The organism is Modestobacter sp. VKM Ac-2986 (genome assembly GCF_026967795.1).
Classification (GTDB): domain Bacteria; phylum Actinomycetota; class Actinomycetes; order Mycobacteriales; family Geodermatophilaceae; genus Modestobacter.
Genome location: NZ_JAPVBH010000001.1, coordinates 539,924 through 650,576, shown reverse-complemented (window position 1 = coordinate 650,576; position 110,653 = coordinate 539,924). Strand labels below are relative to the sequence as shown.

Here is a 110,653-nt window from a genome sequence, read left to right as displayed (position 1 = left end):
GGGCATCATGTCCGGCTCGATCATCGCCGGGCAGACGATCGCCCGCACCGGGAAGTACAAGTTCTTCCCGCTCGTGGGCGTCGTCTTCATCGTCACCGCGCTGGTGTCGCTGTCCTTCATCGTCGGCGCCGACACCTCGGTCTGGGCGCTCGTGCCCTTCATGCTGCTCATGGGCCTGGGGCTGGGCTTCAACTTCCAGCCGGTCATCCTCGCCGTGCAGAACGCCGTCAGCCCGCGGGAGATCGGCGTGGCGACCTCCTCGGTCACCTTCTTCCGCCAGATGGGCGGCACGCTCGGGACGGCGGTCTTCCTGTCGGTGCTGTTCACCCGGCTGCCCGGTGACATCGGCGGCGCCGTGACCGACGCCGCCACCGCGAACCCGGCGATCGCCCCGCAGCTGCAGCAGGCCGGCGCCGGCGGCACGGACCTGTCGAACACCTCGTTCATCCAGGAGCTGCCGGCCGAGATCGCCCTGCCGTTCAAGACCGGGTTCTCGCACTCGCTGGACGTCGTCTTCCTGCTCGCCGCGATCGTGGTCGCCCTCGGCTTCTTCGTGCTGCTGTTCCTGCCCCAGCTGCCGCTGCGCACCCAGTCCGGGATCCAGGCGGCGCAGGCCGGCGAGGACGGCAGGGACGGGGATGCCGCCGACTCCCCTGCCCTGGCCGCGGCCGACGCCGTGGGTGCTGCGGCCCCGACCTCGGTCGAGCCGCCCGTGGACGGCGTCGACCGGACCGGGGAGGGCGCCGTCCCGGCAGACGACCGGGCGACCACCGACCGGACCGCCGCCGTCCAGCCGGCCACCGCACCGGCCGCCGGGACCGCCTTCGGGACCGGGTCCGGCACGACTGGTCACCCGGGCCGCCACGAGGCCGCCGACGCGGACGCCCCCGAGGGCGGGCGGCACGAGGCGACCGCCCCCGACCAGCCCACCGGGCTGGCCAGCGTCCCGGCCGACCACCTGCCCGAGGAGCTCCGCCGCCGCAGCTGACGCTCGGCGCACCTCGGCGGCCCCTGTCCCCCGCACCTGCGGGAGGCAGGGGCCGTCCGCGTCCCGGGGTCACGGCGGCCCGGGGTGGGTGTGCACGGGCCCGGACGTGCGACGACGGCGGTCCTCCTGGGAGGACCGCCGTCGGGGGTCTGCGTGCGCCGGTGTCCGGCGCGAGGGGCTAGAGGACCGCGGTCGCGGCCGCGGCGGCGCGGGCGGTGGCGTCGGGGGCCGGGTGCCGGACGGCGGAGGCCGCCTGCTTCTCCGCCTCGTACCGCTTGGTGGACTGCATGCCCATCAGGACCACGAGTGCCGTCAGCACCACGAATCCGAGCAGGCTGACTGCCGGCCACATCACCATCTGGTCCGCTCCACGTTCTCTTCGGTGCCCGCCGGTCGCCCGGCGCTCTGCCACTGCTCACTGCCCGGGCCGACACGGCCCGAACCCTGCGCAGAGCGACTTCTCGGTGGACAGCGTGTGACTGTCGTCGCACGTGCAGGTGTCGTCCCGGGGTCGCCTGCACCTCCACGGGCCAGGACCGCCGTCCGGGACGGTCCGTTGCCGGAATGTCATCTCCTGTGCGCGTGGAGCGGTCCCGGTCGGGGCACCCAGGAGCGACGAGCAAGCGCCCCACCCCACCCGGAGGCCCCCATGGCCGGAGCTAGTGCGAGTGCGCCCCGAGAGGGCGCACGCGGCGGCACCGCGAACGACAGCACTGACCCGACCACGAACCGCGACGCGCGCGACACCGCGCCCGGCGACGACAAGATCAGCCGTGAGCGGGCCGACTACGCGCCCACCGGTGCCGACCCGAAGGCCACCACCGGCGGCACCTTCAAGCGCACGCTGAAGGAGTTCAGCGAGGACGGGCTCACCGACTGGGCGGCCACGCTGACCTACTACGGCATCCTCGCCCTCTTCCCCGCACTGACCGCGCTGCTGTCGATCGTGGGCCTGCTCACCGACCCGCAGCAGCTCACCGACGGCATCACCCAGGTCGTGCCCGAGCAGGCGGCGAACACCCTCAACCCGGTGATCCAGCAGATCGCGGGCAGCTCCAGCGCGGCCAGCCTCGGCCTGATCATCGGCATCGCGGCGGCCATCTGGTCGGCCTCGGGCTACGTCGGTGCCTTCGGCCGGGCGGCCAACATCGTCTACGAGACCCGTGAGGGCCGGAAGGTCTGGAAGCTCAAGCCGCTCCAGCTGCTGGTCACCCTCATCGGCATCCTCTTCGCCGCGCTGATCCTGGCCATGCTGGTGCTCAGCGGTCCGGTCGTCGACGCCATCGGCCAGTCCATCGGTCTGGGCGAGACGGTGCTCAACATCTGGAGCTGGGCCAAGTGGCCGGTCATCCTGGTGCTGCTCGCGCTGATGATCGCCGTCCTCTACTACACCGCCCCCAACGCGAAGCTCCGCGGCTTCAAGTGGGTCAGCCCCGGTGCCGGTGTCGCGATCCTGGTCGCGGTCGTCGCCTCGGCGGCGTTCGCGTTCTACGTCGCCAACTTCGGCAGCTACAACAAGACCTACGGCGCGCTGGCCGGCGTCGTGATCTTCCTGATCTGGTTCTGGCTGATCAACCTGGCCCTGCTGTTCGGCATCGAGCTCGACGCCGAGATGGAGCGGACCAAGGAGCTGAAGGCCGGCGTCCCGCGCGCGGACAAGGAGATCCAGCTCGACGCCCGTGAGGCGCCGAAGCGCAAGCAGACGACCTGACCCCAGGTCCGACACGCACGAAGGCCCCCGGTCCCTGATGGGACCGGGGGCCTTCGTCGTCGTTCGTCCGGACGGGTCAGCGGCTGGTCGGGGGCCGGTCACCCCGGCGGGCCAGCGGGACCCGCTCGACCCAGCCGGCCACCGCGGCCAGCCCGTGGCTGACCGCCCGGCCGGCCGGGGCCAGCCGGGCCGGTGCGTGCTGGACGCCGGCGTCCACCAGGTCACGCGTGCGGTCGAGGACGCTCAGCGGCAGCCCGGAGACCGCGTTGCCCGGCGGACGGCGGGACACCGTCGGGTGCGGCCGGGTCGGGGACACCCGGCGGGCGACCTCCCACTGCCGACCGAGCCGGCGCAGGGCGGGGCCGTCCAGCGCCTGCTGCAGCCGCGGGAACATCACGTCCTCCTCGTCCCGCACGTCCTCCCGCAGGACCTGGACGAGTCGGGCGAGCGTCGCAGCCCGGCGGGGGTCGTCGTGGCCGAGGGTCTCCAGCGTGCTGACCAGCTCGTTGACCTCCTGGTGCTCCTCCTCGACCTGCAGGGTGAGGGCCTCGCCGTCCGGGAGGACGCGGCGGACGACCGGCCAGAGCACCGTCTCCTCGGCGAAGGCGTGGCTGAACACCAGCCGGTCGATCCGGCGGAGCACCCGCTCCTGCTCGGTGCCGGTGGTGCCGTCGAGCTCCTGCAGCAGCCGGTCGAGCTGCTCGTGGTCCGCTCGTTGGCGGACGAACACCGACCCGGGTCCGCCGAGCTCGGTCACGGTCTGGTCGGCGATCGACCTGGTCATCTCGTGCTCCTACCTGCGTACCGACGTCAGTGGCTCAGACGCTGACCCTCCATGCCCGCGACCGGCTCGTCGCATGCACCACCCGGGCCGGCGCGCGGATCCGCGGGACGGGAGGGCATGGTGGGGGCATGGCGAACCTGGTCGGGCGCTCCCGGCGGAGTGCAGACGACAGCGGCCCGGCCGGCGAGAAGCTGGCCGGGCCGCTGCACGCGGTGTCCGAGTCGATGGGCCGGGTGGCCCAGGAGACGCACGAGGACGTGCCCGCGCTGTGCGGGCAGCAGGTCCAGGTGATCGCGGTGGAGGACGTGCCGGACGACGCCGGGCTGTGCCGGGTCTGCCAGTACGGCTCCTGAACGGTCAGCCCGCGGCGACCGGGGCGGCGACCGGGGCGGCGATCAGGCTGCTGAGCCGGTGGGCGGTGACGACCAGGTCCTCGACCGCCGGGCGCGGGGTGGGCACCTCGGCCGACGGCCGCAGTGCCGGCGCCAGGTCCAGCACCATCCGGGTCGGGGCGAAGGCCTCGGCGTAGCCGATCCGGGCCTGGGCGCCCCAGTGCCGGGCCGAGGCCACGACGGCGTCCGGCTCGACCATCGCCGACATCTCCACCTGCGAGGCGTGCGCGCCGAGCGCGGCGAGCTTGCCGGACAGGTGCGCGGTGACGTCGACGAAGACCGTCGGGGTGAAGGTCAGCGTCGAGGGGCTCTGGTAGTGCATGACCCGGGAGAGCCGGCGGGCGGCGGACAGCGTCGCTGCGGAGACCGCCCGGTGGTCCTGGTGGCTGTCGTCGGGGGCGTGCACGTAGACCAGGTCGGCGTCGGTGGCGCGCAGCGCGGCCTCGATGATGCCGATGGTGGCGGAGTCGGGGACGACGGTGCAGTCGCGCAGCCCGCCCCAGCGCAGCTCGGCACCGAGGGTCCGGGCGGCGCGCTGCTGCTCGAGGCGGCGGAGACCCGCCTGGCCGAACTCGTCGCCGGGGCCGTTCTCGCCACCGGTGAGCACCAGCATGGTGACCCGGTCGCCGGCCTGGTGGTGGGCCAGCAGCGTCGCGCCGCAGCCCAGTTCGATGTCGTCGGGGTGGGCCCCGACGGCCAGCACGCTACGCATCGACGGTCTCCTCCGAAGGGGTCCCGGCCAGCCGGCGGCGGGTGCGCTGCACGACCAGGGCGCCGGCGCCGGCGGCGACGGCCAGGGCCCCCACCACGCCGGTGCCGTTGCCGTCGGCGGGCATCTGGGTGTCCGCGCCGCAGGTCTTGGCCGCGGTGCGGTTGATGGTCAGCTTGGTGTTGCCCAGGGTCCAGTAGACGGTGCCGGAGGTGACCGGCACCGTGAAGACGCCGCTGTAGGTGCCGGGCCGGAACGTCGTGGGCTGCCGGCCGTTGTACGACGACGGGCTGATCACGTTGTAGCCGCCGGTGATGCTGTACGTGCTCGTGCTCGTGTTCCGGTAGCCGAGCACCGCGCTGTACGTCCCGTTGCTGACCTGGATGCAGTTGACCATCGGGAAGACGACGACCGGGCCGGTGTACTGACCGTTCGTGTCGCCGCTGTAGCCGCCGTCGTACCCGTAGTAGCCCGAGGCCGAGGCCGGCGTCGCTGCGGCCAGCGGGGCCAGCACCGCGAGCAGTCCGGTCAGCACGGCGAGTGCCGCTTCGCGCAGCGGTCGCCGGGTGCGCTGCCCCGTCGGTGAGGTGTTCGTCATCTGCCTGCCCTCGGCTCGGTGGCGACCTGGTCGCCTGGTGCTCCTGTCATCGACAGCAGAGCGCCTGTCCTGGAGTGCCGGGCCGGGACGTCCTGCCTCCGGGTGAGGTGCCCGTCCCCGGTCGGGTGGCCGATCACGGAGAGTGCGCAGGTCACCGCCTCCGGGAACGTGTCGGTGACCGCCCACGCCGCGGGGACGTCGGGCGCGTCGGCGTACTCGCCCTGCCGCACGCGGATCGCCCGGGCGCCCACGGCGGCCGCGACCGCGACGTCCTTGCCCGGCCGGTCGCCGATCATCAGCAGCCGGTCGGCCGGGACGCCGAGCCGCGCGGCGATGGCCAGCAGCCCGGCCGGGGAGGGCTTGCGGGTGGCCCGGCCGCCGAGGGAGTCGCTGAGCACGACCAGCGGCAGCAGCCGGTCCAGCCCGGTGCCGGCGAGCTTGGCCCGCTGGACCACCGGCGCGCCGTCGGTCAGGCAGGCCAGCGGGACGGCGGCGGCGAGGGCGGTCAGGGCCGCCTCGACGCCGGGGTAGGTGGGCAGCCGGTCGGGCACGTGGCCGGTGAACGCGGCGACCAGCGGCGGCAGCAGCGCGGGCAGCGCCGCCGGGTCGACCCCGGTGGCCAGCAGGGCCCGGTCGATGGTGCCGCCGGTGTCGGAGCCGGCGGCCAGCTCCGCGGCCAGCGCGGCGTGCACGGCGGCGCCGTCCAGCCCGGCGGCGGCTGCTGCCGCACCGACGGCCGCGGCGGCGCCGGCCAGGTAGCTGGCCTGCGGGTACAGGGTGTCGTCGAGGTCGACGACGACGGCCAGCGGCGGCGGCCCGGCCCAGCCGGTCACCACGGGAGCCGGCCGTCGGTGAAGTCGGGCTCGGTGAGCTCGAGCAGGGCGTCGGTGCGCTCGTCGGCCAGGATCGCCGCGACCTGCGCGCCGGTCGTGCCGTCGCCGTAGGGGCAGGGCAGCGCGGCGGCCCGGGCCTGCCCGGCGGCGGAGGTGTGCGCGGCGGCGGCGGCCAGCACCGCCTCGGCGGCGCCGTCGTCGGTCAGCCCGGCCAGCGTCGTCGTCCCGGCCTCGACGCCCTCCCAGCGGGGGGTCGAGGAGCGCAGCACCACGACCGGGACGCCGAGGTGGGCGGCCTCCTCCTGGACGCCGCCGGAGTCGGTGACCGCGAGCGCCGACGCGCGCAGCGCGCCCATCAGCGTGTCGTGGTCGACCGGCCCGGTGAGCGTGATGCCCGGGTGGTCGAGGGCCCCGGTGAGACCGGCGGCGGCCAGCCGGGCGGTGGTGCGCGGGTGCACCGGGAAGGTGACCGGCCCGACCCGCTCGGCCAGACCGCGGACGACGGCGACCAGCCGGGCGAGCCGGACCGGGTCGTCGACGTTGGTCGGGCGGTGGGCGGTTACCAGCACCCCGGCGCGCTCGGCGACCGGGAGCGGGGTGACGCCACGGGTGACGAGGGTGTCGATGACCGGGTTGCCGACGACGAACACCCGCTCGGCGGGCACGCCCTCGCGCAGCAGCGAGTCCGCGGCCCGGGCGGTCGGGGCCAGGTGCAGCTGGGCGATCGCGGCGGCGACCCGCCGGTTGACCTCCTCGACGCTGCGCATGTTGTAGCTGCGCAGTCCGGCCTCCACGTGCGCGAACGGCACGCCGGCACCGCGGGCGGCCAGCGCGTAGGCCGGCACGGTGTTGGTGTCGCCGAGGGCCAGGACGAGGTCGGGGCGGAAGCGGGCCAGCGCCGTGGCGGCGTCGGCGTGCAGCGCGCCGGTGCGGGCCGACGCGGGCTCGGTCGGCAGGCTGAACCGGTGGGTCGGGGTGAGCCCGAGGGCCTCCTGCAGCTGCGAGGCCATCGCGGCGTCGGCGTGCTGCCCGGTGTCCACGACGTCCACCCGGTGCCCGGCGGCGACCAGCGCGGCCACCACCGGGGCGAGCTTGACGACCTCGGGCCGGGTGCCGAAGGGCACCAGCACGTGCCGGCTGCGGCTCACCGGGTCACCGCGGGGACGGCGCAGGGGTCGGCGACGGGGCTGCCGTCACCGGCGGTGTAGGTCTCGGCGAAGTAGCGGCTCATCCGCACCCCGGGGGTGAAGAACAGGTGCGGCAGCTCGGCGGCCGGCTCGCGGACCCCGGCCAGGTAGGTGCCGACGACGTCGGCGCCGGCGGCGAGGGTCAGCGGCAGACCACCGCTGAACCGCGGGTTGATCTCCACGACGGTGACCGTGCCGTCGTCGGCGACGAAGCCCTGCACGTTGGCCGGGCCGGTGAGCGCGACCGCCTCCAGCGCGTCGGCGACCACCGTGGTGACGGCCTCGGAGTCGAAGGTGGTGCCCTGCACGGAGATGCCGGCCTTGGTGGCGTCCCGCCAGCGCGGCACGACGGTGAGCAGCGAGCCGTCCCGGGCGACGAGGGCGTCGGCGGTGAACTCCCGGCCGGTCAACCGGGTCTGCACGATCAGGCCCGGGTCGGCGGTCATCGCCGCGGCCACGTCGGCGGCCGAGTCCAGCAGCTGGACCCCGCGGCTGCCCCGCCCCGCGCGGGGCTTGACGATCCACGGCCCGGGGACGTCGGCTGCGGCCTCGACGGTCGAGGCGGTCGCCGGGGTGCGCACCCCGGCCTCGACCAGCCGGACGGCGAAGGCGGCCTTGTCGCAGCACAGGTCGACGGCGGCCACGTCGGGCAGCCAGGTCGCGAGGCCGGCGGCGGCGAACCGGTCGGTGGCGGCGGTGAGCGCCGGCAGCTCCTCGGCGACGGTGCTGACCAGCGCGTCGGCGCCGTGCTCGGCGGCGAACGCGAGCAGGGCGTCGACGAAGGCCGGGTCGTCGGCGCGGGGGACGACGCCCCCGACGGTGGCCAGCGCGCTGCCGGCGGCGATGGGGTCGATGTCGACGGCGACCACCCGGTGCCCGAGGGCGACCAGGCGTCGCACCACGGCCACCCCGGCCGGCCCACCCGAGCCGGTGACCAGGACGGTGGACCCGGGGACGACGTCCGCGGTCGGGCTCGGGGTCGGGGCCGGGGTCGGGGTCCGGGGGGCGGGGACGGCGGTCGCCGGCGCGGCCGGCACCACGGGGCGGGGCAGGGCGCGGACGTCCACCACGGCCACGCGCGGCGGCGGGACCGGCCAGGGGTGCAGGGAGCGGCTCATCGGGGGTCCTCGGCGTCGGGTGCGGACGGGCTGGGGGCGGGGCGGGCGAAGCTGCGCAGGGTCGGGCCGGTGCGCCGCGGCACCGGGGGCCTCGGCACGCCGGTCGGGACGACCGGTGCGGGGACGGGGGCCGCCGCCGGAGCGGGGGCCGCCGGGAGGACGGCCGCCGGGGCGGGAGCGACGGTCGCGTGCAGGCCGCGGCTGAGCGTCCAGCCCCGCGCCCACAACCGCAGCGACGAGACGCGCTCGTTGGTCACCGGCTCCCACTGCCGGGCGGCGATGGCGTCGGCGAGGGCGTCGAGGACGGCGCCGTCCTGCTCGTAGGTGGCGACGGCCAGCAGCGAGGCGGTGTGCGCGCCCAGTCCGTCGGCGGCGAGGGCGCCGACGCGCTTCACCCGGCCCTCCACCGGGAGGTGGCCGATCCGGTAGTCGATCCGGGCGGTCTCTCGGCGGGCACCCAGCCAGCGGGAGATCCGGCGCGGGAGCAGGAAGCGGTGGACGAGCCCGGCCAGGTTGCGTCCCTGGACGGGTGCGGTCTGGTCGGTCTCCGGCAGCCGGTAGCCCAGCCCCGGGCGGGCCCAGCTGCTGGGACGGCGGGCGGTGTGCCGGCCGGCGACGTCCTGCTCGGCCCGCACGCTGGGAGGCAGGGTGACGTAGACCATGAGCAGGAAGCCCCCCAGGGTGGCCGCGAGGTTCCACAACGTGCCCACCCAGTCGTGGAAGAGCACCAGCGAGCCGCCGCCCCACTGCAGGCCGATCACCGTGGACAGCAGCAGCCGGACGTGGTTGGCGACCAGCACCGCGACGATCGCGACGGCCAGGCCGGCGACCGCGTGCCAGCGGCGGCTGCGCAGCACCGACGCGGTCAGCGCGGTGAGGCCGACGACCGACAGGATCGACGAGCACGAGGCGGTGACGACGGCGTTGAGCAGCTCGCCGTCGGCCCGGAAGATGAGGATGCGGGTCGGCAGCACCCCGGAGACGGAGTCCACCCCGAACAGGTGCAGCAGCCCGACGACCCAGCTGGCCTCCTGGACCTGCAGCCAGTGGGTGCCGTAGCGGTACCCGACCAGGCAGATCGCCCCGGCCAGCAGCAGGTCGGCGAGGACGGCCAGCTGTCGCCGGCTGGTGGCGCGCAGCCGGCGCGGGACCGGCGGCGCGAGGACGGCGTCAGCCACGGGGACCCACCGTCCCGGCGTCGGTGCCGGCGACCGCGAAGGACCGGGGGCGGGCGCCCTCGACCGGCGGCAGGGGCAGTGGCAGCGGGACGGCGACCGGGGCCAGGGTGGAGGTCGCGCCGGAGCGGGTGGTCTTCACCCACGTGTAGGGGCGGCCGAGCATCCCGTCCAGGTAGGCCCGCGTGGTGATCCAGATCGACAACGCGAAGGAGGGCAGGAAGCCGATCAGCTGCCAGGCCGCCCGCCGCTCGACCCGGCTGACCAGCAGGCCCACGCTCAGCTCGGCGAGCGGGCCGACGAACAGCAGCATCGACAGCGGCAGCAGCCCGATCAGCGGCAGGTCGCCGATGCCGAAGGCGCGCAGCACGGTGAGCAGCAGGCCGATCCCGGAGAGCACCGGGACGTGGTAGGTCAGCAGGAACATCATCGACTCGGCCTTCTCCAGCACCGTCAGGTGCCGCGAGCGCATCATCGGACGCCAGTAGTCGCGCATGCACTTCTGGTGGCCGCGGGCCCAGCGGTACCGCTGCGTCCAGAAGCGGCGCGCGGTGACCACGGCCTCCTCGTAGTCGACGGCCGAGACGTCGTAGCGGACCCGCTGCCCGGACAGCAGCACCCGCAGGGTCAGGTCGGTGTCCTCGGTGACCGTGTTCGGGTTCCACCCGCCCAGCGACCGCAGCGTCGACATCCGCACCGCGCAGTTCGCGCCGCCGTAGGCCGGCAGCTCGAACATCGCCTGGCGGCCGTACTCGTTGACCAGGTAGCCGGAGAGGTAGTCGACGAAGACGACCGAAGCCAGCGAGGAGTCGTGGCCGTTGCGGATGACGCAGCGGCCCATCACCGCGCCCACGGAGGGGTCGCGGAAGTGCCGCACCAGGCGGCGCAGGGCGTTGGGGTCGGGCTCGTGGTCGGCGTCGAAGACCAGGACGACCTCGGCCTCGACGGTGCGCAGCGCCTCGTTGAGGGCGCCGGACTTGCCGCCGCCCGAGCCCGCCGGCCGGTGGATGACCCGCAGCCGGGGCTCGCGCACAGCCCAGGCGTCCAGGCGCGGTCCGGTGCCGTCGTCGGACCCGTCGTCGACGACGACGAGCTGGAGCCGGTCGGCCGGGTAGTCCAGGGCCAACAGCGCCTGGATCATCCCGTCGACGACCAGCTCCTCGTTCTTGCAGCCGACGAACACCGCGACGGGGGGCGTGTAGCCCTCCAGGTCGACGTCGGCGGCGAGCAGGTCGGCCTCGGCCCAGCGGGCCGCGGAGACCGCGAAGGCCAGGTGCCGGCAGAAGAAGACGGCGAAGACGACGTTGATGGCGCCGGCGACCACGCCGAGGGTCCGGTCGACGCCGAAGAACAGGAACGCGGTCACCGCGAGCAGCACGTAGACCACGAGCGCGCCGATCCGGGCCTCCGGGCGGTCGGTGTGGGAGCCGACCGACGGGACGTCGGACGGGCTCTCGACGACCGCGGGCACTGCGGGCACGACGGGTCCTCTCCGGGCGGTGGTGGTGTCCCGGTGCTGGTCAGCTCCGGTACTCGGTGGTGATCGGCATCCCGCCGCAGGCTCTTGAGCGCCCGCTCGCCGGGCTGCCGGCGGTGCCCGGGACGGCGCGGTGCCGGCAGCCGCGGTGGCCGTGTCGGACCCGTGGGCGAGACTGCGTCGGTGACCGTCGAGCTGCCCGGGCGCGCGGCCGGCGACGCGGTGTCGCGGGTGCTGCTGACCCGGCGCGGGCCCGACGTGGTGGTCGCCCGCGACCTGTCCGCCGACGGCCGCACCGTGGGGCTGATCGAGGTGCCGGCCAGTGGGCTGCCGCGGTTCGTGGCCGCCCGGGAGCCCGCCAGCCCGCGCTGGGTCTGGGACGACACGACGCGCTGGTACCCGCAGCTGCTGGCCGCCGGGGTCCGGGTGGAGCGCTGCACCGACCTGCGGCTGGCCCACGCGGTCCTGCGGCGCTCCCCGTTCGCCGACCAGGCGCTGCTGGCCGGCCCGGACACCGCGGGCTGGGACTCCCTCGAGCCGGTGTCCGCCGCCGAGCCGGCGCTCTTCCCGCTCGACGACCCGGCCGACGGGCTCGACCCCGCCGCGGAGCACGAGCGGCAGCAGGCGACCGTGGCCGCCTCGCCGCAGCGGGCGCGGCTGGGGCTGCTGCTGGCGGCGGAGTCGGGCGGGGCGCTGGTCGCGGCGGAGATGACGCACGCCGGGATGCCGTGGCGGGCCGACGTCCACGACCGGCTGCTGACCGAGCTGATGGGCCCGCGGCCGGTGCGCGGTGCCCGGCCGGCCGGGCTGGAGCGGCTGGTGCCCGACATCCGGGCCGCACTGGGCGCCCCCGACCTCAACCCCGACTCCCCGCCGGACCTGCTCCGGGCGCTGCAGACCGCAGGGCTGCCGGTGGCCGACACCCGCTCGTGGACGCTGGAGCAGGTCGACCACCCCGTGGTGGGCCCGCTGCTGGAGTACAAGAAGCTCTCCCGTCTGCTGGCCGCGAACGGCTGGGCGTGGCTGGACACCTGGGTGGCCGACGGCCGGTTCCGGCCCACCTGGCTGCCCGGCGGCGTGGTCACCGGCCGGTGGGCGTCCTCCGGCGGTGGGGCGCTGTCGGTGCCCGCGCCGGTGCGCCCGGCCGCCCGGGCCGACGACGGGTGGCTGTTCGTGGTGGCCGACGTCGCGCAGCTGGAGCCGCGGGTGCTGGCCGGGATGAGCGGCGACACCGTGATGGCCGAGGCCGCGCGTGCTGCCGACCTGTACCAGGGCATGGTCGACAGCGGGGCGGTCGCGACCCGGGCGGAGGCCAAGATCGGGATGCTGGGGGCGATGTACGGCGCGACCCGGGGCGAGAGCGGCCGGATGATGCCGGGGCTGACCCGCCGCTACCCGCGGGCGATCGGGCTGGTCGAGGAGGCCGCACGCGCCGGGGAGCGCGGCGAGGTGGTGCACACGCTGCTCGGCCGCGGGTCGCCGCTGCCCACCGGCGCGTGGGCGGTGCCCGCCGGTGAGGAGCCCGACGGCGGCCAGTCGGTCGAGGACCGCGGGCGCGAGCGCCGGTCGTGGGGCCGGTTCACCCGCAACTTCGTCGTCCAGGGCACCGGTGCCGAGTGGGCGCTGTGCTGGCTGGCCGACCTCCGCAACCGGCTGTGGCGGCTGGGGTCCGGCGAGCTCACCGGGCGCCCGCACCTGGTGTTCTTCGTGCACGACGAGGTGGTGGTGCACACCCCGGCCGAGCTCGCCGACGAGGTGGGCGCAGTGGTGCGCACCGCCGCGGCCGAGGCCGGCCGGCTGCTGTTCGGGTCCTTCCCCGTCGACTTCCCGCTCGACGTCGCCGCCGTCCGGTCCTGGGCCGACGCCCACTGAGGCCCGGGCGTGGGGGCCGTACCGGCCGACCGTGCTCGGCCGGTCCCCTGCGGTGGGCGCCGCCGTGACCTCGCCCCCGGTCACGGCGGCACCTCCTCCCCCCGGGCTCAGCTGCTGCCGAGCACCACCAGGGAGCAGCCCGAGTTCCCGAACGGCTCGACCTCGAAGCCCAGCTGGAGCAGGCACTCGGCCAGCGCCAGGTTCATCGCGGCCTGCACCGCGTCGTGCGCCTCGGCCGAGCGCACGTCCGCCGAGCTCGCCCGGTGGTGCTGGTGCCAGCTGACGACGATGCCCGGGCGACCCGGCTCCGGGCTCAGGCACACGCCACCGGCGGTCTCGTCCCCCACGCAGTCGTGCAGCGACAGCCCGGACTCCACCAGTGCGGACGCCACCTCCACGACCAGCGTCACCAGCTCGTCGTCGTCGGCGAAGTCGTGGTCCCACTCGGCGGGCAGCCGGTCCAGCTGGTCGCTGAGGTCGGACAGCCAGGCCCGCTCCTCGGGCAGCTGGCGGCGCACCACACGGCCGTCGGCGCGACGGACCCCGTGCACCGGCTGGCCGGCACCGGTCAGGCCGGCCCACTCGGCCTCGATCCGGTCGGCGAACGGCCCGGACACGAGCTGCTCCCCCGGGCGCTCCTCGGACTCCGCGACCAGCCACCAGGCCGCCGGTCCGTGGTCGGCGACGCGCTTGCCGGCGGGGTGGGCGGCCAGGCCGGCCGTCCGCGCCTCCTGGTCGGTCCGCGGCTCCTGCACCGGGAGGGCCATCGGGGCGACCTCGTTGGCCGCAGGACCGGCAGCCTCGGCCGACCCGACGACCGCACCGGCCGTGGCGAGCGCCGGCGCCTCGACCCGGGTGCGCTGCCCCGGCAGCTGGTTGCGCTGCACCTGGTTGCGCTCGAACTCGTACCGCGCCGTCGAGCTCTGCGCGAGGGCCACGACGAGGGCGGCCATGACGACGAAGCCCACCACGGCGACGACCGGCCAGATGATCACTGCCCGACCTCCGTGACGACCGAGGCGGAACGGTGGGCGGGGACGACGACCGGTGCGGTGGCGCCCCAGGCGGCGGCGCGGCGGGACGAGGAGCGCGCCCAGCCGCGCAGCTCGGCGGCGGACCGGCGGAGGGTCCGGCGGGCCGACACCGGCGACTCGTCGGCGAAGAACTCCAGCAGCGCGTCCAGGCCCACCTCCTCGTCGCGGGAAGGGAGGTGCCCGGACGACGGGCGGGTCAACAGGTCAGGGGGCGTGCTCACGCGGGACTCCTCGGTGCTCCGTCGCGGCTGGGGAAGTGCCGCGGACGTAGGGCGAAAGGTAGGTCCCGACAGGCCCCGCACGGGCCCGGTCCGACACCTCCCGGAGGGGCCCGTCACCCAATCGTTGTCGGAGGCACCCGAGCGGTCGACGACCCGCCTCACCTCAGCCGCCTTGTCGACTTGACACCGTGCTTGACCTGGGATTTCGCGTTCGCGGGGGTCGGTGATCACGGTGGGGCGCTCCGGCGCGGCATGTCGCGGCGGACCCGGCCGGGGCCACCGGGCGGTGCCCGGCCCGCACCCTCCGCCGGACCGCCGCACCCGGCGCGGTCAGGCGCCGACGTAGGCCGCCAGGTGCTCCCCGGTGAGCGTGGAGCGGGCGGCGACGAGGTCGGCCGGGGTGCCCTCGAAGACGACCCGGCCGCCGTCGTGGCCGGCGCCGGGCCCCAGGTCGATGATCCAGTCGGCGTGCGCCATGACCGCCTGGTGGTGCTCGACCACGATCACGGACGTGCCGGAGTCGACGAGCCGGTCCAGCAGGCCCAGCAGCTGCTCGACGTCGGCGAGGTGCAGGCCGGTCGTCGGCTCGTCCAGGACGTAGACACCGCCCTTCTCCCCCATGTGCGTGGCCAGCTTGAGCCGCTGTCGCTCGCCGCCGGACAGCGTGGTGAGCGGCTGGCCCAGGCTCAGGTAGCCCAGACCGACGTCGGCGAGCCGGGCGAGGACGGCGTGCGCGGCCGGGGTGCGCGCCTCCCCCGCGGCGAAGAACTCCAGCGCCTCGGTGACCGGCATGGCCAGCACCTGGCTGATGTCCTTGCCGCCGAGGTGGTACTCGAGCACCTCGGCCATGAAGCGCCGGCCCTCGCAGACCTCGCACGGGGTGGCCACCCCGGCCATCATCGCCAGGTCGGTGAACACCACGCCGGCGCCGTTGCAGTTGGGGCAGGCGCCCTCGGAGTTGGCGCTGAACAGGGCCGGCTTGACCCCGTTGGCCTTGGCGAAGGCCTTGCGGATCGGGTCGAGCAGGCCGGTGTAGGTGGCCGGGTTGCTGCGCCGGGAGCCCCGGATCGCGCCCTGGCCGATCGACACCACCCCGGCGCCGGCCGGGATCGACCCGTGCACCAGCGAGCTCTTGCCCGACCCGGCCACCCCGGTGACGACGACCAGCACGCCCAGCGGGACGTCGACGTCCACGTCGGTGAGGTTGTGCGCGCTCGCCCCGCGGATCTCCAGCGCCCCGGTGGGCGTGCGGACGGTCTCCTTGAGCGTGGCGCGGTCGTCGAGGTGGCGGCCGGTGAGGGTGCCGCTGGCCCGCAGCCCCTCGACGGTGCCCTCGAAGCAGATGGTGCCGCCCGCGGTACCGGCGCCGGGGCCGAGGTCGACGACGTGGTCGGCGATCGCGATCGCCTCGGGCTTGTGCTCGACCACCAGGACGGTGTTGCCCTTGTCCCGCAGCTGGAGGAGCAGGGCGTTCATCCGCTGGATGTCGTGCGGGTGCAGCCCGATCGTGGGCTCGTCGAAGACGTAGGTGACGTCGGTGAGCGAGGACCCGAGGTGCCGGATCATCTTCACCCGCTGGGCCTCCCCGCCCGAGAGCGTGCCGGAGGGCCGGTCGAGGCTCAGGTACCCCAGGCCGATCTCGACGAAGGAGTCCAGCGTCGCGCGCAGGGCACCCAGCAGCGGCGCCATCGACGGTTCGTCGAGGCCGCGCACCCAGCCCGCCAGGTCGCTGATCTGCATCGCGCAGGCGTCGGCGATGCTGAGCCCGGCGATCTTCGACGACCGGGCGGCCGCGGTGAGCCGGGTGCCCTCGCAGTCGGGGCAGGTGGTGAAGGTGACCGCGCGCTCGACGAAGGCGCGGATGTGCGGCTGCATCGCGTCGACGTCCTTGGACAGCATCGACTTCTGCAGCTTGGGGATCAGGCCCTCGTAGGTGAGGTTGATGCCCTCGATCTTGATCTTCACCGGCTCGCGGTGCAGCAGGTCGTGCAGCTCCTGCTCGCCGTAGTCGCGGATCGGCTTGTCCGGGTCGAAGAAGCCGCTGCCCATGAAGATGCGGCCGAACCAGCCGTCCATGCTGTAGCCGGGGATGGAGAACGGGCCCTCGCGCAGCGACTTGCTGTCGTCGTAGAGCGCGGTCAGGTCGATGTCGTTGACCTGGCCCCGGCCCTCGCAGCGGGGGCACATGCCGCCGGTGATGCTGAACTCGCGCCGCTCCTTGACCGTCTGCCCGCCGCGCTCCATCGAGACCGCACCGGCGCCGCTGATCGAGGCGACGTTGAAGGAGAAGGCCTGCGGTGAGCCGATGTGCGGCTGACCGAGCCGGCTGAAGACGATCCGCAGCATGGCGTTGACGTCGGTCGCCGTCCCGACGGTCGAGCGCGGGTTGGCGCCCATCCGCTCCTGGTCGACGATGATCGCCGTGGTCAGGCCCTCGAGCAGGTCGACGTCGGGCCGGGCGAGGCTGGGCATGAAGCCCTGCAGGAACGCGCTGTACGTCTCGTTGATCAGCCGCTGGGACTCCGCGGCGATCGTGCCGAAGACCAGCGAGCTCTTGCCCGAGCCGGAGACGCCGGTGAACACCGTCAGCCGCCGCTTGGGCAGCTCGATGCTGACGTCCTTGAGGTTGTTGGCGCGCGCGCCCTGCACGCGGATCAGGTCGTGCCGGTCGGCGCTGCGCACCTCGTCCGTCGTGGTCATCGTCTGCTCCCTCGTCGCCCTGGCTCGATGTGTACCGGACGGGTCGGACAGTCGGGAGGCCCCGCGGCGCCGTCCGTCCCTCGTCTTGCTGCCCGGCGCCGGGCACCGCATGGTCGAGGCATGACCGCGCTCAAGGTGCTCTTCATCGGCGGGACCGGGATCATCAGCTCGGCGTGCGCCCGGCTGGCGGTGGAGCGCGGCATCGAGCTGCACCTCCTCAAGAGGAACCGGTCCTCGCTCCGGCCGGTGCCCGAGGGTGTCGTCGTCCACGAGGGCGACGTCCGGGACGCCGACAGCGTCCGGCGGGCGCTGGGCGGCCAGGACTTCGACGTCGTCGTCGACTGGGTGGCGTTCACCCCGGAGCACGTGCAGACCGACGTCGACCTGTTCACCGGCCGCACCGGTCAGTACGTGTTCATCAGCTCGGCGTCGGCGTACCAGACCCCGCCGCTGCGGCTGCCGATCACCGAGTCCACGCCGCTGCGCAACCCGTTCTGGGCCTACTCGCGGGACAAGATCGCCTGCGAGGACCTCCTGGTGTCCGCGTACCGCGACAGCGCCTTCCCGGTGACGATCGTGCGGCCCTCGCACACCTACGACGCGGCGACGATCCCCCTCGACGGGGGCTGGACCGTCATCGACCGGCTGCGCCGGGGCGCGGAGGTCGTGGTGCCCGGCGACGGCACGTCACTGTGGACGCTCACCCACAACACCGACTTCGCCCGTGGGTTCGTCGGCCTCCTCGGCCGGTCGGAGACCCTCGGCGAGGCCTTCCACCTCACCTCCGACGAGGCGATCACCTGGGACCGGATCACCACGCTGCTGGCCCGGGCGGCCGGCGTCGAGCCCCGGCTGGTGCACGTCCCCTCCGACGCGATCGCCGCGGTCGACCCCGAGTGGGGTGCCGGGCTGCTCGGCGACAAGGCGCACTCGGCGGTCTTCGACAACTCGAAGGTGCGCGACCTCGTGCCGGACTCCGCGGCGCGGGTGCCCTTCGAGCAGGGCGCGCGGGAGATCGTCGAGTGGCACGACGCCCACCCCGAGCACCAGGTCGTCGACGCCCGGATGGACGCGCTGATGGACCGCCTGGTCGAGGCGTACCGCCCTCGCCCGCTCTGACCCCGACGGTTCCGCGGAACCGCCTGGGCCTCGGTCACGTCAGGCGGTTCCGCGAAACCGCCTGTGAGCTCAGTGGTGCCAGACGAGCACGAGCAGGACGTCGCCTGCCGCGGACTCCCACCGGCCGGCGGTGGGCGTCGTCCCGGGCCCCAGGTCAGTGCAGCGGTGCGCCCGCCAGGCTGACGCCATGGACTACTCCGATGGAAGTTGGGGCGACGGACTGACCTCCTCGGGGGCACTCGAGCCGCAGACTGAGCACGTGAGCTGGTTCGGAGATCACAGCCAAGCTGATGACCTTGAGGGTGTCGGCGTCACGGAGGCTGATTCGACAGTGTCTCTGGGACGACCGCCAGCGGCCGGTTGCCGGTGCGGCTGCGGGGAGCAGGTCGGGCGGGGCGCCCTCTATCGACCAGGGCACGACGCCCGGCACGCTTCGCGGATCGGCCGGGCGATGATCGCGGCAGGCACAGAGGACCAGTCCTTGCTGGCCGCGCTGCCCAGCGAGGCACTGCGCGCAAAGGCCCGGGCGATGCTGGACCGGTCCGCGTCGCGCTGCCCGCAGCACCCGGTCACGCGCCGCAGTTCCTCGCCGGCTACGCCCGCTGGGCGGCCAGAGGCGTTGCCGGCGGTGACGGCTGCTGGCCCTGGCACGTGGCACGACCTCGATCCGACGACGAGGGCCGCCTGGCCGGTGGCAACAGCGGCCTGGGCTCAGAAGACCGAGACCGTCCTGGAGGGGGTTGCAGCCAACTTCGGCGGCTGGATCACCTACGAGCAACTCGCGCAGCAGTTGTTCGACGAGACCGGCTACCGGACCCGGATGCTCCTGGGCCAGTGGATCGGCCAGGTACTCGGACCGGTGCAGGACGCCACGCTCACCGATGGCAAACCCCCGCTGTCTTCACTGGTCGTGGGGGCGGCGACCGGCGGAGTGGGCGACGGATACGTCAACCACGAACACCCCGAGGGCTTCGCGTCGTCCACCGAGCGGCAGCACGCAGCTGCCGTCGACCGCCTCACTTGTTACCGCACCTACTGCGATCACGTGCCCGCGGACGCAGCACCACGGATGACGGCGCTCTACCTCGCGAAGCAGCGACTCCGGCAGTAGTCCGCCCTTCTTCCCAAGCGGCTGCCCTGCACCCAACGCGATCACACTGCGACCACAACGGCTCCGCGGGCGCCACGGATGCCTCCGAGAGCGCCTAGGAGAAGACAGGTCCAGTTGCACGAGCCAGCTCCGCGGCTCGTGACGCTGGTCGACCGCATCGACTGTGCGATCAGCGGGGCTCCCCGACCGCTCGGAGGCCGATGAGTGCACTCTCGACGCATCTCGCCGATCACGGAGCGGGCAAGGCACACGCGCGGTGGGCCCCGTGGGGATCGAACCCACAACCCGCGGATTAAAAGTCCGCTGCTCTGCCAGTTGAGCTAGAGGCCCGGCCCGCTCAGTGTCCCAGAGTCACAGCACGGTGATCAGCAGGACGACGACAGCGGTGAGCACCAGGCTGAGCAGCAACGAGCCGAGGCAGCCCAGCCGGTTGGAGAAGAGGAGGAACACCGCCCCCTCCTGCCCGCCCGGCCGACGGCACAACCGCGGTCAGCCAGCGCACACCCGGCCGAGCAGGTCCTGCAGCAGCCCGCGCTGCGCGTCGTCCAGCGGCAGCGGCACAGCGATCGGCGCCCCCTCCCCCACCGACACGAGCAGCGGGAAGAGGAACGGCTGCTTGGTCTCGGCCAGCGCGTGCGGCTCGCAGGTCGCGGGCCGGAAGGTCACCGGCAGGCGCAGCTCGCCGTCCTCCAGCGTCGCGGGCAGGGTGGCCGACAGCACCGGCTCCAGCACCACGCTGCGCTGCAGCGCCGTCACCTCCACCGGCTCGGACCCGGCCGCGCGGGTGAGCACCACCTCGCCGGTGACCGTGTCGCCCGCAGCCACCAGCCCCTGCACGGACACCGGGGCCGCCGAGGTCACCGCCTCCACGGCGCACTGCTCGGCGTGCACGTCGGCCAGCACCGGCCCGGCCAGCGGCACCCGCACCTGCTCCGCCGGCCCGCCGTCCCGGGAGACGGTCAGCAGCGCGGCCACCGGGTCGGGGGACGCCGAGCAGACGACGGCACCGAACCGGGCGGCGAGGTCGTACCTGCGCCCGGGCGCGAACTCCTGGGTCAGCTCCCGGGCCGGCCGGACGGTGAACCCCGGCGAGTCCAGCTGCACCGACGTGACCGTGAACGGCGCCGTCCCGCTGTTGGTCAGCCGCACCTGGAAGCCGTCGCCGAGCGCCACGTCGCTGCGGTGCCGGAACGACTCCGCGGCCATGCCGGGGAGCTCCGGCAAGGCCGCCGGCGCGGGCTCGTCGCCCGCGCCGGCGCACCCGGCGAGCAGCAGGGCCACCACCACCCACCCCGCGCCGCCCCGCACGGACGGCAGCGTAAGTGCGGTCAGCTCACTTCGAGACGTGCCGGTTGGGCAGCCGCCCGAACACCCGGCCGGCCTCGTACTTGACCTCGAGCTTCTCCTGCGCCGACGCCGTCGGGCCGCGCCGCGGCTCGCCGTTGTCCAGGGCGAAGGCCGAGCCGTGCCACGGGCAGACGAGGCAGTCCGAGCCGCGCACCTTCTCCACCGTGCCCTCGGACAGCGGCCCGCCGACGTGGGCGCACGCGTCGATGAACGCGTCGACGGTCAGCCCGCGGCGGACGACGACCAGCGCGACCGGCGCCCCCTGGCCCTCCCCGGTGCGCTGCGTGGGCCGGCCCTCGGGCAGGTCGTCGAGCGGGCCGAGGTCGATCCAGTCGGTGGTGAGCCGGCGCGCCTCGACGACGGCGTGGTTCGCCCCGGAGGACTGCGCGTAGGACATGTGCCCGCCCACCGCCGCCGAGCCGCTCGCGACCAGCAGCCCGCTGTAGGACAGCACCCGGCCCAGCGTGCCGTTGCCCTTCTTCCGGGCCACGAGGGACCCGACGTACAGGCCCAGGGCGGCCACGTTGCTCACCGCGTGCAGGCCACCGAGCCGCCGCACGGCGTCGTCCTGCTCCGACCAGTCGGCCGCACCGGCGAGGGCCGCGGGCACGCTGCCGGCCACCCCGGCGCCGATCATCGCGGTGGCGGCCGGGCGGGTCGCCGGCACCAGGTCCAGCAGACCGGCCGACAGCCAGGTGCCCACCGGCACCATGGCCAGGATCGGGTGCAGCGGGTGGCCCAGCCACGTGCCGTGCAGCACGTCCTTGAACGCCTGGGGCCGCAGCACCTTGTCCACCGCCGCCCGCGCGGCCTCCAGCTGCTTGTCGAACGAGGGCACCTCGGAGAGGCGGTCCAGCACACCGAACAGGCTCATGGGCGCTCCCTTACCCGTTGCGCGTGAGCAGAACCGGTCAGGACGCCGCGCCCCAGTCCGTGCCCTCGGCCAGCAGCGCGATCGCGGCGGCACCGATCGCGTCGACGTCGGCGGCCACCCGTTCCACCAGCTCGAGCGCGCCGACGTCCGCCGGTCGGGCGCACAGCAGCCCGACGAGCCGGTCGGCCGCCGCGGCGAGCCGCTCCCGCCCGGGGAGCACGGCGTCGTCGGGATCCGCCTGGACGCCCGGCCAGGGCAGCCCGGCCTCGGCGCACAGCACGGGCAGCCGGCGCAGCAGCGCGGCGGCCGTGGCGGCGGTGCGCCACGCGGCGCCCTCGACCAGCGGCGGCGGGCAGCCCAGGGCCGCCTCGGCCCAGCGGAGCAGCCCCAGCACCTCCGACCACAGCACGTCGGAGACGACGTCGTCGGCCGGGCCGCCGTCGGGGGACCGGTGGGCGCGCACGAGCACACCTCCCACTGTCGGGTCGTAGAGCCAGGGTCGCCGGGGGCTGCTGGTCATGGCCGCACCCTGCCGGGCCGACCCGGCAACTCCCTGACAGTCACCTGTGATCTGCACGTGACCACGCTCCGTGAGCGACGTCACCGTGTGTGCGGGCGGCTCACCGGGAATACACAGCTCGCCGGGGGTATTGCTGCCGGAGCATGGCCTTGCCAGCCACGCTGGTGTCCCACCCGTCCGTCGAGGAGAACCCGTGACCTGCCCGTCCCTGCTCCGCCGCCCCGCTCTGTCGGGTGTGGCACGCGAGCACCGGGACGACGTCACCACGGTCCTCCAGCGCGGCCGGCAGCTGCTCGCCCCGCTGCGGGCCCGCCTGCACCAGGACGACGCCGGCGCGCAGTTCGTCCGCTTCGTCGTCGTCGGCGGGGTCTCCAGCGCCCTCTACGCCGTCATGTTCATCGCCCTCGGCGGCCTGGGCGACCAGACCGCGAACCTGGTCGGTGCGATCACCTCCACCCTGGTGGCCAACGAGATGCACCGGCGGCTGACCTTCCACGCCGGGCAGCAGGTCTCGTTCCTCACCGCGCAGTGGGAGGGCGGCGGACTGGCCGCCATCGGCCTGGTCGCCACGTCCCTGGCCCTCGCCGGGGTGCACACGCTGGTCGGCGACGTCGGCACGGTCGCCCAGCTCGGCCTGATCGCCGCGGTCACCGGCGCGATCGGCCTGGTGCGCTTCATCGCCCTGCGCAGCTGGGTCTTCACCAGCAGCGCCTCGCGTCCCTGACCCCGGCGACCTCCCCCGCCGGCGACCGCCGCGCCCCTACGCTGCCGGCATGTCGATCCCGCACCGGTACGCCACCCGGACCCTCGTGGGCGCTGCCGCCGGCGTGCTGCTCCTGCTGCCGCTGACCGCCTGCAGCTCGCAGAACGTCTCCTGCTCCGGCCAGCAGTGCACCGCGACGTTGAGCGGTTCCGGCGCCGAGGCCACCTTCTTCGGCACCGACCTGGCGTTCGCCGGCACGCAGGACGGCCGGGCCAGCGTCTCCGTCGGCGGGGTCAGCTACTCCTGCGGGCAGGGCGAGAGCGTCACCGCCGGGCCGCTGACGCTGACCTGCACCACCGTCACCGAGGACTCCCTGGAGATCACCGCCGCCCTGAGCTGAGCCGCTCAGCCGGCGTCGACCACCTCGACGACCACGCGCGAGGGACCGGTCAGGGAGTACACGCGGAACGGCGCGGTCCCGTCGGTGCCGATCCAGGCCACCGCCGTGCCCTCGAACGTCGCGTCGTAGACGACGCCGGCGACGTGCTCGGTGCCGGAGACGGGCACCGCGCCGCGCGGCACCTCCTCCGCGCCGGTCTCGTAGGGGTAGCTCACCCCCTGCAGCGTCACCTGGAGCGCCGCCTCGCCCGGGACGTCGACGGGGTCCCCACTGCCCTGGGCGACCGGGCCGTCGACGTACTCCACGCGCCAGCCCGGCGTGCCGCTGCCGGCCAGCTCGAACACGACCCGGTCGTGGCCCTCCTGACGGGCGGCCCGGACGGCGGTGACGGTCAGCCCCGCCGGGTCCACGGCCTCGGCGACGTCGGGCTGGGTGTCTGCGGGCCGGTCGTCGGCGGGGGCGGTGGCGGACGGCGACGGCCCGCTGGGTGCTGCCGACGACGGCGCCAGCTCGCTGTTGGCCGTCGTCGAGGCCGGCGCGCTGCTGGGGGCCGACGGTGCGCCGACCGAGCTCGCCGCGTCGACGGTGCCGGTCGCACCACCGCACCCGGCGAGGAGGGCGACGGCCACGACGACACCGGCGGCACGCACCGGTCGGGAGGACGGGGAGGCGGTCACGGGCCGATGCTGGCACGCAGCGGGCCGGCCCCGGCGCCGCCGCGCGGGGGCGCCGGACACCTCCCCCACGGCACGCCCGGGAGGGGGTGCACGAACGGTCCACGCACTCATGTATGGTTCTCCCTGCCTCCAGCGAGCACGAGCCCTCATCGTCTAGTGGTCCAGGACGCCGCCCTTTCAAGGCGGTAGCACGGGTTCGAACCCCGTTGGGGGCACGCACCACGAGTTCCACAGTCTGGCCCTGTAGCGCAGTTGGTTAGCGCGCCGCCCTGTCACGGCGGAGGTCGCGGGTTCGAGTCCCGTCAGGGTCGCCATCCGGTGTCCGGCTCACGCCGGCTCGCCGGGAGGGGCAGGTAGCTCAGTCGGTACGAGCGCTCGCCTGAAAAGTGAGAGGTCGGCGGTTCGACCCCGCCCCTGCCCACCCGAACAGCACGACGACGGGGCGCCACGCGATCAGCGTGGCGCCCCGTTCTCGTCCCCGGCCCGTGTGCTCGTCCCGGCCCGGACGCCACACGGGGCGCCGCGCGGTCTGCGCGGCGCCCCGTGGTCGGTCAGCGACCGCCGGAGCCCTTCCCGGTGCGGTGACGGGCCTTGCCTGCCGCCCGCGCGAGGTCCTGGGAGATCACGGTGTACTCCGGCTCGGCCTGGTGGTCGTCGTCGAAGAGCAGGGCAGCACCCTCACCCGGGAAGACGCCCGGGATCCAGGAGTTGCTGTCGGCGACGCCCCAGACGGTGCAGGAGACGCAGCGCTCGATTGCGGCACCCGCGACACGCCGGAGGCCCCACGAGGGTGCACACCCCAGGTACTTCCTGTGCAGCACCCAGGGAGTTCGCAGGATCGCGGTCCAGGGTCGGGGCATGACCACGACCACCTCGTCCGCCGCCAGCTCCCGGACCCAGTTGACCCGGCCCGACGGGAGCGCCCTGCGGGTGCTGGTCGTCGACGACGAGCCCTCCATCTGCGAGCTGCTGTCGATGGCGCTGCGGTACGAGGGCTGGGACGTGCGCACGGCGGCCGACGGCACCGAGGCGGTGCGCACCGCCCGCGACTTCCGCCCCGACGCGGTCGTCCTCGACGTCATGCTGCCGGACATGGACGGCCTGGAGGTGCTGCGCCGGCTGCGCGCGGACACCCCGCTGGTCCCGGTGGTCTTCCTGACCGCCAAGGACGCCCTCGAGGACCGCATCGCCGGCCTCACCGCCGGCGGGGACGACTACGTCACCAAGCCGTTCAGCCTGGAGGAGGTCGCCGCCCGGCTGCGCGGGCTGCTGCGCCGCACCAGCCGGGCCGTCACCGACGACGGACTGCTCGTCGTGGGCGACCTGACGCTGGACGAGGAGAGCCACGAGGTCACCCGGGGCGGTGCCGACATCCGGCTCACCGCGACCGAGTTCGAGCTGCTGCGCTACCTGATGCGCAACCCCAAGCGGGTACTGTCCAAGGCCCAGATCCTCGACCGGGTGTGGCAGTACGACTTCGGCGGCCAGGGCAACATCGTCGAGCTCTACATCTCCTACCTGCGCCGCAAGATCGACGCCGGCCGCACGCCGATGATCCACACGCTCCGCGGCGCCGGGTACGTGATCAAGCCGGCCGCCTGACGTCTACGATCCCGCGGTGACCCGCGGACGCACCCGGTCGCGCCGCTCGCTGCGGACCCGGCTCCTCGTCGCCTCCGTCGTCCCGCTGGTGGTGGTGCTCGCCCTGGTCGGGGTCGTGTCGGTCGCCGCGCTGCGGCACCAGCTCACCGCCCAGGTCGACACCCGGCTGGAGGCTGCCACCGACCGCTCCCGCGACTACTCCGCCCGCCCCGGGCCGGGGTTCCCGCGACCCTGGTTCCAGGACGACGGCGGTGGCCGCGGTCCGGCGTTCCTGGGTGCCCGCGGGCAGGGCGAGGGGACGCTGGGGGCGACGGTCACCGACGGGGTCTGCACCTCGGCCGGGGTGCTGGGCGCCCGCGGCCAGCTGATCGAGCTCGGCGACGCCCAGCGGACGGTGCTGGCCGGGCTGCCCGCCGACGAGGAGCCGGTCACCGTCGACCTGGGCGGCGACCTCGGCAGCTACCGGCTGGTCGCCGACCCCTCCCCCGCCGGGGTCGTGCTGGTGACCGGGCTGCCGCTGCGCGGCACCACCGACGCCGTCCGCAACCTGGTCCTGGTCGAGGTGCTCGCCGGGCTGCTGGCCCTGCTCGCGGCCGCCGGGACCGCGGTGGTGGTGGTCCGCCGCACGTTGCAGCCGCTGGACCGGGTCGCGGCCACCGCCACCCGGGTGTCGGAGCTGCCGCTGGCCAGCGGGGAGGTGGAGCTCGCCGAGCGGGTGCCGCCCGAGGACACCGACCCGCGCACCGAGATCGGCCAGGTGGGCACGGCGCTGAACCGGATGCTGGACCACGTGGAGGGCTCGCTGGCCGCCCGCCAGGCGTCCGAGACCCGGGTCCGGCAGTTCGTCGCCGACGCCAGCCACGAGCTGCGCACCCCGCTGGCCTCGATCCGCGGGTACGCCGAGCTGGTCCGCCGCACCGGCGGCGACGTCTCCCCCGACGTCGGCCGGGCGATGGGCCGGGTGGAGTCCGAGGCGCTGCGGATGCAGGAGCTGGTCGAGGAGCTGCTGCTGCTGGCCCGCCTGGACGCCGGGCGCGAGCTGACCCGCGAGGACGTCGACCTGACCGCGCTGGTGGTCGACACCGTCAGCGACGCGCACGCCGCGGGCACCGGGCACTCCTGGCAGGTCGACCTGCCCGACACCCCGGTCGTCGTGCCCGGCGACCCGGCCCGGCTGCACCAGGTGCTGGCGAACCTGCTGACCAACGTCCGCAGCCACACCCCCGAGGGGACGACGGCGACCGTGCGGCTGCGCGCCGAGGACGGCGGGGCGGTGCTACAGGTGGTCGACGACGGGCCGGGCGTGCCGCCGGCGCTGCGGGCGCACGTGTTCGAGCGGTTCGCCCGCGGTGACGCCTCCCGGTCCCGCGCGGCCGGGAGCACCGGGCTGGGCCTGGCGATCGTCGAGGCGGTGGTGACCGCGCACGGCGGCCGGGTGGAGCTGGACAGCGAGCCGGGCCGCACGGTGTTCACCGTCCGGCTGCCCGCTGCGAGCAGCTGACCTCAGGCCGGCACGTGGTCGGCGGCCACCTGCTCGTAGACCTGGGCGTGCACCCGACGCACCGCGGCCCGCTGCTCGGACCGCCAGGCGGGGTCGACCCGCCCCGGCGCCGGGCGGGTCAGCGCTGCCACCACCGCGGAGGTGAGCGAGGCGGCGTCCAGCCCCGCCTGCGGGTCGTTGCCGTACAGGACGACGTCGGACCACTGCTGGCCCTGCCAGCCGCCGGCGGGCACCACCGCGCGCGTGCCGGCGTCGCGGCACAGCTCGACCCAGCCCGAGTGCGACCCGCCCCACCACGGCAGCACCGAGACGTGCAGCTCCTGCAGGTGCCGCACCCAGCCGGCCGGCCCGGGCTCCCAGCTGCGGGCCACCTCCAGCTGGCCGTCCCCGGCCAGCTCCAGCAGCTCGGGCAACCGGGCCGCGAGGTCGACGTCGGGGTGGACGTCGACGCGCAGCCGGCCGCCCCCGGACACCGCACCGGACAGCGTCGCGCGGACCAGCTCCAGCGGGTCGTGCACCTGCGGGCCGAGCCGGTCCAGGTGCAGCCCGACCAGCCGGGTCTCGCGGCCGACGCCCGGCGTGGGCGGGGCCAGCGACGGGTGGGCGACGACGATCGCCGTGCGCCCGAAGCGGTCGGCGATCTCGTCGGCGGCGCCCGGGGTCAGGGTGAGCACCACCTCGGCGGTGGCCAGCAGCGCCCGCAGGTGGTTGCGGTGCCGGGCGGGCATCAGCGTGCCCTCGGCGTCCTCCCGCGGGACGAGGTCGTGCACGGTCACCACGAGCGGGACGTCGCTGCACCGGACGGCCGCCGTCCAGGCGTCCATCTCCGGCACCGTCAGGTGGTCGTAGCCGCCGTGCAGGTGCAGCACGTCGACGTCGGCGGCGTGCGCCAGCAGGTGGTCGGGGTCCAGCCAGGGGCTGGGCGAGGTCTCCGGGCCGACCCGGACGACGCCGGCGGGCAGCACGGCGTCGAGGTACGGGCTCGCGAACGGGACGGTCGCGACCCGGACGGGTCGCGGCCTGCGCTCCTCGGGCACTGCGCTCACGCGGTCCTACGCCTCCTGCGGTCGAGCACTGCGACACGGCAGGGGCGGTGCTCTCGAGATGGGTTGTGGTCGATCGACCTCCCCCTACCCGGGTCGGCGTGCCCCAACCGAGGGGAGGGCCGCCGTCACCCGACCGGGTGGACGACCGTGTCGGACGGGGACGCCGGCGGCGGCGCTCGTTACCGTCCGGGCGGCCGCTCACCGCAGGCAGTGGCCCGGACGGGGTCGGAGGACGCGTGGGCGAGCACGGCGACCAGCAGCTCCCCGGTGCGGCGGTGCCCACGACCGACGCGGCGCCGCCGGGCCCGCGCCGCCCCCGGGGCCCCTGGCCGACCGTCACGGCCCTGGTCCTCGTCCTGCTGGTGGGTGCCGGGACGGCGCTGGTCCTCCTCCAGCGCGAGGACCCGGTCCTCCTGGGCGGCCGCTACGTGACCGACCCCGCCGCGGTGCTGGCCGACGCCGACCGGGCGCTGGCCGGCTACGTCGACGGGCGCAACGGAGTCCGGGCCGAGGACAGCCGCTGCTGGTTCGAGCGGACCGCGCCCGAGGTCGACGACGTGCGCGACGCGCTGCTGTGCGGCCCGGTCCTCTTCGTCGACGGGGACCCCGCCCGGACCTGGCTCCGCTTCCCGGTGACCGCCGCGCCGGACGGCGGCGACGTCCGGCTCTCCGTCGCCGCCCTGCCCGCGGACGCCGCACCCGACCGGCCGGCCGACCCCGGGCTGCTGCGCCGGCCCGGCGGCGGACGCCCGCCGGGGGACGCAGCCGGGCTCCGGGTGCCCCCGCCGCTGCGGGCCGAGCCGGGTCACACCGCCGTCGGGCCGTTCCCCGGCGTCACGTACCGCCTCCCGGAGGGCCCCAGCCGGCTGTCCGGGCCCGCGGCCGCGGTGACGGTGACCGGGCTGGCCGCCCCGGAGCGGGTCGGCACCGGTGACGCCGCGCGGCGCCCGGCCGAGGGCGAGCAGTTCCTCGCCGTCACCTACACCGTCGAGGACGGCGAGGGCCGCTCGACGACCCCGCCCGCGGTGTCGTACCAGGTGGCCGGGGCCGAGCCCGTCCCCGTGCCCGGGTGGCTCATCGCCCCGGGGACCACCGTCGAGGCCCTGGTGTCGGTCCCGGCCGGCGACAGCTCCGCCGCCCTGGTCGTGGTGGACGACGGGGTGGAGCAGCGGCTGTCCCTGCACACCGGGGACCCCGGCGAGGAGAACCTGCAGGTGCTGGCCCGGGTGAACCGCGAGGTCGACCTGGACGCCACGCAGCAGCTGGTCGGCACCGTGAGCGCACCCGGCTTCGTCCCCGCAGAGCTCCCGTTCACCGTGTCGGTCGCCCGCGCGACCCTGCAGTGGTCCGCCGGACCGGACGGCACGGCGCGACCCCGGGACGTCACGCGGGCGTTCCTGGTGGTCGAGGCCCGCATGTCCGTGACCGGCTCGCCGCCGGGCGGCATGCCCGTCGAGCACCTCCGCCTCACCCTGCCCGACGGGTCCGTGGTGCGGCCGGTCGACCTCGACGACGACCCGGCGTACTCGCTGCCCGCGTTCGACGTCCCCGCCGACCTGACCCAGGCGGTGATCGGTGTCGGGGGTGCGTCGACCTCCCCCGACGGCGCGGTCGTGGACCTCGGGAGCGCCCGGGCGTCCTTCCGCCTCACCGTCCCGGCCGGCTGACCCGGGCGAGCTGGTCGGTCCCGCGCCACGCCGACCAGCCGCAGGAGTCGCCATGTCGACCGCCGTCAAGTGGCGCATGTCCCCGCAGATCCGGGTCCGGCTTCGGTGACTTCTGCCCCGCGTCGCCGGGGACGCCGACCGCTCCCCGGCTCTAGCGTCGCGACATGCTCTCGACGCTCTTGGTCATCGCCGGTGTGCTCGGAGGGCTGCTCGTGCTGCTCACCCTGATCGTGCACCTGTCCGCCCGGCCGGCGACCCGGGTGCACACGACCGGCGCCCGGACGGCGTCCTGGGTGGCCGACGCCGGGCAGCCGCACCCGGACACCTGGTCACCGATGTCGGCCACCGGCACCCAGAGCCGCGTCGTCCGCTGAGCTCCGCGGGCGGTCCCGCTAGGCTCCGGCCGATGACCAGCGACGCGCCTGCGCTGCAGGTCTACCCGATCGGGCAGCTCATCGGCGTGCGCGCGGTCGTCGACCAGTTCGACGTCCGGGTCGGTGCCGGCCTGCACAGCCTCACCGCCGCCGACTTCGGCGTGTGGGCGATGGCCCACGGCCCGGCCGACCACGTGCCCCGGCCCTGGACGCCGGCGGCGCTGGCCGAGCAGGCCGCCGCGGTCGGGCTGACCGGGTTCCCCGAGCGGCTGGCCCGGCTGGAGGCCGACGGCCTGGTCGCGCTCGCCGCACCCGGCACGCCCTCGGCCCGCGAGCTCGCCGAGCGGGTGCGGATGGTGCCGCTGGTGCTCGGCCTGGGCAACAGCGCCCAGGCGCCGGACGTCTACTCGGTCGGCCTGCCCGGCCGACCGCTGGCCGTGCTGTCGGCGGCCGCCTACGACCTCTTCGAGTGGGCGCACATGGAGACCAGCCTGTGGCGGGCCTGCGAGGGCGCGGCCGAGACCGCCGCCCGGGTGGGCATCGCCGATCCGCAGTCCACCGAGCCCGAGGGGCTGCTGACCTCGCTGCTGGAGGACCTGCACCGGCTGCTGACGCCCAACGCCGTCTGCCTGGACACCTGGGCGGTCGACTGATGCCCGCCCCGCACGACGAGCCGCTGGTCCTCCCGCTGGGCCACCCGATGGGCCCCTTCCACGCCTCCCGCGGCGAGGCGCCCAGCTACTGGGTGGTGCGGCTGGGCTGGGACAGCCCGCTGCTGCACGACCGGGCCACCGCCGACGTCTGGGCCCTGGCCCACGGCCTCCCCGACCGCGTGCACGGCACCCCGTGGACCCGGTCGGCCCTCCGCGCGGCCGCCGCCGAGGCCGGCCTCCCCGACCTCGACGAGCGGCTGGACGGCCTGGTCGCCCGCGGGCTGGTCGCCGAGGTCGCCCCCGGCACGGACGCCGCCGAGCAGTTCGCCCGCACCCACCGGGTCCAGTCGCTGCTGCTGGGCCTGGGCGCCCAGCCCGACTCCCCCGGGGTCGACGGCATCGGCCTGCTGGGCCGCCCGCCGCTGGCCCGGGTGCGGCCGGACACCTACGAGCTCTGGCAGTGGGGGCACCTGTGGCCCACGCTGTTCGACGCGGCCGCGGGCCTGGCCGAGATGGCCGCCCAGGCGCCGGGTGCCACCGCCGCGGAGACCGACCCGGCCGCGGTGCTGGACCGGGTGTTCCGGCAGCTGCACACCCTGCTGTCGGGCAACGCCGTCTACCTGGACCGCTCCCTCGCCGTCGCCGACGCCGCCCGCACCTCCGCCGGCGGCTGAGCGGCGCTCAGGCCAGCTCGGCCCGGTCGCCGTCCACCCGGACGTGCCCCTCGGCGGCCAGCTTGACCAGCGTCGCCCGGGTCGACTGCGCCGCCGCCGGCAGCACGGCCGGGACGACGCCCGGGTACACGGCCGCGACCAGCTCCGGCACGGTGCGCGGGGCCACGGCCAGCAGGGCCAGCAGCTGCGCCTCCCGGTGCGCCCGGTGGTCGAGGAGGTGGCGCAGCACGGCCGAGGGGTCGACGGTCAGCTCCGGCCCGTGCCCGCAGTACAGCGCGGCCGGGCCCAGGTCGTGCAGCCGGCGCAGCGAGTCCAGGTACGCCAGCAGGTCGCCCTCGGGATGGCTGACCACCGAGGTGCCGCGGCCGAGCACCGCGTCCCCGGTCAGCACCGCCCCGGAGGCCAGCCGGAAGGCCAGGTGGTCGGCGGTGTGCCCGGGCGTGGGGACGACGTCCAGCGTCGTCCCGGCCAGGCGCAGGCGCTCGCCGGCCACCAGCAGCCGCCCGCCGGACCCGGTCACGGCGGGCGAGGCCGCGGCCACCGGCGCGCCGAAGTGCCGGCCCCAGGGGCGGGCCGCGGTGGCGTGGTCGCCGTGGTGGTGGGTGACCAGCACCGCCACCACCCGGGCACCGCGGGCGGCGAGCGCCGCCTCGACCGCGACCAGGTGCGCGGGGTCGTCGGGACCGGGGTCGACCACGACCGCCTGTCCCGACCCCGGCTCGCCGACCAGGTGGGTGTTGGTGCCGTCCAGCGTCATCGGCGAGGCGTTGGGCGCCAGCACCCGGGTGACCAGGGGCTCGGGGTCGGCGACCGGCGCCATCGTCCCGGGAGCGGGCAGGCCCCAGCTGCTGCGTGGGTCCACCGGCGCGCTCACGGACGGCACGGTAACGCCGTCGCAGGCACGGCCGCCGTCCGCCCGGCCACGTAGCGTCGACCCCATGCGCGCACCCGCGACCCTGCTCAAGGCCGGCCTGACCGCCACCGCCGCCCTCGTCCTGCTGACCGCCTGCGGCGGATCGGAGGAGGAGGCCACCGACGCCGCGGCCTCCCCCGCACCGGCCTCCAGCTCGGCTCCGGCCTCCAGCTCGGCGGCGTCGTCCGGCTCGGCGGCCCCCAGCTCCAGCGCTGCCGCCTCCGGCGGGTCCGACGACCCGGCGGTGCGGGCCTTCTGCGACCAGGCCGGCCAGGCCCTCACCCAGGTCAGCCAGAGCCTGGAGTCCCCCGACGCCACCCAGGTCGGCCCGGCCCTGGAGAAGGCGGTCACCGACCTCGAGGCCGTCCAGGCCCCGGCGGAGATCAGCGGCGACTGGGACGCCGCCAAGCGGCTGTTCGCCGGCCTCCGCGACGCCGTGCAGGGCGTGGACCTCAACACCGCGGAGGGCCAGGCGGCCGTGCAGGCCGAGGCGACCCGGCTGCAGGCCGAGACCGGCGAGGCCCAGACCCGGCTCGACGCCTGGACCAGCGAGAACTGCGGGGCCTGAGACCGTCGGCCCGGGCGCCTGCGACAGGGCGCCCGGGTCGCCTCAGCAGCCGCGGATGGTGATCCCCCGCGCCCGCAGCCACGGCACCGGGTCGACCTGACCGCCGTACATCATGCCGTTGGGGTGCACCTCGAAGTGCAGGTGCGGGCCGGTGGACTGGCCGCGGTTGCCCACCTCGGCGATGCGCTCACCGGCGCGCACCCTCTCGCCGTCGGCCACGAAGTGCCGGTTCACGTGCCCGTAGACGGTGATCGCGCCGTCGTCGCCGCGGATGTACACCGCCAGCCCGAACCCGGTGGCCGGCCCGGCCCGCTCGACGACGCCGGTCGCGGCGGCGTAGATGGGCGTCCCGATCGGCGCGGCGATGTCGACCCCGTAGTGCGTGACGCCCCAGCGGGCGCCGTAGCAGCTGCTGGTGCGGCCGACCGCCGGGCGGACGTAGCCCGAGCCGCCGTCGTCCGGCGCGGCCCCGCTGCCGGTGTCGCCGGTGTCCGCGGCGTCCTCCTCGGTCGAGGCCTCCGCCGCCGCAGCCGCCCGGGCCCGCCGGTCGTCCTCCTCGGCCTGCGCGCGGATCCGCGCCTCCTCCTCCTGCCGGGCCTTCTCCTCCGCGGCCTTCTGCGCCTGCCAGGCCTGGAAGGCGTTGCGGGCGCCCTGCAGCTCCAGCAGCCGCACCTCGGCGTCCTGCAGCTGCTGGTCCAGCTGCGCCTTCTGCTCGGCGGCCTGGGTCAGCGCGGCCTGCTGGGCGGCCAGCTGCTCGTCGGCGGCCACCTTGGCGGCCTCGGCGGCGGCCTCGGCGGCGGCCTTGTCGTCCCGGGCGTCCCGGGCGGCGGCGTCCGCGGCGGCCTGCTGCACGCGGGAGTCCTCGAGCATCCCCAGGACGTCGACCTGGTGGTCGCCGACGTAGTCCAGGATCGCGGCCTTCTCGATCAGCTCGGCCGGGCCGTCGGCGTCGAGCAGGGCCATCTCGCTGGTGAGCTCGGAGCCGTTCTTGTAGGTGTCGCGGGAGAAGTCGGCGATCCGGGCCTGCGAGGCGGTCACGGCCTCGGCGGCGGCCTGCAGGTCGCGGGCGGCCTGCTGGGCGGCGGCCTCGGCCAGCTGCCGGGCCTCCTCCGCCGCGAGGTAGGCGGTGCCGGCGGCCTCGGCCTGGAACTGCACCTGCTCCAGCCGCGCCTCGGCGTCGGCCACCAGCCCGGTGATCCGGGCGACCTCCGCGGTGGCGGCGGCCTGGGTCGCCGCCGCGCCCTCCAGCTGCTCGTCGGAGGGGTTGACCGGGTCAGCCCACGCGGTGCCCCCGCCGGCGCCCAGCACGGCGGTCACGGTGGCGGCGGCGACCAGCCCGCCGGAGACCGTCCGGGCCAGCCACCGGGACGCACGCGACAGCCGGCCGGGGGCCGGGCACCGGGGTGCCGGGGACGGACGCAGCACGAGCTGCGGCATGGTGGCTCCTGGGGAAGAGGTGCCTGCGGACGAGCTCCCGCAGGTGGACTCCTCCGAGGGTCGCACCGACCCCACCCGTCCCCAAGGCAACACGCGGCGCAGTTGTCACATGACCCACCGCAGTCAAGATCGCGGTTCGCGCCCCAGCTCCTCGGCCAGCCGGGTCAGCTCGTCGCCGCCGGCCATCATCGTGGTCAGCTCCTCGCGGCTGACCTCGCCCTTCGCGAAGTCACCCAGGCTGCGCCCGCGGTTGAGCAGCAGGAAGCGGTCGCCCACCGGGTGCGCGTGGTGTGGGTTGTGGGTGATGAACACGACGCCCAGCCCCTGGTCGCGCGCCCGGGCGATGTAGCGCAGCACCACCCCGGCCTGCTTGACCCCCAGCGCCGAGGTCGGCTCGTCGAGGATGAGCACCCGGGCACCGAAGTGCACGGCCCGGGCGATCGCCACCGACTGGCGCTCACCCCCGGACAGCGTGCCCACGGGCTGGTCGACGTCCCGGACGTCGATGCCCATCGCGGCCAGCTCGCGCCGGGTGACGTCCTTGGCCGTCGCGCTGTCGAACCGGCGGAACGGGCCCCAGCCGGTGGTCGGCTCCGACCCGAGGAAGAAGTTCCGCCAGATCGCCATCAGCGGGATCATCGCCAGGTCCTGGTAGACCGTCGCGATCCCGGCGTCCAGCGCCTCCCGGGGGGCACCGAAGCGCACCGGGGCGCCGTCGAGCAGCAGCTCGCCCCGCGTCGGCCGGTGCACCCCGGACAGCACCTTGATCAGCGTGGACTTGCCCGCGCCGTTGTCGCCCAGCACGCAGGTGACCTGCCCGGCCCGCACGGTGGTGGAGATGCCGTCCAGGGCGATGACCGAGCCGAAGTCCTTGCCGATCTCGCGCAGCTCCAGCAGGGGAGCGCCCGCGGCGCCCGAGGCGGTGCTCATCGACGGGCCGCCTCGGCGTAGCGGCGGACGGCCCGGTTGCTCAGCACGGCCAGCAGCAGCATCGCGCCGAGGAAGAAGTAGAACCAGTCGGCGTCCCAGCGCAGGTAGACGATCCCCTGCTGGGTCATGCCGAACACCAGCGCCCCGAGCGCGGCCCCGATCGCCGAGCCGAAGCCACCGGTGAGCAGGCAGCCGCCGATGACCGCCGCGACGATGTAGATCAGCTCCTGGCCGGTGCCGGTGTTGGCCTGCACCGAGGTGAGCCGGACGGCGGTGATGGACCCGACCAGCCAGGCCGCGCCGGCCGTGGTCATGAACAGCGCGATCGTCGTGCGCGCGGCCGGCACGCCCACGTTGCGGCTGGCGACCTCGTCACCGCCGGTGGCGAAGACCCAGTTGCCGAACCGGGTGCGCAGCAGCACCCAGGTCGCCACCGCGGTGGCCAGCAGCCACCACACGATCGCGATGCGGAACTGCTGGCCGAACAGGCTGAACGTGGAGGCCAGCACCAGCTCGGCCGAGTGGTAGCCCGGCGCCTCGGCGATGCCGCGCACCTGGACCGTGCCGGTGAACAGCTTGGTCAGCCCGAGGTTCAGGCCCTGGAGCATCAGGAAGGTCGCCAGCGTGATGATGAAGCTGGGCAGCCCCGTGCGGGTCACCAGCCAGCCGTTGAGGGCGCCGATGGCCAGCGCCAGCACCCCGGCCACGGCGATGGCCACCCAGATGGCCTGCCCGAACCGGACGGCGACGATCCCGACGGTCAGCGCGGTCGTGCCGGTCAGCACGCCGGCCGACAGGTCGAAGTGCCCGCCGATCATCAGCAGGGCGACCGCGACCGCCATGATGCCCAGCGTCGAGGCGACGTCGAGCCAGTTCGCGATCCCGCTCAGCGACCGGAAGACCTGGCTCTGCGCGGAGAAGAACACCAGGATGACGACCGCACCGATCAGCGACCCGAGCTCGGGCTTGACCAGCAGCCGGCGCCACAGGCCGACGGCGGCGACCCGCTCGTCGGCGCGCGCCGGCCGGCCCACCGGCGCCTCGCGGGTGGCGCTCAGCGGGTGCCCGCCGAGGCCAGGTCGGCGATCGCGTCGACGTTCTCGGCGTCGACGATCCCGGGGCCGGTGAGCACCGCCCGGCCGCCGCCGACGGTGTTGAGGTTCTGCGCGTAGAGCTTGAGCATCACGACCGGCAGGTAGCCCTGCTCGTACTGCTGCTGGTCGACGGCGAAGGAGACCGTGCCGGCCTGGATGGCGGCGATGACGTCGCCGTTGAGGTCGAAGGTGGCGATCTCGGCGGTGGACCCGGCGTCGGAGGCGGCCGAGGCGGCGATCGGGGCGACGGCGGAGTTCAGCGTGAGGACGGCGTCGATCGAGGCGTCGGCCTGCAGCTGCGAGGTGATCGTGGACTGCGCGCCCTGCAGGTCGTTGATGTCGACCTGCAGCAGCCGGACGTCGGTGCCCAGGCCCTGCGAGGCGCCGTCGCAGCGCTGCTCGAGGCCGATGTTGCCCGCCTCGTGGACGACGCAGAGGACGTTCCTGCGCCCCTCGGCGGCCAGCCGCTGCCCGGCACCCTGACCGGCGATCGTCTCGTCCTGGCCGACGTGGCCGATCGCGCCGAACTCGACGGACCGGTCGGCGCCGGAGTTGATGGTGACCACGGGGATGCCGGCCGTGCGCGCCGCGGCCAGCGAGTCCTGCAGCGCGTCGGGGTTGGCCATCGAGACCACGATGCCGTCGACGTCCTGGTTGACCGCGGCCTCGATGAGCTGGGACTGCCGCTGCGGGTCGCCGTCGCTCTGGTAGTCCACGCCCACGCCGAGGTCCTCGCCGGCCGCCAACGCGCCCTTCTGCACGACGTCCCAGAAGGCGTCACCGGCCGAGCCGTGGGTGACGACGGCGAACTGCAGGTCGCCGTCCGCGGCGCCACCGCCCGCGCTCGGGGCGGCTGCGGTGGTCTCGCCCTCACCGCCGGAGTTCTCGGTGGAGCAGCCCAGGAGCACCAGGGGTGCCGCGAGGGTGAGTGCCAGCAGCCGCTTGCGTCGAGCCATGATGTGCCTGTCCTCCTGTGTGGCGGCGCAGCGCTGCCCCGCTGGTCCCCTCCCCGGCGACCCCGACCAGGGTCACGACGGGGGAAGTGTGCGGCACCGGCGTGCGCCGGCGCCTGTCGTCAGCCCCCGATCATGCCCGGCGCGCCCTGCGATCGCGGCACGGACTCCCTGACCCGACCTGCGCGTCGTCCCAGGACGCCCTCCCGCGGGCGCGCAGGGGGCCTCGTGGGCGCCACCTACGCTGGCCGGGTGGACGTGATGGGCTCAGGGCACGAACAGGTCGTCTTCTGCTCCGACCCGGGGTCGGGGCTGCGCGCGGTGATCGCGATCTACTCCACCGCGCTCGGGCCGGCGCTGGGCGGGACCCGCTTCTTCCCCTACGCCTCCGAGGAGGCGGCGGTGACCGACGCGCTGGCCCTGTCCAAGGCGATGGCCTACAAGAACAGCCTCGCCGGGCTGGACCTGGGCGGGGGCAAGGGCGTCATCATCGGCGACCCGCGCACCGACAAGACCGAGGCGCTGCTGCGCGCCTACGGCCGGTTCGTGGAGAGCCTGGGCGGGCGCTACCTCACCGCCTGCGACGTGGGCACCTACAACGCCGACCTGGACGTCGTGGCCCGGGAGACCCGGTTCGCGCACGGCCGGTCGGAGGCCCTCGGCGGGTGCGGCGACTCCTCGGTGCTCACCGCCGCCGGTGTCTTCCAGGGCATGCGGGCCGCGGCACAGCACCGCTGGGGCTCCCCCTCGCTGGCCGGCCGCACCGTCGCGGTCGCCGGCGTGGGCAAGGTCGGCTCGCACCTGGTCGACCTGGTCGTGGCCGACGGCGCCTCCGCCGTGGTCACCGACGTCGACCGGGCCGCCGTGGACCGCGTGCTGGCCCGCCATCCCGCCGTGACCGCCGTGGCCGACACCGCGACCCTGGTCCGCACCCCGCACGACGTCTACGCGCCCTGCGCACTCGGCGGCGCCCTGGACGACGAGACCGTCGCGGTCCTGCCCGCGCAGATCGTGTGCGGCGGGGCGAACAACCAGCTGCCGCACGCAGGGACGGCGGAGCTGCTGCGGGCCCGCGGGGTCCTGTACGCGCCGGACTACCTGGTGAACGCCGGCGGGGTGATCCAGGTCGAGGACGAGCGGCACGGGTTCTCCTTCGCCCGCGCCGAGGCCCGGACGGCGACGGTCTTCGACATCGCCCGGCAGGTGTTCGCCACCGCCGACGCCGAGGGCGTCTCCCCCGCCGTGGCCGCCGACCGGCTCGCCGAGGAGCGGATGCGCTCGGTGGGCCGGCTCGCGACCATCCGTCTCCCCCGCTGACGGACCCCCTCGCCCCCACCGGCGAGGGGGCGAGACGCCCTCCGATCGTGAGACGACGGTCACGGAACACCCCCTGGAGAGGGGGCTCGGGGGAGGGACGCGTGCCCGTGACCGATCCGTGTCGTAAGCTGCCTCCAGGACACAGTCACTCAGTCGGGGTCGCCACACGGGCCGTCCAGCCCAGTGCTGGACGACGACCCGCACTCCGTCACGAGGGGGTCGAGCCATGGGGCGCGGCCGAGCGAAGGCCAAGCAGACACGCGTGGCCCGTGAGCTCAAGTACAGCTCACCCAACACCGATCTGACGGCACTCCAGCGTGAACTCGCTGGGCAGCCGTCGTCGTTCCCGACCCGTGCGCCGAAGGACGACGACGACGAGGACGAGCCCCAGGCCGAGACCTGGCTGGGGGACGACGAGGACGACGACTGGGCTGCCACCGGTCGTTGACCTCGAGGTCGACACACGTTCCACCGCGACACCGCTGCCCCTCCCGGGTGCAGCGGTGTTCTCGCGTGCTCACCGCCCGGCCCCGGCCGGGTACGTCGAGGAGCCCCGGCACCAGTGGTGCCAGGGCTCCTCGACGTGCCGCGCGTTCAGCCGCTGAGGCCGCCGTGCCGGGCCCGGCACGCGGCCTGCCTCAGATGTAGGAGCCGACCAGCCGGGCCGAGGCGGCACCGTCGGACGCCGACAGCGTGCCGGCGACCCAGGCGGGCACCCCACGGCCGGCGAGCAGGGCCAGGGCCGCGTCGGCCTGGTCGGGTGCGACCGCGGCGACCATGCCCACCCCGCAGTTGAAGGCCCGCTCGGACTCCGCGCGGGGCACGCCGTGGGACTCCATCAGCGAGACGGCGGCCGGCAGCGCCCAGGTGCTGCGGTCCAGCACCGCCTCCAACCCGTCGGGGACCACGCGCACGGTGTTGCCGGCCAGCCCGCCGCCGGTGATGTGGGCGAAGGCGTGCACGCCCGACACGCCGAGTTCGGCGACCAGGGCCAGGCAGTCCAGGGCGTAGATGCGGGTGGGCTCGAGCAGCACGTCGCCCAGCGGGCGGTCCAGCCCGGCCGGCGTCCCGGTGAGGTTCAGGCCCGCGCGGTCGACCACCCGGCGCACCAGCGAGTAGCCGTTGGAGTGGAACCCGGAGGAGGCCATCGCGATCACGACGTCGCCGTCCCGGACCCGCTCGGGCCCCAGCACGGAGTCCTCCTCCACCACGCCCACGGCGGTGGCGGCCAGGTCGTAGTCGTCGGCGCCCATCAGGTCGCCGTGCTCGGCGGTCTCCCCGCCCACCAGGGCCGCCCCGGCCAGGGTGCAGCCGGTGGCGATGCCGGTGACGATCGCGGCGATCCGCTCGGGCACCACCCGCCCGCAGGCCACGTAGTCCTGCAGGAACAGCGGCTCGGCGCCGCAGGCCACCAGGTCGTCGACGACCATCGCGACCAGGTCGATGCCCACGGTGTCGTGCCGGTCCAGCGCCCGGGCCAGCGCGATCTTCGTGCCCACGCCGTCGGTCGAGGAGGCCAGCAGCGGGCTGCGGTACCGGGCGACGTCCAGCCGGAACAGCCCGGCGAAGCCGCCCAGCCCGCCGACGACCTCGGGCCGGTTGGTGCGCTCCACCGCCGACCGCATCAGGGTCACCGCGCGCTCGCCGGCGTCGATGTCGACCCCGGAGGCCGCGTAGGTGAACTCGCCGGACCGGTCCTGCTGCGTGCTCACGTTCGAGGGCTCCTGCGGGTCAGGGACGGGTGAGGGCGTCGTCGGCGCCGCCGGGGACGGTCGGGCTGCCGGCCTGGCGCCCGGTCCAGCCGGTGACGGCGGCCGCCTCCTCGGTGAGCGCCCGGCGGCCGATGCCCTCCAGGACGTGCTTGCCCAGCACCGTGGGCTCGGCCAGCGGGATCGGGTACTCGCCGGTGAAGCACGCGGTGCACAGTCGGTTGGCCGGCTGCTCGGTGGCGGCGATCAGGCCCTGCTCGGAGACGTAGGCCAGCGAGTCGGCGTTGATCGAGGCGCGGACGCCGTCGACGTCCAGGCCGTTGGCGACCAGCTCGGCCCGGCTGGCGAAGTCGATGCCGTAGAAGCACGGCCACTTCACCGGCGGGGAGGAGATGCGCACGTGCACCTCGACGGCGCCGGCCTCACGCAGCATGCGCACCAGGGCGCGCTGGGTGTTGCCGCGCACGATGGAGTCGTCGACGACGACCAGCCGCTTGCCGCGGATGACGTCGCGCAGTGGGTTGAGCTTGAGCCGGATGCCCAACTGCCGGATGGTCTGGCTGGGCTGGATGAACGTGCGCCCCACGTAGGAGTTCTTGACCAGGCCCAGCCCGTAGGGGATGCCCGAGGCCTCGGCGTACCCGACAGCAGCCGGGGTGCCCGACTCCGGCACCGGGATCACCAGGTCGGCCTCGGCCGGGTGCTCCTTGGCCAGCCGACGGCCGATCTCGACGCGGGCGGCGTGCACGCCGCGGCCGGAGATGGTGGTGTCGGGGCGGGCGAGGTAGACGTACTCGAAGACGCAGCCCTTGGGCTGGCTGTGCGCGAAGTGCTGGCTGCGCAGCCCGTCCTCGTCGATTGCGATGAGCTCGCCGGGCTCGACCTCGCGGACGTAGGAGGCGCCGGTGATGTCCAGCGCCGCGGTCTCGCTGGCCACGACCCAGCCGCGCTCGAGCCGGCCCAGCACCAGCGGGCGCACGCCCTGCGGGTCGCGCGCGGCGTAGAGCGTGTGCTCGTCCATGAACGTCAGGCTGAACGCGCCGCGGAGCCGGGGCAGCACCTCCATCGCGGCCGCCTCGACCGACATGTCGGGCTTGGCCGCGATCAGCGAGGTGATCAGGTCGGAGTCGGTGGTCGCGGCGAACGCCCCGCTCACGCCCTCGTCGGCGGCTGCACTGGCCAGCTCGGCGGTGTTGACCAGGTTGCCGTTGTGACAGAGCGCCAGCCCTGTCCCGGCACCCGTGGTGCGGAACGTGGGCTGGGCGTTCTCCCACGTGGAGGCACCGGTCGTGGAGTAGCGGGTGTGCCCGACGGCGATGTGGCCGCGCAGGCTGCCCAGGGTCGGCTCGTCGAACACCTGGCTGACCAGGCCGAGGTCCTTGTAGACCACGACGGAGGAGCCGTCGGACACCGCGATGCCGGCCGCCTCCTGACCGCGGTGCTGGAGGGCGTAGAGGCCGAAGTACGTGAGCTTCGAGACCTCCTCGCCGGGTGCCCAGACGCCGAAGACACCACAGGCGTCCTGGGGGCCGGGGTCCTGGGGGTCGAGGTCGTGCGTCAGCCGTCCATCACCGCGGGGCACCCGGTGAGCGTACCGGCTCAGCCGACCTCCCCCGGGTGTGAGTCGTCACCCGGACAGGACGGTCACGTCTCGGAACCCCCGCCCGACCTGCGGTTCCGCACCTCCCGCCGGCCGACCGGGGGCGAGAGTGGCCACTCCCGCCCCCAGCCGGCCGGAGGGAGGGTCAAGCGATGTTCGCCGTCTCGGCGGTGATCGTGGTGTCGTCGCCGTGCCCGGTGTGGACGACGGTGTCGCCGTGCAGGGTCAGCAGCCGGGCCCGGATCGAGCCCAGGATCGTCGGGTGGTCGCTGAAGGAACGGCCGGTGGCACCCGGGCCGCCGCAGAAGAGCGTGTCGCCGGTGAAGACCGCGCCCAGGTCGGCGGCGTGCAGGCTGGTGCTGCCCGGCGAGTGGCCCGGGGTGTGCAGCGCGGTCAGCGTCGTGCCGGCCACGGTGAACCGCATCAGGTCGGCCAGCTCGCCGTCGGGCAGCGCCACCGGGTGGACCATCCGCCAGAGCATCGTGTCGGCCGGGTGCAGCCAGACCGGGGCGTCGACGGCCTCGCGCAGGTCGACCGCGGCGGTGATGTGGTCGTTGTGCCCGTGGGTCAGCAGGACCGCCTTCACCCGCCGGCCACCGATCGCCTCGACGATCGGCTCGACCCGGTGCGGGGCGTCGATCACGACCACCTCGTCGTCGTCACCGACCAGCCAGACGTTGTTGTCGACGTCGAAGTCCTGCCCGTCGAGGCTGAACACCCCGCTGACCACGGCCTTCTCGATGCGGGCGGTCATCAGAACACCACGACCGAGCGCAGGACCTCACCCTTGTGCATCTTGTCGAACGCGGCCTCCACCTCGTCCAGGGCGATCGTCTCGGAGACGAAGGCCTCCAGCGGGAAGCGGCCCTGCAGGTAGAGGTCGACCAGCATCGGGAAGTCGCGGCTGGGCAGGCAGTCGCCGTACCAGGAGGACTTCAGCGACCCACCGCGGCCGAAGACCTCCAGCAGCGGCAGGGTGATCTCCATGTCCGGCCGCGGCACACCGACCAGGACGACGCGGCCGGCCAGGTCGCGGGAGTAGAAGGCCTGCTCGTACACCGCCGGGTGGCCGACGGCGTCGATGGTGACGTCGGCGCCGAACCCGCCGGTGAGCGCCTTGATCGCCTCGACCGGGTCGGTCTCCTTCGAGTTGACCGTGTGCGTGGCACCGAGGTCCTTGGCCCACTGCAGCTTCCGGTCGTCGAGGTCGACGGCGATGATCGTGGTCGCGCCGGCCAGCGCGGCACCGGCGATCGCGGCGTCGCCGACCCCGCCGCAGCCGAAGACGGCCACGCTCTCCCCGCGCTGCACGGCGCCGGTGTTGATCGCGGCACCCACGCCGGCCATGACGCCGCAGCCGAGCAGCCCGGCCGCCGTCGCCGGCGCCTGGGGGTCGACCTTCGTGCACTGCCCGGAGTGCACCAGCGTCTTCTCGGCGAAGGCCCCGATGCCCAGCGCCGGGCTGAGCTCGGTGCCGTCGGCCAGCGTCATCTTCTGCGCGGCGTTGTGGGTGTTGAAGCAGTACTGCGGCTGGCCCTTGCGGCAGGCGCGGCACTCACCGCACACCGCCCGCCAGTTGAGGACGACGAAGTCGCCCACGGCCACGTCGGTGACGCCCTCGCCGATCGCTGCGACGATGCCCGCGGCCTCGTGCCCGAGGAGGAAGGGGAACTCGTCGTTGATCCCGCCCTCGCGGTAGTGCAGGTCGGTGTGGCAGACCCCGCAGGCCTGTACGTCGACCACGGCCTCACCCGGGCCCGGGTCGGGGACGATGACGGTCTCGATGGTGACGGGAGCGCCCTTGCTGAGGGCGACGACGCCCTTGACCTCGTACGGCATGCGTCCCAGCCTATGTACGCGGCCCCACCTGCGCTGACTGCTACCGTCTCGCCGCCGCAAGGTCCCCTGTGCAACGAATTGGTCTCGGGCTCATCCTGATGAGTGCGGTTGCCGCGCCGAGGTGCCCACGCCGTCGTACCGTCCCCTCGGTCGCGACGGAGCTCACAGGAAGTGACTCGCGCGGCTGGCTCAGCCGACCGGCCGCGCCGTCACGTCACCTCGGAGGTCCCAGTGGCAGTACCCAGCTTCCTGGCCCGGGAGCGCATCATCGCGCGCCCGGGCTTCAACCGGTGGCTCATCCCGCCGGCGGCGCTCGCCGTCCACCTGTGCATCGGGCAGGCCTACGCGACCAGCGTCTACAAGACCGCCCTGGTCGCCGACTTCGAGTCCAGCCTGACCGCGATCGGCATCGTCTTCTCGATCGCCATCGTGATGCTCGGTCTGTCGGCCGCCCTCTTCGGCACGTGGGTCGACCGCAACGGTCCCCGGGCCGCCATGTTCACCTCGGCCTGCTTCTGGTCCCTCGGCTTCTTCGTCGGCTCCGCCGGCATCGCCACCGACCAGCTGTGGCTGCTCTACCTGGGCTACGGCGTCATCGGCGGCATCGGCCTGGGCATCGGCTACATCTCCCCGGTCTCCACGCTGATCAAGTGGTTCCCGGACCGTCCGGGCCTGGCCACCGGCATGGCGATCATGGGCTTCGGTGGTGGCGCGCTCATCGCGACCCCGCTGTCCCGTCAGCTCATGGGCTGGTACGACGACGCCTACGTGGCCAGCGGCCCCGGCGCCAACCTGGCCAGCGGTGACGCGGTCGCCAAGCTCTTCCTGACCTTCGGTGTCGTCTACCTGGCCTTCATGATGTTCGGTGCCTTCATCGTGCGGGTGCCGGCCGAGGGCTGGAAGCCCGCCGGGTTCGACCCCTCGACGGTCAAGGCCAAGTCCATGGTCACCACCAACAGCGTCTCGGCCGCCAACGCCATCAAGACCCCGCAGTTCTGGCTGCTGTGGATCGTGCTGTTCTGCAACGTGACCGCCGGCATCGGCATCCTCGAGCAGGCCAGCCCGATGATCCAGGACTTCTTCCGCGAGAACGGCACCTCCACGGTCGCCGCCACCGCGGCCGCCGGCTTCGTCGGCGTCCTGTCGCTGTTCAACATGGGTGGCCGCTTCGTGTGGTCCTCGACGTCGGACTACATCGGCCGCAAGCCGATCTACATGGTCTACCTGGGCGTCGGCCTGGTCCTCTACGTCCTGCTGGCCACCATCGGCAGCAGCGCGACCTGGCTGTTCGTTGTCCTCGCCGCGCTGATCCTGTCCTTCTACGGCGGTGGGTTCGCCACCATCCCGGCCTACCTGCGCGACCTCTTCGGCACCTACCAGGTCGGCGCCATCCACGGCCGCCTGCTCACCGCCTGGGCCGCCGCCGGTGTCGCCGGGCCGTTGATCGTCAACCGGGTGCTCGACACCCAGGGCACCCCGGGTCAGCTGGTCGCCAGCGACTACCGCCCGGCGCTGTTCATCATGGTCGGTCTGCTGGCCGTCGGGTTCGTCGCGAACCTGCTGGTCAAGCCGGTCGCCGCCAAGTGGCACGAGCCGAAGGCCGACGCCATCTTCACCGACACCCAGGAAGCGAAGGTCACGCGATGAGCACCTCGGTCGGCAACCACGCCACGCAGGAGACCACCCACACCCCCGTGGGCCTGATCGCCTTCGCCTGGGCCCTCGTGGGCGTCCCGCTCGTCTACGGGCTGTACCAGACCGTCAAGACGGCCAGCAACCTGTTCTGAGCCACCCGCACCACGCCCAGCGCCCCCTCTGCCGGCAGGCAGAGGGGGCGCTGTCGTGTGTGGGCAGGGGATCAGCGGCGGAGCGGGGGCAGCGGCAGGTGGGCCGACAGGTCGGCGCGGTTGCCGCTGGCCACCACCCGCCCCTCGGCGACCGAGTCCGCCCAGCTGAGCGCACCGGTGGCCAGCCGCAGCCACGTGGCGGCGTCGGTCTCGATCACGTTCGGCGGGGTGCCGCGGGTGTGCCGGGGCCCGGGCACGCACTGCACGGCCACGAACGGCGGCACGCGCAGCTCCACCGAGCGCCCGGGCACCTGCTGGGACAGCCAGCGGGCCGAGGTCTTCACCGCCGCGCCCAGCACCGGCCGGGGCGGCTGCTCGGCCTCCCCGGCCAGCCACCCGGCCACCGGCGCCAGGACGGCGCGCAGCTCCTCGGCCGAGATGGGCTGCACGCCGGCCATCAGCTGGTCGGGACGGTGCCCGCCGGGACGGCGCTGACGACGAGCTCGGGGCTGCCGAACAGGGCCGGCAGGGTGCCCGTCCAGGCCGTGCGCAGCTCCGCCAGCGGCAGCTCCAGCAGGCCCTCGACCACCAGGGCGTCGCCGCCCGTCGTCCCGAGCTCGGTGACCGGGACGCCGGCGTCGGCCGCCGCGGCGCGCACCGCGGCCGGGTCGGCGGTGGTGACGACCACGCGGGCGCCGGACTCGGCGAACAGCGCAGCCGTGGGGTCGCCCTCGACGCGGAGCGTCGCGCCGGTGCCGTACCGCAGCGCGGACTCCGTCACCGCCTGCGCCAGGCCGCCGTCGGCCAGGTCATGGGCGGAGCTGACCAGGCCCTCGGTGGCGAACCGGGTCAGCAGCTGGGCCAGGGTGCGCTCGGCGGCCAGGTCCAGCCGGGGCGGCAGCCCGCCCAGGTGACCGTGGACGACCGACGCCCACGCCGACCCACCGAACTCCGCCCGGGTCTCCCCCAGCAGCAGCACGGTCTCGCCGGCGGCACGCCAGCCGGTGGGCACGCGGCGGCGCACGTCGGCGTGCACGCCGAGCACACCGATCACCGGCGTCGGGTTGATCGCCACGTCGCCGGTCTGGTTGTAGAGGCTCACGTTGCCGCCGGTGACCGGCAGGCCCAGCTCCCGGCAGCCGTCGGCCAGACCGCGGACGGCCTCGGCGAACTGCCACATGACCTCGGGGTTCTCCGGGGAGCCGAAGTTCAGGCAGTTGGTGACCGCCAGCGGCACCGCGCCGGAGACCGCGACGTTGCGGTAGGCCTCGGCCAGGTTCAACTGGGCGCCGGTGTAGGGGTCCAGCCGGGAGAACCGGGCGTTGCCGTCCAGGGCGAGGGCGATGCCCAGGTTGCTGGACTCGTCGACCCGCAGCACGCCGGCGTCCTCGGGCTGGGCCAGCACGGTGTTGCCGCGCACGTAGCGGTCGTACTGCTCGGTCACCCAGGACTTGTCCGCGCCGTCGGGGCTGGACACCAGGGCCAGCCAGTCGGCGCGCAGGTCGGCCGAGGACGACGGCGGGGCGTCGGCCTGCAGCGCGTCCAGGTCGGCGGGGCGGGTCATCGGCCGGTCGTAGCGGGGGCCCTCCAGGGCCACGGTGCGCGGCGGGACGTCGACGATCCGCTCGCCGTGCCAGTCGATGGTGAGCCGGTCGCCGTCGGTGACCTCACCGATGACGGTGGCCAGCACGTCCCACTTGGCACAGACGGCCAGGAAGGCCTCGACCTTGTCCGGCTCGACGACCGCGCACATCCGCTCCTGCGACTCGCTCATCAGGATCTCGGCGGGGGTCAGCGTGGAGTCCCGCAGCGGGACGGCGTCGAGGTCGATGCGCATGCCGCCGCTGCCGGCCGCGGCCAGCTCGCTGGTGGCGCAGGAGATGCCGGCGCCACCGAGGTCCTGGATCCCGGTGACCAGGCCCGCGGCGAAGACCTCCAGGCACGCCTCGATCAGCAGCTTCTCGGTGAACGGGTCGCCGACCTGCACGGCCGGGCGCTTGGCCGGGCCCTCCGCGTCGAAGGTCTCGCTCGCCAGCACCGAGACCCCGCCGATGCCGTCGCCGCCGGTGCGGGCGCCGAACAGCACGACCTTGTTGCCGGTGCCCTCGGCCTTGGCCAGCTGCAGGTCCTCGTGCCGCATGACGCCGACGCACAGGGCGTTGACCAGCGGGTTGCCGGCGTAGGTGGCATCGAAGAGCAGCTCGCCGCCGATGTTGGGCAGGCCCAGGCAGTTGCCGTAGCCGCCCACGCCGGCGACCACGCCGGGCAGCACCCGGGCGGTGTCGGGGGCGTCGGCCGCGCCGAAGCGCAGCGAGTCCATGACCGCGATCGGGCGGGCGCCCATGGTGAGGATGTCGCGGACGATGCCGCCGACCCCGGTGGCCGCGCCCTGGTAGGGCTCGATGTAGCTGGGGTGGTTGTGCGACTCGACCTTGAAGGTGACCGCGTAGCCCTCGCCGACGTCGACGACGCCGGCGTTCTCGCCCATGCCGACCAGCAGCGCGTCGCTCTTCGGCAGGTCACCGAAGCGGCGCAGGTGCACCTTGGAGGACTTGTAGGAGCAGTGCTCGCTCCACATGACCGAGTACATGGCCAGCTCGGCGGTGGTGGGCCGGCGACCGAGGATGTCCTTGATCGAGGCGTACTCGTCGTCCTTGAGTCCCAGCTCGGCGAACGGCTGCGCCGTGTCGGGGGCCTGCGCGGCGCGCTCGACGGTGTCCAGGTCGGGCATCGACCGGACGGCGGCGTCGGCCGGGCCGTCCGCGGCGTGCGGGGTGGCCGTCACGTCGGCGCTCACGCGGCACCGACCAGGGAGGTCAGCACGGAGGTGAAGAAGCCCAGGCCGTCGGTGCTGGGGCCGGTGAGGTCCTCGACCGCGTGCTCGGGGTGCGGCATCAGCCCGACCACCCGGCCGTCGGCGCTGGTCACCCCGGCGATGTCGCGGGAGCTGCCGTTGGGGTTGCCCCCGACGTAGCGGACGACGACCCGCCCCTCGCCCTCCAGCCGGTCGAGGTCGGCGTCGGCGGCGACGTAGCGGCCCTCGCCGTTCTTCACCGGGACGACGATCTCCTGGCCCTGGGTGAACGACGACGTCCAGGCGGTGTCGGCGCGCTCGACGCGCAGGCCCTGGTCACGGTTGCGGAAGTGCAGGTGGCTGTTGCGGGTCAGCGCCCCGGGCAGCAGCCCGGCCTCGCACAGCACCTGGAAGCCGTTGCAGATGCCCAGCACCGGCAGCCCGGTGCCCGCGGCGGCCACCACGTCGGCCATCAGCGGCGAGCGGGCGGCGATGGCGCCGGCCCGCAGGTAGTCGCCGTAGGAGAAGCCGCCGGGCAGGACCACGGCGTCGACGTCCTTGAGGTCGTGGTCGCCGTGCCAGAGGGAGACGGGCTCACCGCCGGCGAGCCGCACCGCGCGTGCGGCGTCGACGTCGTCCAGGGAGCCCGGGAAGGTGATGACACCGATGCGCACGATCAGTCCTCAGTCCGTGGGGAGGTGCAGCTCGACGTCTTCGATGACGGGGTTGGCCAGCAGCGTCTCGGCGATCTCGCGGAGCTCCGCGGCGTCGGGGGTGCCGTCCACCTCCAGCACGAAGTGCTTGCCCTGGCGGACACTGCGGACACCTGAGTGACCGAGCCGGCCCAGGGCGCCGAGCACGGCCTGCCCCTGCGGATCGGAGATCTCTGGCTTCAGGACGACGTCGACGACCACGACTGGCACGGGCGCCAGGGTACCGGCACCGCGGGACCACCCCGGACGGGCGGCGTCACCCGGACGGGTGCACGCGCCCGGCCGTTCCACTGGAGAACCCGGCGCGGCTGTCGATGATGTCCGCAACCAGACCGCCACCGGGCGGTCCCAGCGCACGACGGAGGTGGGCATGGGCGCGGGCACCGCGAACATCGACTACCCGGCTGCCGCCACGGGTCTCAGCGTCCTGCCCCTCGGCTCGGACGAGGCGCTGACCAGCCGGGTCCGGCGGGTGGAGGGCGGGTACCTGTTCATCAGCATCCCGCGCACCCCGATCGGCGAGAACGCCTTCTTCGTCTCCCGCGACATGCTCGACGTGTCCTGGCAGGCCGACGACGGGCTGCGCTCGGCGCCGGCCGAGTCGGTCTCCATCGCCGCCGACGGGACCTGGAAGATCAGGCTCACCGGCGCGGCCAGCAAGCTCCAGCGCCGGGACGCCGTCCGTGCCCCGATCGGGCTGCCGGTGTCGATCCGCCTGGGTCGCCTGACCCTCGAGGGCAGCACCGTCGACCTCAGCGAGGGCGGCGCGCTGTGCGTCTTCCGGGGCGGCGGCGAGCTCGGCATCAACGTCCCGTTCCCGAAGAAGGACCAGCAGCTCTCGCTCTGGCTGAACCTCTACTCCGACGAGCTCGTCCTCCCCGTCGTGATCGTCCGGCGGAAGCCGCGGGAGGACGCCCTGCACGAGTGGTCGCTGCGGTTCATCGGCCTGCCCGAGGCCTCCGCGGACCTCATCCGCTCGCACGTGTTCACCGCGCTGCGCAACGCCCGCGCCCGCGGCCTCGCCGCCCTCTACTGAGGCCCGGGCCCCCGCCGGGGCCCGGGCCTCAGCTCCAGCTGCGGCCGGTGAGCTTCTCGTAGGCGGTCACGTAGCGCTCGCGGGTGGCGGCGACCACGGCCTCGGGGAGCTCGGGGGCCGGTGCGACCCGGTCCCAGCCCGACGTGGTCAGCCAGTCCCGCACGTACTGCTTGTCGAACGAGGCCTGCGGCGCGCCCGGGGACCAGGTGATCGCCGGCCAGAAGCGCGAGGAGTCCGGGGTGAGCACCTCGTCGCCGAGCACCAGGGTCGCCGGTCCTGCAGTCGACGGCGAGGTCCCGAACTCGAACTTGGTGTCGGCCAGCACGATCCCGGCCTCCTCGGCGATCTCCGCGCCGCGCCGGTAGAGGGCCAGCGTCAGCGCACGCAGCGCCTCGGCCCGCTCGGCGCCCACGGCGTCGACGACCTGCGCGAAGCCGATCGCCTCGTCGTGCTCCCCCACCTCGGCCTTGGTCGAGGGGGTGAACACCGGCTCGGGCAGCCGGGAGCCCTCGACCAGCCCGGCCGGCAGCTCGACGTCGACGATGGCGCCGCTGCGCTGGTACTCCACGGTGCCCGACCCCGACAGGTAGCCGCGGGCCACGCACTCGACCGGCAGCATCTCCAGCCGGCGCACCAGCATCGAACGGCCGGCGAGCTCGGCGGGCACCCCCTCGGCGAGCAGTGCGTCGCCGGTGGCCAGCAGGTGGTGCTCGGCGCCGTGCTCGGCCAGCACCGGGGCCAGCTGCTCGAACCACCACACCGACAGCGCGGTCAGCACCCGCCCCTTGTCCGGGACCGGGGTGGGCAGGACGACGTCGTAGGCGGAGATGCGGTCGCTCGCGACCAGCAGCAGCCGGTCGTCGTCGACCGCGTAGACCTCGCGGACCTTGCCCTGCGCGACGAGCTCGAAGGGCAGGGTCACGACAGCGCCGCGAGCCGGTCGAACAGCGGGCCCAGGTTCTGCACGTACCGCTCGGGCCGGCAGATCTCGTCCAGCCGCGCCTCGTCGAGGGTCACACCCTCGTCCGCCGCCCGCTCGCGCAGCGTCTGGCGGAACGGCGTCCCGTCCTGCCAGGTGCGCATCGCCGCGGACTGCACCAGCGCGTAGGACTGCTCGCGGCCCATCCCGCCCTCGACCAGCTCCAGCAGCACCGAGGAGGTGTAGATCAGCCCGCCGGTGGACTCCAGGTTGGCGCGCATCCGCTCGGCGTCCACGACCAGGTTCTCCACCAGCCCTGCGGTCAGGTTGAGCAGGTAGTCGGTGGTGATCGCCGCGTCGGGCAGGTACACCCGCTCGGTCGAGGAGTGCGAGATGTCCCGCTCGTGCCACAGCGGGATGCCCTCCATGACCGGCACGATCGCCGCGCGCACGACCCGGGCGAGGCCGGCGATCCGCTCGGAGCGGATCGGGTTCTTCTTGTGCGGCATGGCGCTGGAGCCCTTCTGGCCCGCGCCGAAGGCCTCCGAGAGCTCACGCACCTCGGTGCGCTGGCCGTGCCGCACCTCCAGGGCGATGGCCTCGCAGACGGTGGCGATGATCGCCAGCGCCGAGACCCACTCGCTGATCCCGTCGCGCAGCACCACCTGGGTGGAGGCGTCGGCGGCGCGCAGGTCCAGCGCCTGCGCGACGGTGACCTCGACCGAGGGGTCGATGAGGGAGTACGTGCCGACGGCGCCGGAGATGGCGACCACGCCCACGGCCTCGCGCGCCCGGCGGAGCCGGTCGCGGGAGCGGGCGGCGGCGAAGGCCAGGTCGGCGACCCGGTGGCCCCAGACGTCGGGCTCGGCGTGCACGCCGTGCGTGCGGCCGACCTTGATGGTGTCCCGGTGGGCCAGCCCGTGGTCGCGCAGCGCGGCGACCAGCCGGTCGGCCTTGGCGAGCAGGACGTCGGTGGCGTCGGTGAGCTGGACGGCCAGGGCGGTGTCCAGCAGGTCCGAGGAGGTCATGCCGTGGTGCACGTAGGCCGCGGCCGAGCGGGGCTCGGTGTTGTCGGCCCAGGCGGTGAGGAAGGCGATGACGTCGTGCTGCGTCGTCTCCTCGATCTCCGCGACCCGCTCCGGCGTGGGCGGCGGGGCGTTGCGCACCGGCTCGACGACGTCGGCGGGCACCCGCCCGGCGGCCGCGTGCGCCTCGAGGACGAGTGTCTCCACCCGGCACCACAGCTCGTACTTGTGCTGATCGCTCCAGACCCGGCCCATCTCGGGCAGGGTGTACCTGTCGATCATGCGGGCACCGTCTCGGACTGCTCAGCTCGTCGCACCACGGCTCCATCCTGTCGCACGGTCCCGCGCGGGGCCCCATCACCTCGGAGGACGTCGATGTTGCACCGGGCCAGCCGTGCGGCCCGCCGGGCCCGTGAGCGGATCAGGGCGGCCCGCGAGCACGACCCGCACGCCTGGCCCGAGGGCACCGTGCTGGTGCTCGAGGACGGCAGCCGCGCGGTCGTCGACCACGTCGAGGAGGCCGGCTCGGTCCCGCACCCGCCGGCCCCCGGCGACGGCGGGCACCCGGTCGGCAGCCCGCACCCGGACGCACCGGACGCCGACGTCCCGGGCGGGGTCAGCGGGCCGCCGGACCCGGGCGGCCCTCCTCCCGCCACCGGGCGGGACCGCAGCAGCGGCAGCCTGCTGGGCCCCGTGGGCGCGCTGCACGCCGCCGAGCGCGACGTCCCCAACGGGCTGCGGATCGCCGCGGCCTGGTCGTGGCGGTCGATCGCGGTGGTGGCCGCGCTGTACCTGCTGCTGCGGGCGGCCGGGTACGTGGCCGTGGTCGTCGTCCCGGTCATCGTGGCGCTGCTGCTGGCGGCGCTGCTGCAGCCCGGGGCGGCCTCCCTGCGCCGGCGCGGCTGGCCGTCCTCGCTGGCCGCGCTGACCATGCTGGTGGGCGGGCTCGGGGTGGTCGCCGGCATCGTCACGCTGGTCGTGGAGGAGTTCGTCTCCGGCTACGACGACCTGGCCTCCCAGGTGGACGAGGGCCTGACCCAGGTACAGGACTTCGTCACCCGCACCCTGCCGATCACCGACGGCCAGATCACCGACGCCGTCGAGAGCGCCAACCAGGCCGTCGTCGACAACCGCGACCTGCTCACCTCCGGCGCGCTGACCACCGCCGCCACGGTCGGCGAGGTGCTCACCGGCGCCCTGCTGACCCTGTTCACGCTGTTCTTCTTCCTCATGGACGGCCGGCAGATCTGGCTGTGGGTCGTCGGCCTCACCCCCGCCAACTCCCAGGCACACCTCGACGAGGCCGCCCGCCGCTCCTGGCGCACGCTCATCTCCTACGTGCGGGCCACGGTCGTGGTGGCCGCCTTCGACGCGGTCGTCATCGGCGTCGCCCTGCTGTTCCTGGGGACGCCGCTGGTCGTGCCGCTGGCGGCGCTGGTCTTCCTCGGCGCCTTCGTCCCGATCATCGGGTCGTTCCTGGCCGGCACGGTGTCGGTGCTGGTGACGCTGGTGGCGGTCGGCCCGGTCCGGGCGCTGATCGCCCTGGGGGTCATCGTGCTGGTCATGCAGCTGGAGGGCCACGTGCTGCAACCGCTGCTGCTGGGCCGGGCGGTCTCGGTGCACCCGCTGGCCGTGGTGCTGGGCATCGCCGGCGGCCTGCTGGTCGGTGGCATCTTCGGCGCGCTGATCGCGGTGCCGGTCATCGCCTGCGCCAACGTGGCCGGCACCTACCTGTCCCGCCGCAACGAGGGCCCCCGTCCGCCGCAACCGGACACCCGCCGCGCGAAGCGGCTGCTCGCCGCGGACTGAGGCCGCTCAGCGCGCGATCGGTGCGTACGCCTCGGGATGACGCTCCAGGTGGCTCTCGAACGCCTGGACGATCGTCTCGTCCTCCTCGGGCAGCGCCGCCCGGTAGAGCCGGTCGGCCTCCTCCTCCAGCTGTTCGCCGGCCTCGCCCAGGTCGCCGGCCAGCGCGTCGGCACGCCGGGAGACCTCGGCCACCGCCTCGGCGGCGGCGTCCAGGCCGAGCAGCCGGAAACCGGCCACCGCGGCGGCACGCTGGTCGGGCTCCAGCGCCTCGCAGGAGTGCAGCAGACCGCCGTTCATGGCCATCCCGTGGCAGAGCAGGACGGCGACCATCGCCGCGTCCCCCGGGTACGTCGTCGGGGCGTCGGGGTCGCAGGAGCGGTTCCAGATGGCGTCCGCCGCCGAGAGCTCCTCAGCCACCGGCGACCTCGATGCGCCCCTCGACGGCGGCCAGGGCGATGTCGGTGCGGAAGTGCGCACCGGCCAGCCGCACCGACGCCAGGCGCTCGTAGACCGCCTGCCGGGCCGCGGCCAGGTCCTCACCCACCGCGGTCACCGACAGCACCCGCCCGCCGGCGGAGTGGACCAGGCCGTCGGGGCCGACGACGGTGCCCGCGTGCAGCACGCCCTCGCCGTCGGCACCGGTGACCGGGTCGCCGACGCGCGGGCGCTCCGGGTAGCCCTCGCTGGCGACGACCACGGTCACGGCCGCCCCGTCGCGCCAGCGCAGCGGCGGCTGCTCGGCCAGCGTGCCGGTGGCCGCGGCGTGCAGCAGCCCGGCCAGCGGGGTCTCCAGCAGCGGCAGCACCACCTGGGTCTCGGGGTCGCCGAAGCGGGCGTTGAACTCGACCACCCGGACACCGGCCGAGGTCAGCGCCAGCCCGGCGTAGAGCAGCCCGCTGAACGGCTCGCCGCGGCGGCGCATCTCGTCGACGGTGGGCTGCAGGACGGTGGCCAGGACGTCGGCGACCAGCCCGGCCGGCGCCCAGGGCAGCGGCGCGTAGGCGCCCATGCCGCCGGTGTTCGGGCCACCGTCGCCGTCGTCGCGGCGCTTGGCGTCCTGCGCGGGCAGCAGCGGCACCACCGTCGTCCCGTCGGTGAGGGCGAACAGCGACACCTCCGGGCCGTCGAGGAACTCCTCGACCAGCACGGAGTGGCCGGCGTCCAGCACCGCCTGGCCGTGGGCGAGGGCGGCGTCGTGGTCGGTGGTGACCAGCACGCCCTTGCCGGCCGCCAGCCCGTCGTCCTTGACCACGTAGGGGGCGCCGGACTCCGCCAGCACGGTGTGCAGCTCGGCGGCCCCGCCGACCGCCCAGGACCGCGCGGTCGGGACGCCGGCCGCGGTCATCACGTGTTTGGCGAAGGCCTTGGAGCCCTCGAGCTGGGCGGCCTGCGCCGAGGGGCCGAAGCAGGCGATGCCGGCGTCGCGCACCGCGTCGGCGGCGCCGGCCACCAGGGGCACCTCGGGGCCGACGACGACCAGGTCGGCCTGCCACTCGACGGCCAGCGCGGCGACGGCGACCGGGTCGGCGGCGTCGAGGGGGAACGGCGCGGCGACCACCGCCGTCCCCGCGTTGCCCGGCGCGCACGCCAGCGCGGTGACCGCGGGGTCGGACTGCAGAGCCACGCACAGGGCGTGCTCCCGGGCACCGGAGCCGATCACGAGGACGCGCACCCGGCGAACCTACCCATCACCGGGTGCCGCGCCGAGCCGGCGTCCCCGCCCGCGGCTCAGCGGCGGGGACGGGCCGGCCGGGCCCGCATCTCCCGGTGCAGTGCCCGCAGGCGTGCCGACTCGGCGGCGCGTGCCCACGCGTCGGCGCGGAGCTCCTGCCGGTGCGCCTCGGCCTGCAGCCGCTGCCAGGCGGCGAACCGCGCCGGGTCCAGGTCGCCCCGGTCGATCGCCGCGGTCACCGCACACCCGGGCTCGCTGTCGTGGGCGCAGTCCCGGAACCGGCAGTCGGCGGCCCGGTCGGCCACGTCGGCGTACGCGGCGTCCACCCCCTCGCCGCCGGGGAGGGCCAGCTCCCGCATCCCCGGGGTGTCGATCAGCAGGCCACCGCCGGGCAGCAGGTGCAGCTCGCGCGCGGTGGTGGTGTGCCGCCCCCGCCCGTCGCCCCGGACGTCCGCGGTGGCCGCGGCCGGCCGGCCGGTCAGGGCGTTGGTCAGCGAGGACTTGCCGACCCCCGACGGTCCGACCATCACGGCCGTGCGCCCCGGGGCGAGCAGTTCCTGCACCGCCTCGATCCCCCCGCCGGTCAGGGCGCTGACGGCCAGCACCTGCACCCCCGGCGCGCTCCGGGCGACGGCGGCGAGGGCCGCGGGCACGTCCGCGCACAGGTCGGCCTTGGTCAGGACGACGACCGGGGTGGCCCCGCTGGCCCACGCGACCGCCAGGTAGCGCTCCACCCGGCGCGACCGCAGCCCGGCGCCCAGGGCGTCGACCACCAGCACCAGGTCGACGTTGGCCGCGACGACCTGCGGCGCCGACCCCCGCCCGGCTGCGGTGCGGACGAACGCCGTGCGGCGGGGCAGCACCCGGACGGCGCGGTCGCCGGCCAGCACCACCCAGTCGCCCACGGCCACCCCGTCGGCCTCGCGCAGGCCGGTCGAGGGCACGCGCCGGTCGCCGTCGGCGGTCAGCACGGTGAGCCATCCCCGGTCGACCCGGGCCACCCGCGCGGCGCACCGGCCCTCCGGCAGGACGGGGTCGGTCACACGCGACACACGCGGGATTGAGACATCACTCACAGGGAGGATGCTGCTCTCCTGGTGAGGCCGCTGTCTCCCGATTTGTGGTCATGACGTCGGCGCGCGTTCACGACACGGACAGGGAACTGGCGTTCCCTGGAGACATGCAGGAGACCGGCCTGAAGGCCGTTCGCTCGCCCAGCCTGGAGCGCTCGCCGCTCGTCATCGGGCACCGCGGCGCACCGAGCTATCGACCCGAGCACACGCGCGCCAGCTACGAGCTGGCCATCGACCTGGGCGCCGACCTCATCGAGCCCGACCTCGTCCTCACCCGCGACCTGCACCTGGTCGCGCGGCACGAGAACGAGCTGTCCCGGTCGACCGACGTCGCCACCCACCCTGAGTTCGCCGACCGCCGGCGCACCCAGGAGGTCGACGGCGAGGAGCTGACCGGCTGGTTCGCCGAGGACTTCACCCTCGCCGAGCTGCGCACCCTCGGTGCCGTCGAGCGCACCCCCGGGATGCGCCCGATGAACACCGCCTACGACGGCCGCTACGGCGTCCTCACCTTCGCCGAGGTGGTCGAGGTGGCCCGCAGCCGCTCGACCTCCGGGCGTGTGGTGCGGGTGCAGGCGGAGCTGAAGTCGCCGTCCTGGTACGCCGCCCAGGGCATGCCGATGGTGGAGCTGGTCGCCGCCGAGCTGCGCCGGATGGGTGCTGCCCGCCAGGGCGGGTCGGTGGTCGTGCAGGCCTTCGACCCCGCCGCCCTGCGCGCGCTGCACGCCGACCTGGGCCCGGACGGCTGCAAGCTGGTGCAGCTCATCGAGGAGGAGGGCGTCCAGGACGCCCTGGTCACCCCCTCCGGGCTGCGGGAGATCTCGACCTACGCGCAGGGCATCGCCCCGCACAAGGGCCGGATCCTGCTGCACGGCGCCGACGGCGGCCTGGTCGGCGTCTCCGACCTCATCACCCAGGCGCACCGCGCCGGGCTGACCGTCGAGCCGTGGACGCTGCGGCCGGAGAACGTCTTCCTGCCCGCCCACCTGCGCCGCGGCGGCGACCCCCGGGGCCTGGGTGACGCCCAGACCGAGGCCCGCCTGCTGTTCGCCCTCGGTGTCGACGGCGTCATCACCGACGCCCCCGAGACCGCCTACCGGGCCCGCTCGGAGCTCTCCGCCGCCGCCATGGCCCCGGTCCGCCCCCGCATCTGAGGCACCCCGCCCCACCGACCGTGCGCTCGCCGGGCCGCCAGCACCCCTGACCGCCCGCCGAGCGCACAGTCGCGCCGCGAGCCCGTCGGCCGCACCGCTCGCCCGACCCACCGACCGTGCGCCCAGCGGGCCCCGGGGTGCCCGGCGACCCCGCCGAGCGCACAGTCGGCGCCGTCCGGGAGTCGGGGACGGTCCATCAGCCGCCGCCGCGAGGTGACCACGGCGTCGCCGGAGGCGACTGTGCGCTGACGTCGCGGCGGCCGGAGGCCTCCCGACGTCAGCGCACGAAGCGGCTCAGCACGAGCCGGGCACGGCTCCTGGCCGCGCTGCGGCCCGGCAGGGTCGCCCTGTGCACCGCGTTGCGGCCCGGCAGGGTCGCCAGGAACTCAGATCAGGTCGTGCAGGACGACGTTCTCGTCGCGGCCGGGGCCGACGCCGATGACGCTGACCCGGGCACCGGAGAGCTCCTCGAGCCGGCGGACGTAGGCTTGGGCGTTGGCCGGCAGGTCCTCGAAGCGACGGCAGGCGGTGATGTCCTCGAACCAGCCGGGCATCTCCTCGTAGATCGGCTTCGCGTGGTGGAAGTCGGTCTGCGTCATCGGCATCTCGTCGTGCCGCACGCCGTCGACCTCGTAGGCCACGCAGATCGGCACGGTCTCCAGCCCGGAGAGGACGTCGAGCTTGGTGAGGAAGAAGTCGGTGATGCCGTTGACCCGGCTGGCGTAGCGGGCGACGACGGCGTCGAACCAGCCGCAGCGGCGGTCGCGGCCGGTGGTGACGCCGACCTCGCCGCCCTGCTTGCGCAGGTACTCGCCCCACTGGTCGTGCAGCTCGGTCGGGAAGGGGCCCGAGCCGACGCGGGTCGTGTAGGCCTTGAGGATGCCGACGACACGGGTGATCCGGGTCGGGCCGACGCCGGCGCCCACGGCCGCGCCACCGGCGGTCGGGTTGGACGACGTGACGAACGGATAGGTGCCGTGGTCGACGTCGAGCAGGGTGCCCTGGGAGCCCTCCAGCAGGATCCACTCCCCCGCGTCGAGGACCTTGCCCAGCAGCAGCCGGGTGTCGACGATGCGGTGCTTGAGCGCCTCGGCGTAGCCGGCGTACTCCTCGACGACCTCGTCGACGTCGATGGCCTTGCGGTTGTAGACCTTGACCAGGATCTGGTTCTTCTCCTGCAGCGTGCCCTCGAGCTTCTGCCGCAGGATCGACAGGTCCAGCAGGTCCTGCACGCGGATGCCGTTGCGGGCGACCTTGTCGCCGTAGGCGGGGCCGATGCCGCGCCCGGTGGTGCCGATCTTGCGCTTGCCGAGGAACCGCTCGGTGACCCGGTCCAGGGCCCGGTGGTGCGGCATGATCAGGTGCGCGTCGGAGGAGATCACCAGGCGCGAGGTGTCGACGCCGCGCTCCTCGAGCCCGGCCAGCTCGCCGATCAGCACCTCGGGGTCGATGACCACGCCGTTGCCGATGACCGGCGTGCAGCCCGGGGTGAGGATGCCGCTGGGGATCAGGTGCAGGGCGTACTTCTCGCCGTCCGGGGTGATCACGGTGTGCCCGGCGTTGTTGCCGCCCTGGTAGCGGACGACGTAGGGGATCCGACCGCCGAGCAGGTCGGTGGCCTTGCCCTTGCCCTCGTCGCCCCACTGGGCGCCGATCAGCACGACTGCGGGCATGGGGGGTCTCCTCGTCCACTAGCTGCACCGGGGGTCCCCGGTAGGCCAGGTGGCAGGGTATCCGCATGCCTGCGACGCACCTCGACCTGCGCGGCCTGGCGGCGTCCCAGCCGCCGTCCCGCCGGCACGTGGCCTCGGTGGTGGACGGCGCCGAGGAGGTGCACCTGTTGGGTCCGGTGCCGGGCCTGGCCGCCGTCCTCGCCCGGCTGTGGAAGACCGAGCGCCTGCCCGCCGTGCCGGTGAGCTGGGAGCCGGCCGACGACGCGGCCTCCACCGCGCTGGCCCGCTCGCTGGGCGTGGGCTCGGGTGGGGAGCGCGAGCTGCCGCTGGTCCGCGACGACCACGGTGGGGTGCTGCTGCACCGCGGCCGGGTCACCGCCCTCGGCGAGCCGCGGCGCACGCTGGGACGCCGGTTCGGCGCCCAGGCGTACTGCGACGACACCCGGGTCGCCGACGGCCTGGTCACCCGGCTCGACGTGCGCCCGGACTGGACGGCGGTCGACCGGCTCGCCGTCGCGGTCACCACGCTGCCGCTGCGCCGGGTGGGCCGTACCGGCGGCCGGGCGCTGCAGCTGGCCTGCGAGCCCGCCCAGGTGACCCGGGACGGCGTCCCCTTCGACCGGGAGGTCACCAAGTGGACCTGGTACGCCGACGACCGGGTGCGCTGGCGGCTGCGCGGGTGAGGTGGTGGGGACCCGTCCCCCACCACCGGTGAGCTCGCGGCAGGCCCCTGCGACGAAGCCGGTCGGCACGTGGAGACTGGACGCACCGCCCGAGCCCGAGGAGGTCGCGCTGCTGTCGTCCCGTCGCGCCCGTCACCGTCGCCGCAGGGCCCGGTGACCCCCGACCGGCTGTCCTACGCCGCCGCGGCCCCCGTGGTGCGCCGCTCCCCCGGGCGACGGCTGCTGGACCGGCTGCTGGCCCGCCCCAGCATCGGCGCGCTCGTGGGCGTCGGCCTCGTCCTGCTGATCTTCGCGCCGCAGGCGCCCGGGCTGCTGAGCACCGGCGGCCTGGCCACGGTGCTCGACGTCGCCGCACCGCTGGGCATCGGCGGGGTGGCGGTGGCGCTGCTGCTGGTCGCCGGCCAGTTCGACCTCTCGATCGGCGTCGTGGCCGTCTCCAGCAGCCTGCTCACCGCACTGCTGGTCACCCAGCTGGGCCTGGGCACCTGGCCGGCGCTGGTGGTCTCGCTGGTCGCGGCGCTCGGGGTCGGTGCGGTCAACGGACTGCTCGTGGTGTTCACCGAGCTGCCCAGCTTCCTGGTCACCCTGGCGACGTTCCTGGTGCTGCAGGGGGGCTCGCTCGCGGTCGCCTCGGCGGTGGCCGGCTCCTCGCGGGTGACGGGTCTGGCGGACGCCCCGGGCTGGGACTCCGCGCTGGCCGTCTTCGGCGCCACCGCCCAGCTGGGCGAGGGCCGGTTCCGGATCTCCCTGGTCTGGTGGGTGCTGGCCACCGCGCTGACCAGCTGGCTGCTGTGGCGCACCCGCTTCGGCAGCTCGGTGTTCGCCACCGGCGGCGCCGGGCGGGCGGCCCGCGAGCTCGGCGTCCCGGTGTGGCGCACCACCGTGCTGCTGTTCCTGGGCACGGCCTCCGCCGGCTGGCTGATCGGCACGCTCGGACTGGTCCGGCTGGGCGGGGTGCAGGTCGACCCCGCGCTGGGCGCGGAGATCGAGTTCATCGTCGTGGCGGTGATCGGCGGGTGCCTGCTCACCGGCGGCTACGGCTCGACCGTCGGTGCGGCGCTCGGCGCGCTGCTCTACGGCATCGCCCGCGAGGGCATCAACCTGGCCGGCTGGGACCCGCGCTGGTTCCAGTCGTTCCTCGGCTTCCTGCTGCTGGTGGCGCTGCTGCTCAACGGCGTGGTGCGCCGCCGCCTGGGCCGGGTGCCGCTGTCGTGAGCACCGCGGCCGGTACGACGGCGGACGGCGGGACGGCGGCGCCGGTGCTGGAGCTGCGCGGGGCCACCGCCCGCTTCGGCAGCGTGGCCGCGCTGTCGTCGGTGGACCTCGCGCTGCGCGGCGGGGAGGTCACCTGCCTGCTCGGGGAGAACGGCTCGGGCAAGTCGACGCTGGTCGGCGTCCTGTCCGGGATGCAGCGGCTGACCGAGGGCGAACTGCTGCTCGACGGCCGCCCGGCGCGGTTCCGCTCACCGCGGCAGGCGCGGGCCGCCGGCATCGCCACGGTCTGGCAGGACCTCGCGATCGCGCCGCTGATGTCGGTGTGGCGCAACTTCTTCCTCGGCGCGGAGCCCACCCGCGGGCCGTGGCCGCTGCGCAGGCTGGACGTGGCCCGCGCGCAGGAGGTGACCAGGTCCGCGATGGCCGGCGTCGGCGTGGTGGGCCTGGACCCCGACCAGCCGGCCAGCGCGCTGCAGGCCGGTGAACGACAGAGCCTGGCGATCGCCCGGGCGCTGCACTTCGGTGCCCGCGTGCTGGTGCTCGACGAGCCCACCGCGCCGATGACGGTGGCGCAGCGGGCCCTGGTGCTGCAGTCGGTCGTGGCCGCCCGCGAGGCCGGGCTGGCCGTGGTGTTCGTGACGCACAGCCCCCAGTACGCCCACCTGGTGGGCGACCGGTTCGTGCTGCTGGGCGGCGGCCGGGTGGCCGGCGACCTGACGGCGGAGGACGTCGACGTGCACGACCTCACCCGACTGGTCGCCGGCGGCGACGAGCTGTCCCGGCTGACCGACGCGCTGCGCACGGCCCGCCCGGACCACTGAGCGGCCCCTCACCCCGTCGGGAGGGACCGGTGGTCAGTTGGTGAAGACGCTGACCCCACCCGGACCCACCAGCAGGCCGACGACGATGAGGACGATGCCCCACAGGACCTGCTTGCGGACGATGGCGAAGATGCCGGACACCACGAGGATGACGGCGAGGATCCACAGGATCGTGGCCATGGGAGAACCCCTCTGCTCGGGGCGACGCCCCACTGGCGTCGACCGGCGGCTGACGCTAGCCCTTGATCAACAACTGCGCATCTGGACGATCGCGAGCCGTTGACCTGCGCAAGGACCGCCGGGCCCGCCGTCCGACGTGCGGACGGCGGGCCCGGTGGGGTCAGGTGGCCCGGGACGGGGTGGCGGTCAGGCGGCCAGCGAGGGGTCGCAGTCGGCGAGCAGCTGGAGGCAGCGGGCCTCCTCGTCGACCTCGCCGATCACCCCGGCGGCCTTGGCCAGCACGGTGACGCAACGCAGGAAGCCACGGTTGGGCTCGTGCGACCACGGCACCGGGCCGAAGCCCTTCCAGCCGTTGCGGCGCAGGGCGTCCAGGCCGCGGTGGTAGCCGGTGCGGGCGTAGGCGTAGGCCTCGATCGTGCGCCCCGCCTCCAGCGCGGCCTCGGCCAGCGCCGCCCAGGCGGCGCTGGAGGTCGGGTGGGCGGCAGCCACCTCGGCCGGGTCGGTGCCGGAGGCCAGGGCGGCGGTACCGGGGTCGACGGGGAGCAGGGTGGCCGGGGGCTCACCGAGCAGGTTGTGGCTGTGGGTCATGGGGTCAGCCTGCCTGGGACTGTCCAGCGGACAGCAGGTCCTCGCAGACCTGCACCACCCGGTCGGCCATCGCGCCCTCGGCCGCCTTCATGTACGTGCGCGGGTCGTAGACCTTCTTGACGCCCACCTCGCCGTCGACCTTGAGCACGCCGTCGTAGTTGCTGAACATGTGCCCGGCGATGGACCGGGTCAGCGCGTACTGGGTGTCGGTGTCGACGTTCATCTTGACCACGCCGTAGGTGATGGCCTCGCGGATGTCGGACAGGTCCGAGCCCGAGCCACCGTGGAAGACCAGGTTGAACGGCTTCTCCGCCGTCCCGAACTGCTGGGCGACGACCTCCTGGCCGCGCTTGAGCACGTCGGGCCGGAGCTTGACGTTGCCCGGCTTGTAGACCCCGTGCACGTTGCCGAAGGTGGCGGCCAGCAGGTAGACGCCCTTGTCACCGAAGCCGAGGGCCTCGGCGGTGCGGACGAAGTCGCCGTCGGCGGTGTACAGCTTCTCGTTGATCTCGTGGGCGACGCCGTCCTCCTCGCCGCCGACGACGCCGATCTCCAGCTCGAGCACGATCTTGGCCTTGGCGGCCTCGGCGAGCAGCTCCTGGGCGATCTCGAGGTTCTCGGTCAGCTCGATGGCCGAGCCATCCCACATGTGCGACTGGAACAGCGGCTCCTGGCCGGCGGCGACGCGGTCCTGGGAGATCGCGATCAGCGGCCGGACGTAGGTGTCCAGCTTGTCCTTGGGGCAGTGGTCGGTGTGCAGGGCCACCTGGACCGGGTAGCGCTCGGCGACGACGTGGGCGAACTCGGCCAGCGCGACCGCACCGGTGACCATGTCCTTGACCCGGGTGCCCGAGCCGAACTCGGCGCCACCGGTCGAGAACTGGATGATCCCGTCACTGCCGGCGTCGGCGAAGCCGCGCAGGGCGGCGTTGATCGTCTCGGAGGACGTGCAGTTGATCGCCGGGTAGGCGAACCCGCCCTCCTTCGCCCGGGTGATCATGTCGGCGTAGACCTCGGGGGTCGCGATGGGCATGCGGTGCACTCCTGACGTCGGGACCAGCGGTGGTGCTCGGCTCCGGGCAGCATCCCACCCGGGTGGTCTGCACGCGCCCCGTCCGGGCGCTGTGCGGGGAACGGTCCAGGGGCCCGGACCTGGCGCGGGCCCCGGGGACTAGGCGAGGTCCAGGTCGGCGAGGTCGAAGGCGGCCCGGTACTCCAGGCCGGCGGCCTCGACCGCGGCGCGGGCGCCCCGGTCGACGATGACGGCGACCGCGACCACCTCGGCGCCGGCCTCCTGCAGCGCCTCGACCGCGGTCAGCGGGCTGCTGCCGGTGGTGGACACGTCCTCGACCACCAGCACGGTGCGGCCGGCGACGTCCGGGCCCTCGACCCGGCGCTGCATGCCGTGCGCCTTGGTCTGCTTGCGCACCACGCACGCGTCGAGGAAGCCCTGGCCGTCGGCGGCGGCGTGCAGCATCGAGGCGGCCACCGGGTCGGCACCCAGAGTCAGCCCGCCGACCACGTCGTAGCGCAGGTCGCCGGTGAGCTGGCGCATCACCCGGCCGACCAGCGGGGCCGCCTCGTGGTGCAGCGTCACCCGGCGCAGGTCGATGTACCAGTCGGCCTGCTGGCCGGAGGACAGCGTGACCTCCCCGTGCACCACGGCCAGCTCGACGATGAGCTCGAGCAGCCGGTCGCGGTCGGGGTGGGTGGCCCCGTTCCAGGGGCCCGCCCCGAGGGACGAGGGGTGGGGGGGAAGGGGGTCCTTATCCATGGACCGACCCTACTGAGCGCTCCCGGGGGCCGCGGCTCAGGCGGCGGGGGCCAGGACCTGGTCGATGACGTGGACCGTGGCGTTGGCGGTGGGCACGTCGCCGCACACCAGCGCGGCCGGCGCGGACCCGGCCAGGGTCTGCCCGGCGGCGACGGTCGGGGCGTCGGGCGGGCCGGCGATGGTCACCGTGTCGCCGTTGAGCGTGCGGTGCTCACCCGGCAGCTGGTCGGCGGTGAGCCGCCCGGCGATCACGTGGTGGGTCAGCACGGTGGTCAGCCGCGGCACGTCGGCCAGCAGCGCGGGCAGCGCGTCGGCACCCAGCGCGTCGAAGGCGGCGTCGGAGGGCGCCAGCACGGTGACGTCCTGCCGGCTGTTGACCACGTCGACCAGGTTGGCGGTCAGCACGGCCGCGGTGAGCGTGCTCAGCTGCGGGTTGGTGCCCACCGCACCCGCGACCGGCGTCGCCGCCAGCTCGCCGGGGCTGCCGGGGCCGGCGGCCGGGAACATCGCGCACCCCGGCCCACGGGGCGTGGTGGCGCCGACCGCCGTCGACGGCCCGGCGGTGCTGTTGACCGCGGCGGCCCCGCCCGCGTCGTCGGCGGAGCCGGTGCACGCGGCCAGCAGGACGAGGACGGCGGCCACGCCCGCGGCGCGGGACACGACGGTGGATCGGGGCGGCCGGGACGCCTGCACGGTGCGCTCCTGCTCGTGGGACGGACGACGGCGGGGCCGGCGGCCGGGCGCCGGCCCCGCAGCATCGCACCCGGCGCGGCAGCCACCCGCGCCGTGCCCCCGGCGTGCCACCCTGGGCCGGTGAGCGCCACGCCGTCGTCGTCCCGTCCGGCCGACCCCGTGCCGGAGGGGTCCGGCATGCCCGCCTCGGTCAAGGTCTCCGTCGGCGTGCTCGGCCTGGTCGGGGTGCTGCTGCTGCTCAACGCGCTGTTCACCGCGCTCGCGTTCGACACCGTCGTCGACCGCCTCGCCGCCGCGCAGCCGGGCTCCCCGCGGCCGGAGCTCGTGCAGGCCGTGCAGGTGACCCTCGCGCAGGGCTTCGTCTTCGGCGGGCTCGGCACACTCGCCGCCTGGGGGCTCGCGCGGCGTCGCGGGTGGGCCCGGTTGACCGGGCTGGCCGTCGGGATCGGCCTCGGCGTGGTCACCCTGGTCGGGGCCCTGGTCGCCGGGCTCGCCCCCACCTCCCTGCTGGTCCTGGTGCTGTGCGTCGCCGCGGTCACCAGCCTGGTCGCGCCGACCACGGCCGCGTGGGCCCCGCGGGGCCCACGCACCGCGGCCTGAGCCGGCTCACCAGCGGGCCCGGCGCTGCCCCTCCGCCCGGTACCAGGCGTTGGACGGCGTGAGCGCCAGCAGCACGACCCCCGCGGCCTGCAGCAGCAGACCGAGCACGGTGAGGGCGCCGCCGCCGGGGACGCCCGTCGTTGTCCCGCCGACGGCCAGACCGACGACCCCGAACAGCAGGCTCAGCCCGGCGAGCACCCAGACGGTGATGCGCGCCCAGTTGCGACCGGTCCAGGCGAACCACAGCACCACGAGGTAGCCGGCGAGGAACAGCAGGCCGATCACCGCACCGATGAGGGCGCCGGTCTCCGCGAGCTCCCGGACCGACTCGGAGTCCACGCCCTGCTGGGCCGAGGCCTGGTCGACGACCTCGTCCCAGTTGGCGAACGTCAGCAGCGACGAGAGCAGTCCGACCAGCACGTTCAGCACGAAGGCCGCGATGCCCGCCTTGACCGTGGTCGGTCGGGGCGTCGGCGGCAACTGGCCCTGCTGCTGCCCGGGGGCCGCCGGGTAGCCCCAGCCCTGCTGGCCGTACGGGGGCTGCTGGCCGTACGGCGGCTGCTGGCCGTAGGCGGGCTGACCCTGCTGGCCATACGGGGGCTGCTGGCCGTACGAGGGCTGGCCGTACCCGGGCTGCTGGCCGTACTGACCCTGCCCGTACGGGGGCTGCTGGCCGTACGAGGGCTGTCCGTACGGCGACTGTCCCGGGGGCGGCTGCTGACCGGAGGGCGGCTGCTGACCGGACCCGCCCTGCTGCGGGTCCTGCGGTGCTGACGTCATGGGAGCTCCTCGGGGGCCTGCGCGGGCGGACGCCGACGATCATGGGGCATCCGCACCGCCCCCGGCGAGCTCATCCGACCGGCTCGGCCGCGCGCCGCACCACCGGCCGGGCCACCCACTCACGGCTGTCGCGGTGCATCAGCGCCCAGACCAGGACGGCGTCGAGCAGGCCACCGACCACCCCGAGGACGCCCACGTCGGCGCCGAGCAGCCACCCACCGAGGCCGACCACGGCCCCCGCGCCGGACAGCACGACCAGCGCGGCCCAGGCGCGCCGGCCGTGCCGGTCGAAGGCGGTCAGCAGCGCGTGCCAGCCGGCGGCGAGTGCGGCGTACAGCAGGGCCGGCACGAGCGGGAGGGGCGACCAGCTCGCCCAGGCGACGAGCGCCGCCCCGACCGCGCCCCAGAGGAACAGTGCCGTCGTCACCCGCCCGATCACGACCACCCACCGGGCCGCCTGGACGTGCACCTGACCCCCGACCATCGCCGGACTCCTCCCCGTCCGGCGCCCGGTGCGCCGCGACCGGAAGACCGTACGAGCTGCGCGGCAGCCCACGACGGCGCCGTCCACAGGCTGTGGACGGCGGATCGCGCCGGGCGGCGCACCGGGCAGGATGTCCGCGGAGGTGACCGCACCGTGACCTCGATCGGGTGCGCGGCGGTGGAGTTCCCGCGCGCGCAGGCCCTACGCTCCGCCCCGTGACGACGCCCCCAGGTCAGCAGCCGGAGTACCCCCGCCCCGACGACCAGCCGTCGAGCCCGAACGCCGGCTCCTCGAGCTAAGGCCAGCCCGCGGGCTCCGGTCAGCCGTGGGACGCCAAGCCCCCGCAGGACTACACGCAGCAGTTCCCCGCGCAGGGCAACCCGCAGCAGAACTACGGGCAGCAGCCCTACGGGCAGCAGGGCTACGGGCAGCAGGCCTACGGCCAGCAGGGGTACGGCAACGCCCCCGCCGGCTACGGCCAGGGCGCCCCGGCGAAGCAGAACGGCTTCGGCATCGCGGCCCTGGTGCTGGGCATCCTGTCCATCCCGGCGGCGTTCTTCACCTTCCCGGGCACGATCCTGGGCCTGCTGGCGATCATCTTCGGCATCCTCGGCCTGCGCCGGGTCAAGGCCCGCCGCGCCGACAACAAGGGCATGGCGATCGCCGGCCTGGTCACCGGCATCATCGGCTTCGTCCTCGGGACGATCCTGCTGATCGCCGCGATCGCCTTCGTCTCGACGGCCCAGGACTGCATCACCGAGTTCAACTCGACGGGCGACCAGGCACAGTACGAGCAGTGCCTGCAGGACAGCGTCAACTGACCCGACCTGCACCGAGGGCCCGTCGACCGCAGCTGCGGTCGGCGGGCCCTCGTCGTGCCGGGCGGGGTCAGCCGCGGGTCACGCTGAGCCCGGCATCGCCGGCGGTGACGTCGGCCGGCCAGTCGACCAGCACCCGGTCACCGTCCCGGATCTCGCCGGACAGCAGGGCGCGGGCCAGCTGGTCGCCAATCGAGGACTGCACCAGCCGGCGCAGCGGCCGGGCGCCGTAGACCGGGTCGAGGCCGTTGAGCGCGAGCCACTCCCGGGCCGCGTCGCTGACCTCCAGGGTGAGCCGGCGCGAGGCCAGCCGCCGGGCGAGCACGCCGACCTGGATGTCGACGATGCCGGCCAGCTCGTCGGTGCCCAGCGCGCGGAAGGTGACCACGTCGTCCAGTCGGTTGAGGAACTCGGGCTTGAAGTGCGCGCGGACGACGTCCTGCACGGCCTGCCGCTTGGCCTCCTCGGGGATCGACTGGTCGGCGATGACCTGCGAGCCGAGGTTGGACGTGAGCACCAGGATCGTGCTGCGGAAGTCGACCGTGCGGCCCTGCCCGTCGGTGAGCCGGCCGTCGTCGAGCACCTGCAGGAGCACGTCGAACACGTCCGGGTGCGCCTTCTCCACCTCGTCGAGCAGCACCACCGTGTACGGACGGCGCCGCACGGCCTCGGTGAGCTGCCCGCCGGCCTCGTAGCCGACGTAGCCGGGCGGGGCCCCGACCAGCCGCGCCACCGAGTGCTTCTCGGAGTACTCGCTCATGTCGATGCGCACCATGGCGCGCTCGTCGTCGAAGAGGAACTCCGCCAGCGCCTTGGCCAGCTCGGTCTTCCCCACGCCGGTGGGTCCGAGGAAGAGGAACGACCCGGTGGGCCGGTCGGGGTCGGCCACCCCGGAACGCGCCCGGCGGACGGCGTCGGCCACCGCGCGGACGGCGTCGGGCTGCCCGACGACCCGCCTGGCGAGCTCGTCCTCCATCCGCAGCAGCTTCTGCGTCTCGCCCTCCAGCAGCCGGCCCGCCGGGATCCCGGTCCAGGCCTGGACGACCTCGGCGATGTCGTCGGCGTGGACCTCCTCCTTGAGCATGGAGTCGCCGGCCGCCACCGAGGCCTCGGCCGCCTGCAGCTCCTTCTCCAGCTGCGGCATCCGGCCGTAGCGGAGCTCGGCGACCCGGGCCAGGTCGCCGTCCCGCTCGGCGCGCTCGGCGTCGGTGCGGGCGGCCTCCAGCTCCTCCTTGGTGCGCTGGATGCGGTCGATGGCCGTCTTGTCCTGCTGCCAGCGCGCGGTCAGCTCACCGAGGGCCTCGCGGCGGTCGGCCAGCTCCTCGCGCAGGGTGGCCAGCCGGGCCAGGGACGCGGGGTCGTCCTCCTTGCCCAGCGCCATCTCCTCGATCTCCAGCCGGCGCACGACCCGCTCGACCTCGTCGACCTCGACCGGCCGGCTGTCGATCTCCATCCGCAGCCGGCTGGCGGCCTCGTCGACCAGGTCGATCGCCTTGTCGGGCAGGAAGCGCGCGGTCACGTAGCGGTCGGACAGCGTGGCGGCCGCGACGATGGCGCCGTCGGTGATCCGGACGCCGTGGTGGACCTCGTAGCGCTCCTTGAGCCCGCGCAGGATGCCGATCGTGTCCTCGACCGTGGGCTCGCCGACGAAGACCTGCTGGAAGCGGCGCTCCAGGGCCGGGTCCTTCTCGATGTGCTGACGGAACTCGTCGAGGGTCGTGGCCCCGACCATCCGCAGCTCACCGCGCGCCAGCATCGGCTTGATCATGTTGCCGGCGTCCATCGCGGAGTCGCCGCTCGCGCCGGCGCCGACGATGGTGTGCAGCTCGTCGATGAAGGTGACGATCTGGCCGGCGGCGTCGGTGATCTCCTGCAGGACGGCCTTGAGCCGCTCCTCGAACTCGCCGCGGAACTTGGCCCCGGCGACCATCGCGCCCAGGTCCAGCGCCATCAGCCGCTTGCCCTTGAGGCTCTCCGGGACGTCGCCGGCCACCATCCGCTGGGCCAGGCCCTCGACGATCGCGGTCTTGCCGACGCCGGGCTCGCCGATCAGCACCGGGTTGTTCTTCGTGCGCCGGGAGAGGACCTGCACGACCCGGCGGATCTCGGTGTCCCGGCCGATGACCGGGTCCATCCGGCCCTCGCGGGCGCGCTCGGTGAGGTCGACGGCGTACTTCTCCAGCGCCTGGTAGGTGTTCTCCGGGTCGGCGGTGGTGACCTTGCGGTTGCCGCGCACCGAGCGGAAGGCGGCGACCAGGGCCTCGCGGGTCGCGCCGACGCCGGTCAGCACCGCGCCGGCCTCGCCGTCGGTGGAGGCCAGGCCCACCAGCAGGTGCTCGGTGGAGACGTACTCGTCGCCCAGGGCGCCGGCCTGCTCCCCCGCCGCGTTGACCGCCCGGAGGAACTCACGGGACGGCGACGGCGCGGCCAGGTTGGAGCCGGAGACGCTGGGCATCCGGCGCAGCGCGGCGTCGGCCTTGGCGCGGACGTCGGCCGGGTCGGCGCCGGTCGCCTGCAGCAGCGGCCCGGCGATGCCGTCGGACTGCTCGAGGAGGGCGATCAGCAGGTGCAGGGGCTCGAGCGCGGGCTGCCCGCGGTCGACCGCCAGTCGCTGGGCGGCGGCGACGGCCTCCTGCGCGCGGGTCGTGAGCTTGTTCTGCGCCATGGTCGGTGCGGGTGTCCTTCCTGCGGTACGGGGCGTTCCGGTGGTCCAACGGCGCAGGAGTTGAGCGTGTTCCGCTCAACCCGAGGTCGTCGGACCACGGTCCGGGAGGACCCTCGACTCCAGACTGTGGCGCACCACTGGTCACGGATCACAACGACACGACGTCCTCTTCTTCGGTCGCGCCCTACTCTGGTGCACATGACGGACACCCCGTCGCCGAGCGTGGCTCTCGACGACCAGCTCTGCTTTGCCCTCTACGCCGCCTCGCGGGCGGTCACCGCCCGCTACCGGCCGATGCTGGACCAGCTCGGGATCACCTATCCCCAGTACCTGGTCCTCATGCTGCTGTGGGAGGAGGACGGGCAGACGGTCGGCCAGCTGGGCAGCCGCCTGGCGCTGGACTCCGGCACGCTCTCCCCCCTGCTCAAGCGGCTCACCGCCGCGGGTCTGGTGACCCGGCACCGCCGGACCGACGACGAGCGCTCGGTCTCCGTGCGGCTCACCGACGCCGGCCGCGCGCTGCACGAGCCGGCCTTCGCGGTCAACGCGGCCATGATCGACGCCCTCGACCTCGACGAGGAGCAGTTCGCCGAGCTGCGCGACCAGCTCCGCATCGTCACCGAGCGCGTCACCCAGCCCAAGGCCGACGTCCGCGCCTGAGCGCAGCGCACCTCCCGCCGACCCCCTGCCCCGTCCGGACCTCGGACCGGGCAGGGGGTCGGCGCAGCTGTCGGCGACCGCTCGCTACCCGCCGAGGACCGGACGCAGGGCGCTCACGAGCTGGTTGACGCCCAGCACGATGAAGATCAGCGCGATGACCCCCAGGGCGATGTTGCTGCCCAGCTTGTTCGCGTGCTCTGCCGGGATCCGCCTGCCGTTGAGCAGCCCGAGCAGGGTGATCGCCAGGAACGGCATGAAGAGCGATCCCAGCACCCCGTAGGCCAGGATGAGCCCGATGGGCTGGCCCAGCGCGAAGAGGACCATCGGCGGGAACGTCAGCCAGAGCACGTAGAACTTGAAGTACCTGCCCCCCACCCGCGTGTCCGGGTGGCCGGACTCCTTCCCGCGCATGTTGCCCCAGAAGTCGGCGAACATGAGGGAGACGCCGTTCCAGACGCCGATGATCGACGAGAACGACGCTGCCCAGAAGCCGACCAGGAAGCCGACCCCGACCACGTCCCCGTACTCGTCGCGCAGGACGGTCGACAGGTCGAGCAGCCCCTCGTCGCCGGCGCTCAGGCTCACCCCCGCGGCCCGGACCACCTCGGCACCGACGATGAGCATGGCGACCACGAAGACCCCGGTCATGACGTACGCCATGCGGTTGTCGATCCGCATGACCTTCATCCACTTGGGCGTGTACCAGCCCTTCTCCCGGAGCCAGTAGCCGTAGGCCGCCAGGGTGATGGTGCCGCCCACGCCCCCCGCGAGCGCCAGCGTGTAGAGGATGCCGCCCCCGGGGACCCGGGGGACCAGGCCGGCGAGCACGTCCGGGATGCCGGGAGCGGCGATGACCGCCAGACCGACGACCGTGACGAACATGATCCCGACGAGCGCCGCGGTGATCTTCTCGAAGGTCTCGTACCGGCCGAACCACACCATCACGAACCCGAGCAGCCCCATGGCGATCGCCCAGGCCCACAGGGGGAGGACGGGGAACAGTGCGGCCAGGGGCAGCGCGGCGGAGGACATCGCCGTGGCCCCGTAGACGAAGCCCCAGATCATCACGTAGGGGGCGAAGTACCAGGTGGTCCAGCGGCCGAGGGAGCGCCAGCCCTCGAAGATGGTGTACCCGGTGGCCAGGGTGAACCGTCCGGCGCCCTCCACCAGGACGATCTTCAGGACGACGCCCAGGACGACGGCCCAGAGCAGCCCGTAGCCGTAGCGCGAGCCGGCCACCAGGGTGGCGACCATGTCGGCGGCACCCACACCCGTGGCTGCCACCACGAGGCCGGGCCCGACGAGCTTCCACCTGGCGGGACGCCCGCCGTCGTCGTCCACCCGGTCGGCGTGGTCCTGCTTGGCTGCCGGCCTGTCGCGCCCGTCGGACATGCGCCCCTCCTCGTCGAGAACGCCCTGCGCCGGCACCCGCGCCGCGAGGGCACGAGCGACCGGCGACCACGCGCGGGGACCCACACCCCAGGACCGGGATGCTGCCACAGCGCCCGGAGCGCGGTGGCGGGAACAGCGCCGCTGCGCAACGGTTGTGCACGACGAGGACGGTGACCGACCGCGGCGCACCTGCGCGCCGTGGGGTCACCACGAGACCAGGAGGCCCGATGCCCACCCGCACCGCACGCACCGCATGGAACGGCTCTCTCCAGGAGGGCTCCGGCCAGGTCGAGCTGTCCAGCTCCAAGGTCGGCACCTACGACGTCAGCTTCCCCAAGCGCGCCGCTGACGAGGCCGGGGGCACCACCAGCCCCGAGGAGCTCATCGCCGCGGCCCACTCGGCCTGCTTCGCGATGCAGCTGTCCGCCGTCATCGGCGAGGCCGGCGGCACCGTGGAGAGCCTCGAGGTCTCCGCCGACGTCTCCCTCGGCCCGGACAAGGACAACGGCGGCTTCCGGCTGACCGGCATCAAGATCACCGTCCGCGGCGAGGTCGACGGCCTGGACGCCGACGGCTTCGACAAGGCAGCCCAGGCCGCCAAGGTCGGCTGCCCGGTGAGCAAGGCCCTGACCGGCGTCGACATCACCCTGGACGCCGCACTCGCCTGACGCGCCACCCCGGCCGCCTCGTCACCTGACGGGGGCCCCGGACACCACGAAGGCCCGCCTCCCCACCGGGGAGACGGGCCTTCGTCGTGCAACCCCCACCGGAGTGGGTGAGGGCCAGGCCCCCTCGCAGGGTCCCGCCGCGAGCTTGCGAGTGGTGGGGGGTGAGGGTGAGGCCCCCTCGCAGGGTCCCGCCGCGAGCTTGCGAGTGGTGGGGGGTGAGGGTGAGGCCCCCTCGCAGGGTCCCGCCGCGAGCTTGCGAGTGGTGGGGGGTGAGGGTCAGGCCCCCTCGCAGGGTCCCGCCGCGAGCTTGCGAGTGGTGGGGGGCGAGGGGGTCCTTCGTCAGGCGCGGGACCGCGCGGCCGCGCCGGCCAACTCGGCGTCGACGGCTGCGGTGCTGCCCTCGGCGTCGTCCTGCATGCGCTCGTCCCCGGACTCCGTGCGCAGCGCGACCTCCCGGATGAAGGCGATGGCCACGATGGAGATCAGCGACAGGACGGCGGCGACGGCGAAGATCCGGCCGGTGGCGTCGCCGTAGGACGCCCGGATCAGCTCCTGCAGCGGGGCAGGGGCGTCGGCCAGGCTGGCCAGCCCGATGTCCTGGGAGCCCGCCGAGGCAGCGGCGCCCGGCACGTCGGCCAGACCGCCCTGGATCAGGGTGCTGACCCGGGCGCTGAGCACGGCACCGAGCACCGAGACGCCGATCGTGCCGCCGAGGCTGCGGAAGAAGGCCACCGCGGAGCTGGCCGCACCGAGGTCGCGGGCGGCGACGGTGTTCTGCACCGCCAGCACCAGGTTCTGGTTGGTCAGGCCGATCCCGATGCCCAGGACGGCGAGGAAGACGCCGAGCAGCAGCATGTCGGTGGTGTGGTCGATGGTCCCCAGCAGCCCGAAGCCGAGGGCGACCAGCACCGACCCGACGACGAGGAACGCCTTCCACCGGCCGTGGCGGGAGATCAGGATGCCGGAGATGGTCGAGGAGGCCACCAGCCCGCCGATCATCGGCAGGGTCAGCAGCCCGGCCGCGGTCGGCGAGTAGCCGCGGGAGATCTGCAGGTACTGGCCGAGGAAGACGGTGGACCCGAAGAGCGCCACACCGATGACCGTGCTGGCCACGATCGCCAGCGTCGTCGTCCGGTCGCGGAAGAGCCGGAGCGGGACGATCGGCTCCGCCGCCCGCAGCTCGGTGACGACGAAGGCCACGATGGCCAGCACCCCGCCGGCGAGGAACAGCACGGTCTCCAGCGAGGCCCAGGCGAACTGGTGCCCGGCCATGCTGACCCAGATCAGCAGGGCCGAGACGCCGGCGGTGAGGAAGCCCGCACCCAGGTAGTCGATGGAGACCGAGCGCTTGACCACCGGCAGGTGCAGGGTGCGCTGCAGCAGCACGAGCGCGACGACGGCGAAGGGCACGCCGACGTAGAAGCACCAGCGCCAGCCCAGCCACGACGTGTCGACCAGCAGCCCGCCGATCAGCGGGCCGGCGACGGTGCCGATGGCGAAGACGCCACCGAGCAGCCCGGAGTACCGGCCCCGCTCACGCGGGCTGATCATCGCGGCCATCGCGATCTGCACCAGCGCGGTCAGGCCACCCAGGCCCAGCCCCTGCAGCGCACGCCAGCCGATGAGGGTGGGCACCGACTGGGAGAGCCCGGCCAGCATCGACCCGACGATGAAGACGACGATCGAGATCTGCAGCAGCAGCTTCTTGCTGTACAGGTCGGCGAGCTTCCCCCAGATCGGGGTGGAGGCGGTGGAGGCCAGCAGGGTCGCCGTGACCACCCAGGTGTACTGCGACTGGCTGCCCCGCAGGTCGGTGATGATCGTCGGCAGCGCGTTCGACACGACCGTCGAGGACAGGATGGCGACGAACATCGCCAGCAACATCCCCGACAGTGCGCTGAGGATCTGCTTGTGGGTCATCCGGCCCTGCTGCTGCGCCGGCGCCTCGACCGCGGGTGCGACGGGGCCGGCGGCGGGCCGGACGGGTGCGGGGCTGCTCATCTGCGTCTCTCCTGAGGGGTGGTCCTGGTGGTGCGGGTCGGCGGCCCGCCGGGGCGGGCGCCGGGGTCAGTCGGCCGGGCGGGAGGGCGACCGGCGGGCGGCGCGGTCGAGGCCGTCGGCCAGCCGACCGAGCTGCTCGGTGAACCGGCGGGCCTCCTCCTCGGTCCAGTCGTCGAGGGCCTCGAGGGTCCAGTGGCTGCGGACGTCGCGGGTGTGGGCCAGCGCAGCGGCCCCGGCGGCGCTGAGGCTGATCAGGCTGGCCCGCCCGTCGACCGGGTCGGGACGTCGCTCGAGGTAGCCGGCGCGCTCCAGGGCGGCTACCTGCCGGCTGGCCACCGACACGTCGATGCGCGCGGCCGAGGCCAGGGCGCTGCACCGCTGCGGCCCGTCCTGCTCCAGCGGCACCAGCAGTGCCCAGCCGTAGGAGGGCAGGTCGCCATAGAGGTCGGTGGCGACCCGGTGACCGAGCTGCTTGGCCGTGCGGACCAGCCGGACGAGGCCGGCGCCGAGCTGCTCGGAGGTGTCCTGGGTCAGGTGCACGACGACGTCCTCCGCTCGGTCGGTACCGGCTCCGTCGACCGGTACATGTAGACAGCAACCATCTTGACCCTGGTCGTTGTTCCATGCAACAAGCGGTCGGGTGAGTGGTGCCTCAGCGCGGCGGCCGTCGCCCCGGGCGGGCCGACCCGCTACGTTCCGCAGCACAGCTGCCGGCGCCGGCCGGCGACAGACACCGGGGAGCGCCATGAGCACGGTCGACGGCGTGGAGGTCACCGGCCCGATGGGGCCGCGGTTCGACGAGGTGCTCACCCCGCGGGCGCTGGGCCTGGTCGCCCTGCTGCACCGCGAGCTCGAGGGCCGCCGTCAGGAGCGGCTGCGCGCCCGGCGGGACCGGGTGGCGGCGCTGGCCGCCGGCGGCACGCTGGACTTCCTGCCCGAGACCGCCGCCATCCGCGCCGACGACTCCTGGCGGGTCGCGCCCCCGGCGCCCGGGCTGGTCGACCGCCGCGTGGAGATGACCGGCCCGACCGACCGCAAGATGACGGTCAACGCGCTCAACTCCGGCGCCCGGTGCTGGCTGGCCGACCAGGAGGACGCCAACTCACCGCTGTGGGAGAACGTCGTCAACGGCCCGCTGAACCTGATGGACGCCATCGACCGCACCATCGACTTCACCTCACCGGCCGGCAAGCGGTACGAGCTGAAGCCCGACGACGAGCTGCCCACGATCATCGTGCGCCCCCGCGGCTGGCACCTGCCGGAGAAGCACCTGACCGTGGACGGCGAGCCGACCTCCGGCAGCCTGGTGGACTTCGCGCTCTACCTCGCCGCCTGCGGGCAGAAGCAGGTCGACCGCGGGCAGGGCCCGTACTTCTACCTGCCGAAGATGGAGAGCCACCTCGAGGCGCGGCTGTGGAACGACGCGTTCGTCCTCGCCCAGGACCACCTCGGCATCCCGCGCGGCACGATCCGGGCCACCTGCCTGATCGAGACCTACCCGGCGGCGTTCGAGATGGAGGAGATCCTCTACGAGCTGCGCGAGCACTCCGCCGGGCTCAACGCCGGCCGCTGGGACTACCTGTTCAGCGTCATCAAGACCTTCCGCACCCGGGGCGCGGACTTCACGCTGCCCGACCGCAACTCCATCTCGATGACGGTGCCGTTCATGCGGGCCTACACCGAGCTGCTGGTGCGCACCTGCCACAAGCGGGGCGCGCACGCGATGGGCGGCATGTCGGCGTTCATCCCCAGCAAGGACCCGGCCCGCAACGAGTTCGCCTACGGCAAGATCACCGAGGACAAGACGCGCGAGGCCGAGGACGGCTTCGACGGCTCGTGGGTCGCCCACCCCGGCATGGTCGCCACCGCGATGGCCGTCTTCGACCGGGTGCTCGGCGACCGGCCGAACCAGCTCGACCGGCTCCGCGAGGACGTCGCGGTGACCGCCGCACAGCTGCTGGACGTGCGCTCGACGCCGGGCCAGGCCACCGAGGCGGGGCTGCGGGCCAACGTGAGCGTCGGCATCCAGTACGTGGAGTCGTGGCTGCGCGGGGCCGGCGCCGCGGGCATCAACGGCCTGATGGAGGACGCCGCCACCGCCGAGATCAGCCGCAGCCAGGTCTGGCAGTGGCTGCACAACGACGTCACGCTGGCCGACGGGCAGCAGGTCACCACCGAGCTGGTGCAGCGGGTGGTCGAGGAGGAGATGGCCGCCATCGCCGCCGCCCGGGGCGACACGTTCGCCGCCGGCCGCTGGGACGAGGCGCGGGAGCTGTTCAGCCGGCTCGCGCTGGCCGACGAGTACTCCGACTTCCTGACCGTGCCCGCCTACGAGCGGATGCCCTGACACCGGGCCGCGCGCGGAGGGGACGACGACCCCGCGGCGGACCCACTCCGGTCACCTCACCGGCGGCGGTGCCCCAGCAGCCGCGAGATGTCGGCGGCGGCAGCAGCGGCCTGCGGGGCGAGCGCCTCGATGGACAGTCCCGGGTGCTCGAGGGCGATCGAGGAGATCGACAGCCCGTGCGTGGCCCGGCCCGTGCTGTCGTGGATCGCCGCCGCCACGCACACGGTGCCGTCCTCGTTCTCCCCCAGGTCGAGAGCGAAGCCGCGCGCCCGCACGACGTCGAGCACGCGGCGGAGCGAGTCGACGTCTCGGACCGTCGTAGCCGTGCGCGACGGGAGCCCGGTGCGCTCGGCGTAGTCGGCGACCTCCTCGTCGGTCCAGGTGGCCATGACGGCCTTCCCCATCCCGGTCGAGTGCATGGGGATCGCGAGCCCGATGCGCGAGCGCATGCGGTAGGGCTTCGAGGAGTCGGTGCGGATGACGTAGACCATCTCGTCGCCGGCCCGGACCCCGACGTGCACCGTGCAGTCCACCTCGGCGACGAGCCGGTCGACCACGGGCTGGGCGACCTGGGTGATGTCGGTCTCGGTGAGCACCCGGCCGGCCAGCGACATGAACCGCGGGCCGGCCCGGTACCCGTGCTCGGCGTCCCCGGAGAGGAAGCCCTCCTCCACCAGGGTCGCGACGAGACGGTGCACCGTGGACTTGGCGAGGCCGGTGTGGTCGACGATGTCGGTGAAGCGCTCCTGCAGCAGCGCCGCCTCGAGCACCTGGAGCAGCTTGTGCGAGGCGTTCGAGGGCAGGTCCCGCCGATCGGTCAGCAGCTCCATCGTCGCCTCTCCGCGTGCGCTCATCTGTCGTACCCGCCCGCTCGTCAGGTCAGCTCGGTGATCGGCACGCTGTCCATGTCGTCGAACGACTGGTTCTCGCCGGCCATCGCCCAGACGAAAGCGTAGGCCTGCGACCCGACGCCCGAGTGGATCGACCAGCTCGGCGACATGACCACCTGCTCGGCGGCCACGAGCAGGTGGCGGGACTCGCTCGGCTCGCCCATCAGGTGCAGCACGCGCGCGTCCTCGGGCACGTCGAAGTACAGGTAGAACTCGGTACGGCGCTCGTGCGTGTGCGCGGGCATCGTGTTCCACATGTTGCCCGGGTGCAGGCGGGTGACGCCCATGACGATCTGGCAGCTGCGGATGCCGTCCTCGTGGACGACCTGGCGCAGCGACCGGCGGTTGGAGGTCGACTGGTCACCGAGCTCGCGCACCGTGCCCTCGCCGGGGCGGCCCAGCCGGGACGGGTGCTCGGTGTGCGCCGGCGCCGAGAAGCCGTAGTACTTCGCCGGGTCCCCGGCGGAGTCGGAGGCGAAGACGACGTCCCGCGTGCCGCGGCCGAGGTACAGCACCGCCTCGCGCTCCATCGGGTACGTCTCACCGCCGGCCCGGATGCTGCCGGGCCCGCCCACGTTGACGATGCCGATCTCGCGGTGCTCGAGGAAGTGCTCGGAGCGGATCTCCGGGACGGGGGTCAGCTCGATGTCGCCGTCGGTGGGCACGACCCCGACGGCGACCACGCGGTCGTAGTGCGTGGGGACGGTGACCTGACGGCCGGCGACCAGCAGGTCCTCGATCAGGAACCGGTCGCGCAGGTCCTGTTGCGAGAACCCGGGGACCTGGTCGGCGGCAACGGGGCCGCGCATGGTGGAAGGCACTGCGTCTCCTGAGAGGTGGTGTCGGACGGGGGGACCGGACGTCACTCGACGAGGCCGGCCAGGCGCGGCAGCCACAGCGACACGTCGGGCACGAAGACGACGACGAACAACATGACGATCAGCACGACGAGGAAGGGCACCATCCGCCTGATGACCGGCTCGAGCCTCGTCTGGGCCACCTGGGTGCCGACGAAGAGCACCGGAGCGGAAGGTGGCGAGATCACGGCGATCGAGAGGTTGAAGACCATCATGATCCCGAAGTGCACCGGGTCGACGCCGAAGGAGACGGCGATCGGCAGGAAGATCGGCACGAAGATCAGCAGGGCCGGCGTCGGGTCGAGCGGGATGCCGATGACCAGGAGCACGATCATCATGATCAACAGCACGACGACCTTGGAGTCGGTCCAGCCGAAAAGCGACTCGGCGATCAGCTGGGGCAGCCGCGCGTACGTGAGGATGTAGCCCATGATCGACGAGACCGCGATCAGGAAGATCACGATCGCGCTCGTGCGGCAGGCGTCGTAGAGGATGCCGCCGAGGTCGCGCACCTTGATCGTGCGGTAGACGAACGACAGCAGGAGCGCGTAGACGACCGCGATCGCCGAGCCCTCGGTGGGCGTGAAGAAGCCGGCCACGATGCCGCCGATGGCGACCACGATGAGCCCGAGCGAGGGCAGGGCCTGCAGCACGGTGGTGAGGAGGACGCCCCAGCCGGGGAACGACTGGCCCTTCAGGTCCGGGTGGCGGCGCGCGTAGAAGTGGACGACGCCCGCGCACCCCAGGGCCCACAGCAGGCCGGGCACGTAGCCGGCCAGGAACAACGCCCCCACCGAGGTCCCACCGGCGGCCAGCGAGTAGATGATGAGCGTGTTGCTGGGCGGGATCAGCATCCCCGCCGGTGCCGAGCTGACGTTCGTGGCCGCCGACATCGCGGGGTCGTACCCGCTCCGCCGGAGCATCGGCGTCATGGTCGAGCCGACCGCGGCCGCGGTGGCCACCGCCGAGCCCGACACGGTGCCGAAGATCGTGTTGGCGATGACGTTGCTCTGCAGGAGCGATGCCGGCGCGCGCCCGACCAGCACGCGGGCGAGGTTCACCAGCCTCTCGGCTATCCCCCCGTTGTTCATGATGACCCCGGCCAGCACGAAGAACGGGATCGCCAGCAGCGCGAAGGAGTTCGCGCCGCGCAGCATCTGCTGGGCGGAGGTGATGGCCCCGTTGTCGAAGCCCGCCACCAGCATGAGGCAGACGGTCGAGGGCAGACCGATGGCGATCGAGACCGGCGCCCCGATGGCCAGGAGGACGACGAGGCCGGCGATGAGGACCAGCCCGATGACGAGTGGGTCGATCATGCGGTCGCCGCCTTCGGGTCCTCGTGGAAGCCCTCGCGGCCCGCGAAGTCGCGGGACAGGGCGTGGGCGATGTGCAGGACCAGGTAGAAGATGATCAGGGCTCCGGAGATCGGCAGCGCGAGCGAGAGCTGGCCCTGGGTGAGGGGCAGCAGCGGGTTCGTCTGCTCCCACGCCCGCCTCGACTGCTCGATGCCGCCGAAGATCATCACGTAGCTCGCGAAGGCGAGCACCGTGAGGTAGGCGAGGACGTCGACGACCCGCTGCCAGGGGACCGGCAGCTTCTCCACGACGAAGTCCATGACGACGTCCGCCTTCTCGCCGATCGCGATGGAGATGCCGATCAGGCTGACCCAGACGAACGTGTAGCGCGCGGCCTCCTCGCTCCACGCGCTCGGTGCGTCCAGGACGAGGCGGGTGAAGACCTGCCAGACCACGAGCAGCACGAGCACGGCGAACAGGACGACGCAGAGGGCCCGCAGGGTGCGATCGAGCCAGCGGCGGACGACGGTCATGGACTTCCTCCGGTCGAGGGGACGGCCGGGATCAGCCGCGAGCGGCTTCGATGGCGTCGTACACCTGCTGCTGGCGCTCGGTCGTCACCAGCTCGTCGTGGAGCGGGAGCACGACCTCACGGAACGCGTCGGCATCCGACTCGACGAACGTCGCGCCGGCCGCTTCGGCGTCGGCCCGGGCCGTCTCGACGGCGGCGTCGAAGGCGGCGAGCTCGCTGTCGATCGACTCGGCGAGGAGCCCCTCGAAGACGCCTCGCGTCTCCTCGTCGAGCGAGCTCCACGTGTTGGGGCTGGCGATGAGGTAGTCGGGCATCATCAGGTGCCCCGTGGAGGAGTAGAACGGGGCGATCTCGTCGTGCGAGAGCGACGAGTAGATGAGCTCGTTGTTCTCGCCGCCGTCGATGACGCCGGACTGGATCGCGGTGTACACCTCGTCCTGGGCCATCGGGGTGCCGACGCCGCCCATGAGCTCCATCATGCGGACGTTCGTGTCCGAGCCGATCACCCGGATCTTGAGACCGGCGAGGTCCGCGGGGGTCTCGACCGCCTTGTCCGTGTACACGTTGCGCACACCGCCGTGGTAGGCGGCGAGCACCTCGATGTTGTCCTGCGAGAGCGAGTCGTACAGCTCGCCGACGACCGCCTGGTCGTTGAGCACCTCGAGCTGGTGCTCGGGGGACTCGTAGACGTAGGGCAGGTTGACCACCGAGAAGTCGGGCTCGAGGCTCTCCAGCAGCGAGCCGGCGACGAAGGCGAAGTCGATGGTGCCCGACTGGACCTGCTCGATGGTGGCCTCCTGCGAGCCGAGCGTGCCGTCGGGGAACAGCTCGAGCCGGTAGCGGCCGCCGGTCTCCGCCTCCAGCTTGTCCGACAGCTCGAGGATCGCCTTGGCCTGCGGGTGCGCCTCGTTCTGGTTGAAGGCCACCCGGAAGACCCGGGTGTCCCCGCCGCCGCCCTCGCCGGACTCGGAGCCGCAGCCCGCCAGGGTGAGGGCGAGGACCGCTCCGGTGGCCACGACGCTCGCGATGCGCTTCTGCCCAAGCATGAGGACTCCTTCTCGATTCGGCGCCGGTCACCTTTGAGCCGGCGCGTCGACCTGGGTGCACTCTACGCAAACGGAACCTGGTTTCACCAGATGGAACTTTTCACGGAACTGTGTTCCACTCTCGTGACCGGCAGCGTGCTCAGCGCGTGTCGACAGCGCTCGGAGGGGAGTCCTGGTGGGAGCTCGCGAGTACACGGGCGGAGGGCGGGCCGCGGCCTACGCCGGTGCGGGCCGGATCGAGGTGAGGGACAACGCCGTCACCGGCCCGGGTCCGGGTCAGGTGCAGATCCGCGTCGCCTACTGCGGCATCTGCGGCACCGACCTGCACATCCTGCACGGGGACATGGACCACCGCGTGAACCCGCCGCAGGCGATCGGCCACGAGATGAGCGGCACCGTCGAGGCCGTCGGCGACGGGGTCGGGAGCGTGCGGCCGGGCGACCCCGTCACCGTCATGCCCCTGGACTGGTGCGGCGACTGCCCCGCCTGCCGCGCGGGCCACCAGCACATCTGCCAGCGCCTCGCCTTCGTCGGCATCGAGACCACGGGCGCGATGCAGGAACTGTGGACGGTGCCCGAGTCGGTCGTCGTCCCCCTGCCCGCCGGGATGTCGCTGGAACACGCGGCCCTGGTCGAGCCGCTCGCGGTCGCCTCGCACGACGTCCGCCGCTCACGGCTGACCGAGGGCGAGACCGCGCTGATCATCGGTGGCGGGCCGATCGGTCAGCTGATCGCCCTGGTCGCCGCCCAGGCCGGCGCGCACGTCGTCCTCAGCGAGCCCAACGCCGGACGTCGCGCCTTCGCCGCCCGGCACGGTGCGACCGTCGTCGACCCGGTCGAGGAGGACCTCGCCGCGCGGGTGCAGGAGCTCACGGGTGATGCGGGAGTCGACGTGGTGTTCGAGGTCGCCGGCGTCGCCGCGACCGCACTCGAGGCGACGGCGCACGCCCGCACCCGGGGCCGTGTCGTCATGGTCGCGATCCACCCACGCCCCGTGCCGATCGACCTGCACCGGGTCTTCTGGCGCGAGCTCGAGCTGATCGGCGCGCGCGTGTACGAGCGCGAGGACTTCGAGCACGCGATCGCCCTGATCGCGCGCGGAGCGATCCCCGCCGACGAGCTGATCACCGCGACCGTGCCGCTCGAGCGCACCGCCGAGGCGTTCGAGAGCCTCGCCCGCGCCGAGTCGATGAAGGTCCTCATCGATGTCCAGCACTGACCTCTCACCGACCGACCGCCAGATGGGACCACCAGCATGACCGCGATGTTCGACCTCACCGGCTCCACCGCCGTCGTCACCGGCGCACGCCGGGGCATCGGGTTCGCCATGGCCGAGGCGCTCGCGGTCGCGGGCGCCGACATCATCGCCGCCTCCGCCGGCCAGGAGGAGGACGGCGGCGAGATCGGCCGCCGCGTGCGCGCACTCGGCCGCGCGTTCGAGGGTCACCGCGTCGACTTCCGCGACCGTGCGGCCGTCGCCGCCTTCGGCGCGGAGGTGGCCGGCCGCACCGACGTCCTCGTCAACAACGCCGGGACCATCCGCCGCTCCCCCGCGGCCGAGCACCCCCTCGAGTGGTGGGACGAGGTGCTCGACGTGAACCTCAGCAGCCAGTTTGTGCTCACGCAGCAGATCGGCCGGTCGATGGTCGAGCGCGGGCGCGGCAAGGTGGTCTTCACCGCGAGCCTGCTCAGCTTCCAGGGCGGCATCAACGTCCCCGGCTACGCCGCGGCCAAGTCGGGCATCTCCGGACTGACCAAGGCGCTCGCCAACGAGTGGGCGCCGTTCGGCGTGACGGTGAACGCGATCGCCCCCGGCTACATCTCCACCGACAACACCGAGGCGCTGCGCGGCGACCCCGAACGGTCCGAGGCGATCCTCGCGCGCATCCCCGCTGCCCGCTGGGGCCAGCCCAGCGACCTCGGTGGCGCGACGGTGTTCCTGGCCTCGCCCGCCTCGGACTACGTCACCGGCGTGGTCCTCCCGGTCGACGGCGGGTGGCTCGGACGATGAGCGAGGACCACCGGCTGTTCACCCACCGGGTGGTGCCGCTGGCCTCGGTGTCGCACCCCGACACGATCGAGGCGATCGGTGAGGGCCTCGTCGCCGGCGGGCTCCCCGTCGTCGAGGTGGCGCTGCGGGGCGAGTTCGGCATGACGGCGGTGCGGCGCCTGGCCGAGCGCGGCGACCTGCTCGTCGGCGCGGGCACGGTGCTCTCGGCCGATCAGGCGCGGGCGGCCGTCGACGCGGGCGCGCAGTTCCTCGTGAGCCCCGGTCTGGACGTCGAGGTCATCGCGTTCGCGCACGCGGCCGGCGTGCCGATGGTGCCCGGCGTGATCACGCCCACCGAGGTGCAGCGCGCCCGCGCAGCCGGGCTCACGCGACTGAAGCTGTTCCCGGCCGGGGTGTTCGGCGGGCTGTCGCTGATCGATGCGTACGCGTCGGTGTTCCGCGACGTCCGCTTCATGCCGTCGGGCGGCGTCTCCCCCGGCAACCTCACCGACTACCTCGCGCGGGCCAGCGTCTTCGCGGTGAGCGGCAGCTGGATCACGCAGGCCGCGGCGGAGGGCGTCGAGGCCGTCGCCGCCCGCGCCCGCGAGGCCGTCGAGGTGGCCGGGTGAGCACCTCCCCCGCTGATGTCGTCGTCCTCGGCGAGAGCCTCGGCCTGCTCGTCGGGGAGCAGACGGGGCACCTCTCGCGCGGCGACCGGATGCGGCTGACGTTCGGCGGCGCCGAGAGCAACGTCGCGATCGGGGTCTCCCGGCTGGGGGGCTCGGCCGCATGGATCGGCCGCCTGGGCGCGGACGCGGTCGGGGCGATGATCGCGCGCGAACTGCGCGCCGAGGGCGTGGCCGTGCACGCGGCGAGGGAGTCGACGGTGACGACCGCGCTCATGCTCAAGGAGCGCGTGCGCCCCGGCGCCAGCCGCATCACCTACTACCGGCGCGGGCAGGCCGGCAGTCGGCTGTCACCGGCCGACGTCCCGGCCGACGTCGTGACCTCGGCGACGGTGCTGCACGTGACCGGCATCTCGGTGGCGTTGGGCGAGGCCCCCCGGGCTGCTGCGATGCACGCCGTCGACCTCGCGCGCGCGAGCGGGACGCTCGTGTCGTTCGACGTGAACCACCGCGCGACGCTCGTCGAGGACCTCGACCGGACGAGAGAGGGCTACCTCGCCCTCGCCGAGCGCGCCGACCTGCTCTTCGCCGGCAACGACGAGGCCGAGCTGCTCACCGGCGAGAGCGACCCGGAGCGGCAGCTCGACGCGATGCTCGCGCTCGGTGCCCAGCAGGCGGTGGTCAAGCTCGGCGAGGCCGGCGCGATCGCCGCGACCGCGAACGGCGACCGCCTGCGCCAGGGCGCGTTCCGGGTGTCGGCCGTCGACACGGTCGGCGCGGGGGACGCGTTCGTCGCGGGCTGGCTCGCCTCGTTGGTGGACGGTGAGGACGTCGCTGCCCGGCTCGACACCGCCATCCGCTGCGGAGCGCTGGCCTGCCTGACCGAGGGCGACTGGGAGGCGGCCCCGACGAGGGAGGACCTCGCCTCGCTGGACCCGGGCCACCTCGACCCCGTCTCGCGCTGAGGAGCTCTCCCTGGCGCCGGTGGACCGGCCGGGACGTCGGGGCGGGTCCACGGCGCGCGCACCGGCCCACCCCAGGAGCGGCCGGGCGGATCGACCAGCGCCCTCGCGGCGTCCGTGCGCGCCCCGGCGCCGGACCTACGGGCGGTCGGGGGCCGAGAGCTGCTTCAACTCGGCCTCGCGCGCCTCGCCGAGGCGGTTGAGCCGGCCGAGCAGCGTGGCGAGCGTGGCGACGTCGGTGGTGTCCCAGCCGGAGAGGTCGGCCTCCCAGCGGGCGCGGCGCGCGTCGCGCAGCTCGCTGAGCCGGGCGTGCCCCTCCTCCGAGGTCGACAGCACCTGCGCGCGGCCGTCGTCGGGGTCGGCGGCCCGGTCGACCAGCCCGAGGTCGACCAGCGAGGCCACCTGCCGGCTGACCGTGCTCTTGTCCAGGCCGAGGCGGGCCACCACGTCGCTTGCGCGCAGCGGGCCGGCGTCGTCGAGCAGGACGAGGAGGCCGTAGGCGGCGCCGTCCAGCTCGTGGTGCAGCTGCCCGGCGAGCCGGGCCTGGATCGCCCGGCCGCGACGGAGCAGCAGTGCGACCTCGCGCTCGAGGGTCACGAAGGCCTCATGGCTGTCGCCGGTCCGGAGGACCTCGCCGGAGGCGCTCCCGGCGTCGGTGCGTGCTGCGCTGTCGACGGTCACGGTGTTCTCCACGCTCGGGGCGGACTGTGCGTTCCCGGAACCTGTCACGGATGACCCCCGGGGCGCCAGACCACCAGCGCCGAACTGGACGTCCGGGGCACCAGGTCACGCCGGTAGGTGGCCGACACGGCGGCCTCGGCGGCGATCCGGCCGGTCTCGGCGACGTCGAGCTCGACGAGCAGCTCGGCCACCCGGGCCTGCAGCGCCTCGACCCGGGACTCCAGCTCGATGATCCGCTTGATGCCGGCCAGGTTGACGCCGTCCTCCTGGCTCAGCCGCTGCACCTCGCGCAGCAGCGCGACGTCGCGCGGGCTGTAGCGGCGGCCACCGCCAGCCGTGCGCCCCGGCCGCACCAGGCCCAGCCGGTCGTACTGCCGCAGCGTCTGCGCGTGCATCCCGGCCAGCTCGGCAGCGACCGAGATGACGAAGACGGGTGCGTCCTCGGCGAAGGACCGCCCCGCGTCGGGCAGGGTCATCGGGCACCTCCGTTCCGCAGCATGTCGGTGATCTCCGGCCGCGGGTCGTCGGGCAGCTCCGCGGCGAGCTCCTCGATCGCCTGGCGGGCGCCGGGGGTCAGCCGGGCCGGGACGGCGACCTCGACGGTGACCAGCAGGTCGCCCACGGCGGCCTTGCCGACCACGCCACGGCCGCGGACCCGGAAGGTGCGGCCACTGGCGGTGCCGGCGGGCACCTTGAGCGAGACCGAGCCGTCGAGAGTGGGCACGGTCAGCGTCGTCCCGAGAGCGGCCTCGGCGAAGGAGACCGGCACGGTGAGGGTGAGGTCGTCGCCGGTGCGGCCGAACAGCTCCGAGCCGGTGACGTGCACGACGACGAAGAGGTCCCCGGCCGGTCCGCCGCGCCGCCCCGGGGCGCCCTTGCCGGCCAGCCGGATGCGCTGCCCGTCCTTGACCCCGGCTGGGATGCGGACGGTGATGGTGCGCGTCTGGTTGGTGACGCCGCTGCCCTTGCACTCCGGGCACGGGTCGTCGACCACGGAGCCGGTGCCGCGGCACTCCTTGCAGGGCTCGGAGAAGGCGAAGGCCCCCTGGCTGCGGCTGGTGACGCCGGCGCCGTTGCAGACCGGGCAGGTGTGCGGGCTGGTGCCCGGGCGCGCGCCGTTGCCGGAGCAGGTGCCGCAGGTGCCCGGGCTCTGCATGCGCAGCGGCACGGTCACGCCCAGGACGGCCTCGTCGAAGGCCAGGGTCGCCTCGGTCTCGACGTCCTGCCCGCGGGCCGGGCCGGTGCCCGCGGTACGGCCACGGGTGCCGCCGGCACCACCGGGTGCTCCGGCGCCACCGGTGAACAGACCGCCGAAGAGGTCGCCGAGCCCCCCGGCGCGGCCGCCGGCGCCGGGCGCCCCGGCACCGCCGAAGATGTCGCCGAGGTCGAAGGCCTGGCCGCCGCCCGCGCCGCCCCCGGGGAACCCACCGGGGAAGCCGCCCGAGCCACCGGCGCCGGGCCGGAACCCGCCGGAGCCGAACAGCCGGCGGGCCTCGTCGTACTCCTGCCGCCGCTTGGGGTCCGAGAGCACGTCGTAGGCCTCGGAGACCTCCTTGAAGCGCTTCTCGGCCGCGGCGTTGTCCGGGTTCTTGTCCGGGTGCAGCTCACGGGCCAGCTGCCGGTAGGCCTTTTTGATGGCCGCGGCGTCGGCGTCCTTGGCGACGCCCAGGGCCGCGTAGTAGTCCTTCTCGATGAAGTCCCGGGTGCTGCTCATCAGGCGCCTCCTCTCTGCAGTGCTGACGGGCGGGCCCCGCCCCCGTGTACCGGGGGCGGAGTCCGCCGGGTGGTCGTGCTCAGCCGGCGGCCGGGCCCGGCTGGTCGATCTCGCCGTCGACGACGGCGGCCGGCTGGGCCGCCGGGGTCTCGGGCTCGGTCACCCCGACCATGGCCGTGCGCAGCACACGGTCGCCGCGCCGGAAGCCCGGGCGCAGCACCGTGGTGATGGTCGGGACGGTCACCTCCGGGGAGGTGTCGCTGAGCACCGCCTCGTGCAGCGCGGGGTCGAACGGGTCGCCGGGCACCCCGAAGGTGACGACGCCGAGCCCGTCGAGCAGCCCCAGCACGCGGTCGGCGACCACCTTGAAGGCGCCGGTCAGGTCGCCGTGGTCACGGGCGCGCTCGATGTCGTCGACGACCGGGAACAGCTGGGCGGCGAAGCGCTCGGCCGCCTGGTCGACGACCAGGGTGCGGTCGCGGTCGACCCGCCGCCGGTAGTTCGCGTACTCGGCGGTGACCCGCTGCAGGTCCTCGGTGCGCTCGGCCAGCTGCCGCGTGGCGTCGTCGGCCTCGGCGGCCGGCTGGTCACCGGAGGCGGCCAGCGCCTCGTCGAAGCCGCTCATGTCGATCTCGTGCTCGTGCTCGCTCATGTGTTCTCCCTGGTCGGGCGGGGCGCCGGCCGCACGGGTGCCGGCCGGCACCGGTGCCACGCCGCTGGTCGGGTCGCGGTGCCGCTCGTCCCGGAGGACAGCGGCTCCTCGTCCTGCTGGCTCGTGGTCTCCCCGGCTGCCACCGGCCCGGGGGCCGGGCCGGTGGCAGCGGGGTGGACCGCTGGGGTCAGCGCTTGTCGGACTCGTCGTCCACGATCTCGGCGTCGACGACGTCGTCGTCGGAGCCGGCGGCGGAGTCGGACGCGGTCGCGCCGGTGGCGCCACCGAACCCGGCCTCACCCGCGGGACCGGACGCGCCGTCGGCCTGAGCCTGCGCGTAGAGCGCACCGCCGACCTCCTGCGAGACCCGGGCGACCTTCTCCTGGGCGGCCTTGATGGCGGCGATGTCGGAGCCACCGAGGGCCCCGCGCAGCTCACCGAGGGCCTCGCCCAGCTCGGTCTTCTTGTCCTCGGGGATCTTGTCGCCGTTCTCCGCGAGGAACTTCTCCGTCTGGTACTGCAGCGACTCGGCGAGGTTGCGGGTCTCGGCGTCGTCGCGACGCTTCTTGTCCTCCTCGGCGTGCGCCTCGGCGTCGGCCATCATCCGCGCGATGTCGTCCTTGGGCAGGGCCGAGCCGCCGGTGATGGTCATCGACTGCTCCTTGCCGGTGCCCAGGTCCTTGGCGTGGACGTGCACGATGCCGTTGGCGTCGATGTCGAAGGCCACCTCGATCTGCGGGACGCCGCGGGGTGCCGGGGGCAGACCGGTCAGCTCGAACATGCCGAGCTTCTTGTTGTAGGAGGCCATCTCGCGCTCGCCCTGGAAGACCTGGATCTGCACGGAGGGCTGGTTGTCATCGGCCGTCGTGAAGATCTCCGAGCGCTTGGTCGGGATCGTGGTGTTGCGCTCGATGAGCTTGGTCATGATCCCGCCCTTGGTCTCGATGCCCAGGGACAGCGGGGTGACGTCGAGGAGCAGGACGTCCTTGACCTCACCGCGGAGGACACCGGCCTGCAGCGCCGCACCCACGGCCACGACCTCGTCGGGGTTGACGCCCTTGTTGGGCTCCTTGCCGCCGGTGAGCTCGCGGACCAGGTCCGACACGGCCGGCATGCGGGTCGAGCCACCGACGAGGACGACGTGGTCGATGTCGCCGACCTTGATGCCGGCGTCGCGGATGGCCTGGTTGAACGGGGCCTTGGTGCGGTCGAGCAGGTCCTGGGTCAGCCGCTGGAACTCCGCGCGGGTGATGGTGATGTCCAGGAACATCGGGCCGTCGGCCCCGGCGGTGATGTAGGGCAGGTTGACGTTGGTCGACTGCGCGCCGGACAGCTCGATCTTGGCCTTCTCGGCGGCCTCGCGGAGGCGCTGCATGGCCAGCTTGTCCTTGGACAGGTCGACGCCGCTGGTGGCGTTGAAGGACTGCACCAGGTGCTTGACGATCCGCTCGTCCCAGTCGTCGCCACCGAGCTTGTTGTCACCGGCGGTGGACTTGACCTCGATGACGCCGTCACCGATCTCCAGCAGGGACACGTCGAACGTGCCACCGCCGAGGTCGAAGACGAGGATGGTCTGCTCGGTCTCGCCCTTGTCCAGGCCGTAGGCCAGCGCGGCCGCGGTGGGCTCGTTGACGACGCGCAGGACGTTGAGGCCGGCGATCTCACCGGCCTCCTTGGTGGCCTGGCGCTGGGCGTCCTCGAAGTAGGCCGGGACGGTGATGACGGCCTCGGTGACCGGCTCGCCCAGGTAGGTCTCGGCGTCCCGCTTGAGCTTCTGCAGGATCCGCGCGCTGATCTCCTGCGGGGTGTACTGCTTGCCGTCGATGTCGCCGGTCTTCCAGCTGGTGCCGATCTCGCGCTTGACGCTGCGGATCGTGCGGTCGACGTTCGTGACCGCCTGGTTCTTGGCCGACTGGCCGACGAGGACCTCGCCGTTGCGGGCGAACGCCACGACCGAGGGGGTGGTGCGCGCACCCTCGGCGTTGGCGATGACGGTGGGCTCGCCGCCCTCGAGGACCGCGACGACCGAGTTCGTGGTGCCGAGGTCGATTCCGACTGCGCGTGCCATGGAAGGCCTCTCCTGTGGTCGTGAGTGGGTGGTGCTGGTCGAGGAGTCGAGGGACCACCGCGCGCTCACCAGAGCCATGCGCCGGGTCCGCTCAACTTTCCTGCCCAGCCTAACGGCAGACCCCTCGCCGGTGTTCCCGCCCCCGTCCACCTCCTCCACACGCACACCACCGCACGTCCCCGGCTCGGGGACGTGCGGTGGCGGTGGACGGAGCCGGGGTCAGTTGCCGGCTGCCCCGGTCGGTGTCGCAGGGGCCGGCGCCGGGGTCGGGACGGCGCCCGTCGGGAGGGCCGAGGTCGGCGCAGGAGCCGGGACGGCGGACGTCGGGACGGCGGACGTCGGGACGGCGGACGTCGGGACGGCCGGGGTCCCGGTGGCCGCCGCCGACGGGAAGACCGGCAGCGACACCTCGGGCCGGTCGGTGACCAGGTCGCACAGCGCCGGGTCCTCCAGGCCGCCACCGGTCGGGTCCAGCACGTAGGTCTGCGGGAACGCGTGCGGCACGGGGACGCCGTCGGCCGCCAGCGGCTGGCGCAGCACCCGGCTGCACCCGTCGGCCCACCACTCCTGGACGCCGACCTGCAGCGGGCGCCCGTCCTGGTCGTAGAGCAGCACGCCCTGCAGCGGGGTCCCGTCCGCGGCGTAGGGCAGCACGTCGGTGACCGGCCCGTACCGCGACACGAGCGGGAAGTCGCCGACGGCCTGGTCGTAGACCACCGGGGTGGCGTAGTCGACGTAGGTCGACGACTGCGTCCCGCCCACGGCCACCAGGAAGGACAGCAGCGCGAGCACCGCGCCGCCGACGGTCAGCAGCCGGGTGGCCGACGGCGTGAGCTGCCGGCGCCCGAGGACGACCGAGCCGGCGATCGCGCCCACCACCAGCAGCAGGCCGAGCACGTGACTGCCCAGCGCCGCGGGCACCGGGAAGTCCCACTGGCCGGCCAGTGCGCTGGGCAGGGCGATGAGCAGGTAGCCCCGCAGCACCCACCACGCCGGCCGCAGCTCGGCCCACAGCCGGCGGACCTCACCGGTCAGCGGGTGGGCCTCGACCTGGGCGAGCAGCCGCCGCAGCTCGTCCCGGCGCGGCGCCGGGCGGGCGCCGCCCTGCGCCGGGAGGCCGGCGGCGGCGCGGAGCTCCTCGGCATAGGCGGCCGGGGAGCCGAGCCGGATGACGAGGGGACAGTCGTCACCCTCCTCGGCCAGGGCCGCCAGGTGCTGCTCGAGGTCCTCCAGGAGCGCGGCCCGCTCGTCGGCGGGCAGGTCGGCGAGCTCGTGCTCGACGTCGGCCAGGTAGTCCCGGGCCTCCTGCGTCCCGGGGGCGATCGGCGCGGTCACGCCGGCGCCCCGTCGAGCAGGCCGTCGACGGCGTCGACGAACGTCCTCCACGTCTTGCCCGAGTCCTCCAGCACCGAACGCCCCCTGTCGTTGATCGCGTAGTACTTGCGGTGCGGTCCCTCGTCGCTGGGCACGACGTAGGACGTCAGCGCCCCCGCCTGGTACAGCCGGCGCAGCGTCCCGTAGACCGACGCGTCGCCCACCCCCTCCAGGCCCGCGGTGCGCAGCCGGCGGACCACGTCGTAGCCGTAGCCGTCGGCCTGGCGCACCACGGCGAGCACCGCGACGTCCAGCACGCCCTTGAGCAGCTGACTCGCGTCCACCGCCACCTCCTCCACCCGACGTCACCGGGTGGCGGCGTCCGCGGTAGTGCACCATGCACACTAGTGCGGACGGGCGAGGAGCTGCGGCGTGTCGGGGCCCGGACAGCGGGAGCGACACTGGAGCACATGACCGCCCGCCCGCAGGCCCGCCGCACGTCGGGCGGGCACCGATGACCTCCCCCGGCGGGGCCCGCCGCCGCGGGGACGCCGAGCGCGCCGCCGCCGACCGCAGCACCCGGATGCACTACGCCCGCGACGTCAACGACGAGCGGACCCTGGCCGACGACCGGCCGACGATCCGCCGGGGCCGCAACTGGACCTGGCTGGCCGTGGCGGTGGTCGTCTTCGCGGTGCTGGCCCTGGCCAACACCCGTGGGCCGGGCGACGTGCCGATCACTGCCGACTGCACGACCCCGCGGATCGCGGTCGAGACCAGCCAGGTCGTCGCCGGGACCCCGCTGCGCTTCCGGCTCACCGGGCCCGGGGAGACCGCCTACGTGGTGACCCTGGACGGCGCCCCGGTGCGCGGCGACGCCGGGAACACCGTGACCTACACCGAGACCGCCGCCGGACCGGCGCTGCGATTGCAGCAGTGCCTGAGCCCCACGCTGGTGCTGGCCACCCCGGCCGGCGACGGGCCGCACGAGCTGGCGCTGCTGCGGCTGGCCGAGGACGGCACGACCACCCCGGCCACCGCCGTGACGCTCACGGTGATCGGCACCCGCTAGGCCCACGGGGCACCGGCGGGACCCGCGGTGGGCAGCCGGCCGTGCCCGGAGCAGGATGACCGGACGTGACCAGCCGCGCTGCCGCACCGCCGACCGCCTCCTCGCGGCGGGGCCTGCTCCTGGTCGGGACGGCGATCGTGCTGACCGGCTTCAACCTGCGGACGGCGGTCAACAGCGTCGGCCCGGTGCTCGAGGAGATCGAGCGCGGACTGGGCATCTCCTCCGGGCTGGCCGGGCTGATCACCAGCATGCCGCTGATCTGCTTCGCGCTGATCGGCTTCGCCGGCCCGCCGCTGGCCGCCCGCTTCCGGGACGGGCACGTGCTGGCCGCGGCGCTGCTGGTCATGACCCTGGGCCTGCTCGCCCGGGTCTCCGTGCCCAACGTGGTGGTCTTCCTGCTGGGCACCGTGGCCACGATGGTCGGCGGGGCGCTGGGCAACGTGCTGCTGCCCGGCTTGGTCAAGCGCTGGTTCCCCGACCGGACCGGGCTGCTGGTGGGCGCCTACAGCACCGCGCTGGCCATCGGCGGCGCGGTCGCCAGCGTCTCCACCGCGCCGATCGCCGAGGCCGCCGGCATCGACGGCTGGCGCTGGGGACTGGGCATCTGGGCGGTGTTCGCGCTGATCGCGGCGTTGCCGTGGCTCGCCGTCCCGGTGCGGCCGGGCGCCTCGCGCGGCACGCACGTCGCCGTCCGGCTGCGGTCGCTGACCCACAGCCGGCTGGCCTGGCTGATGGCGGCCTTCTTCGGGTTGCAGGCGATGCAGGCCTACGTGATCGTCGGCTGGACGGCGCAGTACCTGCGCGACCAGGGCATGTCGGCGCACGCGGCCGGGTTCCTGGTCGGCCTCAACGCCCTGGTCGTCATCCCTCTCAACGCCGTCGTGCCGCTGGGCGCGGTGCGCCAGCACTGGCAGCGGCCGATGCTGCTGGGCTTCATCGCCTGCTACCTGGCCGGCTGGACCGGGCTGCTGCTCGCCCCGCTGACCCTCACCTGGCTGTGGGTCTGCCTGCTCGGCCTGGGGATGGGCACCTTCGCGATGATCCTGGCGCTGTTCGGCCTGCGCGGGCGCACCCCGGAGTCGGTGAGCGCGCTGTCGACCGTCGCCCAGGGCTGGGGGTACGCCCTGGCCGGGGTGGGCCCGCTGCTGGTCGGCCTGCTGCGCGGCCTCACCGGCGGGTACACCGGCATGTTCGTGCTGGTCTACGTGGGCGTGGCCCTGTTGCTGGTCACCGGCTGGAGCATCTGCCGGGAGCGCTACGTCGACGACGAGGTGCCCGGCCTGACCGCCGGCCGCGGGCCGGCGGACCCGGTGGCCGAGGTCGCCGGCCTCGACGCCCCCGTCGTCCAGCCGCGCTCCTGACCGGCCCCCTCCCGGGGGGCTCCGTCTAGACCGACAGCTGCAGGGCGCGGAGAAGCTCGGTCGCCCGGTCGCGGGGGAGCTCGGGTGACCGGGTGAGCAGGGCGACGGCGACGACGTAGGAGTCCGCGCCGGCCCAGCCGTGGCCGTCGGCGGTGATCGCGGCGATGTGCCGGGCGACCTTGGGCTCACGGCTGTAGGCGCCGAACTCCAGCCCCATGGCCAGGAAGTTGGCCACCTGGTAGCCGAGGTCGGCGGCGGTGGCCAGCGTGGCCGCGGGGTCGGAGTAGCTGGGCAGGGCGACCAGCAGGTGGTCGAAGCCGGCCTTGAGCAACCGCAGCACCAGGTCGTTGCCGTACCAGCCACCCCACAGCTCCGGCATCCGGATGTCGCCGTCCGGGGCAGGGATGTAGGGCGGGTTGGCGATGACGGTGGAGACGTCGCGGCCGGCCGGGGAGTCGGCCCAGGTGAAGAAGTCGCCGAGCTCGACGCCGTAGCGGTCGCTCACGCCCAGCCCGGCGATGGTCTGCCGGGCCTTCTCCACCGAGGTCGGGCTGATGTCGGTGCCGTGCACGCGCAGGCCGGGCACCGCCCGCACCACGTGGGCGATCGCCCGGGCGTCGCCGCTGCCCAGCTCGGCCACGCCCTCGGCCTGCCAGGGCACCAGTGAGGCGTACTGGGTGAGCAGCAGCTGCACCGAGAACGCGTAGTGCGCCGACTCCTCGGCGCAGTCGAAGAACCCGTGTCCCGGGTCGGTGGCCGGCGGCGGTGGGAGGAGCACAGCGGTGTCCCGGGGGTCCATGGGAAGCGCTCTACCCGCTGAGGCGCCCGTCATCCGGCCGTGCACGACAGTTCATCCCCCGGTACCCGTACGTCAGGACGGCGGGTCGGCCCGGCGGGTCTCGGCGCGGGTGAAGTTGCGGTACGAGCGGGACGGCGTCGGGCCACGCTGGTCCTGGTAGCGGGAGCCGTAGACGGCCGAGCCGTAGGGGTGCTCGGCGGGCGAGCTGAGCTGGAACAGGCACAGCTGGCCGATCTTCATCCCCGGCCACAACGTGATCGGCAGGTTCGCCACGTTGGACAGCTCCAGGGTGATGTGGCCGGAGAACCCGGGGTCGACGAAGCCGGCCGTGGAGTGGGTGAGCAGCCCGAGCCGGCCGAGGGAGGACTTGCCCTCCAGCCGGGCCGCCAGGTCGTCGGGGACGTGCACGACCTCGAGCGTGGAGCCCAGCACGAACTCGCCGGGGTGCAGCACGAAGGGCTCGTCGCCGGCGGGCTCGACCGCGGTGGTCAGGTCGTCCTGCTGGAGTGCCGGGTCGATGTGGGTGTACCGGGCGTTGTTGAACACCCGGAAGTAGCGGTCCAGCCGGACGTCGATGCTCGAGGGCTGCACCATCGCCGGCTCGTAGGGCTCGATGCCGAGCCGGCCGTCGGCCAGCGCGGCCCGGATGTCGCGGTCGGACAGCAGCATGGCGCGGAGTCTAGGGACCGCCGTCCCGGGCTCCCTTCCCGTCCCGTCCGGCGCCTGCCGAGAACTGCCGTGCCGGAACAGCGACGAGACAGGAGGGGGCGACGTGGTGGCAACGGCACCAGCGCCCGGGGACACCCGACCGAGGCGGCAGGCCGTCCGGCCCAGCGGGGTCGAGCGGAGGTTCGCAGCCGACGAGCTGATCGTCTCCAAGACCGACCTGCGTGGGGTGATCACCTACGCCAACGACGTCTTCCTGCGGGTCAGCGGCTACGACCTGGACGAGGTGGTCGGCCAGCCGCACAACCTGATCCGGCACCCGGAGATGCCCAGGGCGGTGTTCAAGCTGCTCTGGGACACCCTCGGCGCCGGGCAGGAGATCTTCGCCTACATCGACAACCTGGCCGCCGACGGTGCGAACTACTGGGTGCTCGCGCACGTGACGCCGTCCTCCGGCCCCGACGGGACGGTCGTCGGCTATCACTCCAACCGGCGCAGCCCCTCGCCCCGGGCGGTCGCGGCGGTCAAGCCGCTCTACGCCCAGCTGGTCGCCGAGGAGCGCCGCCACCCCAACGGCCGCGCCGCGGTCGAGGCCTCGAGCCGGCTGCTGGCGGAGCTGGTCGCCTCCCGCGCCGCCGGCTACGAGGAGTTCGTGTGGTCGGTCATCGGCGGGGAGGAGCAGTGAGCATGCGTCGCCGCGTCACCGGTGGGCGCTCCCCGGCCGAGGAGCTGGAGGTCTACCGGGCCTTCGTGCGGCAGCTGACGGCCGCGTGCGAGCGGGCCGCGGCCGGCGACCTGGAGGCGCGCAGCCGCCCGGTCCCCGGGTCCTGCGACGTCCCCGAGCTGGCCTCGCTGCACGACAGCGTCAACCACGTGCTCGACGTCTCCGACGCCTTCGTCCGCGAGGCCGGCGCAGCGCTGACGTCGGCCGCGGAGGGCCGGTTCCACCGCCGGCTGCTGCTCACCGGGCTGTCGGGGGCCTACCGCCGCGGAGCGGAGGTCATCAACGCCGCCCGCTCCGCCATGCACTCCTCGGCCGACCGGGTCGCCGAGGCCCAGGACGCGCGACTGCGGCTGGCCGACGAGTTCGAGACGGCCGTGATGGGCATGAGCGAGCAGGTCGCCACCGCCTCGACCGAGCTGTCCGCCTCGGCCGCCGGCCTGACCCAGGCCGCCGACGCGGCGCGCACCGAGGTGCAGGCCGCCCGCGGCACGATCGACTCGCTGACCCGCTCCTCGGCGGAGATCAAGGGCATCGTGGCGATGATCGACTCGGTCGCCGCGCAGACCCGGCTGCTGGCGCTCAACGCGACCATCGAGGCCGCCCGCGCCGGCGAGGCGGGCAAGGGCTTCGCCGTCGTCGCCTCCGAGGTCAAGGACCTCGCCGACGAGACCGCCCGGGCCACCGACCGGATCACCGCCCAGGTCGAGTCGATGCGCACCGCCTGCGACCACGTCGCCGCCGGCATGAGCACCGTCGGGACGACGGTCGACGAGATGAACGGCCTGGTCGACGGGATCGCCGCGGCCGTCGACGGCTCGGCGTCCCTCGGCCCGGCGGGCGACACCACCGGCCTGTCCCGGATGGCCGAGCAGCTGCGCACGGAGATGACCGGCTTCCTCGCCGAGATGCGGGGCTGAGCGCGGCCACCCGACCCGCCGACGGGGCGGGCGGAGGAGGGACCTCCCGGGCACGAGCAGCGGCTTGCTAGGCTGTTCGTCACGGGCGAGAGCCCGACGCGGGTGTAGTTCAATGGTAGAACATCAGCTTCCCAAGCTGACAGTGCGAGTTCGATTCTCGTCACCCGCTCCAAGCGCCCTACCGGCGCAGCAACCCCAACTGGCCTGGTCAGACCGGACATCCGGCTGCCGGGCCAGAGTGGTCTCCAGGGCCCTTGAGTGATCTGGAGTGATCCCCCGTTGTGACACGGCAAGGACATGCTGGCGACACGGTCACCGAGCGGCGTCGCGCCCCCGATGGCACTCCGGACCACTCAGGTTGTCTGAGAACCCGAGAACCGCGTAGCAGTCCCATGCCCTCCACTCGGAACACCACAAAGGCCGCCAAGACCGGGTCAGCACACCGGCCGCCCCCGGGCTCTCAGCCCTGAGCAGGTCAAGACCGCCCAGCTCATGCGCAACAGCGGCGTGACGATCTCGGAGATCAGCAAGGCCGTCGGCGCCAGCCGCGCCACGATCTACCGCGTGCTCGATCAGGCCACCGCGTAGGCCCCGAGCCGTCACGTAGCGCCCCGCTGGACGGGCGCCGGTCCTCAGCGCTCAATCGTGGCGGAGTCCGCCCACCGCGCCAGCATGCTGAGGGCAGCGAGTTGCTCCAGGGCTTCGTTCTCACCCAGTTCGCCTACGTCGTGGGCCACCGGGTTCCGCACCGCAGCGAACCAGCCGTCCGCGATCATCAGCGCACCCCGGTGGACGTTCTTGTAGGTGGCCCCGCCGTCGTCCGGGATGATCCGGAGCCGGGGCTCGGTGGCGCTGCCCGGGTTGGGCGAGAACACCGACTGGAAGAGCTTGGCCTCAGAGAGGTCCCGCCGCCCCACCTTGTTCTGCACCTCGGCGTTGACCCGCCGGGCCGCTGCGCCGACGGCGTCGCGGTAGTGCCCGGTGCTCCAGAGCGACCGCGCCCCGTCCCAGACCCACGCGTGCATGCTGGCAGCGGAGAGGTCTGGCGCATCGTCACCGAGGTTGGCCCGGATCTCCTCCTGGCGCTGTATCGCGGCTAGGGCACGGCTCGCTGCCTCACGATGCTGCGTCCACCGGTTGACCGTCTTGTTGCGGTCGGAGGGCACGTCCTCGCGCCAACGAGGAAGGACCTGGGCGAAGATCAGCTCAACTACTTGAGCCTGCTCGGCGATCATCTCGTGACTGTTGAGGTTGGAGCGGCGGCCAGAGATCACCGTGCTGTTGTTCGGGTTGTTGAACTCGGACAGCCATAGGAACTGGCGCAGCTCCCCCAGTGCCCACTCAGCGTTCAGCCCGGCCACGCGCTCTCCTCGTCGTTGGATCGGCGCCGGCAGGAGTCACGTGGCGGCCGAGGGCACGAGGCTACGGGCGGGCTTCCTGCGGGCAGGAGGACGTCGCCCTAGGCATCATCTCGTCCCGAGATGACAGCATCCGAACGCTAGGTAACGATCCGGTTCCAGATGGGCGCACGGTGACGTTGACGTTCGTCAACCGCCGGGGAGACTGCGCCGGGTCGTCACCGTCAAGCGGGGAGCAACGTGTCACAGGTCAGCAAGATGGTCCGCTTCTACGAGCCGCTCATCCGGAACCAGCAGGGCCAGCGCCAGACCATCTCCGGCGAGTTCTGGAAGGAGGCCCGGAAGGACATCAACGACCTGGCCGAGGCTGACCGGAACCACACCTACCGGGGCGTCCGGTACTACGGCGAGAACCGTGATCCGGTGTCCCCGGCGACGCCCTACATCTACGTCGGGCGGCTCCGCCCGGCCGCCGATCACCCCGACGGCTTCCGGCCCGGGTCGGGCATCCTCGGCCCGCTCCAGCCCGCGCAGGTCGGGGACCTGATCTCCGAGCCGACCCTGGTCCTCCCCTTCGGGACGACCAACTACGTCGCGGTGATGAGCCCCGTGACCGGGGGGACCCGGATCCAGGCGATCGAGTACTGGCTCAACATGGCGCTGGGCTTCTTCCCCACGGACAACACGCTCACCCTCGCGCCTCTGTTCGACAAGAAGATGACCGACAAGCTCGCCAACTCCACCGGCGCAACCCGGGTGCAGGTGCGGGTCGCGCCGGGCCGGGATCTGCCGGAGAACCTGCCTGGTCGCCTCATGCGTGCGGTGCGCGCCTCCTCTCAAGTGACACCGAGCGACCTGTCGGTGGAGATGACGTGGAGCTTCGGCCACGCGAGCGGGAGCCAGCCCAGCCGGGTCGAGCTGCTGGAGGCGGCCCGTGAGATCTGGACGGGCGGGTGGGCTGAGAGCGCCGAGGTGAACCTGGAGGTTCAGCGGGACGACAAGATCAAGACCGAGATCCACCAGCTGATCAACGACCGCCTCACCTACACCGCGAAGTTCGACGTGCCGGAGGGTCAGAGCCCCACCGAACAGTCGGTGCTGAAGGGTATGCAGGACGCCATCAAGCAGTTCCGTGGAGAACACTGAGGAGGTGACCGTGAGCGAGGAGAACACGAACGAACCCTCGCGCGTCACCCAGAAGATCCGTCAGCTCAAGGGATTCGCGCAGGACTTCCCGACCGTCGTCAACACCGGTCTCGGACTGGCAGTGGTCGCCTACTGGCTGGCCACCTGGAAGTGGCACCACGTCAACGTCCCGTGGCTCATCGACTCCGTCGCGGACCCGGACCACGTCATGACCCTCCATCTTGGCGTCGCCGCGCTGGCCGCGATGGTCGGAGGCTTCTCTGGCGTGGTGATCATCTTTGGGCTCGGGGACAGCACCCGGCTCCGGCGGCTTCGGCAGTCGGGCGGGCGGCGGCTGCATGCCAACTGGATCTCGGTCATCGCGGTGGCGTTCGCAGGCGCCTTCCTCGCGGTCGGCTGCGCCGGTCTCGCGTTGGGCGGTCAACCAGAGCCGTCGCTGTGGATCGGGATGTTCGCCTTCCTGCTGACCGGCCACGGAGCGGTTCGGCTTGTGTGGCTGCTGGGCGCCCTGGCGCAGGTGACCCATGGGGAAGACGAAGACCGGACGCGCAGGGAGAACGAGATCGCCAGCGCCGACCTGTTCGCGCAAGCTCGTGCAGCCCGGGAGGCCGCGAGTAGGACGCGTGAGATGGAGTCCGAGCGCGAATCGCCCCGAGAGCTACAGGGGTAGCTCAACCTCGGCAGCCCTGGACGACGAGACCGCCGCACGCAGGGCCTGAGCCGCCACGTAGTCGCCGACCGGCGAGCCTCCAGCACTCGTGCCCGGGTGGCCGTGATGGTCGGTACGTGGCGACTCACAAGATCGACCCAGCCGAGGTCCTCCTCGGCGTAGCCCTCAAGGTCTACCGGGCCCGCGTGCTGTCCGAGGGTCTGACGGAGGAGATCGACCGGGTGCTCAGCTCGCCGACCGAGGCTCGCCCCGAGGCCAACGCCGACGGCTCGTTCTCCTCGATCTACGAACCAACAGCCGAGCCACATCCCGCGATGAGCCTCACGCTCGGCGAGTTCGCCCACAACGCACGGAGCGCGCTGGACAACCTCGTGACCGCGCTGGTCGTGCGCAACGGCGGCACCCCGAAGAGCCACCACAAGTTCCCGCTGACCACCCACATCAACGAGTGGACGGCCTCGGTGACAGACCTGTGGCCAGCAGAAGGGCCACTGGCCGGTGTGACGCGGGAAGACCTCGACCTGATTCACGATGTCCAGCCGTTCCACGCCGACGACCCCACTCAGCACCCGCTCGCGCTGGTGGGGCGGGTGAACAACGCCGACAAGCACCAGATGCTCCACGCCGCCATCCCCTACACCGCCCCCGATGCCGACCAGGAGGTGCTATCGGTCCTCCCCACAAGCACGCAAGTGCAGATTATCTGGACGCCTGCTCGGAGTGCGCTGCTAGCCCGAGGCGACGAGTTCACCCGCTTCCGGTTCGTGGGTCCCGCGCCTGACGAGTTCTTGGTCAAGCTGAACTGGCCCCTCACCGTGGTCTTCCGCGACCACAAAGGCCGAGACCTCAACTTCACCGAGCTGAGCCGGATGTACGAGGCCGTAGCCCTGGCCGTCCGGCCGTGGATCGACCCGGAGTATCAGGAGTAGCTCAGGACCTCGGCCGGGCCGGTGGGGGTCCTGCGCTTGATCGAGATGCGGGGCCGGCTGGTATGCCGCGATCCGGGGAGCCGGTGGACACCGTCGGTGGGCCGGGCGGCGGTCTGACAGTGAGCCCCTAGCGCAGCAGCGCACGCAGGTTCAACCTTCTCCGGCCACACGCAGGTTGTCGCCGGTGCTCCGGAGTGCGTAGAGGCACTGTCAGCTTCCTCAACTCCAGGGACACCGCGATGACCAGCAAGACCAACAAGCGCCGCGATTTCGGCTCGATCGAGCAGCTCCCGTCGGGCCGGTGGCGCATCCGCTACCGGGACAACGATGGCAAGGTCCGGTCTCGCACCTTCGCCACCAAGACCCAGGCTGTCCAGGCCCTGGCGCGGGCCCAGGCCGACCTGTCCCGTGGCGACTACGTGGACCCCCGGGCCGGGGCCGTCCGCCTGGACGCCTACCTGGCGTCGTGGATCACCCACCGCACGGTCCGTGGCGAGCCGCTGGCCCCTCGGACCGCCGCCCTGTACTGCCACCAGCTCAGCAAGCACATCGGCCCGGCGCTAGGGCACGTCGAGCTGCGCCACCTCACCAAGGAGCGCGTGCGCCGGTGGCACGAGGCGATGACCGGGCAGGATGGACCCGGCCGGTCCACCGCCGCCAAGTGCTACCGGCTGCTCCGAGCCGCGCTCGCCACCGCCGTCGAGGACGACCTGGTCAAGGTCAACCCGTGCGTGATCCGTGGCGCCGGGGAGGAGCCCCGCCGGGAGCGCCCGCCGATCTCACTGCCGGACCTGGCGCGCATCCTGGCCGCGATGGAGCCCCGCTGGCGGGCCGTCGCCGTGATCGGCGCCCACGTCGGGCTGCGGTTCGGCGAGCTGGGCGCGCTCCAGCGCCGCCACGTCGACCTGCTGCACGGTCGCGTCCTCGTCCACCAGGCCGCCGCGCAGGTGCCCGGGGAGGGCAGGGTGGTCGGCAGGACCAAGTCCCGGGCATCGCACCGGGAGGTGGCTGTACCGCCGCATGTCATGCCGGTGCTGGTCGAGCACCTGAACACCTACGTCGGCCCGGAGCCGGACGCGTTGGTGTTCACCGGCCCCAAGGGCGGCGCGCTCAACAACGGCAACTGGCACAAGAAGGTCTGGGGCCCGGCGCTCGCCGCCGCTGGCATCACCGGCGTGACCTTCCACGACACCCGGGCCACCGCAGCCACGATGGCTGGGCTGGCGGGCGGCACGCTCAAGGAGCTGATGATCCGACTGGGGCACAGCTCCCCGGACGCTGCGCTGCGCTACCAGCGCTCCACCGCCGACCGGGACACCGCGCTGGCCGCGAAGATCTCCGCGATGCTGCTGACGGCGACCACCAGCGGCACGGTGACCCCGATCGGCACCCGGGCGCAGTGACACACAAGTGACACACAGGGCCCCGGACGACTAGGTCCGGGGCCCTGTCTCGTTGCTGACCAGCAAGGACACAGACGAGCCGCAGGATGAACACGCTGCTTCCCAAGCTGACAGTGCGAGTTCGATTCTCGTCACCCGCTCCACGGAGCTCATGCCGAGCGCTCGGCCCCGGCCGGCGATGAGCGCCGCCGCGGGGCCGAGCGGGTCAGCTCATCCCCACGGCCGGTCGTAGCTCCACTCCGAGTCCCAGTGCGCGGTCTCGGAGAAGAAGAGCGGATCGCTGGCGTCGAGCCGGGCGCGGAACGCCTCCTCGTTGATGCCCTCGAAACCGAGGCCGGGGCCGTCGGGCACCGTGATGTAGCCGTCCTCGATGATCGTCTCCGGCAGGCCGGTCACCAGGCTGGCCCAGTCGCCGACGTCGGCGGCGTGGAACTCCAGCGCGAGGAAGTTCTCCGTCGACGCGCCGATCGCCACGCTGGCCATGGTGGCGATCGGTGTCGCCGCCAGGTGCAGGGCCATCGGGATCCCGTACGGCTGGGCCAGGTCCCCGATGCGCTTGGTCTCCATGATGCCGCCGGCCGATGCGGGGTCGGGGTGGGCGATGCGGATCGCCTGGGCGTCGAGGAGGGGCTTGAAGCCCTCGGCGAGGTAGATGTCCTCGCCGGTGCAGGTCGGCGTGGCGATGGACTCGGTCAACTGGCGCCACTGCTGGGTGAACTGCCAGGGGATGAGGTCCTCCAGCCACTCCAGTGCGTAGGGCTCGAGCGCCCGGGCGAGCCGGATGCAGGAGTCGACGTCCATGTAGCCGAAGTGGTCGGCGGCGATGGGGAGTTCGTAGCCGACGACGTCACGCACCCGGCGCACGTAGTCGGCGATGTGGTCGACGCCGATCTTGGTGATGTGCGTCCCGGTGAAGGGGTGCATCGTGAACGGCAGGTCCTTCGGTCGGCGCGTGCGTTCGCGGGGCGGCGCGATGACCGCACCCGGCACGTCCCAGAGCATGGACAGCCCGATGTCCATCTTGAGCATCTTGAAGCCCTGCTGCTCACGCGCCAGCAACTTGGCGCCCATCGCCTCCGGGTCGCGCTGCTCCTCGGTGTCGGCGTACACCAGGATCCGGTCGCGGTACTTGCCTCCCGCCAGGAGCCAGGCCGGGACGTCGTAGGCCTTGCCCGCCAGGTCGAGCAGGGCCATCTCGACGCCGGAGACGCCCCCGCCCTGGCGACCGGGGCCCCCGAACTGCCGGATCTTGCGGAAGACCTTCTCGATGTTGCACGGGTTCTCCCCGAGCAGGCGGCTCTTGAGCATGAGCACGTAGTTGACGCTGGACTGGTCGCGGGCCTCCCCCCAGCCGCTGATCCCCTGGTTGGTGTCGATGCGGATGATCGTGTGCCGCATGGGCACACCCTCGAGCTTGGCGACCCGCAGGTCGGTGATCCGCAGGTCGCTGGACCGACTGCGGGTGTTGATGCGGTTCTCGAATCCGGTCTCGGTGGTCACTGTGTCCTCGTCTGGATCGTGGGCGGCTTCGGGGCAGGAAGGGTCACTGGCGGGCGAGGCACCACTGCTCGAAGTCCGCCTGGACCTCCGGGCCCCACTCCGGGACGTCGATGTCGGCGCTGGTGTAGACCCGCTCGGCCAGACGGGACTTGCCGAAGACGTCGCGCTGCTGGGTGTCCTCGCTGTGGACGGCGACCGCCTCGGCGAGGTGCGGGGGGATGATGCTGACCCCGGCGGGGGTGGCGAGCACGACGTCCCCGGGGAGCACGGTCACGCCGCCGAGGCGGATCGGGGTGTTGAGGCCCGCGATCGTGACGTCACCGATCCCGGTGGGGTGCGACCCCTGGTGGAGGATGTTGATCGAGGACATCTCGGCGATGCCCTGGGCGTCCCGGATGCCGCCCTGGATGACGGCACCGGTCCCGGTCCGAGTGGCGACCGCGGTCGCCAGGTTGTCACCGATGAAGGTGCCGTGCTCGATCTTGCCGAACATGTCCACGACCATGACGTCGCCGTGCTCGAGGCTCTCCACGACCCACCAGTTCTGCTTGACGACCGCGCCACCCGATCGCTGCTCACGCCGACCGGCGTCCAGCACCACGGCGTCGAAGTCGGGCCGGTAGGGCAGGAACTGTGCGGTGACCGCCCGGCCGACGAAGGCCTTGCCCGGGTTGGTCTCCTGCCAGCCACCGACGAACTGGTGGTGGTACCCGGCGTGCTTGAGCGGCTTCCAGGCCTGCTCGACGGTGATCCCGCGGAGCCGGTCGAGCAGGTCGTCGCCCACCCGGGGCCGCCCGTTGGCGAAGCGCTCACCGGTCCACTCGGGTGTCATCGCCTCCAGCAGTGAGGCCTCCGGCTCGATGCGCATCGTCTGTTCTCCCTCCGTCGATCCGGTCGACACGGTGGCGACCGGCTCCGTCCCCGTCATCGGATGCCGATGGCCGGGTCGACCGTCCCGGCACGCGTGTGCCCGGAGGTCTCGTCGTACAGATGGCACTGGACCTGCACACCCGCCATGCCGGTCAGGGCCGGCCGCCGCTGGGTGCAGACCTGTTCGGCGAACGGGCACCGCGCGGCGAAGGGGCAAGCGTCCGCGGTGACCGGTACCGACCCGGTCGCGCCGGCTGCGGCGACCGCGGTCGGCACGGCGGCCGCCGTGGCCAGCCGCGCCTCCCGCTTGCGCCGCTGCAGCTCCGGGTGCGGGACCGGAGCGGCGTCCAGGAGCAGCCGGGTGTAGGGGTGCAGCGGGGTGGAGCACACCCGGTCCGCCGGTCCCTGCTCCATGACCCGGCCCCGGTAGAGCACCACCACCCGGTCGGACAGGTGCTGCACCACCGCGATGTCGTGGGAGATGAACAGGTACGCGACCCCGAGCTCGGCCTGCAACCGCTGCAGGAGGGCGAGGACCTGCGCCTGGGTGGAGACGTCCAGGGCACTGACGCTCTCGTCGCACACGATGAGCCGGGCGCCCACCGACAGGGCCCGGGCGATGGCGATCCGCTGCCGCTGACCACCCGAGAAGGAACCCGGGTAGCGGTCGGCCGCGTCCGCCGGGAGCGCGACGCGCGTCAGCAGGTCGACCACCACCGCCTGGGCCTCCCGGGCGGAGAGCTTCCTGCGCACCTGCAGGGGCTCGCGCAGGATCTGCCCGATGGTCAGGGCCGGGTTCAGCGAGCTGTACGGGTCCTGGAAGACGACCTGCAGGTCACCGGCGAGGGCGGCCCGGCGTCGACGGGACAGCCCGCTGATCTCGTGGCCCTGGAACTCGATCGAGCCGGCAGCCGTCTTGGCCAGCCCGAGCACCGCCCGTCCGATGGTCGACTTGCCGGAGCCGGACTCGCCGACGAGCCCGACCGTCTCCCCGGGCTGCACCGACACGCTCACCCCGTCGATGGCACGGAAGGTCCGCCGGCCGCGCAGCCGGTAGTCGACCGCGAGGTCCTCGATCTGCAGGAGCGCCGCGGGGGCGCCCGCCCGGTCGGTGCCCGGGAGACCCTCGACCGCCTGGTGGGCCATCACCGACCACCCACCGGCTGGCGGCGCACGGCCGGCGTCTCGAGCGACACGGTGGCCGGTGTCAGCGCGAGCTCGGCGGACCGGACGCACCGGACCTCGTGGCCGACAGCCACCGGTTCGAGGGGCACCGGCCCGCTGCGGCAACGATCGACGACGAGGTCGCACCGGGCGGCGAACCGGCAGTGGTCGGGCCAGGCCGCCGGCAACGGCACCGTGCCCGGGATCCCGTGCAGCTCCTGCACCACGTCCAGCACGGGCGTCGAGGCCATCAGCGCCCGGGTGTAGGGCATCCGCGGCTGGTCGAACAGCTGGCCGACCGGCGCCTCCTCGACGATCTCACCGGCGTACATGACGATCACCCGCGTGCAGATGTCGGCCACGACCCCGAGGTCGTGGGTGATGAGGAGCAGGCCCATGCCGAGCCGCTGCTGCAGGTCACGCAGCAGGTCGAGGATCTCGGCCTGGACCGTGACGTCCAGCGCCGTGGTCGGTTCGTCGGCGATGAGCAGCTCCGGGTCACCGCTGATGGCCAGCGCGATCGCGACGCGTTGCGCCATGCCCCCCGACAGCTGGTGCGGATAGGACCGCAGCACGTCCTCGATCCGCGGGATGCCCACCAGCTCCAGGAGTTCCCGGGCCCGGGTGCGGGCGTCGGCCCGGTTGCGGCCGTGCGACCGCAGCGCCTCGGTGAGCAGGCTGCCCACCGTGAACGACGGGTCGAGGGCGACCATGGGCTCCTGGGAGATGAGCGCGATCCTGGTGCCGCGCAGGCCACGGAACGAGCGCGGGCCGGCGTCCACCGCGTGCCCGGCCACCTGCATCCGGCCGGTGACGACGCCCGGCTCGGGGACGAGCCCGATGAGCGACAGGCCGGTCATCGTCTTGCCGCAGCCGGACTCCCCCACCAGCCCGACGACCTCGCCGCGACGCACGGTGAACGAGATCCCGCTGACGACGGGCACGAGCCGGTCGCCGACCGGGAAGGACACCGTCAGGTCGCGGACCGCGACCAGCGCGTCGGGCCCGGCCTCGGGGACCCCCACCGGAGCCTGCTGGGGGCCCCGAGCCGGACGCCGGCGGGCGTGCTCGGGGGACGTCGTCCGGGAGGCGTACAGCTCGTCGCGCAGGTAGTCGCCCAGCAGGTTGAGTGCCAGGACCGTGAGGATGATCATCCCGCCGGACGGGACGAGCAGCCATGGCTGGATGCTCATGGCGTTGGCGGCCTCGGCGATCATCCCGCCCCAGCTGGGGACCGGCGGTGGCGCACCGAGGCCGAGGAAGCCGAGCCCCGCCTGGACGACGAGGGCCGCGCCCAGGGCAGCGGAGCCCTGGATGAGCACCGGTGCCATGGCGTTGGGCAGCACGTGCCGCGCGAGGATGCGGGCGGTCGACAGGCCGGCGACCTTCGCCGCGTCGACGTAGAGCTCCTCCCGCACGGCGAGGGTCGAGGCGCGCACCAGCCGGATGAACGTCGCTGACATCAGCACGCCCAGCACGATCATGGCGGCCCAGACGTTGTTGCCCAGCACGGTGGCCACCGCGAGCAGCACGAGGATGGTCGGCAGGGTGATCAGGATGTCCTGCAGCCAGTTGACGACCGTGTCGACCGCCCGGCCGACGTAGCCCGCGGCCAGGCCGAGCACCGTGCCCAGCACGATGGCGATGGCCACCGCGACGGCCGCCCCGGCCAGGGTCTCCCAGCCGCCGTAGAGCAGCCGGGCGAGCACGTCGCGACCGAGCATGTCCGTGCCCAACAGGTGGTCACCGCTGGGCGACTGGTACGAGTCGATGAGCTTCTGCTCCAGCGGCCGACCGAGGTCGAGGAGCCGGAAGACGCAGCTGGCGACGAAGACCAGGACGACCCAGCTCAGGCACAGCACCGCCCCTGGCCGGCGGAGCAGCCGCGCGACCGCGTGCGAGCGGTGGCGGACCGGCACGGGCGAGGTGTCGCCGGGTCCCCCGGCGGTCTCGGTGGCGAGCTCGATGCTCATGCGCGCACCTTCGGGTTGACGGCCGAGTTCAACAGGTCGACCACGAGGTTGATGAGGACGACGGCGATCGCGGTCACGACGAGCACGCCGAGCACGACCGGGACGTCGTTGCGGGCGAGCGCGGTCATCGTGTACTGGCCCAGGCCGGGGACGGCGAAGACCTGTTCGACGATGATCGAGCCGCCGGAGAGGTTGACGAACTGGATGCCCAGCGTCGTGAGGATCGGGACGCCGGCGTTCTTGAGCGCGTGCTTGTAGACGACCGACCACTCGCCGATGCCGGTGGCCCGCAGCGTGCGCACGTAGTCCCGGTCGAGGTTCTCCAGCATCGCCGAGCGCGTCTGCCGGGCGATCGCGGAGACCGCCACCGACGCGACGGCGATGACCGGCAGCACCAGGTGGAGCACCCACTGCCCGGGGTCGACGTCCAGGGGCACGTAGCCGGTCGCGGGGACGATGCCGAGGCTGAGTGCGAAGACGTACACCATGAGCAGCGCGAGCCAGAAGTTCGGCACGGCAAGTGCGACGACCGCCGAACTGACCAGGACACGGTCCAGCACTCCTCCGCGGACTGCGGCCACGACCCCGATCGGCACCCCCACCAGGAGCGACAGCAGCAGGGACAGCACGACCATGGACAGGGTCACCGGCGCCGTGGCGAGGATGCCGTCGACCACCTGCTGCCCGTTGTGCCAGGACTCGCCCAGGTCACCGCGGAGCACGGAGCTGAGCCAGTCCCAGTAGCGCTCCAGCACCGGCCGGTCGAGCCCGAGGCCGGCCCGGATCTCGGCGATCCGCTGCGGCGTGGCGTCCTCGCCGGCCTTGATCTGGGCGATGTCGTTGGGGAGCAGGTTGAGCAGCAGGAAGGCCAGGGACGACACCCCGAACAACATGGGGAGGGCGTAGGCCAGCCGCGTGAGCAGGTACCGCATGAGGGCTCGATCCTGTGCGGGAGGTGCCGGCGGCCCCGCCACCTGGCGGGAGCCGCCGACACCTCGTGCCGTGAGCGGTCAGGGCTTGTCGAGGCCCTCGAGGATGTACGGACCACCGTGTCCCGGGAGCACCATGATGTTGGTGACCTTGTCCGGGTCGTAGTAGGTCAGGGAGTTCACGTAGCCCACCTGCACGCTGTACGCGCCCTCGACGGCCGCGGCGGCGATGTCGTCCATCAGCGCCGCCTGCTCCTCGCCGGTGGTCATGACGGCCTTGTCGTAGAGCGCCCGGATCTCCGGTGCCTCGAAGCCGCGCTGGTTGTTGGCGGTCGCCGGGCCGAGCCAGAGGTTGGGCGGCGTCGCGAAGGAGTCCGCCAGACCGAGCGCGACCGCTGCCGCGTCGTACTTGCCGATGTCGGTGTTGGCCGTCTCGCCCGGGGGCCGGACGATGAGCTCCATCTGGACGCCGACCTCACCCAGGTAGCCGGCGACGGCCTCGGCCATCGGCTGGTCCTTCGACAGCGTGACGGCCGAGAAGGAGAACCCGTCGGGGTAGCCACCCTGGGCGAGCAGGCTCTTGGCCTTCGCCGGGTCGTAGCCGTAGTGGTCCAGGAGGGACTCGTCGTAGCCCGGGCCACTGCCCGGGGTGAAGGCGAGCGCGCTCGGCGTCCCCTGGCCCTGGAAGACCGTGTCGATGATGGTCTTCCGGTCGACGGCCCAGTTCAGGGCCTGCCGGACCTCCTTGCTGGCCAGGGCGGGGACGTTGGCGCCCGCGAGGTCGTACAGCGCGATCCCGTTGGCGTTCTGCGGCTGGGAGAAGACCTCGAGGTCCGTCGACTGGGCGGCGGCGAAGTTGCTGCCGTTGCCGTACCCGACGTCGACCTGACCGGAGACCAGCGCGTTGTACATGGCGTTCGCGTCGGTGTAGATCTTGATGACCAGCTCGTCGTGGTCGAAGCGGGCTGCGTCCCAGTAGTCGGGGTTCTTCACGTACGTGTACGTGTTGTCGGTGGTCGTCCGCCCCTCGTCCAGCGTGTAGGGGCCGGCACCGACCGGGTGGATGCCGAGGTCACCGGAGTCCAGTGCCGCGG

At 73.7% G+C, this 110,653-nt stretch carries 111 protein-coding genes, 5 tRNA genes and 1 pseudogene (2 of these 117 cut by a window edge); 47 read left to right on the top strand and 70 right to left on the bottom strand.

All coding sequences use genetic code 11. The features are described from left to right. Positions 1-988, top strand: the final stretch of a protein-coding gene (locus O2W14_RS03170; RefSeq protein WP_269174638.1) for an MDR family MFS transporter. Its footprint begins 1,022 nt before the window's first position; the window shows 988 of its 2,010 coding nt (coding positions 1,023-2,010); the start codon falls outside the window, past its left edge; it ends in the stop codon at positions 986-988. Between the two features lie 178 nt (positions 989-1,166). Here the strand turns inward: O2W14_RS03170 and O2W14_RS03165 are convergent, their stop codons facing one another. After that, positions 1,167-1,310, bottom strand: a complete 144-nt coding sequence (locus tag O2W14_RS03165; RefSeq protein WP_269174637.1) for a hypothetical protein — start codon at positions 1,308-1,310, stop codon at positions 1,167-1,169. 327 nt (positions 1,311-1,637) lie between these two features. Between O2W14_RS03165 and O2W14_RS03160 the strand changes: the two genes are divergently transcribed. Beyond that, on the top strand, positions 1,638-2,699 hold the full coding sequence (locus O2W14_RS03160; RefSeq protein WP_269174636.1) for a YihY/virulence factor BrkB family protein: 1,062 nt from the start codon (positions 1,638-1,640) through the stop codon (positions 2,697-2,699). 76 nt (positions 2,700-2,775) lie between these two features. Here the strand turns inward: O2W14_RS03160 and O2W14_RS03155 are convergent, their stop codons facing one another. Beyond that, positions 2,776-3,483, bottom strand: coding sequence for a hemerythrin domain-containing protein (locus O2W14_RS03155; protein WP_269174635.1), 708 nt, complete (start codon positions 3,481-3,483; stop codon positions 2,776-2,778). Between the two features lie 128 nt (positions 3,484-3,611). On the opposite strand from O2W14_RS03155, the gene O2W14_RS03150 reads away from it, so the two are divergent. After that, positions 3,612-3,836 carry a hypothetical protein gene (locus O2W14_RS03150; RefSeq protein ID WP_269174634.1) on the top strand — a complete coding sequence of 75 codons (225 nt, stop codon included), beginning with the start codon at positions 3,612-3,614 and terminating at the stop codon, positions 3,834-3,836. 4 nt (positions 3,837-3,840) lie between these two features. On the opposite strand, the gene O2W14_RS03145 is transcribed toward O2W14_RS03150, so the two are convergent. From O2W14_RS03145 to O2W14_RS03115, 7 genes are read right to left on the bottom strand one after another with little or no spacing between them, the layout of a single operon-like run. Further along, complete coding sequence (locus tag O2W14_RS03145; RefSeq protein ID WP_269174633.1) at positions 3,841-4,587, bottom strand: PIG-L deacetylase family protein; 747 nt, start codon at positions 4,585-4,587, stop codon at positions 3,841-3,843. Continuing rightward, positions 4,580-5,182, bottom strand: coding sequence for a hypothetical protein (locus O2W14_RS03140; RefSeq protein WP_269174632.1), 603 nt, complete (start codon positions 5,180-5,182; stop codon positions 4,580-4,582). Before O2W14_RS03140 ends, O2W14_RS03145 begins: the two co-directional genes overlap by 8 nt. After that, positions 5,179-6,015 carry an HAD family hydrolase gene (locus tag O2W14_RS03135; protein WP_269174631.1) on the bottom strand — a complete coding sequence of 279 codons (837 nt, stop codon included), beginning with the start codon at positions 6,013-6,015 and terminating at the stop codon, positions 5,179-5,181. Before O2W14_RS03135 ends, O2W14_RS03140 begins: the two co-directional genes overlap by 4 nt. Then, on the bottom strand, positions 6,012-7,163 hold the full coding sequence (gene wecB, locus O2W14_RS03130) for a non-hydrolyzing UDP-N-acetylglucosamine 2-epimerase (protein ID WP_269174630.1): 1,152 nt from the start codon (positions 7,161-7,163) through the stop codon (positions 6,012-6,014). Before wecB ends, O2W14_RS03135 begins: the two co-directional genes overlap by 4 nt. Beyond that, positions 7,160-8,320, bottom strand: coding sequence for an ATP-grasp domain-containing protein (locus tag O2W14_RS03125; protein WP_269174629.1), 1,161 nt, complete (start codon positions 8,318-8,320; stop codon positions 7,160-7,162). Before O2W14_RS03125 ends, wecB begins: the two co-directional genes overlap by 4 nt. After that, positions 8,317-9,498, bottom strand: a complete 1,182-nt coding sequence (locus tag O2W14_RS03120) for an exosortase/archaeosortase family protein (protein WP_269174628.1) — start codon at positions 9,496-9,498, stop codon at positions 8,317-8,319. Before O2W14_RS03120 ends, O2W14_RS03125 begins: the two co-directional genes overlap by 4 nt. After that, positions 9,491-10,975, bottom strand: a complete 1,485-nt coding sequence (locus tag O2W14_RS03115; RefSeq protein ID WP_269174627.1) for a glycosyltransferase — start codon at positions 10,973-10,975, stop codon at positions 9,491-9,493. The genes O2W14_RS03120 and O2W14_RS03115 overlap by 8 nt, the downstream gene beginning before the upstream one ends. Positions 10,976-11,155: 180 nt before the next feature. Here O2W14_RS03115 and O2W14_RS03110 point away from each other — a divergent pair, with 180 nt between their 5' ends. After that, positions 11,156-12,844 carry a bifunctional 3'-5' exonuclease/DNA polymerase gene (locus O2W14_RS03110; protein WP_269174626.1) on the top strand — a complete coding sequence of 563 codons (1,689 nt, stop codon included), beginning with the start codon at positions 11,156-11,158 and terminating at the stop codon, positions 12,842-12,844. Positions 12,845-12,951: 107 nt separating this feature from the next. On the opposite strand, the gene O2W14_RS03105 is transcribed toward O2W14_RS03110, so the two are convergent. The 3 genes from O2W14_RS03105 to O2W14_RS03095 form a co-directional block, all read right to left on the bottom strand. Then, positions 12,952-13,839 carry a hypothetical protein gene (locus O2W14_RS03105; RefSeq protein WP_269174625.1) on the bottom strand — a complete coding sequence of 296 codons (888 nt, stop codon included), beginning with the start codon at positions 13,837-13,839 and terminating at the stop codon, positions 12,952-12,954. Continuing rightward, a complete protein-coding gene (locus tag O2W14_RS03100; RefSeq protein WP_269174624.1) occupies positions 13,836-14,099 on the bottom strand; it encodes a hypothetical protein in 264 nt (87 codons plus the stop codon). Before O2W14_RS03100 ends, O2W14_RS03105 begins: the two co-directional genes overlap by 4 nt. A gap of 330 nt (positions 14,100-14,429) precedes the next feature. Continuing rightward, on the bottom strand, positions 14,430-16,799 hold the full coding sequence (locus tag O2W14_RS03095) for an excinuclease ABC subunit UvrA (protein ID WP_269174623.1): 2,370 nt from the start codon (positions 16,797-16,799) through the stop codon (positions 14,430-14,432). Positions 16,800-16,919: 120 nt separating this feature from the next. On the opposite strand from O2W14_RS03095, the gene O2W14_RS03090 reads away from it, so the two are divergent. Together O2W14_RS03090 and O2W14_RS03085 are read left to right on the top strand one after the other, a co-directional pair. Further along, positions 16,920-17,918 (top strand): SDR family oxidoreductase, encoded by a 999-nt coding sequence (locus O2W14_RS03090; RefSeq protein WP_269174622.1) that lies wholly within the window; start codon positions 16,920-16,922, stop codon positions 17,916-17,918. A 481-nt stretch (positions 17,919-18,399) separates the two neighbouring features. After that, positions 18,400-19,029 (top strand): hypothetical protein, encoded by a 630-nt coding sequence (locus tag O2W14_RS03085; RefSeq protein ID WP_269174621.1) that lies wholly within the window; start codon positions 18,400-18,402, stop codon positions 19,027-19,029. A gap of 257 nt (positions 19,030-19,286) precedes the next feature. Here O2W14_RS03085 and O2W14_RS03080 read toward each other — a convergent pair. The 4 genes from O2W14_RS03080 to O2W14_RS03065 all read right to left on the bottom strand — a co-directional run bounded on the left by O2W14_RS03080 (position 19,287) and on the right by O2W14_RS03065 (position 21,770). Continuing rightward, positions 19,287-19,359, bottom strand: a tRNA-Lys gene (locus O2W14_RS03080). A 159-nt stretch (positions 19,360-19,518) separates the two neighbouring features. After that, the gene (locus O2W14_RS03075; protein ID WP_269174620.1) at positions 19,519-20,337 is read right to left on the bottom strand and encodes a hypothetical protein; all 819 of its coding nucleotides are present in this window, start codon (positions 20,335-20,337) and stop codon (positions 19,519-19,521) included. Between the two features lie 25 nt (positions 20,338-20,362). Further along, positions 20,363-21,250 carry a Rieske 2Fe-2S domain-containing protein gene (locus O2W14_RS03070; RefSeq protein ID WP_269174619.1) on the bottom strand — a complete coding sequence of 296 codons (888 nt, stop codon included), beginning with the start codon at positions 21,248-21,250 and terminating at the stop codon, positions 20,363-20,365. Between the two features lie 37 nt (positions 21,251-21,287). Further along, on the bottom strand, positions 21,288-21,770 hold the full coding sequence (locus tag O2W14_RS03065) for a hypothetical protein (protein WP_269174618.1): 483 nt from the start codon (positions 21,768-21,770) through the stop codon (positions 21,288-21,290). Positions 21,771-21,963: 193 nt separating this feature from the next. Between O2W14_RS03065 and O2W14_RS03060 the strand changes: the two genes are divergently transcribed. Both O2W14_RS03060 and O2W14_RS03055 read left to right on the top strand, forming a co-directional pair. After that, positions 21,964-22,494: a GtrA family protein gene (locus O2W14_RS03060; protein ID WP_269174617.1), complete on the top strand. Its 531-nt coding sequence runs from the start codon at positions 21,964-21,966 to the stop codon at positions 22,492-22,494. Positions 22,495-22,543: 49 nt separating this feature from the next. Beyond that, the gene (locus tag O2W14_RS03055; RefSeq protein ID WP_269174616.1) at positions 22,544-22,873 is read left to right on the top strand and encodes a hypothetical protein; all 330 of its coding nucleotides are present in this window, start codon (positions 22,544-22,546) and stop codon (positions 22,871-22,873) included. A gap of 5 nt (positions 22,874-22,878) precedes the next feature. Here O2W14_RS03055 and O2W14_RS03050 read toward each other — a convergent pair whose 3' ends face one another. Further along, positions 22,879-23,550, bottom strand: coding sequence for an AMIN-like domain-containing (lipo)protein (locus O2W14_RS03050; protein ID WP_269174615.1), 672 nt, complete (start codon positions 23,548-23,550; stop codon positions 22,879-22,881). A gap of 142 nt (positions 23,551-23,692) precedes the next feature. Between O2W14_RS03050 and O2W14_RS03045 the strand changes: the two genes are divergently transcribed. The 3 genes from O2W14_RS03045 (at position 23,693) to O2W14_RS03035 (ending at position 23,971) form a co-directional block, all read left to right on the top strand. Further along, positions 23,693-23,765: transfer RNA gene (locus O2W14_RS03045), tRNA-Glu, on the top strand. A 22-nt stretch (positions 23,766-23,787) separates the two neighbouring features. Further along, a tRNA-Asp gene (locus O2W14_RS03040) sits at positions 23,788-23,864 on the top strand. Positions 23,865-23,897: 33 nt separating this feature from the next. After that, positions 23,898-23,971, top strand: a tRNA-Phe gene (locus tag O2W14_RS03035). A 130-nt stretch (positions 23,972-24,101) separates the two neighbouring features. Here the strand turns inward: O2W14_RS03035 and O2W14_RS03030 are convergent. Beyond that, a complete protein-coding gene (locus tag O2W14_RS03030) occupies positions 24,102-24,410 on the bottom strand; it encodes an endo-1,4-beta-xylanase (protein WP_269174614.1) in 309 nt (102 codons plus the stop codon). Between O2W14_RS03030 and O2W14_RS03025 the strand changes: the two genes are divergently transcribed. Both O2W14_RS03025 and O2W14_RS03020 read left to right on the top strand, forming a co-directional pair. Next, the gene (locus O2W14_RS03025) at positions 24,409-25,152 is read left to right on the top strand and encodes a response regulator transcription factor (RefSeq protein WP_269174613.1); all 744 of its coding nucleotides are present in this window, start codon (positions 24,409-24,411) and stop codon (positions 25,150-25,152) included. The genes O2W14_RS03030 and O2W14_RS03025 overlap by 2 nt on opposite strands. A gap of 16 nt (positions 25,153-25,168) precedes the next feature. Beyond that, positions 25,169-26,653: a sensor histidine kinase gene (locus O2W14_RS03020; RefSeq protein ID WP_269174612.1), complete on the top strand. Its 1,485-nt coding sequence runs from the start codon at positions 25,169-25,171 to the stop codon at positions 26,651-26,653. Positions 26,654-26,655: 2 nt separating this feature from the next. Here O2W14_RS03020 and O2W14_RS03015 read toward each other — a convergent pair whose 3' ends face one another. After that, positions 26,656-27,699, bottom strand: a complete 1,044-nt coding sequence (locus tag O2W14_RS03015; RefSeq protein WP_269174611.1) for a glycosyltransferase — start codon at positions 27,697-27,699, stop codon at positions 26,656-26,658. Between the two features lie 236 nt (positions 27,700-27,935). Between O2W14_RS03015 and O2W14_RS03010 the strand changes: the two genes are divergently transcribed. The 4 genes from O2W14_RS03010 (at position 27,936) to O2W14_RS02995 (ending at position 31,067) form a co-directional block, all read left to right on the top strand. After that, positions 27,936-29,366, top strand: coding sequence for a hypothetical protein (locus tag O2W14_RS03010; protein ID WP_269174610.1), 1,431 nt, complete (start codon positions 27,936-27,938; stop codon positions 29,364-29,366). A gap of 164 nt (positions 29,367-29,530) precedes the next feature. After that, a complete protein-coding gene (locus O2W14_RS03005) occupies positions 29,531-29,740 on the top strand; it encodes a hypothetical protein (RefSeq protein WP_269174609.1) in 210 nt (69 codons plus the stop codon). A gap of 32 nt (positions 29,741-29,772) precedes the next feature. After that, the gene (locus O2W14_RS03000; RefSeq protein WP_269174608.1) at positions 29,773-30,393 is read left to right on the top strand and encodes a hypothetical protein; all 621 of its coding nucleotides are present in this window, start codon (positions 29,773-29,775) and stop codon (positions 30,391-30,393) included. After that, positions 30,393-31,067, top strand: coding sequence for a hypothetical protein (locus O2W14_RS02995; protein WP_269174607.1), 675 nt, complete (start codon positions 30,393-30,395; stop codon positions 31,065-31,067). Before O2W14_RS03000 ends, O2W14_RS02995 begins: the two co-directional genes overlap by 1 nt. A 7-nt stretch (positions 31,068-31,074) precedes the next feature. Here O2W14_RS02995 and O2W14_RS02990 read toward each other — a convergent pair whose 3' ends face one another. Further along, positions 31,075-31,941: an MBL fold metallo-hydrolase gene (locus tag O2W14_RS02990; RefSeq protein ID WP_269174606.1), complete on the bottom strand. Its 867-nt coding sequence runs from the start codon at positions 31,939-31,941 to the stop codon at positions 31,075-31,077. A 64-nt stretch (positions 31,942-32,005) separates the two neighbouring features. On the opposite strand from O2W14_RS02990, the gene O2W14_RS02985 reads away from it, so the two are divergent. Further along, entirely contained in the window at positions 32,006-32,548 is a 543-nt protein-coding gene (locus tag O2W14_RS02985) for a hypothetical protein (protein WP_269174605.1), read from the top strand. Between the two features lie 42 nt (positions 32,549-32,590). On the opposite strand, the gene O2W14_RS02980 is transcribed toward O2W14_RS02985, so the two are convergent. The 4 genes from O2W14_RS02980 to O2W14_RS02965 all read right to left on the bottom strand — a co-directional run bounded on the left by O2W14_RS02980 (position 32,591) and on the right by O2W14_RS02965 (position 36,965). Beyond that, positions 32,591-33,985 (bottom strand): M23 family metallopeptidase, encoded by a 1,395-nt coding sequence (locus tag O2W14_RS02980; RefSeq protein WP_269174604.1) that lies wholly within the window; start codon positions 33,983-33,985, stop codon positions 32,591-32,593. A 123-nt stretch (positions 33,986-34,108) separates the two neighbouring features. Next, a complete protein-coding gene (locus O2W14_RS02975) occupies positions 34,109-34,915 on the bottom strand; it encodes an ATP-binding cassette domain-containing protein (protein WP_269174603.1) in 807 nt (268 codons plus the stop codon). Beyond that, positions 34,912-35,949, bottom strand: a complete 1,038-nt coding sequence (locus tag O2W14_RS02970) for an ABC transporter permease (RefSeq protein ID WP_269174602.1) — start codon at positions 35,947-35,949, stop codon at positions 34,912-34,914. The genes O2W14_RS02975 and O2W14_RS02970 overlap by 4 nt, the downstream gene beginning before the upstream one ends. Before the next feature lie 20 nt (positions 35,950-35,969). After that, positions 35,970-36,965: a sugar ABC transporter substrate-binding protein gene (locus O2W14_RS02965; protein WP_269174601.1), complete on the bottom strand. Its 996-nt coding sequence runs from the start codon at positions 36,963-36,965 to the stop codon at positions 35,970-35,972. 258 nt (positions 36,966-37,223) lie between these two features. Here O2W14_RS02965 and O2W14_RS02960 point away from each other — a divergent pair, with 258 nt between their 5' ends. Beyond that, positions 37,224-38,279 carry a Glu/Leu/Phe/Val family dehydrogenase gene (locus tag O2W14_RS02960; RefSeq protein ID WP_269174822.1) on the top strand — a complete coding sequence of 352 codons (1,056 nt, stop codon included), beginning with the start codon at positions 37,224-37,226 and terminating at the stop codon, positions 38,277-38,279. Positions 38,280-38,505: 226 nt separating this feature from the next. Beyond that, positions 38,506-38,727 carry a DUF3073 domain-containing protein gene (locus O2W14_RS02955; RefSeq protein WP_269174600.1) on the top strand — a complete coding sequence of 74 codons (222 nt, stop codon included), beginning with the start codon at positions 38,506-38,508 and terminating at the stop codon, positions 38,725-38,727. Between the two features lie 190 nt (positions 38,728-38,917). Here the strand turns inward: O2W14_RS02955 and purM are convergent, their stop codons facing one another. The 4 genes from purM to O2W14_RS02935 form a co-directional block, all read right to left on the bottom strand. Continuing rightward, positions 38,918-39,991 (bottom strand): phosphoribosylformylglycinamidine cyclo-ligase, encoded by a 1,074-nt coding sequence (purM, locus tag O2W14_RS02950; RefSeq protein ID WP_269174599.1) that lies wholly within the window; start codon positions 39,989-39,991, stop codon positions 38,918-38,920. A gap of 19 nt (positions 39,992-40,010) precedes the next feature. Continuing rightward, positions 40,011-41,570 carry an amidophosphoribosyltransferase gene (purF, locus tag O2W14_RS02945; RefSeq protein WP_269174598.1) on the bottom strand — a complete coding sequence of 520 codons (1,560 nt, stop codon included), beginning with the start codon at positions 41,568-41,570 and terminating at the stop codon, positions 40,011-40,013. A gap of 163 nt (positions 41,571-41,733) precedes the next feature. Beyond that, entirely contained in the window at positions 41,734-42,342 is a 609-nt protein-coding gene (locus O2W14_RS02940) for an MBL fold metallo-hydrolase (RefSeq protein WP_269174597.1), read from the bottom strand. Further along, complete coding sequence (locus O2W14_RS02935; RefSeq protein ID WP_269174596.1) at positions 42,342-43,427, bottom strand: S-(hydroxymethyl)mycothiol dehydrogenase; 1,086 nt, start codon at positions 43,425-43,427, stop codon at positions 42,342-42,344. The genes O2W14_RS02940 and O2W14_RS02935 overlap by 1 nt, the downstream gene beginning before the upstream one ends. 231 nt (positions 43,428-43,658) lie before the next feature. Between O2W14_RS02935 and O2W14_RS02930 the strand changes: the two genes are divergently transcribed. Both O2W14_RS02930 and O2W14_RS02925 read left to right on the top strand, forming a co-directional pair. Beyond that, on the top strand, positions 43,659-45,074 hold the full coding sequence (locus O2W14_RS02930) for an OFA family MFS transporter (RefSeq protein ID WP_269174595.1): 1,416 nt from the start codon (positions 43,659-43,661) through the stop codon (positions 45,072-45,074). Further along, entirely contained in the window at positions 45,071-45,214 is a 144-nt protein-coding gene (locus O2W14_RS02925) for an MFS transporter small subunit (RefSeq protein ID WP_269174594.1), read from the top strand. Before O2W14_RS02930 ends, O2W14_RS02925 begins: the two co-directional genes overlap by 4 nt. A 71-nt stretch (positions 45,215-45,285) precedes the next feature. On the opposite strand, the gene O2W14_RS02920 is transcribed toward O2W14_RS02925, so the two are convergent. The 4 genes from O2W14_RS02920 to purS are packed head-to-tail and all read right to left on the bottom strand — an operon-like array spanning position 45,286 to position 48,931. Continuing rightward, entirely contained in the window at positions 45,286-45,672 is a 387-nt protein-coding gene (locus O2W14_RS02920) for a sterol carrier family protein (RefSeq protein ID WP_269174593.1), read from the bottom strand. Next, positions 45,672-48,011, bottom strand: a complete 2,340-nt coding sequence (purL, locus tag O2W14_RS02915; protein ID WP_269174592.1) for a phosphoribosylformylglycinamidine synthase subunit PurL — start codon at positions 48,009-48,011, stop codon at positions 45,672-45,674. The genes O2W14_RS02920 and purL overlap by 1 nt, the downstream gene beginning before the upstream one ends. Continuing rightward, the gene (gene purQ, locus O2W14_RS02910; RefSeq protein ID WP_269174591.1) at positions 48,008-48,682 is read right to left on the bottom strand and encodes a phosphoribosylformylglycinamidine synthase subunit PurQ; all 675 of its coding nucleotides are present in this window, start codon (positions 48,680-48,682) and stop codon (positions 48,008-48,010) included. Before purQ ends, purL begins: the two co-directional genes overlap by 4 nt. Before the next feature lie 9 nt (positions 48,683-48,691). Beyond that, the gene (gene purS / locus O2W14_RS02905; protein WP_163609878.1) at positions 48,692-48,931 is read right to left on the bottom strand and encodes a phosphoribosylformylglycinamidine synthase subunit PurS; all 240 of its coding nucleotides are present in this window, start codon (positions 48,929-48,931) and stop codon (positions 48,692-48,694) included. 160 nt (positions 48,932-49,091) lie between these two features. On the opposite strand from purS, the gene O2W14_RS02900 reads away from it, so the two are divergent. Further along, entirely contained in the window at positions 49,092-49,757 is a 666-nt protein-coding gene (locus tag O2W14_RS02900; protein ID WP_269174590.1) for a flagellar brake protein, read from the top strand. A gap of 28 nt (positions 49,758-49,785) precedes the next feature. Here O2W14_RS02900 and O2W14_RS02895 read toward each other — a convergent pair whose 3' ends face one another. After that, on the bottom strand, positions 49,786-50,679 hold the full coding sequence (locus O2W14_RS02895; protein ID WP_269174589.1) for a phosphoribosylaminoimidazolesuccinocarboxamide synthase: 894 nt from the start codon (positions 50,677-50,679) through the stop codon (positions 49,786-49,788). Continuing rightward, a complete protein-coding gene (purB, locus tag O2W14_RS02890) occupies positions 50,676-51,983 on the bottom strand; it encodes an adenylosuccinate lyase (protein ID WP_269174588.1) in 1,308 nt (435 codons plus the stop codon). The genes O2W14_RS02895 and purB overlap by 4 nt, the downstream gene beginning before the upstream one ends. A 93-nt stretch (positions 51,984-52,076) precedes the next feature. On the opposite strand from purB, the gene O2W14_RS02885 reads away from it, so the two are divergent. Further along, entirely contained in the window at positions 52,077-53,510 is a 1,434-nt protein-coding gene (locus tag O2W14_RS02885) for an AI-2E family transporter (protein WP_269174587.1), read from the top strand. 6 nt (positions 53,511-53,516) lie between these two features. Here O2W14_RS02885 and O2W14_RS02880 read toward each other — a convergent pair whose 3' ends face one another. The 3 genes from O2W14_RS02880 to rsgA are packed head-to-tail and all read right to left on the bottom strand — an operon-like array spanning position 53,517 to position 56,225. Continuing rightward, positions 53,517-53,927, bottom strand: coding sequence for a hypothetical protein (locus O2W14_RS02880; RefSeq protein ID WP_269174586.1), 411 nt, complete (start codon positions 53,925-53,927; stop codon positions 53,517-53,519). Continuing rightward, entirely contained in the window at positions 53,920-55,182 is a 1,263-nt protein-coding gene (gene purD / locus O2W14_RS02875; protein ID WP_269174585.1) for a phosphoribosylamine--glycine ligase, read from the bottom strand. The genes O2W14_RS02880 and purD overlap by 8 nt, the downstream gene beginning before the upstream one ends. 56 nt (positions 55,183-55,238) lie before the next feature. After that, positions 55,239-56,225, bottom strand: a complete 987-nt coding sequence (rsgA, locus tag O2W14_RS02870; RefSeq protein ID WP_269174584.1) for a ribosome small subunit-dependent GTPase A — start codon at positions 56,223-56,225, stop codon at positions 55,239-55,241. Between the two features lie 137 nt (positions 56,226-56,362). Between rsgA and O2W14_RS02865 the strand changes: the two genes are divergently transcribed. Continuing rightward, complete coding sequence (locus tag O2W14_RS02865) at positions 56,363-57,409, top strand: glycerophosphodiester phosphodiesterase family protein (RefSeq protein ID WP_269174583.1); 1,047 nt, start codon at positions 56,363-56,365, stop codon at positions 57,407-57,409. 386 nt (positions 57,410-57,795) lie between these two features. Here the strand turns inward: O2W14_RS02865 and O2W14_RS02860 are convergent, their stop codons facing one another. Beyond that, entirely contained in the window at positions 57,796-59,082 is a 1,287-nt protein-coding gene (locus O2W14_RS02860; protein WP_269174582.1) for an adenylosuccinate synthase, read from the bottom strand. A gap of 65 nt (positions 59,083-59,147) precedes the next feature. Between O2W14_RS02860 and O2W14_RS02855 the strand changes: the two genes are divergently transcribed. The 3 genes from O2W14_RS02855 to O2W14_RS02845 all read left to right on the top strand — a co-directional run bounded on the left by O2W14_RS02855 (position 59,148) and on the right by O2W14_RS02845 (position 61,801). Beyond that, positions 59,148-59,765, top strand: coding sequence for a hypothetical protein (locus tag O2W14_RS02855; RefSeq protein ID WP_269174581.1), 618 nt, complete (start codon positions 59,148-59,150; stop codon positions 59,763-59,765). Between the two features lie 153 nt (positions 59,766-59,918). Further along, positions 59,919-60,980 carry an ABC transporter permease gene (locus tag O2W14_RS02850; RefSeq protein ID WP_269174580.1) on the top strand — a complete coding sequence of 354 codons (1,062 nt, stop codon included), beginning with the start codon at positions 59,919-59,921 and terminating at the stop codon, positions 60,978-60,980. After that, complete coding sequence (locus tag O2W14_RS02845) at positions 60,977-61,801, top strand: ATP-binding cassette domain-containing protein (RefSeq protein WP_269174579.1); 825 nt, start codon at positions 60,977-60,979, stop codon at positions 61,799-61,801. The genes O2W14_RS02850 and O2W14_RS02845 overlap by 4 nt, the downstream gene beginning before the upstream one ends. Before the next feature lie 33 nt (positions 61,802-61,834). Here O2W14_RS02845 and O2W14_RS02840 read toward each other — a convergent pair whose 3' ends face one another. The 5 genes from O2W14_RS02840 to O2W14_RS02820 form a co-directional block, all read right to left on the bottom strand. Then, entirely contained in the window at positions 61,835-61,981 is a 147-nt protein-coding gene (locus O2W14_RS02840; protein ID WP_269174578.1) for a GPGG-motif small membrane protein, read from the bottom strand. A 186-nt stretch (positions 61,982-62,167) separates the two neighbouring features. Continuing rightward, positions 62,168-62,569: a DUF3151 domain-containing protein gene (locus tag O2W14_RS02835; RefSeq protein ID WP_269174577.1), complete on the bottom strand. Its 402-nt coding sequence runs from the start codon at positions 62,567-62,569 to the stop codon at positions 62,168-62,170. Positions 62,570-62,573: 4 nt separating this feature from the next. Then, positions 62,574-63,602 carry a class II fructose-bisphosphate aldolase gene (gene fbaA, locus O2W14_RS02830; RefSeq protein ID WP_269174576.1) on the bottom strand — a complete coding sequence of 343 codons (1,029 nt, stop codon included), beginning with the start codon at positions 63,600-63,602 and terminating at the stop codon, positions 62,574-62,576. 138 nt (positions 63,603-63,740) lie between these two features. Further along, a complete protein-coding gene (pyrE, locus tag O2W14_RS02825; RefSeq protein WP_269174575.1) occupies positions 63,741-64,343 on the bottom strand; it encodes an orotate phosphoribosyltransferase in 603 nt (200 codons plus the stop codon). A gap of 36 nt (positions 64,344-64,379) precedes the next feature. Beyond that, a complete protein-coding gene (locus O2W14_RS02820) occupies positions 64,380-65,003 on the bottom strand; it encodes a fasciclin domain-containing protein (RefSeq protein ID WP_269174574.1) in 624 nt (207 codons plus the stop codon). A gap of 153 nt (positions 65,004-65,156) precedes the next feature. On the opposite strand from O2W14_RS02820, the gene O2W14_RS02815 reads away from it, so the two are divergent. After that, on the top strand, positions 65,157-65,636 hold the full coding sequence (locus tag O2W14_RS02815) for a hypothetical protein (protein ID WP_269174573.1): 480 nt from the start codon (positions 65,157-65,159) through the stop codon (positions 65,634-65,636). A gap of 6 nt (positions 65,637-65,642) precedes the next feature. Here the strand turns inward: O2W14_RS02815 and O2W14_RS02810 are convergent, their stop codons facing one another. Both O2W14_RS02810 and O2W14_RS02805 read right to left on the bottom strand, forming a co-directional pair. Further along, positions 65,643-66,416: a hypothetical protein gene (locus O2W14_RS02810; protein WP_269174572.1), complete on the bottom strand. Its 774-nt coding sequence runs from the start codon at positions 66,414-66,416 to the stop codon at positions 65,643-65,645. A 70-nt stretch (positions 66,417-66,486) separates the two neighbouring features. Further along, positions 66,487-66,900, bottom strand: coding sequence for a hypothetical protein (locus O2W14_RS02805; RefSeq protein WP_269174571.1), 414 nt, complete (start codon positions 66,898-66,900; stop codon positions 66,487-66,489). A gap of 512 nt (positions 66,901-67,412) precedes the next feature. Here O2W14_RS02805 and O2W14_RS02800 point away from each other — a divergent pair. Next, positions 67,413-67,721 (top strand): DUF4190 domain-containing protein, encoded by a 309-nt coding sequence (locus O2W14_RS02800; RefSeq protein WP_331253571.1) that lies wholly within the window; start codon positions 67,413-67,415, stop codon positions 67,719-67,721. Positions 67,722-67,788: 67 nt separating this feature from the next. Here O2W14_RS02800 and clpB read toward each other — a convergent pair whose 3' ends face one another. Beyond that, a complete protein-coding gene (gene clpB / locus O2W14_RS02795) occupies positions 67,789-70,383 on the bottom strand; it encodes an ATP-dependent chaperone ClpB (RefSeq protein WP_269174570.1) in 2,595 nt (864 codons plus the stop codon). A gap of 198 nt (positions 70,384-70,581) precedes the next feature. Here clpB and O2W14_RS02790 point away from each other — a divergent pair, with 198 nt between their 5' ends. Next, positions 70,582-71,043, top strand: coding sequence for a MarR family winged helix-turn-helix transcriptional regulator (locus O2W14_RS02790; RefSeq protein ID WP_269174569.1), 462 nt, complete (start codon positions 70,582-70,584; stop codon positions 71,041-71,043). Positions 71,044-71,127: 84 nt separating this feature from the next. On the opposite strand, the gene O2W14_RS02785 is transcribed toward O2W14_RS02790, so the two are convergent. Next, a complete protein-coding gene (locus O2W14_RS02785) occupies positions 71,128-72,435 on the bottom strand; it encodes an Nramp family divalent metal transporter (protein WP_269174568.1) in 1,308 nt (435 codons plus the stop codon). Positions 72,436-72,662: 227 nt separating this feature from the next. Here O2W14_RS02785 and O2W14_RS02780 point away from each other — a divergent pair, with 227 nt between their 5' ends. Beyond that, positions 72,663-73,103, top strand: a complete 441-nt coding sequence (locus tag O2W14_RS02780; protein ID WP_269174567.1) for an OsmC family protein — start codon at positions 72,663-72,665, stop codon at positions 73,101-73,103. Between the two features lie 339 nt (positions 73,104-73,442). Here the strand turns inward: O2W14_RS02780 and O2W14_RS02775 are convergent, their stop codons facing one another. Together O2W14_RS02775 and O2W14_RS02770 are read right to left on the bottom strand one after the other, a co-directional pair. Beyond that, positions 73,443-75,104 carry an MDR family MFS transporter gene (locus O2W14_RS02775; RefSeq protein ID WP_269174566.1) on the bottom strand — a complete coding sequence of 554 codons (1,662 nt, stop codon included), beginning with the start codon at positions 75,102-75,104 and terminating at the stop codon, positions 73,443-73,445. 66 nt (positions 75,105-75,170) lie between these two features. Then, a complete protein-coding gene (locus tag O2W14_RS02770; protein WP_269174565.1) occupies positions 75,171-75,644 on the bottom strand; it encodes a MarR family winged helix-turn-helix transcriptional regulator in 474 nt (157 codons plus the stop codon). Positions 75,645-75,849: 205 nt separating this feature from the next. On the opposite strand from O2W14_RS02770, the gene aceB reads away from it, so the two are divergent. Continuing rightward, a complete protein-coding gene (gene aceB, locus O2W14_RS02765; protein ID WP_269174564.1) occupies positions 75,850-77,451 on the top strand; it encodes a malate synthase A in 1,602 nt (533 codons plus the stop codon). Positions 77,452-77,507: 56 nt separating this feature from the next. On the opposite strand, the gene O2W14_RS02760 is transcribed toward aceB, so the two are convergent. The 5 genes from O2W14_RS02760 to O2W14_RS02740 are packed head-to-tail and all read right to left on the bottom strand — an operon-like array spanning position 77,508 to position 82,071. Next, positions 77,508-78,305 carry an IclR family transcriptional regulator gene (locus O2W14_RS02760; RefSeq protein WP_269174563.1) on the bottom strand — a complete coding sequence of 266 codons (798 nt, stop codon included), beginning with the start codon at positions 78,303-78,305 and terminating at the stop codon, positions 77,508-77,510. 20 nt (positions 78,306-78,325) lie between these two features. Then, positions 78,326-79,162 (bottom strand): 5-dehydro-4-deoxy-D-glucuronate isomerase, encoded by an 837-nt coding sequence (kduI, locus tag O2W14_RS02755; protein ID WP_269174562.1) that lies wholly within the window; start codon positions 79,160-79,162, stop codon positions 78,326-78,328. Positions 79,163-79,203: 41 nt separating this feature from the next. Further along, positions 79,204-80,514, bottom strand: coding sequence for a TRAP transporter large permease (locus tag O2W14_RS02750; RefSeq protein ID WP_269174561.1), 1,311 nt, complete (start codon positions 80,512-80,514; stop codon positions 79,204-79,206). Beyond that, positions 80,511-81,026 carry a TRAP transporter small permease gene (locus O2W14_RS02745; RefSeq protein ID WP_269174560.1) on the bottom strand — a complete coding sequence of 172 codons (516 nt, stop codon included), beginning with the start codon at positions 81,024-81,026 and terminating at the stop codon, positions 80,511-80,513. The genes O2W14_RS02750 and O2W14_RS02745 overlap by 4 nt, the downstream gene beginning before the upstream one ends. A gap of 31 nt (positions 81,027-81,057) precedes the next feature. Continuing rightward, the gene (locus O2W14_RS02740; RefSeq protein ID WP_269174559.1) at positions 81,058-82,071 is read right to left on the bottom strand and encodes a TRAP transporter substrate-binding protein; all 1,014 of its coding nucleotides are present in this window, start codon (positions 82,069-82,071) and stop codon (positions 81,058-81,060) included. A 175-nt stretch (positions 82,072-82,246) separates the two neighbouring features. Here O2W14_RS02740 and O2W14_RS02735 point away from each other — a divergent pair, with 175 nt between their 5' ends. The 4 genes from O2W14_RS02735 to O2W14_RS02720 are packed head-to-tail and all read left to right on the top strand — an operon-like array spanning position 82,247 to position 85,652. Next, complete coding sequence (locus O2W14_RS02735; protein WP_269174558.1) at positions 82,247-83,290, top strand: zinc-dependent alcohol dehydrogenase; 1,044 nt, start codon at positions 82,247-82,249, stop codon at positions 83,288-83,290. 36 nt (positions 83,291-83,326) lie between these two features. Then, on the top strand, positions 83,327-84,082 hold the full coding sequence (locus O2W14_RS02730) for an SDR family oxidoreductase (RefSeq protein ID WP_269174557.1): 756 nt from the start codon (positions 83,327-83,329) through the stop codon (positions 84,080-84,082). Beyond that, complete coding sequence (locus tag O2W14_RS02725) at positions 84,079-84,690, top strand: bifunctional 4-hydroxy-2-oxoglutarate aldolase/2-dehydro-3-deoxy-phosphogluconate aldolase (protein ID WP_269174556.1); 612 nt, start codon at positions 84,079-84,081, stop codon at positions 84,688-84,690. Before O2W14_RS02730 ends, O2W14_RS02725 begins: the two co-directional genes overlap by 4 nt. Beyond that, on the top strand, positions 84,687-85,652 hold the full coding sequence (locus tag O2W14_RS02720) for a sugar kinase (protein ID WP_269174555.1): 966 nt from the start codon (positions 84,687-84,689) through the stop codon (positions 85,650-85,652). The genes O2W14_RS02725 and O2W14_RS02720 overlap by 4 nt, the downstream gene beginning before the upstream one ends. A gap of 135 nt (positions 85,653-85,787) precedes the next feature. On the opposite strand, the gene O2W14_RS02715 is transcribed toward O2W14_RS02720, so the two are convergent. The 7 genes from O2W14_RS02715 to O2W14_RS02685 form a co-directional block, all read right to left on the bottom strand. Then, positions 85,788-86,330 (bottom strand): MarR family winged helix-turn-helix transcriptional regulator, encoded by a 543-nt coding sequence (locus O2W14_RS02715; RefSeq protein ID WP_269174554.1) that lies wholly within the window; start codon positions 86,328-86,330, stop codon positions 85,788-85,790. 44 nt (positions 86,331-86,374) lie between these two features. Then, positions 86,375-86,806, bottom strand: a complete 432-nt coding sequence (locus O2W14_RS02710; RefSeq protein ID WP_269174553.1) for a heat shock protein transcriptional repressor HspR — start codon at positions 86,804-86,806, stop codon at positions 86,375-86,377. Beyond that, a complete protein-coding gene (gene dnaJ / locus O2W14_RS02705; RefSeq protein WP_269174552.1) occupies positions 86,803-88,044 on the bottom strand; it encodes a molecular chaperone DnaJ in 1,242 nt (413 codons plus the stop codon). The genes O2W14_RS02710 and dnaJ overlap by 4 nt, the downstream gene beginning before the upstream one ends. Before the next feature lie 79 nt (positions 88,045-88,123). After that, the gene (gene grpE, locus O2W14_RS02700; protein ID WP_269174551.1) at positions 88,124-88,696 is read right to left on the bottom strand and encodes a nucleotide exchange factor GrpE; all 573 of its coding nucleotides are present in this window, start codon (positions 88,694-88,696) and stop codon (positions 88,124-88,126) included. A gap of 187 nt (positions 88,697-88,883) precedes the next feature. Further along, positions 88,884-90,764, bottom strand: coding sequence for a molecular chaperone DnaK (gene dnaK / locus O2W14_RS02695; protein WP_269174550.1), 1,881 nt, complete (start codon positions 90,762-90,764; stop codon positions 88,884-88,886). Between the two features lie 219 nt (positions 90,765-90,983). Then, complete coding sequence (locus tag O2W14_RS02690; RefSeq protein WP_269174549.1) at positions 90,984-92,099, bottom strand: DUF1700 domain-containing protein; 1,116 nt, start codon at positions 92,097-92,099, stop codon at positions 90,984-90,986. After that, positions 92,096-92,422 (bottom strand): PadR family transcriptional regulator, encoded by a 327-nt coding sequence (locus O2W14_RS02685; protein ID WP_163609909.1) that lies wholly within the window; start codon positions 92,420-92,422, stop codon positions 92,096-92,098. The genes O2W14_RS02690 and O2W14_RS02685 overlap by 4 nt, the downstream gene beginning before the upstream one ends. Positions 92,423-92,592: 170 nt before the next feature. Between O2W14_RS02685 and O2W14_RS02680 the strand changes: the two genes are divergently transcribed. Both O2W14_RS02680 and O2W14_RS02675 read left to right on the top strand, forming a co-directional pair. Then, complete coding sequence (locus O2W14_RS02680; protein ID WP_269174548.1) at positions 92,593-93,150, top strand: hypothetical protein; 558 nt, start codon at positions 92,593-92,595, stop codon at positions 93,148-93,150. A 65-nt stretch (positions 93,151-93,215) separates the two neighbouring features. Continuing rightward, entirely contained in the window at positions 93,216-94,511 is a 1,296-nt protein-coding gene (locus O2W14_RS02675; RefSeq protein ID WP_269174547.1) for a CynX/NimT family MFS transporter, read from the top strand. A 25-nt stretch (positions 94,512-94,536) separates the two neighbouring features. On the opposite strand, the gene O2W14_RS02670 is transcribed toward O2W14_RS02675, so the two are convergent. Further along, entirely contained in the window at positions 94,537-95,310 is a 774-nt protein-coding gene (locus O2W14_RS02670) for a methylase (protein ID WP_269174546.1), read from the bottom strand. Between the two features lie 72 nt (positions 95,311-95,382). Next, on the bottom strand, positions 95,383-95,979 hold the full coding sequence (dcd, locus tag O2W14_RS02665) for a dCTP deaminase (protein WP_269174545.1): 597 nt from the start codon (positions 95,977-95,979) through the stop codon (positions 95,383-95,385). A gap of 106 nt (positions 95,980-96,085) precedes the next feature. Here dcd and O2W14_RS02660 point away from each other — a divergent pair, with 106 nt between their 5' ends. The 4 genes and pseudogenes from O2W14_RS02660 to O2W14_RS02645 form a co-directional block, all read left to right on the top strand. Beyond that, positions 96,086-96,661 carry a PAS domain-containing protein gene (locus O2W14_RS02660; protein ID WP_269174544.1) on the top strand — a complete coding sequence of 192 codons (576 nt, stop codon included), beginning with the start codon at positions 96,086-96,088 and terminating at the stop codon, positions 96,659-96,661. Between the two features lie 2 nt (positions 96,662-96,663). Then, complete coding sequence (locus tag O2W14_RS02655; protein WP_269174543.1) at positions 96,664-97,617, top strand: methyl-accepting chemotaxis protein; 954 nt, start codon at positions 96,664-96,666, stop codon at positions 97,615-97,617. A 98-nt stretch (positions 97,618-97,715) separates the two neighbouring features. Next, positions 97,716-97,789: transfer RNA gene (locus tag O2W14_RS02650), tRNA-Gly, on the top strand. Positions 97,790-98,073: 284 nt separating this feature from the next. Beyond that, a pseudogene (locus O2W14_RS02645) lies at positions 98,074-98,205 on the top strand (helix-turn-helix domain-containing protein); the annotation flags it as partial. A gap of 44 nt (positions 98,206-98,249) precedes the next feature. Here O2W14_RS02645 and O2W14_RS02640 read toward each other — a convergent pair. Next, the gene (locus O2W14_RS02640) at positions 98,250-98,978 is read right to left on the bottom strand and encodes a TIGR02391 family protein (protein ID WP_269174542.1); all 729 of its coding nucleotides are present in this window, start codon (positions 98,976-98,978) and stop codon (positions 98,250-98,252) included. Between the two features lie 255 nt (positions 98,979-99,233). Here O2W14_RS02640 and O2W14_RS02635 point away from each other — a divergent pair, with 255 nt between their 5' ends. The 4 genes from O2W14_RS02635 (at position 99,234) to O2W14_RS02620 (ending at position 103,123) form a co-directional block, all read left to right on the top strand. After that, a complete protein-coding gene (locus O2W14_RS02635) occupies positions 99,234-100,121 on the top strand; it encodes a hypothetical protein (protein WP_269174541.1) in 888 nt (295 codons plus the stop codon). 10 nt (positions 100,122-100,131) lie between these two features. After that, positions 100,132-100,791: a hypothetical protein gene (locus tag O2W14_RS02630; protein ID WP_269174540.1), complete on the top strand. Its 660-nt coding sequence runs from the start codon at positions 100,132-100,134 to the stop codon at positions 100,789-100,791. A gap of 116 nt (positions 100,792-100,907) precedes the next feature. After that, positions 100,908-101,720, top strand: a complete 813-nt coding sequence (locus O2W14_RS02625) for a hypothetical protein (RefSeq protein WP_269174539.1) — start codon at positions 100,908-100,910, stop codon at positions 101,718-101,720. A 239-nt stretch (positions 101,721-101,959) separates the two neighbouring features. Then, on the top strand, positions 101,960-103,123 hold the full coding sequence (locus O2W14_RS02620; protein WP_269174538.1) for a site-specific integrase: 1,164 nt from the start codon (positions 101,960-101,962) through the stop codon (positions 103,121-103,123). Positions 103,124-103,333: 210 nt separating this feature from the next. Here O2W14_RS02620 and O2W14_RS02615 read toward each other — a convergent pair whose 3' ends face one another. The 6 genes from O2W14_RS02615 to O2W14_RS02590 all read right to left on the bottom strand — a co-directional run. Then, a complete protein-coding gene (locus tag O2W14_RS02615; protein WP_269174537.1) occupies positions 103,334-104,623 on the bottom strand; it encodes a mandelate racemase/muconate lactonizing enzyme family protein in 1,290 nt (429 codons plus the stop codon). Between the two features lie 43 nt (positions 104,624-104,666). Then, entirely contained in the window at positions 104,667-105,491 is an 825-nt protein-coding gene (locus O2W14_RS02610; protein ID WP_269174536.1) for an RraA family protein, read from the bottom strand. A 56-nt stretch (positions 105,492-105,547) separates the two neighbouring features. After that, complete coding sequence (locus tag O2W14_RS02605; protein ID WP_269174535.1) at positions 105,548-106,639, bottom strand: oligopeptide/dipeptide ABC transporter ATP-binding protein; 1,092 nt, start codon at positions 106,637-106,639, stop codon at positions 105,548-105,550. Further along, a complete protein-coding gene (locus O2W14_RS02600; protein WP_269174534.1) occupies positions 106,639-108,630 on the bottom strand; it encodes a dipeptide/oligopeptide/nickel ABC transporter permease/ATP-binding protein in 1,992 nt (663 codons plus the stop codon). The genes O2W14_RS02605 and O2W14_RS02600 overlap by 1 nt, the downstream gene beginning before the upstream one ends. Continuing rightward, positions 108,627-109,562, bottom strand: a complete 936-nt coding sequence (locus tag O2W14_RS02595) for an ABC transporter permease (protein WP_269174533.1) — start codon at positions 109,560-109,562, stop codon at positions 108,627-108,629. Before O2W14_RS02595 ends, O2W14_RS02600 begins: the two co-directional genes overlap by 4 nt. A gap of 78 nt (positions 109,563-109,640) precedes the next feature. Further along, a protein-coding gene (locus tag O2W14_RS02590) for an ABC transporter substrate-binding protein (protein WP_269174532.1) crosses the window boundary here: on the bottom strand, positions 109,641-110,653 show its 3' portion. It continues 466 nt past the right edge of the window; 1,013 of the gene's 1,479 nt are visible here — the last part of the coding sequence; its start codon lies beyond the right edge, outside the window; it ends in the stop codon at positions 109,641-109,643.

Bases quoted from the DNA above. Each gene is read 5' to 3' on its own strand.
- O2W14_RS03160 (WP_269174636.1), top strand. From the start codon at position 1,638: ATGGCCGGAGCTAGTGCGAGTGCGCCCCGAGAGGGCGCACGCGGCGGC.
- O2W14_RS03155 (WP_269174635.1), bottom strand. From the start codon at position 3,483: ATGACCAGGTCGATCGCCGACCAGACCGTGACCGAGCTCGGCGGACCC.
- O2W14_RS03150 (WP_269174634.1), top strand. From the start codon at position 3,612: ATGGCGAACCTGGTCGGGCGCTCCCGGCGGAGTGCAGACGACAGCGGC.
- O2W14_RS03145 (WP_269174633.1), bottom strand. From the start codon at position 4,587: ATGCGTAGCGTGCTGGCCGTCGGGGCCCACCCCGACGACATCGAACTG.
- O2W14_RS03140 (WP_269174632.1), bottom strand. From the start codon at position 5,182: ATGACGAACACCTCACCGACGGGGCAGCGCACCCGGCGACCGCTGCGC.
- O2W14_RS03125 (WP_269174629.1), bottom strand. From the start codon at position 8,320: ATGAGCCGCTCCCTGCACCCCTGGCCGGTCCCGCCGCCGCGCGTGGCC.
- O2W14_RS03095 (WP_269174623.1), bottom strand. From the start codon at position 16,799: ATGACCACGACGGACGAGGTGCGCAGCGCCGACCGGCACGACCTGATC.
- O2W14_RS03090 (WP_269174622.1), top strand. From the start codon at position 16,920: ATGACCGCGCTCAAGGTGCTCTTCATCGGCGGGACCGGGATCATCAGC.
- O2W14_RS03070 (WP_269174619.1), bottom strand. From the start codon at position 21,250: ATGAGCCTGTTCGGTGTGCTGGACCGCCTCTCCGAGGTGCCCTCGTTC.
- O2W14_RS03065 (WP_269174618.1), bottom strand. From the start codon at position 21,770: ATGACCAGCAGCCCCCGGCGACCCTGGCTCTACGACCCGACAGTGGGA.
- O2W14_RS03055 (WP_269174616.1), top strand. From the start codon at position 22,544: ATGTCGATCCCGCACCGGTACGCCACCCGGACCCTCGTGGGCGCTGCC.
- O2W14_RS03025 (WP_269174613.1), top strand. From the start codon at position 24,409: ATGACCACGACCACCTCGTCCGCCGCCAGCTCCCGGACCCAGTTGACC.
- O2W14_RS03030 (WP_269174614.1), bottom strand. From the start codon at position 24,410: ATGCCCCGACCCTGGACCGCGATCCTGCGAACTCCCTGGGTGCTGCAC.
- O2W14_RS03005 (WP_269174609.1), top strand. From the start codon at position 29,531: ATGCTCTCGACGCTCTTGGTCATCGCCGGTGTGCTCGGAGGGCTGCTC.
- O2W14_RS03000 (WP_269174608.1), top strand. From the start codon at position 29,773: ATGACCAGCGACGCGCCTGCGCTGCAGGTCTACCCGATCGGGCAGCTC.
- O2W14_RS02995 (WP_269174607.1), top strand. From the start codon at position 30,393: ATGCCCGCCCCGCACGACGAGCCGCTGGTCCTCCCGCTGGGCCACCCG.
- O2W14_RS02985 (WP_269174605.1), top strand. From the start codon at position 32,006: ATGCGCGCACCCGCGACCCTGCTCAAGGCCGGCCTGACCGCCACCGCC.
- O2W14_RS02980 (WP_269174604.1), bottom strand. From the start codon at position 33,985: ATGCCGCAGCTCGTGCTGCGTCCGTCCCCGGCACCCCGGTGCCCGGCC.
- O2W14_RS02975 (WP_269174603.1), bottom strand. From the start codon at position 34,915: ATGAGCACCGCCTCGGGCGCCGCGGGCGCTCCCCTGCTGGAGCTGCGC.
- O2W14_RS02965 (WP_269174601.1), bottom strand. From the start codon at position 36,965: ATGGCTCGACGCAAGCGGCTGCTGGCACTCACCCTCGCGGCACCCCTG.
- O2W14_RS02960 (WP_269174822.1), top strand. From the start codon at position 37,224: ATGGGCTCAGGGCACGAACAGGTCGTCTTCTGCTCCGACCCGGGGTCG.
- O2W14_RS02955 (WP_269174600.1), top strand. From the start codon at position 38,506: ATGGGGCGCGGCCGAGCGAAGGCCAAGCAGACACGCGTGGCCCGTGAG.
- O2W14_RS02940 (WP_269174597.1), bottom strand. From the start codon at position 42,342: ATGACCGCCCGCATCGAGAAGGCCGTGGTCAGCGGGGTGTTCAGCCTC.
- O2W14_RS02935 (WP_269174596.1), bottom strand. From the start codon at position 43,427: ATGCCGTACGAGGTCAAGGGCGTCGTCGCCCTCAGCAAGGGCGCTCCC.
- O2W14_RS02925 (WP_269174594.1), top strand. From the start codon at position 45,071: ATGAGCACCTCGGTCGGCAACCACGCCACGCAGGAGACCACCCACACC.
- O2W14_RS02920 (WP_269174593.1), bottom strand. From the start codon at position 45,672: ATGGCCGGCGTGCAGCCCATCTCGGCCGAGGAGCTGCGCGCCGTCCTG.
- O2W14_RS02900 (WP_269174590.1), top strand. From the start codon at position 49,092: ATGGGCGCGGGCACCGCGAACATCGACTACCCGGCTGCCGCCACGGGT.
- purB (WP_269174588.1), bottom strand. From the start codon at position 51,983: ATGATCGACAGGTACACCCTGCCCGAGATGGGCCGGGTCTGGAGCGAT.
- O2W14_RS02885 (WP_269174587.1), top strand. From the start codon at position 52,077: ATGTTGCACCGGGCCAGCCGTGCGGCCCGCCGGGCCCGTGAGCGGATC.
- O2W14_RS02865 (WP_269174583.1), top strand. From the start codon at position 56,363: ATGCAGGAGACCGGCCTGAAGGCCGTTCGCTCGCCCAGCCTGGAGCGC.
- O2W14_RS02860 (WP_269174582.1), bottom strand. From the start codon at position 59,082: ATGCCCGCAGTCGTGCTGATCGGCGCCCAGTGGGGCGACGAGGGCAAG.
- O2W14_RS02855 (WP_269174581.1), top strand. From the start codon at position 59,148: ATGCCTGCGACGCACCTCGACCTGCGCGGCCTGGCGGCGTCCCAGCCG.
- O2W14_RS02840 (WP_269174578.1), bottom strand. From the start codon at position 61,981: ATGGCCACGATCCTGTGGATCCTCGCCGTCATCCTCGTGGTGTCCGGC.
- O2W14_RS02835 (WP_269174577.1), bottom strand. From the start codon at position 62,569: ATGACCCACAGCCACAACCTGCTCGGTGAGCCCCCGGCCACCCTGCTC.
- fbaA (WP_269174576.1), bottom strand. From the start codon at position 63,602: ATGCCCATCGCGACCCCCGAGGTCTACGCCGACATGATCACCCGGGCG.
- pyrE (WP_269174575.1), bottom strand. From the start codon at position 64,343: ATGGATAAGGACCCCCTTCCCCCCCACCCCTCGTCCCTCGGGGCGGGC.
- O2W14_RS02810 (WP_269174572.1), bottom strand. From the start codon at position 66,416: ATGACGTCAGCACCGCAGGACCCGCAGCAGGGCGGGTCCGGTCAGCAG.
- O2W14_RS02805 (WP_269174571.1), bottom strand. From the start codon at position 66,900: ATGGTCGGGGGTCAGGTGCACGTCCAGGCGGCCCGGTGGGTGGTCGTG.
- clpB (WP_269174570.1), bottom strand. From the start codon at position 70,383: ATGGCGCAGAACAAGCTCACGACCCGCGCGCAGGAGGCCGTCGCCGCC.
- O2W14_RS02790 (WP_269174569.1), top strand. From the start codon at position 70,582: ATGACGGACACCCCGTCGCCGAGCGTGGCTCTCGACGACCAGCTCTGC.
- O2W14_RS02785 (WP_269174568.1), bottom strand. From the start codon at position 72,435: ATGTCCGACGGGCGCGACAGGCCGGCAGCCAAGCAGGACCACGCCGAC.
- O2W14_RS02780 (WP_269174567.1), top strand. From the start codon at position 72,663: ATGCCCACCCGCACCGCACGCACCGCATGGAACGGCTCTCTCCAGGAG.
- O2W14_RS02775 (WP_269174566.1), bottom strand. From the start codon at position 75,104: ATGAGCAGCCCCGCACCCGTCCGGCCCGCCGCCGGCCCCGTCGCACCC.
- aceB (WP_269174564.1), top strand. From the start codon at position 75,850: ATGAGCACGGTCGACGGCGTGGAGGTCACCGGCCCGATGGGGCCGCGG.
- O2W14_RS02760 (WP_269174563.1), bottom strand. From the start codon at position 78,305: ATGAGCGCACGCGGAGAGGCGACGATGGAGCTGCTGACCGATCGGCGG.
- O2W14_RS02750 (WP_269174561.1), bottom strand. From the start codon at position 80,514: ATGATCGACCCACTCGTCATCGGGCTGGTCCTCATCGCCGGCCTCGTC.
- O2W14_RS02745 (WP_269174560.1), bottom strand. From the start codon at position 81,026: ATGACCGTCGTCCGCCGCTGGCTCGATCGCACCCTGCGGGCCCTCTGC.
- O2W14_RS02740 (WP_269174559.1), bottom strand. From the start codon at position 82,071: ATGCTTGGGCAGAAGCGCATCGCGAGCGTCGTGGCCACCGGAGCGGTC.
- O2W14_RS02730 (WP_269174557.1), top strand. From the start codon at position 83,327: ATGACCGCGATGTTCGACCTCACCGGCTCCACCGCCGTCGTCACCGGC.
- O2W14_RS02725 (WP_269174556.1), top strand. From the start codon at position 84,079: ATGAGCGAGGACCACCGGCTGTTCACCCACCGGGTGGTGCCGCTGGCC.
- O2W14_RS02710 (WP_269174553.1), bottom strand. From the start codon at position 86,806: ATGACCCTGCCCGACGCGGGGCGGTCCTTCGCCGAGGACGCACCCGTC.
- dnaJ (WP_269174552.1), bottom strand. From the start codon at position 88,044: ATGAGCAGCACCCGGGACTTCATCGAGAAGGACTACTACGCGGCCCTG.
- grpE (WP_269174551.1), bottom strand. From the start codon at position 88,696: ATGAGCGAGCACGAGCACGAGATCGACATGAGCGGCTTCGACGAGGCG.
- dnaK (WP_269174550.1), bottom strand. From the start codon at position 90,764: ATGGCACGCGCAGTCGGAATCGACCTCGGCACCACGAACTCGGTCGTC.
- O2W14_RS02680 (WP_269174548.1), top strand. From the start codon at position 92,593: ATGACCTCCCCCGGCGGGGCCCGCCGCCGCGGGGACGCCGAGCGCGCC.
- O2W14_RS02670 (WP_269174546.1), bottom strand. From the start codon at position 95,310: ATGGACCCCCGGGACACCGCTGTGCTCCTCCCACCGCCGCCGGCCACC.
- dcd (WP_269174545.1), bottom strand. From the start codon at position 95,979: ATGCTGCTGTCCGACCGCGACATCCGGGCCGCGCTGGCCGACGGCCGG.
- O2W14_RS02655 (WP_269174543.1), top strand. From the start codon at position 96,664: ATGCGTCGCCGCGTCACCGGTGGGCGCTCCCCGGCCGAGGAGCTGGAG.
- O2W14_RS02635 (WP_269174541.1), top strand. From the start codon at position 99,234: ATGGTCCGCTTCTACGAGCCGCTCATCCGGAACCAGCAGGGCCAGCGC.
- O2W14_RS02620 (WP_269174538.1), top strand. From the start codon at position 101,960: ATGACCAGCAAGACCAACAAGCGCCGCGATTTCGGCTCGATCGAGCAG.
- O2W14_RS02610 (WP_269174536.1), bottom strand. From the start codon at position 105,491: ATGCGCATCGAGCCGGAGGCCTCACTGCTGGAGGCGATGACACCCGAG.
- O2W14_RS02605 (WP_269174535.1), bottom strand. From the start codon at position 106,639: ATGGCCCACCAGGCGGTCGAGGGTCTCCCGGGCACCGACCGGGCGGGC.
- O2W14_RS02600 (WP_269174534.1), bottom strand. From the start codon at position 108,630: ATGAGCATCGAGCTCGCCACCGAGACCGCCGGGGGACCCGGCGACACC.
- O2W14_RS02595 (WP_269174533.1), bottom strand. From the start codon at position 109,562: ATGCGGTACCTGCTCACGCGGCTGGCCTACGCCCTCCCCATGTTGTTC.